Origin of the sequence: Cupriavidus sp. Agwp_2 (assembly GCF_040784895.1) — a bacterium.
In the GTDB taxonomy this organism is placed as follows: domain Bacteria; phylum Pseudomonadota; class Gammaproteobacteria; order Burkholderiales; family Burkholderiaceae; genus Cupriavidus.
Window position 1 is genome coordinate 903,630 of sequence record NZ_CP088083.1, and the last position, 112,150, is coordinate 1,015,779.

Below are 112,150 nucleotides of genomic sequence, written 5' to 3' on the forward strand. Positions count from 1 at the left end.
CGCGTCGCATCAGCACCGCCGCGCGCTGCACCGCGCGCACGATTTCCACGTGCGTGCCGCAGCGGCACAGGTTAAAGCGCAGCGCCTCGCGGATCTGCGCTTCATCGGGATCGGGATTCTGCGCGAGCAGCGCCTTGGCGGTCATGATCATGCCGTTCAGGCAATAGCCGCATTGCGCGGCCTGCTCGTCGATAAACGCTTGTTGCACGGGATCGGGATGCTCCGCCGTGCCCAGGCCTTCCAGCGTGGTGACTGCGTGGCCCACCGCGGCCCTGACCGGCAGCACGCACGAGCGCGCGGGCCGGCCGTCGACCAGCACCGTGCACGCGCCGCACTGGCCCAGCCCGCAACCGTACTTGGGGCCATTGCAGGCCAGGTCGTTGCGCAGGATATAGAGCAGCGGCGTGTCGGGCGCCACGCTGAGCGTGTGCTCGGCGTGGTTGACTTGTAGCGTCAGGGGGCGAGGCGTGTTCATCGGGGGCGGCAAGTTGCAGATCACGCGGCCGGCACGCCGCGCCCCTTCGTGCGAGGGGCTGCGGCGTGCAGGTTCAGGTCAGGCCTAAGGTCGCCGTTACGCGGCAGCGGACAGCGGCGCAGGCCCGGCCGATACCAGCGGCACGTTGAACACATCGTAGCCGAAACACCAGTCCGGGTTCTCGTTGCTGCGCAGCCACGTGTTGTTGTGCGAAACCAGCTGGACCTTGCCGGCGCGCTCGGCGCGGTTGGCTTCGTACAGCGCAAACGCGGCGGCGTAGTCTTCCAGGCCGGTCTCGGTGAAGCAGCGCGTCAGCATGGCAGCGTCCTCGATCGCCATTGCGGCGCCCTGCGCCATGTGCGGCTTCATCGGGTGGCAGGCATCGCCCAGCAGTACCAGGCGGCCGCGGCTCCACACCGGCAGCGGGTCGCGCTCCAGCAGCGGCCATTTGGTCACTTCGACCGTGCCTTCGATCAGCGACTGCACACCTTCGTGCCAGCCGTCGAACGCGGCGCGCATCTCTTCGATGCTGCTCGGCACCCAGCTCTTGCTCATGTCCCACTCAGGCTCGGGCACGCCGGTGACGTAGTAGATCTCGTCCAGCTTGCTGGTGTCGAAGTAAACCATCATGTGGCGGTCGTCGGTCCACCACTTGGTGCAGCGCTCATGCGTGAAGCCCTTGACGCGCGAGATCGGGAATACCGCGCGGTGCGCCACGTAGCCGGTGTACTTGGGCGGCTCGGCACCCAGCAGGGTTTCGCGGATGCGCGAGTTGACGCCGTCGGCGCCGATCACGATGTCCGCTTCGTCCACCGTGCCGTCGGTGAAGCGCAGCTCGACCACGTCGCCCTGGTCGGTGACGCTTTCCAGCTTCTTGTTGAAAAACAGCGTGTCCGGCGCCACGGCGTCGGTCAGCAGCTTGTGGAAATCGCCGCGGTGCACGGTCAGGTAGCTGGCGCCATAGTGCCGCTCCGCGTAGTCGCCCAGCGGGATCTGCGCGATCACTTCGCCGGTCAGGCCGTCGCGGCTGTACCAGAAGTCAGGGTGGCAGCCCATGTCGTTGAGCGCGTCCTCGATGCCGATGCGCCGCATGATTTTCATCACGTTGGGCCCCACGTGGATGCCCGCTCCCAGACGCGAGAACGCCGGTGCCTGTTCATACAGCCTGACTTGGAAGCCGGCTCGCTGCAGCAGGGCGGCCGCGGCCGTTCCTCCGAGTCCGGCGCCGACAACTGCGATTCGCGGTTTGCCTTGCACGTTATTTCTCCTGGGGCAATGACACATGGGTCGATGGGGGCTTGGGCGACCGATCCGGCCGACCGTTGAAAACGAGTGTACACACTCAAAATATCAACGGCAAGGAAGAAAATGACGATCCTATGGAAAACCCTTATGACATCATGAATCGCTATGCACAATGCTTGAATACGGTGAATTTGTGCGCTAAAACAGGGATTGATTAATTAAGTAGGCACTGAACGAGTGAATCGCGCACGGCGCAGATTCTATTTGCCTAGATAAAGTGTGTACACTACAATCGATCGCAGCATGCAAGGCCATCCGGGCAGGGCAGGCGGGTAGACAGACAAACAGATGACGGAGTCGACAGTGCAGAAAGTTTTCCGAATCGGCCAGATCGTGCCGAGCTCCAACACCACGATGGAAACCGAGATCCCGGCGATGCTGGCCGCGCGCCAGCTGGTGCGTCCGGAGCGCTTTACCTTCCACTCAAGCCGCATGCGGATGAAGAAGGTGGTCAAGGAGGAACTGGCGGCGATGGATGCCGAGTCCGACCGCTGCGCGGTGGAGCTGAGCGACGCCCGCGTTGACGTGCTCGGTTACGCCTGCCTGGTGGCGATCATGGCGATGGGCCACGGCTACCACCGCGTGTCGGAGCAGCGCCTGCAGGCGCACACCGCCGAGAACGGCGGCGACGCCCCTGTGATCACCAGCGCCGGCGCGCTGGTCGATGCGCTCAAGGTGATGGGCGCCAAGCGCATCGCCGTGGTGGCGCCGTACATGAAGCCGCTGACCGAGCTGGTGGTCGACTACATCCGCAACGAAGGCTATGAAGTCGTGGACTACCGCGCGCTGGAGATCCCCGACAACCTCGACGTCGGCCGCCACGACCCGTCGCGCCTGCCGGAGATCGTTGCGCAGATGAATTTCGCCGATGCCGACGTCATCGTGCTGTCTGCCTGCGTGCAGATGCCGTCGCTGCCGGCGGTGGCCAAGGTCGAGGCGATGACCGGCAAGCCGGTGGTCACGGCCGCCATCGCCACCACCTATGCGCTGCTCAAGCGCCTGGGCCTGGAGCCGGTGGTGCCGGGCGCGGGCGCGCTGCTGTCCGGCGCCTACTGAAGGAGCCGGCCATGACGACCAGCACCTTCCTCTACGGCGGCAACGTCCATGCCAACGGCATTCGCCAGCACTACCTGCGCTATGGCGGCCAGGATGGCGCACGCGCGCAGCGCGACACCGTGATCATCGTGCCCGGCATCACCAGCCCGGCGGTGACGTGGGGCTTCGTCGGCGAGCAGTTCGGGCGGCAGTTCGATACCTATGTGCTCGACGTGCGCGGCCGCGGCTTGTCGCAGGCCGGCGCGGAACTGGACTACAGCCTCGATGCGCAGGCTGCCGACGTGATCGCGTTTGCCCAAGCGCTCGGGCTGCAGCGCTATGCCATCGTCGGCCATTCGATGGGCGCGCGCATCGGCATCCGCGCCGCACGCAGCAAGCCCGCTGGACTGACGCGGCTGGTGCTGGTCGATCCGCCCGTCTCGGGCCCGGGCCGCCGTGCGTATCCCGCGCAACTGCCGTGGTACATCGATTCGATCCGGCTGGCACAGCAGGGCATCGACGCGGAAGGCATGCGCCGCTTCTGCCCCACGTGGACCGAGGATCAGCTGCGCCTGCGCGCGCAATGGCTGCATACCTGCGACGAGCGCGCAATCCTGGCCAGCTTCAACGGCTTCCATGAAGACGATATCCACGCCGACCTGCCGCAGGTCGATGTGCCGGCGCTGCTGATGACCGCGGGCCGCGGCGACGTGATCCGCGAGGAAGACGTGCAGGAGATGCGCAAGCTGCTGCCCGCGCTGCTGGTCGCGCATGTCGCCAATGCCGGCCACATGATCCCGTGGGACGACGAATCCGGTTTCTATCGCGCCTTCGACGACTTCCTCGGCGCGGCGCTGAACTGACCGCTGAACTGATAATGGAGCGAACATGCCCGTAAGCGATTACGACCTGACGTCCGCGTGGAAGCAGGTGCTGACGCTGTCGAAGCTGCAGCCGGGGCAGACCGTCACCGTGCTGACCGGCGCGGCCACGCATCCGCAGACGCTGCGCACGGCGCTGGTGGCGGCGCAGGCTATGGGCGCCATCGTCAACCGGCTCGACCTGCCGCCGGTCAATGGCGAGAAGGCGCTCAGCCGCGATGCGCTGGCCTATCTCGGCACCACGCCGCTGACCGGCAACCCGGCAGCGATTGCCGCGTTGAAAGCAAGCGACCTGGTGCTGGACCTGATGACGCTGCTGTTCTCGCCCGAGCAGCACGAGATCCTGTCCGGCGGCACAAAAATCCTGCTGGCGGTGGAGCCGCCCGAAGTGCTGGCGCGGCTGGTGCCGACCGAGGCCGACCGCGCCCGCGTCAAGGCTGCCACCGAGCGGCTGGGCAAGGCGCGCGAGATGCATATCGTGTCCGACGCCGGCATGGACCTGCGCTGCCGCCTGGGCGAGTTCCCCGCGATCAGCGAGTACGGCTTTGTCGACGAGCCCGGCCGCTGGGACCACTGGCCGAGCGGCTTCGTGCTGACCTGGCCGGACGAGGGCGGCACCAATGGCACCATTGTCCTGGACCGCGGCGACATCCTGCTGCCGATGAAGTCCTATCTGCAGGCGCCGATCCGCATCACGGTGGAAGCTGGCTACGTTCGCCGCATCGAAGGGGGTGTCGATGCCGAACTGCTGGCCGACTATATGGCCTCGTTCAACGACCCCGAAGCGTATGCGATGTCGCATATCGGCTGGGGCCTGCAGCCGCGCGCCAGCTGGTCGGCGCTGGCGATGTACGACCGCGAGGCTACCATCGGCATGGACGCGCGCGCCTACGAAGGCAATTTCCTGTGCTCGTTCGGCCCCAACAACGAAGCAGGCGGCAGCCGCACCACCGCCTGCCATATCGATATCCCGGTGCGCCACTGCACGGTCAGCCTCGACGGCGAGCCGGTGGTGGTGCGCGGCAAGGTGATGGACGGGCACCATGCTCCCGCCGCATCGCTCTACAAGGCAGACAAGGACTCGCGCCATGGATGACGCAGTGCAGACCTACCAGCGCCAGGGCTTCGGCGCGTCGATGGAATTGAAAGCGCCGTACGGCCTGCTGATCATCGACTTCGTCAACGGCTTTGCCGACCCGGCGGTATTCGGCGGCGGCAATATCCCCGAAGCCATCCGCAACACCCAGCCGCTGTTGCGCGCCGCGCGCGAGCAGGGCTGGCCGGTGGCGCACAGCCGCATCGTGTTCGCCGACGACGACAGCGACCACAATATCTTCACGCTGAAGGTGCCCGGCATGCTGACGCTGAAGGAAGACGGCCACAACAGCCAGATCGTGCCCGAGCTGGCGCCCGCGCCGGGCGAACTGGTGGTGCGCAAGACGGTGCCGTCGGCGTTCTTCGGCACCTCGCTGGCGGCTTGGCTGACGCAGCGCGGCGTGCAGACGCTGCTGGTGGCGGGTTGCGTTACCAGCGGCTGCGTGCGCGCCAGCGTGGTCGATGCGATGTCGCTGGGCTTCCGCCCGCTGGTGGTTTCCGATTGCGTGGGCGACCGCGCCATCGGCCCGCACGATGCCAACCTGTTCGACATGGCGCAGAAGTACGCGACCGTGCTCACGCGCGACGAAGCGCTGGCGCAAGTGGCGGGCGAGGGTGAGGGTGAAGGCGCCCGCGCCGCCGCCTGAGCGGCGACGGTGCGCCGGCGCGGCGTTTCAGCCTGCAGCCGCCCGCCTGGTGCGTGCGGTCTTGCGCGCCGGCGTAGCCGGCGGCACGCGGGCTTCCGGCACGGCGCCGGGCACCGACACCGTGCGCAGCACTGTCTGCTGGATCACATCGCGCCAGTGCGCCAGCGCGGGCGGGCTCATCATGGCCTCGCCCAGGAAGGCGCCGAGCGTATGATGGTTGGAGTTGTAGAAGTAACCGAGCGAAGCGATCACCAGGTAGACATCGCGCGCGCCGATCTCTGGACGGAACAACTCCGCGGACTTGCCGCGCGTGAGGATCCCGTCGAGCACCGACAGTGCGTAGCTGGAGATTTCCTTGAGCCGGACCGACTTCTTCGCGTGCTTGCCCTGGCTCATGTTCTCGCTGGACAGGATCGCAACGAACTCGGGGTGGTCGAGGTAGTACTGCCAGATGAAGTCGACCAGTTGCGACAGCGCGCGCACGGGATCGGCGGCGTCGAGTTCTTGCTCGAGCTGCTGCTCGGCTTCGTTGAGCTGCAGGTAGATGGTCTCCAGCACTTCGACAAACAGCTTTTCCTTGCTGCCGAAGTAGTAGTAGATCATCCGGTCGTAGGTCTTGGCCAGCGACGAAATACGCTCGATGCGGCCACCGTCGTAGCCGCGCTGGGCGAAGACCTTGATGGCCGCTTTCAGGATGCGGTCGCGGCTGTCCTGCGCTTGCCTGGCCCGGGTGCCGGGGGCCGCCCGCTTGGCGGCTGGCTTCGACGCGGTGTTGATCGTCATGATGGTTGGGTGGCTCTGACTCTGTTGGCTGGCAGTATAACGGCGCCCCCGTTGAAGGAGATTGGAAGACGATGACGGCAACGACCCTGCAACCCGTGGCACAGGCCGATCCCGCCACGCCCCGCGCGCTGCGGCTGGCACTGCTGCAGGCAACCGGTGTGCTGCTGGTCACGCGCGCGCCGCAGGCGGCGGCGCGTCCCGCGCCCGGCCAGCCCGGCGCGGCGTCGGATTACGTGCCGGCGCTGCCCGATATCTTTATCGCCGTCCGCGACACCGGCGAGGTGCTGGCCTTCAACGGCCATGTCGACCTTGGCACCGGCATCCGCACGGCGCTGGCGCAGATCGTGGCGGAAGAACTCGACGTGCCGCTGTCGCAGGTGCGCATGGTGCTCGGCCATACCGAGGCCACGCCCAACCAGGGCCCTACCATCGCCAGCGCATCGATCCAGATTTCCGCCATCCCGCTGCGCCGTGCCGCGGCGCAGGCCCGCGCGTGGCTGCTGGCGCGCGCCGCACAACAGCTTGGCGTGGCGCCCGACCAGCTCGAAGCGCAGGATGGCGAGTTCCGCGTGCGCGGGTCCGACGCCGCCATCGGCTATGGCACGCTGGTGCAAGGCGAGCATGTGGCGCTGCCGCTGGCCGACGACGTGCCGACCAAGCCGGTGGAGTCCTACCGCATCGTCGGCCGCTCGGCTGGCCGCGTCGATATCCCCGCCAAGGCGCGTGGCGTGCTGACCTTCGTCCACGACGTGCGCGTGGCCGGCATGCTGCATGGGCGCGTGGTGCGGCCGCCGTATGCTGGCCGCGACAGCGGCGACTTCGTCGGCAACAGCCTGCTCGCGGTCGACCGCGAATCGGTGCGCGATGTGCCGGGCCTGGTCGATGTGGTGGTGCAGGGCGACTTCGTCGGCGTGGTGGCCGAGCGCGAAGAGTATGCGGTGCTGGCCGCGCGCAAGCTGCGGGTGCAGTGGAAGGCGGTACCGCCAATGCCGTCGCTTGCTGACCCTGAACCCGCGCTACGCGCCAACCCGGCGACGCGGCGCGAACTGTTGAACGACGGCGAGATGCCTCCGGCCGGGGCCGGCAAGACGCTGGATCGGCACTACGTCTGGCCATACCAGATGCATGGCTCGATTGGTCCGTCGTGCGCGGTCGCCGACTGGCATGAGGATGGCCTGACGGTATGGTCGGGCACGCAGAACCCGCATGTGCTGCGCATCGACCTGGCACGCCTGTGCGGGCTGGGCGAGGACAGCATCGAGATCGTGCGCATGGAAGCCGCCGGCTGCTATGGCCGCAATTGCGCGGACGATGTCTGCGCCGATGCCGCGCTGTTGTCGCGCGCTGTGGGGCGGCCCGTGCGCGTGCAGCTGTCGCGCGAGCAGGAGCACTTGTGGGAGCCCAAGGGCGCGGCACAGCTGATGGATGTCAGCGCAACGCTCGGCGCCGACGGTGAACTGCTCGGCTATGACTTCACCAGCCGCTATCCGTCCAACGATGCGCCGACGCTGGCGCTGGTGCTTGCCGGCATCGTGCCCAACGCGCCGCGCACGCTGGAGATGGGCGACCGCACCGCGGTGCCGCCGTATTCCTACCGCGCGCGCCGCATCGGCTGTGATGACACGCCCGCCATCGTGCGTGCGTCATGGTTGCGTGGCGTGTCGGCGCTGCCGAATTCCTTCGCGCATGAATGCGTGATCGATGAACTCGCCGCCGAAGCCGGTATGGATCCGATTGATTTCCGGCTGCGCCATTTGCCGGACCCGCGCGCCGCCGAACTGCTGCACGCGGTGGCCGACGCGGCGGACTGGCAGCGGGGCGCGCACGGTTCGCGTGGCAGCGCCGGCGCCGACAGTATGCTGCGCGGGCGCGGCGTTGCCTACGCGCGCTATATCCACAGCCGCTTCCCGGGCTTCGGCGCGGCGTGGGCGGCATGGGTGGTCGACGTGGCGGTGGAAGCGGCAACGGGCCGCATCACCGTGGAAAAGCTGGTGGTCGGCCAGGACACGGGCATGATGGTGAATCCGGACGGCGTGCGCCACCAGATCCACGGGAACGTGGTGCAGACCTTGAGCCGGGTGTTGAAGGAGCAGGTGCGCTTCGACGCCGATGGTGTCGCCAGCCGCGAGTGGGGCAGCTATCCGTTGCTCACTTTCCCTGAGATTCCACCGATCGAGGTGGTGCTGATGCCGCGGCAGGAGGAGCCGCCGATGGGGGCAGGGGAGTCGGCATCGCTGCCGGGCGCGCCGGCAATTGCCAATGCGCTGTTCGATGCGATCGGGGTGCGGCTGCGGCGGCCGCCGTTCGTGCCGGAGACGGTGTTGGCGGCGTTGCGGAGCTGAAGGCCTGAGCATACCGGTGGCATGCCGGTGGTCTAGCTCACACGCCGCCATTCCCCTCGTCAATCTCGCTCATCTTCCGCAGTAGATAAGTCACCGCCACCCGCTCTGCCGGGTTCAAACCGCCAAACGTCTGCTCCGAAATCTGCCTGGCAAACGGCACCGTCTCATCGATCAACGCCAGCCCCCCGGGCGTCACCGTCACCACCACCTTGCGCCGGTCGTTCGGGTCATGCGACACCGCCACCAGCTTGCGCGCCTTCAGCCGCTCGATGATGCCGCGCACCGTCGCCTGGTCGATCGCCGTGGCGCGTACCACTTCATTGAGCGAACACGGCTGCCGGTCCCTGACCGCGCACAGCACCACGAACTGCGCCGCAGTGAGCTGCGAATCCGGGATGGTCTGCTGGAAGATCGCCACGTGGCGCTGGTAGGCGCGCCGCAGCAGGTGGCCGACCTGCTCGGTGAAATCGTAGTCGGGGGCGGTCTCGTCTGATGACGATGCGGAGGATGCGGAGGGGTTGGGCACGTCGATCGTGATGCGTTGGATGAGCGTGCCCCGAGTATATCCGCTGCTTGCGCCTCCGATGCCTACTCGACGGTGATCCCCGCCGTCTTCGCCACCTTGCCGAAGCGCTCATATTCCGACTGCGTCAGCGCCTGCAGTTCAGCTGCGCTCGATCCCTTGGGATTGAAGCCCGCCTGCACCAGCTTCTCGCGCACATCGGGACGCGCCAGCGCCTCGACGAAGGCGCTGTTGAGCGCCTGCACCACCGGCGCCGGCAGGTTGGCCGGGCCATAGACGCCGAACCACGGCTCGACCGCATAGCCTTGCAGGCCGGCTTCGGCCAGCGTCGGTACGTCAGGCAGCGACGGTGCGCGCTGCTTGCCGGCCACCGCCAGCGCGCGCAGCTTGCCCGCCTGGATATGCGGCAGCGATGCCGGCAGGTTGTCGAACATCACCGTGATATGCCCGCCGAGCATGTCGTTGATCGCCGGGCTGCTGCCCTTGTACGGCGCGTGCGTCAGGCTGGTCTGCGTCATCTGCGCGAACATTGCGCCGGCCAGGTGCATCGAGGTGCCGGTGCCGGCGGTCGCATAGGTGAGCCCGGGATTGGCCTTGGCGTACGCCACCAGATCCTTGACGGTCTTCACCGGCAGTGAGGGGCTGACTTCCAGCACGATGGTCGAGGTGCCCAGCAGGCTGATGGCGGTGAAGTCCTTGCGCGGGTCGAACGGCACCTGCTTGTAGATATGCGGATTGAGCGCATTGGTGGAGATCGCGCCGAAGCCGATGGTGTAGCCGTCCGGCGCCGCCTTGGCCACCGCGTCCATGCCGACATTGCCGCCCGCGCCGGGGCGGTTCTCGATCACCACCGGCTGGCCCAGTTTTTCGCCCACGCGCTGGCCGACGGTGCGCGCCACCAGGTCGGTGGTGCCGCCGGCAGCGTAGGGCACGACAAAGCGGATCGGCCGGGACGGATAGCCGTCGCCGGGCGCGGCGGTGGCACTGAGACTGGCGGCGAGCGCGGTGGCGCCGGCCAGGGCAGCGAGCAGCAACGGCCGGCGGCCGGCCTGTGCGGGGTGGGTCGGCATGTCGAGAAGTCTCCTTTGGCTTGTTATTGTGACGCCGCCCGTGATGCAGGCTGCGCGCGGCCATTGTAGGGGATCGGCAGGGCGGGCGGCGGGCCTGTGCCGCCGCCGATGCGGTTGCGTCTTTTCGAATACAATCGTCGGGTCGTTTCGCGGGGCCGGTGTGCCGGCCCGCCGGCCCGCTTTCCACGTATTCCCGTGCCCGCCTCCCAGAAGTCCCTCGCCGCGCCTGCCGCGCTGCCCTCGCCGCAGCGCGCGGGGCTTGCCATCGCCGCCGTCGGCGCGGTGCTGTTCTCCGCCAAGGCGATCGTCGCCAAGCTGATGTACCGCTACAACGTCGATGCCGTGATGGTGCTGACGCTGCGCATGCTGTTCGCGGTGCCGCTGTTCATGGCGATCGGCTGGTGGCAGTCGCGCCGCCTGGCGCCGCTGTCGTGGGCGGACCGCGGGCGCGTGGTGTTCCTCGGCTTTATCGGCTATTACCTGTCGAGCTTCCTCGATTTCATCGGCCTGCAATACATCACCGCCGGGCTGGAGCGGCTGATCCTGTTCCTGACGCCGTCGTTCGTGCTGCTGGCCACCGCGCTGGTATTCCGCCGGCCGATCAGTTCGCGCCAGTGGCTTTCGCTGCTGCTGGCGTACGCCGGCATCGTGCTGGTCTTCGCCCATGACCTCGACGTCAGCGGCAGCCAGGTGTGGCTGGGCGGCGCGCTGGTCCTGGGCAGTGCCATGACGTACGCTGTCTACCTGATCCTGAGCGGCGAGCTGGTGAAACGCATCGGCTCGCTGCGGCTGGTGGAGTGCGTGTCCACCGCCTGCTGCGTGATCCAGTATGTGGCGCTGGGGCGGCCCGTGGCCGGGCTGGCGCAGCCGGCGCCGGTGATGTGGCTGTCACTCATCAATGCAGTGTTCTGCACGGTACTGCCAGTTTCGATGACCATGGTGGCGGTGGCGCGCATCGGTGCGCCGCTGGCCTCGCAGGCCGGCATGATCGGCCCGGTATCGACGCTGCTCCTTGGCTTCTGGCTGCTGGGCGAGCCGGTGAGCAGCGTGCAGCTGGCAGGCAGCGCCCTGGTCATGGGCGGCATGTACCTGCTTTCGGCAAAGAAAACCTGATGCATCGGCCGGATGCCCGGCCGGGACAATACAACCGACTAAGGAGAAACACATGGACCTGGGATTGCGCGGCAAGCATGCGCTGGTGTGCGGCGCCAGCAAGGGCCTTGGACTTGCCTGCGCCGACGCGCTCGCGGCGGAAGGCGTTGACGTGGTGATCGTGGCGCGCGGCGCCGAGGCGCTGGAGAAGGCCGCCGCCGACCTGCGCGCCCGCCATGGCCGCCGCGTGATCGCGGTGGCGACCGACATCACCACGCCCGCAGGCCGCAAGGCGGCGCTGGATGCGGTGGCCAAGCTGGGCGACCTCGACATCCTGGTCAACAACGCCGGCGGCCCGCCGCCGGGCAACTTCCGCGACTGGGAGCGCAGCGACTGGCTGGCCGCGCTCGACGCCAACATGCTGACCCCGATCGAGCTGATCAAGGCCACCGTCGACGGCATGATCGCACGCAAGTGGGGCCGCATCATCAATATCACCAGCGGCGCGGTCAAGGCACCGATCGACGTGCTGGGCTTGTCCAACGGCGCGCGCTCGGGCCTGACCGGCTTTGTCGCGGGCGTGGCGCGCGAAGTGGCGCAGCATGGCGTGACCATCAACAACCTGCTGCCCGGTCCGTTCAATACCGACCGCCTGCGCAAGACCATGGAAGGCGGTGCCCAGAAGGCCGGCCTGAGCGTCGAGGAAGTGGCGCAGCGCCGTGCCGCGCAGAACCCGACGCGCCGCTTCGGCGAGCCGGCCGAGTTCGGCGCCGCCTGCGCCTTCCTGTGCAGCCGCAACGCCGCCTATATCACCGGGCAGAACCTGCTGATCGACGGCGGCGCGTACCCTGGCACGTTCTGATCTCCACCAGCCTGCTGCAGTCCGACCACCCCAACCAGGAATTTCTGATGACACGCCCTCGCATCGCGCTGATCGCCCACGACCACAAGAAGGACGACATCGTCGCCTTCGCCACGCGCCATCGTGCGTTCCTCTCGCAGTGCGAGCTGCTGGCCACCGGCACCACCGGCGGCCGCCTGATCGACGAGGTGGGACTGGAAGTGACGCGCATGCTGTCGGGGCCGTGGGGCGGCGACCTGCAGATCGGCGCGCAGCTGGCCGAAGGGCGCGTGCGCGCCGTGGTGTTCCTGCGCGACCCGATGACGCCGCAGCCGCATGAACCCGATATCAACGCGCTGGTGCGCGCGTGCGACGTGCACAACGTGCCGTGCGCCACCAATGTGGCCACCGCCGAGCTGCTGATCGCCGGCCTGGCCGACTCGGCTGACGGCGCGCAGGCCAGCTGAATTCCCCCGATCGATGCAACACCACAAGAAGGAGCGACGCAGATGAGCAAAGCCATCCGGATCGAACAGACCGGCGGTCCTGAAGTCATGCAGTGGGTCGATGTGGAAGTGGGCGAGCCCGGCCCCGGCGAGGTGCGCGTGCGCCACGAGGCGGTGGGCCTGAACTACATCGACGTCTATTTCCGCACCGGCCTGTACAAGCAGCCGCTGCCTGGCGGCCTGGGCATGGAAGGCGCGGGCGTGGTCGAGGCGGTGGGCGAGGGCGTCAGCCACGTCAGCGTGGGCGACCGCGTGGCCTACGCCGGCCGTCCGACCGGCGCCTATGCGCAGATTCGCGTGATGCCGGCCGATATCGTGGTGCGGCTGCCGGACGCGATCGCGTTCGATACCGCCGCGGCCATGATGCTGCAGGGCCTGACCGCGCAGTACCTGATCCGCGACAGCTACAAGGTGCAGCCGGGCGACACGGTGCTGCTGCACGCGGCCGCCGGCGGCGTGGGTTTGATCGTCAGCCAGTGGCTCAAGGCGCTTGGCGTAACGGTGATCGGCACCGTCGGCACGGATGAGAAGGCCGAGCTGGCGCGCGCCAATGGCTGCGCCCATACCATCGTCTACACGCGCGAATCGTTCGTCGACCGCGTCAGGGAAATCACCAACGGCAAGGGCGTGCCGGCGGTCTATGACTCGATCGGTGCCGATACCTTCAAGGGCTCGCTCGACTGCCTGGCGCCGCGTGGCACCATGGTGAGCTTCGGCAATGCCTCGGGCCCGGTGCCGCCGTTCGATCTTTCCGTGCTGGGCAACAAGGGTTCGCTGCGGCTGACGCGCCCGACGCTGATGACCTACGTGGTGCATCGCGAACTGCTCGAGCCGATGGTGGCCGACCTGTTCGATGCGGTCACGACCGGCAAGGTCAAGGTCGATATCCGCCAGCGCTATGCGCTGTCGGAAGTGGCGCAGGCGCACCGCGACCTGGAATCGCGCAAGACCACCGGCTCGACCATCCTGCTGCCGCACTGAATCCGGTTCTGCGCAGGCATAAAAAATCCCCGGGGCAATCGCTGCCCCGGGGATTTTTCTTTGGCGGCTTCAGTGCGGCCGGACCGTGGTGGCGGTCGCGCGCGCCTGCGCCTGGCGCAGGATATGCGGCGGCAGGCGCTTCAGGATCAGGTGGACGGCCAGCGGGATCAGCACCACGTCATCGATGATGCCGAGCCCCGCGACCACGTCAGGCACGAGGTCGATCGGGGAGATCGCGTACAGCAACAGCCCGATCGCCGCGGGTTTCAGCCATGCCGGGGCATCCGGGTGGCGCAGCGCATACCAGAACAGCCGCCCGTCGCGGCGTACCAGCGTCCACAGGGCCGAAAATCGCTTCAACATGAGAGGCCTCCTTCACATGGCGCGCGCCTGACACTGGCGCATACGCAGATAGCTTGGGCCGTTATTGGTGGCTTCAAGTTCCGCGGCTCAATGTGATGGGAGAGGCTGGCGCACCAAAGCCGTCCGAGTCGGGCCTTGGCAAGGTGTTCTCCCTCCCAGCGCGCGGGAGAGGTAGAACACCGCGTCACCACTGAAATCAGCCCGGAATCTTCCCTTCCACACCCTCGACGTAGAACTTCACGCCGTGGAGGAACTTGTCGTCCGCGACCTGATCCTTCGCCAACTGCTCCTTGCCGGTGTTGTCCTTGATCGGACCCTTCCAGATCGGCGCGCTGCCATCGGCAATGGCCTTCTTGCGCTCCTCGACCAGTTTCTTCACGTCCTCGGGCACAACCGCGTTGAACGACTTCAGGTCGATCATGCCTTCCTTCAGGCCCCACCACGTGGTGCTGTTCTTCCACTGGTTGTTCAGCACGTCTTCCACCACCTTGTTGTAGTAGACGCCCCACGAGATCACCGACGCGGCCAGGTGGGCCTTGTCACCGAACTTGGTCATGTCGCTGTCCCAGCCAAAAGCATGTACGCCTTTCTCCTGCGCGGTCTGCACCACGGCGGCGGAGTCGGTGTTCTGCATCAGCATGTCGACGCCCTGGCCAATCAGCGTGGTGGCGGCTTCGCGTTCCTTGCCCGGGTCGAACCACTTGTTGACCCACACCACCTTGACCGTGGCGCCCGGGTTGACGCTGCGCGCGCCCAGCGTGAACGAGTCGATATTGCGGATCACTTCGGGGATGGGCACCGAAGCCACCACGCCCATCTTGCCGGTCTTGCTCATCTTGCCGGCGACCACGCCCGCCAGGTACGCGCCTTCATAGGTGCGCACGTCGTACTGGGCCAGGTTGTCGGCGGTCTTGAAGCCGGTGGCGTGCTCGAACTTTACGTCCGGGAATTCCTTGGCGACCTTGAGCATCGACTCCATGTAGCCGAAGGTGGTGCCGAAGATCAGCTTGTTGCCCTGGCTGGCCAGGTCGCGGAACACGCGTTCGGCGTCGGCGGCGGATTCGGGCACGTTCTCGACAAAGGTAGTCTTGACCTTGCTGCCGAACTTTTCTTCCACCGCCTTGCGGCCATTGTCATGCGCATAGGTCCAGCCGGCATCGCCGACCGGGCCGATATAGACGAAGGCGACCTTGAGCGGCTCGGCCGCCTGCCCGGCAGCGGGCGCGGAAGCGGCGCCGGCCGTTTCGGCAGGCTTGTCGGCTTCCTTCTTGCCGCAGCCGGCGAGAGCCAGCACTGCGGTGGCGGCAAGGGCCGCCAGGGTCTTCCTGCGCGTGACGATCATGATTTCTCCTTGTGTGAATTGTTGGTAGCTCAGGGATTTCCGTCAAAAACGATCAGGCATTGCCCGGGCGGAACGGCTTGCCCAGCGATGCCGGCATGTTCAGGCGTATCCACGCCGGGTTGCGCGAGATCAGCGCCAGCACCACGATGGTGGCCGCATAAGGCAGCATCGACAGGAACTGCGACGGCACCGATACGCCGATGCCCTGCAGGTAGAACTGCAGGATCGTGACGCCGCCGAACAGCCACGCGCCCACCAGCACGCGGCCGGGCCGCCAGGTGGCGAAGGTCGTCAGCGCCAGCGCGATCCAGCCGCGGCCGGCGACCAGGTTCTCGACCCACATGGGGGTATAGACCAGCGACAGGTAGGCGCCTGCCAGCCCGCAGCAGGCGCCGCCGAACAGCAGCGCGCCGAAGCGGATGGTGCGCACCGGGTAGCCGAGCGCGTGCGCGGATTCCGGCGATTCGCCGATCGCGCGCAGCGTCAGGCCCGCGCGCGTGCGGAACAGGAACCACATGATGGCAAGGCACAGCAGCAGGCTGAAATACACCATCCAGTGATGCTGGAAGAACGCCGGGCCAACAAAGGGCAGGTGGGCCAGCCCGGGTACGGCCTTGGCCTGCGCCGGCATGGCGAAGCCGACGAAGCGCTGGCCCATGAAGGCCGACAGCCCCGTGCCGAAGATCGACAGCGCCAGGCCCGTGGCGACCTGGTTGGTGGCCAGCACCAGCGCCAGCCACGAGAACAGCGTGGCCATCAGCATGCCGGCCAGCGCGCCGGCGGCAAAGCCGAGCATCGGCGACTGGGTCTGGTAGCCGACCATGAAGCCGGCCACCGCCGCGACCAGCATCATGCCTTCGGCGCCCAGGTTGAGCACGCCCGAGCGTTCGTTGATCAGCAGGCCCAGCGCGGCAAGCAGCAGCGGCGTGCCGGCGTTGATGGCGGTGGCGATGAGGGGAGCGAGTTGTTCCATGTTCTTTGTTTGCTCCGCTCAGGCCGTGGTGGCGCGCCAGCGCAGGCGGTTTTCGATCAGCGTGTCGCATGCCAGCAGGAAGAACAGCAGCATGCCCTGGAACACCCAGCCTATGGCTGATGGCAGGCCCAGGCGCGACTGCGCCATCTCGCCGCCGATATAGAACAGCGACATCATGATGCCGCCGAAGACGGTGCCGACCGGATGCAGCCGGCCGATAAACGCGACGATGATCGCGGTGAAGCCATAGCCCGGCGAGATCGATGGCAACAGCTGGCCGATCGGGCCGACCACTTCAAACGCGCCTGCCAGTCCCGCGGTCGCGCCCGAGATCAACAGGGCGCTCCACAACGCGCTGCGCGCGGAAAAGCCCGCGTAGCGCGCCGCCGACGGCGCCGTGCCGCCCACCTGCAGGCGATAGCCGGCGAAGCTGCGGAACACGAACACCGTCATCACCACCACCAGCACCAGCATCACCGCAAAGCCGGCATGCAGGCGCGAGCCCGACATCAGGTTGGGCAGCAGTAACTCGGACGAGAACACCTTCGATTGCGGGAAGTTCATGCCATTGGGATCCTTCAGCGGCCCGTTGACCACCCACAGCAGCAACTGCTGCGCGATGTAGGTGAGCATCAGCGAAACCAGGATCTCGTTGGCGTTGAACCTGTCCTTCAGCAGCGCGGTGAGCGAAGCCCAGGCCATGCCGCCGACGATGCCTGCAAGCGAGGCCAGTACCAGCACCACGGTGCCGTTCATGGTCTGCCCCGGCACGTCGAAATACAGCACCGTGGCACCGGCGCAGATGCCGCCGGCGATCAACTGGCCGTCGGCGCCGATGTTCCATACATTGGCCCGGTAGCACACCGACAGGCCGAGCGCGCACAGCACCAGCGGCACGGTCTTGAGCAGCACTTCGCCGATGGCGCGCTTGTCACGCAGCGGATCGGCCAGGAAGACCTTGAGCGCGGCCACCGGGTCCTTGCCGAGCACCAGGAACAGCAGCGCACCGAACAGCAGCGTCAGCGCCAGCGCAACCACCGGCGAGGCATAGGCCATGGTGCGCGACGGCAGCCCGCGCGGTGCCAGCGTAAGCGGGGAAAGGGGGAGAAGACGTCGCACATCAGCCATGGCTTGCCACCTCCGCAGGGCGTGCCTGGGCGGGACCGCCTTCCCACAATCCGCTCATCCACAGGCCGACCTGCTCGCGCGTGGCGGTCTCGGTTGGCACCGACGGCGACAGGTGGCCCTTGGCGACCACGTGCAGCCGATCGCAGATCGCAAACAGCTCGTCGAGTTCTTCCGACACCACCAGGATGGCGCAGCCGGTGGCTTTCAGCGCCAGGATTTCGTTATGGATCTGCGCCGCGGCGCCCACGTCCACGCCCCAGGTCGGTTGCGCCACGATCAATACCTTCGGGCCGCTTTCGATCTCGCGGCCGACAATGAATTTCTGCAGGTTGCCGCCGGACAGGCTGCGCGCCAGCGCATCCGGTCCGCTGGCCTTGACGCGGAAGCGGTCGATCACCGCCGCCGCCAGGCCGGTCGCCGCGCGCGGCGAGATCATGCCTTGGCGCACATAGGGCGGGGTCTGGTGCGACAGCAGGATATTGGCGGCCAGGCTCATGCCCGGCACCGCGCCACGCCCCAGGCGCTCTTCTGGCACAAAGGCCAGCCCCGCGCGGCGGCGCCGACGCGCGTCGAGCTTGCCGACCGGCTTGCCGCCAAGCTGCACCGAGACGTTCGGCGCGCGCGTGTCTTCACCTGACAGCGCGGCGAGCAATTCCTGCTGGCCGTTGCCAGAGACGCCGGCGATGCCGACGATCTCGCCCGCATGCACGTCGAGCGAAACGCGGTTCAGTTCCGTGGCAAACGCGTGCGATCGCGGCAGCGACAGTTCCTGCACGCTCAGCCGCACCGGCCCGCGTTCGGCCGCAATGCGCGCTTCACGCGGCGGCTCGCCGCCGATCATCAGCCGTGACAGCGACGCCGCGGTTTCCTGGCGCGGCTCGCACACGCCGGTGACCTTGCCCATGCGCATCACGGTGGCGTGATGGCACAGCGCGCGGATCTCGTCGAGCTTGTGGCTGATGTAGAGGATGCTGGTGCCCTCGTCGGCCAGTTGGCGCAGCGTGACGAATAGCGTCTCGACTGCCTGCGGTGTCAGCACCGAAGTGGGCTCGTCCAGGATCAGCAACTGGGGGTTGGCCAGCAGCGCGCGCACGATCTCCACGCGCTGGCGCTCGCCGACCGACAGCGTGTGCACGTGGCGGTTGGGTTCGAGCGGCAGGCCGTACCGTTCCGCGGTGGCGCGGATGCGCTCGGCCAGCTGCTTCATGTTGCCTTGCTGGCTGGCCGGCAGGCCGAGCGCGATGTTCTCGGTCACCGTCAGCGTGTCGAACAGCGAGAAATGCTGGAACACCATGGCGATGCCCAGGTTGCGGGCATCGTGCGGGCTGTTGATCGTGACCGGCGCCCCGTTGAAGTGCACCTCGCCGGCATCGGGCCGGACGGCACCGAAGATGATCTTCATCAGGGTGGACTTGCCGGCGCCGTTCTCGCCCAGTACGGCGTGGATCTCGCCGGGGGCCACGGTAAGGCTGACGTCGTCGTTGGCAACGACGCCCGGATAGCGCTTGCTGATATGGGCAAGCGCCAGCCTGGGAGGGGTTTGTGATGTCACTGAGGCGGCTCGGGTTGTTGTGAGGGCAGCAACGTCGGGATGAGTCAAAGCGCGGCAGTGCGTGGCGCAGGATCGCCGCGACGCATTGCAGCATTCATCATGATCTGGTGATGCTCGATATAGGTGTCGAATTATATAAGTGAGCGGGAGCCGGAAGGCCTGAAACGGACGAGTGTCCAGTGCCTGCAACGGTTGCAGGCAGGTTGCAAGTCGCATGCCGGCTACGGCACGAAAAAAAGCCGCCGCCTCCTGGCGGAGGCGGCGGCTTGCAGTGCAGGGGGAAGCCCCGAAGGGCCCGGCGTCAGGCCCCGCTGGCAGCCGCGATCGTCGCGAACCGCCCATCCCGGAAATCCGCCAGCGTCTGGTAGATCTGCTCCTGCGTGTTCATCACGAACGGGCCGTACTGCGCAATCGGCTCGTTCAGCGGCTTGCCGGCGATCAGCAGGAAACGCGCGTCCGCGTCCGCCCGCACGACGACGCCATCGGCCACGCCGGCATTGTCCAGCACGCCCATGCGCTGGGGCTCGACCACCGCGCGGTCATCGCCATCGCCGATCGACACTTCGCCCTGGTAGACGTACACAAAGGCGTTGTGCCCGCCCGGCAGTGCCTGCCTGAACGTCTGTCCGGGCGGAAGGTGCACGTCGAGGTAGAGCGGTTCGGTCACCGGGCGCTTGATCGCACCGGCCACGCCGTGGCTGGCGCCCGCCAGCACACGCACTGTGCCACCGTTGTCCAGAGCCACCGTCGGAATCTCGGCCGAGGGCATGTCGCGGTACCACGGCGCGGTCATCTTGTCCGCGGCCGGCAGGTTCAGCCAGAGCTGGAAGCCTTCCATGCGGCCGTCCTCCTGCTCGGGCATCTCCGAGTGCACCACGCCGGCGCCGGCCACCATCCACTGGGCGCCGCCGTTCTGCAGCAGGCCTTCGTTGCCCGCGCTGTCGCGATGGCGCATGCGGCCGGCCAGCATGTACGTGATGGTCTCGAAGCCGCGGTGCGGGTGATCGGGGAAGCCGCCGATGTAGTCATCCTTGCTGTCGGTGCCGAAGGCATCGAGCATCAGGAACGGGTCCAGCCGGCGCTGCAGGTTCTGCGTCAGCACGCGGGTCAGCTTGACGCCGGCGCCGTCGGAGGTGGCGATGCCCCGCACGACGCGGTCCACGGTGCGCGAGCGTTGCACGCTTTCCGCGGCGGTGGCGGCAACGGTGGTGAAGGGGGTACGGGTGTCCATGTCTTTCTCCGGTGGGCGGGAGGCGCTGCGATCGTGCCGCGCGGTCCCGTCGTTTCAGCTACCCCGTCAATTTAGTGGTTTGGCAGGGAAAGAGTAGAGGGCGGGAAGGCAACAGATTGTTCCATCCATAGGTCGATGCCTCCGGCCTCAGCAATCGAATTTGGAACACTGCAACAGCCGAAACCGGCCCCGGCGACCGGTGTCGGGAACGCCTCACGAAAGCATAAAATTGCCGCCAAATGGCCGCCGGAAAGCGGGAAGATGACAAGATCGATGAAGATCGCTATAATAGCGCTCTCTTTGTCATCCGTTGATGTGAATTGCAAGGTGGCCGAATCCGCGCCAGCCCTTGCCAGTCAACGGCCAATGGATCGGCGGCGCGTCGAAAAACCTCAATACCTGCGCTGCCACTGGCCAACTGGTCGCCACGCTTAAGCGTCGCCGGCTGCGCCGCTTCAGGGAATGTCCGGCCGCATGCCGGCATCCCGTCAATCGGGCTCCACCGCCGACGGCGGAAGGGCCCACAGACCGTCCGCCGGCACTCCTGCCGGTCATGGCGGCAAGGCAATCTGAACCGGGCCGGTGGCGCCTCTATCTCCGAAACCACCAGCCCTATTGTTTTCCGTTGTCGAAAAGTGGCGTCTTGCTCTCTTTTCTGGCCCGGAAGAGGGGAGAGTATGTCAAAGCAATCGGCCCGGTCTTTCGCCTGGGCAGGACTGACGCTTGCCGCGATCGCCGCATTGGTCGCGTGGATTGGCGTCGATGTGATTCAGAAATATCAGGAACGCCTGCTGTACGACGTGGCTGACCATCTGCGCCTGGTGGCGATGTCGATGTCGCTGGCGCTGGCCACCGGCATCCCGGCGGGGATCGCGCTGAGCCGGCCGTGCATGCGCCGTTGGGCCGACCGGCTGATGCAGGTCTTCAACGTCGGCAACACGGTGCCCTCGCTGGCGGTGCTGGCGCTGGCACTGGCGGTGCTCGGCATCGGCGAGCGTCCGGCGATCCTGGCGCTGTGGCTGGCCTCGCTGCTGCCGATCGTGCGCAATACCTACGAAGGGCTGCGCAATGTCTCGCCCACGCTGCTGGAAGCGGCACGCGGTATCGGCATGACGCCGGTGCAGCGGCTGGTGCGCGTGGAATTGCCGAATGCGCTGCCGGTGATGCTGGCCGGCATCCGCATCGCGCTGGTGATCAACGTCGGCACCGTGCCGCTGTCGTTCCTGATCGGCGCCAACAGCCTGGGCGAACTGATTTTCCCGGGCATTTACCTGAACAACCAGTCGCTGCTGCTGCTGGGCGCGGCCGCCACCGCGCTGCTGGCGCTGGCGCTGGACGCGCTGTTCGCCGCTGCCGGCCAGATGTACCTGCGCCGCCGCGGCCTGGCGCGCTGATCCGCTGACCAAGGGGGCCGACATGAAAGACCCAATGCAATTCATCCGCCGCCGTGCGCGGCGCGCCGCGATGCTGGTGGCAGCCGTCACCGCGTTCGCGGCAGGCCTGGCGCTGGCCACGGCGCCCGAGGTGCACGCGGCCGATGCCGGCGCAGCGCCGATCCGCGTGGGCGGCAAGAACTTCACCGAGCAGTTGCTGCTGTCGTCGATGACGTCGAAGTACCTGCGCGCCAAGGGCTTCACCACCGAGCTGACCGCTGGCCTGGGCAGTACGCTGATGCGCCAGGCCATGGAAAGCAACCAGCTCGACGTGGTCTGGGACTACACCGGGACCGCGCTGATCGTGTTCAACAAGGTCCAGGAAAAGCTGGGCGCGAAAGAAAGCTATGAGCGCGTCAAGCAGATGGACGGCGCGCGCGGGCTGGTGTGGCTGGATGCCTCCAACATCAACAACACCTATGCACTGGCGATGCCGAAGGAACGCGCTGGCAAAGGCGTGGCCACGCTGTCGGCGTTTGCCGAGCAGATGCGCAAGGCCGGCCCCGATGCCAGCCACCCGTTCGCTGTCGACATGGAATTCGCCGCGCGCCCGGATGGCCTGGAGCCGCTCAAGGAGTTGTACAAGCTGCCGTTCTCGCGCCGCGACGTGATCCAGCTCGACCCGGGCCTGGTCTACACCGCGCTGAAGAACAACCAGGTGGAACTGGGGCTGGTCTACGCCACCGATGGCCGCGTCAAGGGCTTTGACTTGGTGCTGCTGGAAGACGACCTGCATTTCTTCCCGCCTTACAACGCGGTGCCGGTGGTGCGCAAGCCGTTGCTCGACAAGCATCCGGAACTGGCGGGCCTGCTCAACGCGCTGGCGGTCAAGCTCGACAACGAGAGCATGACCGACATGAACTACAAGGTGGACATCGGCCAGCAGCCGGTGGACAAGGTCGCGGAGGACTTCCTGCGCAGCCACGGACTGATCTGAGGAGGGCCGCATGGACTTGTTCACTTACCTGCAGCACAGCTGGCCCACGCTGCTGAAGATGACCGGCGAGCATCTCGCGCTGGTCGGCTCGGCGGTGGGGCTGGCAATCCTGATCGGGGTGCCGCTCGGCGTCGTGATCACGCGCTTCCGCGCACTGGCCACGCCGCTGCTGGCACTGGCGACGATCGTGCTGACGCTGCCGTCGATCGCGCTGTTCGGGCTGATGATCCCGATCTTTGCGCGCTTCGGCCATGCGCTGGGGTATGTGCCGGCGGTGACGGCGGTATTCCTGTACTCGCTGCTGCCGATCATGCGCAACACCTACACCGCGCTGGCCAATGTCGACCCCGGCATCCAGGAAGCGGGCCGCGGCATCGGCATGACCACCTGGCAACGGATGCGGCTGGTCGACCTGCCGCTGGCCGTGCCGGTGATCCTCGGCGGCGTGCGTACCGCCGTCGTGATGAATATCGGGGTTGCCACCATTGCCGCCATCATCGGCGCGGGTGGCCTCGGGGTGCTGATCCTGCAAGCGATCAGCCAGAGCAACATGAGCAAGCTGGCCGTGGGCGCGGTCCTGGTCAGCCTGCTCGCCATCGTGGCGGACGCTTTCCTGCAGTGGTTGCAGCGGGCGCTGACGCCGAAGGGGATCCGTCTATGATCGAACTCGACCAACTCACCAAGTCCTTCCCGCAAAAGAACGGCGCTGAAGTGCGCGCGGTGGATGCCGTGTCGCTCAAGGTGCCAAGCGGCGAGATCTGCGTCTTCCTCGGCCCGTCAGGCTGCGGCAAGACCACCACGCTAAAGATGATCAACCGGCTGATCGAGCCGACTTCGGGCACGGTGCGCATCGAGGGCGAGGACACGCGCGGCATCGACGGCGTGACCCTGCGCCGCAAGATTGGCTACGTGATCCAGCAGATCGGCCTGTTCCCCAACATGACCATCGAAGAGAACATCATGGTGGTGCCGCGACTGCTCGGCTGGGACAAGAAGCAATGCCGCGAGCGCGCGCGCGAACTGATGGCGATGGTGCAGCTCGATCCCAACCTGATGCTCGGCCGCTATCCGCGCGAGCTGTCGGGCGGGCAGCAGCAGCGCATTGGCGTGATCCGCGCGCTGGCGGCCGATGCGCCGGTATTGCTGATGGACGAACCGTTCGGCGCGGTCGACCCGATCAACCGGGAAAGCATCCAGAACGAGTTCCTGCAGATGCAGCGCCAGCTCGGCAAGACCGTGATCATGGTTTCGCACGATATCGATGAAGCGATCAAGCTGGCCGACAAGGTCGCGGTGTTCCGCCGTGGCAAGCTGGTGCAGTTCGACCACCCCGATGCGCTGCTGGCGCATCCGGCCGATGAGTTCGTGCAGGCCTTCGTCGGCCACGACAACACGCTCAAGCGCCTGCTGCTGGTGCGCGCCGGCGACGCCGCCACCATGCCGCCGAGCTGCCGCCCTGACATGCCGCTGGCCGAAGCGCTGGGCGTGATGGACGATGCCGACGTGCGCCACCTGCCGGTGGTGGACGACGCGCAGCGCGCGTTGGGGTACGTCACGCGTCGCGACGCGCGCTCGGGCAAGGGCGTGTGCAGCGAGGTGATGCGTCCGTTCGCGGTGACCGCGGCGTTCGACGAGCACCTGCGCATCGTGCTGTCGCGCATGTACCAGCACAACACCAGCTGGCTGCCGGTGATGGGTGCGGATGGCGACTACCTGGGTGAAGTGACGCAGGAATCGATCGCCGGCTACCTCAGCTCCGGCCGTTCGCGCGGCCAGTCGGCGCTGGCAATGCCGGCGGTCGCCGCGCCGGCGCCGCTGCGCGCCGCGGCCTGAGGGCAGGGCAAGGCAGGGCGCGAGCATCCGGGCTATGCTTGACGCATGCTCCGCTACTGCCGCTCTCCGCTCTGCCTGGTCGTCGAAACCCGCTGGCTGATCCCGCGCGGCTTTGACGGCTTTACGCCTGGCCCACTGATCCTGCTGCGGCCCGGCGCCAGCGATGCGCTGATCGAACACGAAAAGGTCCACGTGCGCCAGTTCTGGCGCAGCTGGGGGCTGATGGGCGTGCTGTATCTCGCCAGCCGGCGCTGGCGGCTGCGCTATGAGGTGGAGGCGTACCGGGAGCAACTGCGGTACTGCCACCCGGACTCGGCACACGCATTTGCGCGCGTGCTGGCGCAGAAGTACCGGCTGAAAATTTCAGAGGCCGAAGCCTACCGGTTGCTGACGCAGTGTCCGGAATCGACTTCCAAATAAGAACGGCCCGCACCGGTTGCCTGGTGCGGGCCGTCTTGCTGTCTGGCGGAAGCGGTGAGATTCGAACTCACGGATGGGTCACCCCATCGGCAGTTTTCAAGACTGCTGCCTTAAACCACTCGGCCACGCTTCCGGAAAGTGCGGGCATTGTAGCGCGAAAGGGCGGATCCTTCGGCGCCTTGTTGCCATCGACCTGACGGTCAGGCCGCGCATTATACAAGGCCTGCGTGGCAGCGGGTGGCCTGCGCTGCAATGAACCTGCGTGCGTAAGCTTCCTGCCACACCGCGGGCCGGTGGCTGTCGGCGTCTGTCTGACATCGCGGAACCTTCACATGTGGTCGTCGCTCATATTGGTGTGCCCGGGGGCGCGGTGTGTGCCGCATTCCCGGCTTCGCCTGGCAACAGAGGAGAACTCAATATGCGAATGCAAAGCAAGAAATGGCTGGTTCTGCCAGCCGCCGCCGCGGTGGCGGTTCTGGCTGGTTGTGCTGCGCCGTACGGCGGCGGCTACAGCAATACCGGATACAACACGGCGCCGCCTCCGGGCTACCAGACGCCCAATAGCACGCAGGCGCCTGCCGGTTCGGTGTACTACGGCCGCGTGGAATCGATCGAGCCGATCACCTCCACGCAAGGCAGTTCGGGCCTGCTCGGCACGGTCATCGGCGGTGCCGCCGGCGGCCTGCTGGGACACCAGGTCGGCGGCGGGCGCGGGCAGACCGCGGCCACCATCGGTGGTGCCGTGGTCGGCGCGGTGGCGGGCAACCAGATCGAGAAGCGTGCGGGCAGCAATACGCAGAACGCGTATCGCGTCAACGTGCGCCTGGACGATGGCCGCGTCGCGACCGTGACGCAGTCGAGCCTGGGCAACCTGCAAGTGGGCATGCGTGCGCGCGTGGCCAACGACATGGCGACGGCGTATTGACGCTGGTTTCCGTGCGGAAAGAGAAAGGCCACGTGTTTGCGTGGCCTTTTTTCTTGATGATACCGCTCCGTCCGCAACTCAGTCCTTCAGGAACATCTCCTGCAGGTCATTGAGAAAGCGCCGCCCAAGCTCCGTCGGACGGATAGTGGTCAGGTCCGCTTCCAGCAATCCCTTCTTCTCCGCTTCGGCCAGTTGCTTGCTGATGGTATGCAGCGGCAGCCCGGTATGGTCCTGGAAGCTCGATGCCGGCACGCCATCGGTGAGCCGCAGCGCATTGAGCATGAACTCGAACGGCAACTCGTCCGCGCTCACGTCGCGCGCTTCCTGCAAGGCATTGCCGGCAAGTGCCTGCGCCATGTACGTAGCCGGGTGCTTGTGCCGCATCTGGCGCAGGATGCGGTGCGGGAACGACAGCTTGCCGTGCGCGCCCGCGCCGACGCCAAGGTAGTCCCCAAACCGCCAGTAGTTGAGGTTGTGGCGCGCCTCGCGATGCGCCTTGGCATAGGCCGACGTCTCGTAATGGCGATAGCCCGCCTCGGCCGTGCGTGCCTCGATCAGGTCCTGCATCTCGTACGCGCTGTCGTCGTCCGGCAGCGCTGGCGGGTACTTGGCGAACAGCGTGTTTGGCTCCAGCGTCAGGTGGTATAGCGACAGGTGCGTCGTGCCGTACGACAGCGCGGTCTCCAGGTCCTGGCGGCACTCGTCCATCGTCTGGCCCGGCAGGGCGTACATCACGTCGAGGTTGATGTTGTCGAAACTCGCCTGCGCGATATCGATCGCCTTGCGCGCTTCGGCGCTGCCGTGGATGCGGCCGAGCGCCTGCAGGTGCCGGTCGTTGAAGCTCTGGATGCCGATCGACAGCCGGTTGATGCCGCTGGCGCGGTAGCTGGCGAACTTGTCGGCCTCGAAGGTGCCGGGGTTGGCCTCCATCGTGATCTCGGCATCCGCATCGAGCGGCAGCAAGGCGCGGATATCGGACAGCAGGCGGTCCATGCCGGCTGCCGACAGCAAGCTGGGCGTGCCGCCGCCGATAAAGACGGTATGCACAGGGCGGCCCCACACCAGCGGCAGCGATTGCTCCAGGTCCGCGCGCAGCGCGTCCAGGTAGATCTCTTCCGGGATCTCGTGGTTGTCGGCGCCCGGCGCGGCGTGCGAATTGAAATCGCAATACGGGCACTTGCGCACGCACCACGGGATATGCACGTACAGCGACAGCGGCGGCGAGCCGGGCAGGCTGATCTGCCCGGGCTTGAGCCACAATTGCTTGCTGTCGACAGGAGAAACAGCGGCCGGTGCCGCACTGCCGGCCGGTACGATCGGGATCATCGGCCGTAGCGCTGCGCGGCGTCGGCCTGCAGCCGGACCACCAGTGCGCGCAGAGCCTGCGCGCGGTGGCTGACCGCGTTCTTCTCTTCTGCCGACAGTTCGGCGGCAGTCTTGCCCAGCCCCGGCAGCAGGAAATGCGGATCGTAGCCAAAGCCGCCAGCGCCGCGAGGCGCGTCGACGACCTCGCCATGCCACACGCCCTCGGCGATCAGCGGACAGGGATCCTCGGCATGGCGCACGAACACCAGCACGCAATAGTAGTGCGCGTGGCGGTCCAGCTTGCCGGCCAGTTGCGACACCAGGTGCGCGTTGTTGGCCGCGTCCGACTTGGGCTTGCCGGCCATCTGCGCGTAGCGCGCCGAATAGACGCCTGGGGCGCCGCCGAGCGCGCGCGCGCTGATGCCGGAATCATCGGCCAGCGCGGGCAGGCCGGACAGCCGGCTGGCGTGGCGCGCCTTGGTCAGCGCGTTCTCGACAAAGGTGACGAAGGGCTCTTCGGCCTCGGGAATGCCCAGGTCGCCCTGCGGCACCACATCGAAACCGAGCGGGGCCAGCAGCGTGCCGAACTCGCGCAGCTTGCCGGCGTTGTTGGAGGCGAGTACCAGTCGTTGCATCGTCGGATCCTGCTTCAGGCCAATCCAAGTGCGTCGCGCTGGTGCTGCACCAGGCGGGCGATGCCGGCTTCGGCAAGGCGCGTCATGGCGTCCAGGTCGGCGCGGCTGAAGGGCACGCCTTCGGCGGTGCCCTGCACCTCGACAAAGCCGCCGCTGCCGGTCATGACCACGTTCATGTCGGTGTCGCAGTTGCTGTCCTCGGCGTAGTCCAGGTCCAGCACCGGCACGCCGTCGACCATGCCGACCGAGACCGCGGCCACGTGGTCGCGGATCGGGCTGGCCGAGATCAGGCCAGCGCGCAGCATGGTGGCAACCGCATCGTGCGCGGCGACAAAGGCGCCGGTGATGGCCGCGGTGCGGGTGCCGCCGTCGGCCTGCAGCACGTCGCAGTCGAGGTGGATAGTGTGCTCGCCCAGCGCCGCCAGGTCGAACACCGAGCGCATGGCGCGGCCGATCAGGCGCTGGATTTCCTGCGTGCGCCCGGTCTGCTTGCCGCGCGCGGCCTCGCGGTCCGAGCGGGTGTGGGTGGCGCGGGGCAGCATGCCGTATTCGGCCGTGACCCAGCCTTCGCCGCTGCCTTTCTTGTGCGGCGGCACCTTGGCCAGCACGCTGGCGGTGCAGAGCACCTTGGTGTCGCCAAAGGCACACAGAACGGAGCCTTCGGCATGGCGGGTGTAGTGGCGGGTAAGGCTGATGGAACGCAGCGCATCGGCTGCGCGGCCGCTGGGTCGCATGGGATAAATGGGTTGGAATCGGGGGAGAGAACGCGATTCTAACGCCGCCGGGCCGTGCGCGCTGCATGCCGGGGCTATCGTTGGGACGCGGTGACGGATAGCCTCGGGCGAACCAGCCTCGGCGAACCAGGTCAGCGCATCAGGTTGCTGGTCTTGTCGATCGCCGCGCGGATCTCGGCGATCGAGCGCTCGATTTCTTCCTCCGACAGCAGGTCGCTATCGGTGCCGGTGCGGTCCAGGATCGAGGTGGTAAACGCATTCAGCGGCAGCGTATCGGTCATCACCGAATCGGGCCCGGTAGTGTTGTTGTCGAGCTCCCACATCATGGCGATGCCGGTGGTGTTGTCGGCACCTTCGCCAGCGTTCTGCAGCGCCAGCTCGATCAGCGCCGGCACCGCCTGCACCACCGACAGCCGCGACAGCTTGTCGACCAGCGCCTGCTCGTCCAGCGGCCCCCACAGGCCGTCGGAGCAGAGCAGGGCGATGTCGCCCGGCTCCAGCCGCACCGGGCCGCCCAGGTCGATCAGCGGCAGGTTGGGCGAGCCCAGGCAGTTGTAGAGCTTGTTGCGCTCGGGGTGGTTGGCCACGTGCATCGGCAGCACGCGTTCCTGCTGCAGCAGGTTTTCGATCTTGGAATGGTCGCGCGTGCGCGTCAGCAGGCGGCCCTTGCGCAACAGGTAGTAGCGCGAATCGCCGGCATGCGCCCAGTAGACCTGGCCGTGCTGTACCAGGCAGCAGACCACCGTGGTACGCGGCACGTCGGCCATGCGGTTGGCTTCCGCATAGCGGTGGATCTCGCGGTGCGCCAGCATGATGGTGTCCTGCAGGAACTCCGCGGGATTGCGCACCACCGGGCGCGCCTGCGCCTGGAACTGGCGCGCCAGCGTCTGCAGCGCCTGCTGGGCGGCCACCTCGCCGTGCGCATGGCCGCCCAGTCCGTCGGCCAGCACCATCAGCAGCGCGTCACGCGTGAAGCAATAGCCCATGCGGTCCTGGTTGACACGGCGGCCGCCTTTCCTGCTTTCCTGGTAGACAGAGAATCGCATGTTGGCTTTGGAAATTCAGTAAGGTCATCGCGCCACGGCGGGCGCGATTTGTGATTTATTCTACGCTCGCGCCCGGGGCCGGCTCGTCGCGGCGGCGCAGCAGCGTGAGGAAGCGTGAAGCCGGGGCAGGGCGCTCGGTTGCAGGAGCCGGCGGCGCTGCCGCCAGCATTGCCTGCTCGCTCAGCGCGTTGGTCTGCTCGCGCAACTCCTTTTGCAGCCGGAACACGCTTTGCGGCCGCTCCGACGGCGCCAGCCGCAGGCACCATTCGACCAGGTCGACCAGGCCGTTGGTATAGCTGCTGCGCAGCCGCACCAGCGCCTCGGCCATGCGGTCGTCCTTCTCGCGCTGGTTGGCTTCCTGTGGCGGCATGCCGGCCATGCAGGCATAAAGCGTGGCCCCCAGGCTGTAGATATCGGTCCAGGGACCCAGGTCGGAATGCTTGCCGTACAGCTCGGGCGCGGCGAAGCCGGGGGTGTACATCGGCTGGAAGCGCGCCGCTTCCATGGTCAGCGTCTGCCGCGCGGCGCCGAAATCCAGCAGGATCGGCGACTCGTCCTCGCGCAGGTAGATGTTGCCGGGCTTGATGTCCAGGTGCAGCAGCTTGTGGATATGCACCTCGCGCAGGCCGCTCATCAGGTCGTGGAAGACCTTGCGCATGAAATGCTCGCGCAGCACCTTGGCGCGGCCCTGCTGCCGGGCGGCCAGCACGTGCTCCTGCAGCGTCTTGCCCAGCTCGTAGTTCATCACCATGTAGACCGTGGCGTTCTCGCGGAAGAAATTCACCACGCGCACCACGCTGGGATGGGAAATGCGGGCCAGCGAGCGGCCCTCTTCAAAGAAATACTTCAGTCCGAGCCGGAATGCCGCGGCGTTTTCCTCGGGCACCACGGGGATCAGTTCGCCCGGATTGCGCCGCGCCAGCGACGATGGCAGGTACTCCTTGATCGCGACCGGCGCGCCGGTTTCATCGGTGGCGAGGTAGACGAAACTGAACCCCCCGCTGGCCAACTTCTTTACAATACGATAGTTGGACAACAGCGTGCCGACGGGCAGCGGTGCACTCTTCAGTTGTGTCGTGCCCTTGGACTCTGTCATGGGAATAGGGGCCGGATTTGCCTCAGCGGATGACTCCGCAGATTTGCCAACGGATTGTCCGGGCTAATCGGTCACTTGTAAAGAACACAAATACGGGCATTGTTGCCCTCCTTTCAACGTTTTGAGAGCGCTCCGGCATCCGGTTGCGGGAGGCTCGAGGAGGGCGCCTGCGGGCCGCCAGCGCCCCAGGGCCGCCTCCACTCACGAGAACATCCAATGATCCACAGCATGACAGGCTATGGCCTGGCGACGCGCCAGGCGCCACTGACCAACGCACAGGGCGAGCCGAGCGGGCGCACCGCCTCCGTTTCGGTGGAATTCCGCACTGTCAATTCGCGTTTCCTCGACCTGTTGTTCCGGGCCCCGGAAGAGTGCCGCGCCTTTGAGCCGGCGCTGCGCGAGATGCTGATGGCCGAACTGTCGCGCGGCAAGCTGGAATGCCGCATCAACCTGCAGCGCACCGATTCGGGCGGCGCCACGCTGGCGCTCAACGACGGCCTGCTGGGGCAGATCCGCGCGCTCGAAACCACCGTGGCCGGCACCTTCCCCAGCGCGGGCACGCTGCGCATGGGCGAGATCCTGCGCTGGCCGGGCGTGCTGGTCGAGCCCGAGCTGTCGCAGGAAGCCCTGCGCGAAGCAGTGACCGGCGCCGCGCGAGAGGCGCTGGACCAGCTGCTCGAAGCGCGCCGCCGCGAGGGCGAGGCGCTCAAGGCGACGCTGATGGAGCGCGTCGATGCCATGCTGGCGATCGTCGAGCGCCTGACGCCGGCGATCCCGCAACTGATCGCGCACCACCAGCAGAAGCTGACCGAGCGCCTGCAGGAAGCGTTCAACCTGGCCGCGCCCACCGGCATGCCGTCGATGAGCCGCGACGAGATCGCGGAGCGCATCCGTCAGGAAGCCACCGTCTACGGCATCCGCATCGACATCGCCGAAGAGCTGTCGCGGCTGCAGGCACACCTGAACGAGACCCGCCATATCCTGAAGAAGGGCGGGCAGGTCGGCAAGCGCCTCGATTTCATGATGCAGGAGCTGAACCGCGAGGCCAACACGCTCGGTTCCAAGGCCGCGGCCAAGGAACTGGCCGATGCCTCGATGGAGCTCAAGCTGCTGATCGAGCAGATGCGCGAGCAGGTCCAGAACCTCGAATAACGCAGCAAAGCATCAGAATCACCCCGAGAATTACCCCGAAGTTACCGAATCATCATCATGAGCCAAACGTCCCAAACCGCGCCGCATCCTCCCATCGACACCGTCTACCCGGGCAACCTGTTCATGGTGGTGGCGCCGTCGGGAGCCGGCAAGTCGACGCTGGTCAACGCGCTGCTGGCGCAGGACCCGGCCATCCGCCTGTCGATCTCGCATACCACGCGCGCGCCGCGCCCGGGCGAGCAGAATGGCCGCGAATACCACTTCGTCAACGTCGATGCCTTCCGCGCGGCGCGTGACCGCGGCGAGTTCCTGGAGTGGGCCGAGGTCCACGGCAACTACTACGCGACCTCGCGCGTGTGGATCGAGCAGCAGATGGCGCAAGGCAACGACGTGCTGCTCGAGATCGACTGGCAGGGCGCGCAGCAGGTGCACCAGCGCTTCTCCAACGCGGTCGAGATCTTTATCCTGCCGCCGTCGCTGACCGCGCTGGAAGAGCGCCTGAAGAAGCGCGGCCAGGACGAGCCCAACGTGATCGTGCGCCGCCTGCTGGCCGCGGGCAGTGAGATGTCCCATGCGTCGGAGTCGGACTACGTCATCATCAACGAGGTCTTCGACAATGCGCTGGAAGAGCTGCGCAACGTGGTTCGGGCCACCCGTTTGCGCTTTTCGTCGCAGAAGGCACGGCACGCGGAGCTGTTTATCGAGCTCGGTATCCACTGAGCCGAGGCACGTGCGCGGAGGCGCCGCCGGCGTTTTCCGCCGCGTGCTGTAAAATGGCATCCCAACACAAGGTTTTGTCCCAAGGTGGATTTGATATGGCGCGTATTACCGTCGAAGATTGTCTGAAACACATCCCGAATCGTTTCGAGCTCGCCCTGGCGGCCACGTACCGTGCGCGCCAGCTGGTGCAGGGCCACACGCCCAAGGTCGAGGCCAAGGACAAGCCGACCGTGGTGGCACTGCGCGAGATCGCGTCGGGCCAGGTCGGCATCGAGATGCTGAAGAAAGTCCCGACCTGATCGACCCGATCGAGCGGCCGGCCCATGGTTCATCCTCGCAACGTGCCAGCATATTTCCAGGCTCTCCAGCCGGATTCCAGGGGCCGCCGCCATGCCTTCGCCGCATCTGCCCTCCCAGCCTTCCTCTCCGCCGACGCCCGCGGCAGGCGCGCTCGGCGATGCGGCGCCGCCCACGGCGCGTAAGCGCACCATCCCGGGCCAGTCTTCCGTGAACGCGCGCACCGGCGCTCCCAATCTTCCCGATCCGCTCGGCGACGACGTCGTCGGGGAGCGTGCCGTCGCGCCGGCGCTGGCGCCGGGCAAGGCGAGGGCGCCCGCGCTGCAGGACGAACTGGCGGCAGTGCAGGAAGCGGCGCCTCCGGTGGCGGACAGTCTGTTTATCGATGCAGTGCTGGCGCAGTCATACCGGCACTTCTTCGGCCCGACCTCGCAGCCGGCGGTGCCGCCGCGCCAGCAGGTCATTTCCATCACCCGGCTGATGGAAAAGCTCGCGTACCTGAAGGCGCCCGACCTGGCGCGCGTACGCGAGGCCTTCCAGTTTTCCGACGAGGCCCACCTGGGCCAGTACCGCCAGAGCGGCGAGCCCTACATCACCCATCCGGTGGCGGTGGCGGAGCTGTGCGCGGACTGGAAGCTGGACGTGCAGTCCATCATGGCGGCGCTGCTGCACGACGTGATGGAAGACCAGGGCATCACCAAGAGCGAACTGGCCGAGAAATTCGGGCCCAAGGTTTCCGAACTGGTCGACGGGCTGACCAAGCTGGACAAGCTTGAGTTCCAGAGCCGCGAGCAGGCGCAGGCGGAGAGCTTCCGCAAGATGCTGCTGGCGATGGCGCGCGACGTGCGCGTGATCCTGGTGAAACTGGCCGACCGTACGCACAACATGCGCACGCTCGACTTCGTGCCGCCGGAGAAGCGCCGCCGCATCGCGCTGGAGACCATGGAGATCTATGCGCCGATCGCGCACCGTCTCGGTCTCAACACGATCTACCGCGAGCTGCAGGAACTGTCGTTCAAGGTCGGCTCGCCGTTCCGCTACGCCACGCTGGAAAAGGCCGTCAAGGCCGCTCGCGGCAACCGGCGCGAAGTGGTCAAGCGGATCCTGGAAGCCGCGCAGAAGTCGCTGGCCGATGCCGGCATCGTTGCCGAACTCTCCGGCCGCGAAAAAACGCTTTACAGCATCTATCGCAAGATGCACGACAAGCAGCTGTCGTTCTCGCAGGTGCTGGACGTGTACGGTTTCCGCGTGGTGGTGGAAACGCAGATGCATTGCTATATGGCGATGGGCGCGCTGCATGGCCTGTACAAGCCGATGCCCGGCAAGTTCAAGGACTACATCGCGATCCCCAAGATCAACGGCTACCAGTCGCTGCACACCACGCTGGTCGGCCCGTTCGGCACGCCGGTGGAGTTCCAGATCCGCACGCGCGACATGCACCAGATCGCCGAGGCCGGCGTGGCCGCGCACTGGATGTACAAGCACCAGGCCGACCACGCCAACGATATCCAGCAGCAGGCGCACCAGTGGCTGCAGTCGCTGCTCGACATCCAGAGCCAGACCGGCGATTCGCAGGAATTCCTCGAGCACGTCAAGATCGACCTGTTTCCGGATGCGGTCTACGTGTTTACGCCCAAGGGGCATATCCGCGCGCTGCCGCGCGGCGCCACCGCGCTGGACTTTGCCTACGCGGTGCACAGCGACCTGGGCAACCAGTGCGTCGCGGTCAAGATCAACAACGAGCTGCTGCCGCTGCGCACCGAGCTCAAGAGCGGCGATATCGTCGAGGTGGTGACGGCGCCGTACTCCAAGCCGAATCCGGCGTGGCTGTCGTTCGTGCGCACCGGCAAGGCGCGCGCGGCGATCCGCCATTACCTGAAGACCACCAAGCTGGACGAGGCGATCCAGCTCGGCGAGCGGCTGCTCGAACAATCCGCGCGCCAGCTCGGCATCGAGCTGAAGGCCGTGCCGCAGTCGGTGTGGGACCGCATGATCCAGTGGACCGGCAACAAGCAGCGCGAAGACATCTTCGCCGACCTGGCGCTGGGCCGGCGCGTGCCGGCGGTAGTGGCCAAGCGCATGGAGATCCTGCTGCAGGAGCTGTCCGGCGACGTCGACAGCGCGCTGCTGGCGGCGGTGCAGACCTTTGCCGGCGAAGAAGCGCCTGCGGTGCCGATCACCGGCGACGAAGGCATGTCGATGATCTTCTCGGCATGCTGCCGCCCGATCCCCGGCGATTCGATCGTCGGTTACCTGGGCAAGGGCGAAGGGCTGCAGATCCACGTGCAGGACTGCAAGATCGCCAAGCGCCTGCACAGCAAGGATCCGGAGCACTGGATCGACGTGATGTGGGCCAAGAAGACCACGCGGGCCTTCGACGTGTCGATCAAGGTGATGGTGCGCAACGTCAAGGGTATCGTCGCGCGCGTCGCCGCGGACCTGACCGCGGCCGATGCCAACGTCGCGCACGTGGCGATGGAGCAGCAGGACGGCAGCCACCAGGAAGCCACCTACATGCAGTTCATCATCCAGGTGCAGAACCGCCTGCACCTGGCCAACGTGATGCGCGGGCTGCGCCGCAACCCCGACGTCATCCGCATCTTCCGCGACCGCAACGACGGCTAGGCGGGCGTTTTTAGGACGGCCCTGGCGTCGTTGTGCGGCCTTGCCGTACTACTTGGACTGTCTGCGGCCGCGCGCTCCTGGCCAGGGCCGCCCTGACACGCCCGCCCACTGGTTCACTTATTGTTTCTCTGACGGGTAGCTGACTTCCAGGATATCGATCTGCTCGACCCCGGCCGGCGTGCGCAGCGGCACGGTGTCGCCCTCGCGCGCCTTGATCAGCGCCTTGGCGATCGGCGAGATCCAGCTGACGCGGTTGCTGTCCAGGTCGACTTCGTCCATACCCACGATGGTGATGGTGGTTTCTTCGCCGGCGCGGTTGGCGTAAGTGACGGTGGCGCCGAAAAAGATCTGGTCGTTGTCGCCCTGCAATGAGGGATCGACCACCTCGGCCTTGTCCAGGCGCCGCGTCAGGAAGCGGATGCGCCGGTCGATCTCGCGCAGCCGCTTCTTGCCGTAGAGGTAATCGCCATTTTCCGAGCGGTCGCCGTTGGATGCGGCCCACGAGACGATCTGCACCACATCGGGCCGGTCGACGTCGATCAACTGCATCAGCTCATTGCGCAGGCGGTTGTAGCCATCGGCTGTGATGTAGTTCTTGGTGCCGGGAGGCAGCGGCGTTGCGCCTTCGGGAAGGTCGTCGTCCTCGTCGCCAGAGGACTCTTTGACAAATGCCTTGTTCATGGTCCGGATCACATCTTCGGGTTCTCATTATAGAAAAACACTGCCGACAGGCCGCACTTCGCGAAAAGAAGAGAAAAAAGTGTCGAAGGGGGTTCACAAATCTGAAATCTCAGATATAATCTCTTTTCTCGAGTGCGGCTGTAGCTCAGTTGGATAGAGTACTTGGCTACGAACCAAGGGGTCGTGGGTTCGAATCCTGCCAGCCGCGCCACCTATGTAGTAAGAAAAGGGCTTCCGGAAACGGAAGCCCTTTTTGTTTTTCTGCTTTCCTTCCCCCAGCCGATCGCGTCGCGTGGGCCGTCAGGCCGATGCCTGCTTCGCTTCCCCCCTTTGTCGCCCTTACGCCGACAGCGCTTTTGCTGCGCCACGGCTTGCGCGCGCACGTGCCGCCTCCTAGGCTCGAAGCAGCAGGCGAAGCACGCCGACCCTCCGGAGCAATGGGTATGGAAAACGACTGGCGCGTCGAGCAGTACCGCGACATGGATGTCTACGTGCTGGTGTCGCCGCAGGGCGAGAGCACTATCGGCCGATGGGGCTATGAAGTCCGCGTGGCGCAGGAGGGGGCAGATCCTGCCGACGCGGGCGACATCGAAGCGCTGGCGAGTGGCGCGCAGCAGTTCGCCACGCGTCACGCTGCGGAAGTGGCTGCTTTCGGTGCCGGTTATGCGCTGGTGGACCGGATGCTCGGGCCGCCGCCGGAGTGATGCCCGGGCGGGCCACATGCGCGGCTATTGCCAACGGCGCAATGGCATATATCACACGATGATCAATCGACCTTGACCGGGATCATTTTTGATCCGGACCGGTATTCCTACGCTGGATTTGGAAGCGAGCGACGTCTTGCTCGCCGTTGCAGCAGAAGGAGTGCCCCGCCATGCCTGAATTCGAAGGCTACAAGGTCGTCTATGAAGTGATTGCGCTGCCCAAGCGCAAATGGGCTATCTTTATCGAAGTCATTCGCCGCAGAGATGGCATTGTCGTCGCCGGGCGGCATAACCCGTTCCCCAACCACGCGTTCGACACCAAGCTCGAGGCGCTTGAGCAGGTGAATCGCTCCATCGGGGTACTGTTTGCCGCGCACGAGGCCGATGGCAACACCACGCCTCGCGCATGAGCGCGCCAGCGATTCCACGATGAGCAGAGAAAAGACTTGCCAGATGCGCACAAGTGCTGCATAATCTTTTTCTTCGGACGCGGGGTGGAGCAGTTGGCAGCTCGTCGGGCTCATAACCCGAAGGTCGCAGGTTCAAGTCCTGCCCCCGCAACCAACGCCTTTCGCGGCATTCGCCGCAATCCTTCAAGGTGTTGTTCTCAAGGCCGTCCGGCCTGATTTATTCCCTGCTACGAACTGAACCTGAACCGCGAACTTCCGCGATGATCGCGCGCGTGGTGCTTGCTCGCCGTCAGGCCGGCAATCGTTGCGCTGCCTGCAGGAAGGTATTGCGCACCAGTGCCTGGTCTTCGCGCTCGGCCGCTTCCGCTCGCTCGCGCAACCGCTTGGCCAGCACCGCCAGCGTGCCTTGTGCCTGCGGACCACCGGCGGCCTGGCATTTGGCGACCGCTTCGCGCATCACGGCATCGAGCTCGGCACCGACATCGGCACCGTCGAAGGCGCTCACCGACAGGGCTGAAATTCGTTCCAGGTAGAGATTGACCAGCGCTTCGTCGTGTAGCGGTTCGGACATGGCTTCTCCTAGGCGATAACGGAAACACAAAAACCATTGTAGTGGAGGCGGCGCCTGCACAAGATCAAACAGTAATGATTCTTGTTCGAGTCATGCCAGGGTTCACCTACAATACGCGTTCGCGACGCGTTCGTCCGGCGTGCGCGCTTTCCCCATTCTTGCCCAAAGGTTGTCGCCACCATGTTGCTGCAGATTCCCGACGTACTCTCCAAGGACCAGGTGGCGCAGGTGCGGCAGGTCATCGATGCCGCACCGTGGACTGACGGCAATGAAACTTCGGGCTACCAGTCGGCGCTGGCCAAGCGCAACCTGCAGCTGCCCGAGGGCTCGCCCGCGGCGCGGCAGGTTGGCGACCTGATCCAGGATGCGCTGGGAAACAACGCGTTGTTCTTCTCGGCGGCATTGCCGCTGAAGGTTTATCCGCCGCTGTTCAACCGCTACGAGGGCGGCCACACCTTTGCCAACCATGTCGACAATGCGATCCGCTACCTGCGCGGCACCAGCTTCCGCATCCGCAGCGACCTGTCGGCAACGCTGTTCCTGACCGAGCCGGACCAGTACGACGGCGGCGAGCTGGTGATCGAGGACACTTACGGCCAGCAACGCGTGAAGCTGCCGGCCGGGCATATGGTGCTGTACCCGGCCACCAGCATCCACCACGTGACGCCGGTCACGCGCGGCGCGCGGGTGTCGTCGTTCTTCTGGATACAGAGCATGGTGCGCGACGACGGCAAGCGTTCGCTGCTGTTCGAGATGGACGGGCGCATTCGCCAGACGGCGCAGGAACTCGGCCAGTCGCATGAAGCCGTGATCGGCCTGACCGGCGTCTATCACAACCTGCTGCGCCGCTGGGCGGACGCCTGAACGCCGCCAGCGCCCGCCACCGGGCCACCGGCGGGGCGCTGCGTGACAGCGAGCGGCGCGCTATTCGTCGCGCCGTCGTCGCATCTGCAACTGCTCGATCGGAGAGGGCTGGATGCGGCGCCGTGCCGGCCGCAGGGCGCGGTTCGGCCACAGCACGTAGTTGGTGTGGGGGTCCAGCGGCTTGCCGAGATACGAGACCCAGACCTGCACGCCGTGCTCGGTTTCGGCGATCACTGCCGCAACGGCGCGTGCCGCGGCGGAAGGGGACTTGAGCAGTTCCGCCAGGGCTTCGACGCCCTGCACGACATGGTGCTTTACCCCTGAAAACCATGCGTACTGACGCATGGCGGACAACAAACGCTTGGTCATGAACGCGACTCTGGTGTGTGTGGAAGTGCGAATGAGACTGCTTCCCGTCCGATTTGTTCAACGGAAGCTTGCGGACGCCAGTATGACTGTGCGTGCGCTCCCACGCATTTGGTGCGTACCCTGAGACCGGACTTTTGCCGGGATGACGGCAGCGTCACACGAGGCGCGCCGGGTCGGGGGCCAACGCAGAGAGTACCATCGCCAGCCGGTCGAGCGCGGGATCGATGTCGAGCAGGTCGATGGCGCCGAAGCCCAGCAGCAAGCCTGAGCAGTTCGGCGGCGGCGTGGCGTGGAAGGGGTCCAGCGTGGCCAGTTCCAGGTCCGCGAGCCGGGCCATTGCCACCAGCGCGTCGGCAGCCACCGGCACACGCAGCCGCGCCGCCAGGTGGAAGCCCGCCATCGCCGGCAACGCTTCGAGCCACGGTGACAGGTCGCCGTGCAGCCGCGCCAGCAGGCGCGCGCGCCGCTGCACATGGCGCGCGTGCGAGCGGCGGATATGGCGCAACAGGTGCCCCTCCGACAGGAAGCGCGCCAGCGCCTGCTGGGTCAGCGTCGGGGTGTACCAGTCCATCAGGTGCTTGACCTTGCGCGCCGCCGGCATCAGCCATGGCGGCACCACCAGGTAGCCGCCCCGCAGGTTGGCCAACAGCGTCTTGGAAAACGTTCCCAGGTACACCACGCGCCCGTGGCGGTCCAGCGTCTGCAGCGCGTCCAGCGCCTGCCCGCCATAGCGGAACTCGCTGTCGTAGTCGTCTTCCAGGATCACCGCGTGGCGGCGCGCGGCCCAGTCGAGCAGCGCCTGCCGGCGTGCCAGGCTCATCGGCACGCCCAGCGGCGACTGGTGCGACGGCGTGACGAAGACCAGCGTTGCCTCGCCGGGCAGCGCCTCCACCACCAGCCCTTCGCCGTCGACCGGCACCGGCACCACGCGCGCGCCCAGCCCCTGGAACAGCGCGCGCGCCATCGGGTAGCCGGGATTTTCCATGGCTACCACGGCACCCGGCCCCAGCAGCAGTCGGGCGACCAGGTCGATGCCCTGCTGTGCGCCGGCGGTGACCAGGATATCCGTGGCAGCGCTCTGCACGCCGCGGGTGAAGGCGATATGGGTGGCAATGGCCTGCCGCAGCGGCATCTCGCCACACGGGTCCGCGGGCCCGGGCGGACGCTGCCGCTCCGCCGCCAGGGCCGCACGCACGCAGCGCGACCAGGCTTCGTGCGGAAAGCGCGTGGTGTCGGCCTGGCCCGGCTGGAAGGCGTAGCGCGCACCGCCCATCGGCCCGAGGAAGGGCGTCTCCACCGCCATCCAGCGCAGCACCGCCGGCGGCAGTACCGGCGCGGCGGCGATGCGCACCGGCTTGCGCGCCAGCCCCTCGGCGACATAAGTGCCGTCCCCGACGCGCGCATGCAGCCAGCCTTCGGCCAACAACCGTTCATAGGCCGTGGTTACGGTCTTGCGTGCGACGCCCAACTGGGTGCCGAGCAGCCGCGTGGGCGGCATGCGCGCACCAGCTTCCAGGCGTCCGGCCTGGATGGCGTCGCGGATCTGGTGGACGATCTGCGCCGTGAGGTCGCTGGCGTGGTCCAGCGCGAGATGGAGTTCCATGATGCTGCCCCAAAATTGGTCTACTGATTTTGCCGTAAATTGGCAGTGTACGGAGCCAATCGCGGGGGCTATCTTTGAGTCCAACGGGCCAGCGCCCGCCAACTCACTCAACCGGATCCCTGGAGAATCGACATGGAAGAACGCATGAACTGGCAAGACGTGGCCCCGGACGCCTACAAGGCAATGGTCGGCGTGGAGATCTACCTGGCCCGCTGCGGCCTGGAAAACAGCCTGAAGGAACTGGTGAAGATCCGCGCCTCGCAGATCAACGGCTGCGCCTTCTGCCTCGACATGCATGTGACCGATGCGCGCAAGCATGGCGAAAGCGATCGCCGCCTGAGCCTGCTGCCGGCATGGCGCGAAGTGAGCTGGTTCACCGCGCGCGAGCGTGCCGCGCTGGGCTGGACCGAGGCGCTGACGCTGCTGCCGCAAAGCCAGGCGCCCGACGCCGACTACAACGCGGTGCGCGAGCAGTTTTCTGAAAAGGAAATCGCCGACCTGACCCTGCTGATCTCGATGATCAATGCGTGGAACCGCTTCGGCGCCGGCTTCCGCCGCCAGCCGCCGGCGCTCTGATCGCAGCGCTACGCTTGCCACCCCTGCCGCCGCGGCTCGTCGATTGACAAGCCGCGGCGCGCTGTGCGGCTGGGTGCTGGCGCGGGCGCATGCCAGGGGCAGCGGGCTGGCCGCCGAGGTCAGCGGCCACCTGGAACGGAGCGACCGGATGGCCGATGCAATGGTAGGCTATGCCAATGGCTATGCCGACCAGGTCGGGCGCGACTATGAGCAGTTCGTTGCCGCGTGCCGGTCGGGCCGCCTGGAGGCGCGCACCGACGCCGGCATGGCGGGAGATTTTCGCGCGTAGCCGCGCTGGCGGTGCCCTTTGCGTTTGCGTTCATGTTTTGCCAGGAGTCTGCCCATGACAGAAGACACCCTGCTGCAACTGATGGCCGAGGTCGAGAAGGAAGACCCGATCGACTACGCCGACCTGCCGTTCGACGACCGCGCGCTGCGCCAGCTGGCGTGCCGGCTGATCGCCGAGCGCTCCGAGCAGATGGAAGCGTCCGGCTTGTCGACGGAGGCGCTGCTGGCCACGATGTGGGCCTCGACCGCCAAGCTGGTGCTGGAAAACCTGGTGCTCAACGCGCGCCTGCTGACGCTGCAGGGCATGCCCGACGACGCCCAGGCGCTGATCGACCGCATTGCGCGGCAGTCGCGCGGCGGCCCGGATCGAGAGTCCTGACTGGCCAACTTCTTATGTGACGCGTTCGCTACTAACTGCGGTGCTGCGTCTGTTTCGCTAAAATACTGGTTTTCGCCCAGCCGGCCCGCGGCGTGCTTTGCCACGTGCGTAACAGGGGCGGCCAACCAGGAGGATTTCGGGTGATCAAGTGGATATTCGTCGCGGGCTATCTCGGTGCCATCCTGTATGTGCACTTCCGCGGCAAGGTAAGACTGAAGATCTGGCGCCAGCTGCTGGACCATTCGGCGCTGGTGGCGCCGATCAACTGCTTCATGTATGCGTTCTCGGGCGTGCCGCGCACGCCGTATATTCCGGTCGATAATTTCCCCGACCTGGAAAAGCTGCGCGCCGCGTGGCCGGAGATCCGCGACGAAGGGCTGGCGCTGGGAGCGATGCGCAAGATCAAGGCCGCGGACAAGAACGACGACGCCGGCTTCAATTCGTTCTTCAAATACGGCTGGAAGCGTTTCTACCTGAAGTGGTACGAGGCCCAGCACCCGTCTGCGGAGACGCTGTGCCCCAAGACCGTGGCGCTGCTGCGCGAACTGCCGACCGTGAAGGCGGCGATGTTCGCCGAGCTGCCGCCTGGCGGCAAGCTCAATCCGCACCGCGACCCGTTCGCGGGCTCGCTGCGCTACCACCTGGGCTTGTCCACGCCCAACGATGACCGCTGCTTTATCGAGGTCGACGGCGAGCGCCACAGCTGGCGCGACGGCGAGGGCGTGGTCTTCGACGAAACCTACCTGCACTGGGCCGAAAACCGCAGCGAGACCAATCGCCTGATCCTGTTCTGCGATATCGAACGCCCGATGCGCTATGGCTGGGCCATGAAGTTCAACCACTGGATGGGCCGCAAGGTCATGACCGCGGCCAGCTCGCCCAACGACGAGCACGACCAGACCGGCATGATCAACAAGCTGTTCCGCTTCGTCTGGCTGGGCGGGCAATACCGCCGCCGCTTCAAGGCATGGAACCGCCAGCTGTATTACGTGGCCAAGTTCGGGCTGATCGTGGGGGGCGTGGCCCTGATCGTGTACCTGTAACCGCAAGAGAGCCGGCGCAAGCCGGCTCTTTGCTTTTTGGGGGGCTGCCCCGTCATGGAGATCCCGATGCGTGTGCGATCCGCCCTGTGGCTGGCGGCCGCCAGCCTTGGCGCCGCCGCCTGCACTACCACACCGGGAGGCCAGTCCGCAGCGCAGCCGGCCAGCGCGGCGCCCACGGTCGGCATGCCCAATCCGGCTTCGGTCAACTGCACCCGGCGCGGCGGCAAGCTGTCGATCGTACCGACGCCCGCCGGCCAGACCGGCATCTGCACCTTCCCCTCAGGCAAGCAGTGCGAGGAATGGGCGCTGATGCGCGGAGAGTGCGCGCCGGGCTGAGGCGTGCCGCCGGCCCTTTAGTTGCCCCTGCTGCGGCGCTCGTTGCCCAGCGCTTCGTAATGCGCGCGCTTGGCTTCGTACATGCGGCTGTCAGCCACCTTGACCGTGTCACTGAGCCGCTCGCCCTGCACGCAGGTGGCGTGGCCGATGGAAAAGCTCAGGCGCACGCCGGGATAGAAGGTGTTGTTCAGCTCGACTACCTTCTCGACCTGCTCGACCACCGTGGCGGCGCCGCGCTCGTCGCGGCCGGGCAGCAGGATCATGAATTCATCGCCGCCGATGCGGGCCACGCAGGCCTGCTCGCCCACGGCTTTCTTCAGCACCTCGCCGGTGCGGCGCAGCAGGCCATCGCCGTCGCCGTGGCCGAACTGGTCGTTGACCACCTTGAGCCCGTTCAGGTCCACCGCCACCACGCTGACCGGCCATGGTCCCTTGCGGCCCAGCCGCGCCAGTTCGTCCTCGTAATAAGCGCGGTTGTAGAGCTTGGTCAGCACGTCGTGCTTGCCCAGGAACTCGACATAGGCCTCGGCCTTCTTGCGCGCGGTGATATCGGTGAGCGACACCAGCACCTGGTCCCAGTCGGCCTCGCAGCCGGGGAACACCGACCACTGCATGTAGACATCGACCTGCCGGCCGTCGAGCGCGTAGTTGATGACCTCGCGCTGCTGCCACAGTTTCTCGTGCCAGAGGTCGATCAACTGCTCGGCGAAATGGATGCGCATGTCGTCGCGGAACACGTCGCCGAGGCGCGACAGCAGGATTTCCTTGGACTCGGCGCCGAACATCAGCAGTGTCTGCCGGTTGACGTCGAGCACGCGGATCTCCTGCATGCAGCGCGAGACAAAGTCTGGATGCACGTTGAGGAAGGTGCGGAAGTCGGTGATGCCGGCCGCGCGCACTTCGTCGAGCAGCACCTTGACCGCGCTGAAGTCTTCCACCCACAGTGACACCGGCGAGTGTTCGAACAGGCCCAGCGCGTATTGCTCGCTGCGGCGCAGCTCGCGTTCGCTACGCACGCGCGCGCTGATGTCCTCGATCGACAGCAGCACGCGCTCCCACGTGCCTTCATGGCCGGGCATGACCGTCGCTTCGAGCCGGATGTCGAGGCGTTCGCCGTCCAGCGTGTAGTTGACGGTCTGGCTGGCAAAGCGGGTGCCGCCGTCCCAGAGCTGGCCGAGTTCTTCCACGTGCTGGTCGAACATGTCGTCGCGGAAGACGGTGTCGAGGTTGGCGACCAGGTCGTCGAGGTCGGCCGCGCGGAACAGGTCGAGCGTGCGCTGGTTGACGTCGATCACGCGGATCAGCGACGAGCATTGCGCCACCTGGTGCGGATTGGCGCGCAGGTAGGCGCGCAGGTCGGTGACCCCGTCGCGGCGCAGCTGGTCGAAATGGGCGCGCACGTCGCTGAAGTCTTCCAGCCACAGCGACACGGGCGCGAGCTGGAACAGCGTCTGGTAATCGTCGAGGGTGTTGCCGGGCGGGGTGCCGGCGGGGCGGTTGCTGCTGTGAGCGCGTGATGCCGCGGAAGGACTGCTCAAGGCCACTCTCCTTTGTTCTTGTTCCCGTCTCGTGGCGGGGCTGGCAGCGTTCGAGGGAACCAGCAGAGCCTCGGCCGCCGCGCCAGCGCACTAGGATAGGTGAGGCGGCGGAAAATGGGGATAAACCGGGCGCAAAAAGCAGGTCAATCAGGCAGGGGCGCCACCGGTGTTGCGAAAATGCGCGAGGCTCGGCGCGCGGCTAGCTCGCCAGGCTTTGCACCACGCCCGCCAGCGTGGCCAGCGCGCGCTCGATCTGCGTTGAGCGCGGCGTGCCGCAGTTGATGCGCAGGCAATGGTCGAAACGCCCGGCGTTGGAGAACATCACCCCCGGCATGACGCGGATGCCGGCCTGCAGCGCCTGGTCGAAAACCGCCTCGGACGATACCTGCGCAGGCATCTCCACCCACAGGTGCATGCCGCCGCGCGGGGCACCCAGCCGCGTGCCCGCCGGGAAGCTGGCCGCCACCGCCTGCGCGAACCATTCGCGCTGAAGCTGCAGCCGCGTGCGCAACCGGCGCAGGTGCCGTTCATGCGCGCCGCTGGCGAGGAAGTCCGCCGCGGCCATCTGCGACAGCATCTCGTTGGGGCGCGACAGCCCGAACTTGAGCATTTCCACGCGCGGCTGCCATTTACCGGCAGCGATCCAGCCGAGCCGCATGCCGGGCGCCAGCACCTTGTGCAGCGAGGCGCAGTGGATCACGTTGCCGCTGCCGTCCCAGGCCTTGGCCGCAGCCGGCTGGGTATCGCCGTCAGCGGTGGCGGAGAAGCAGTCGTCCTCGATCAGCGCGATGCCGCGTGACTCGCACCACTGCACCAGCCGCGCCTTGTGCGCGTCCGGCATGATGCAGCCGAGCGGGTTCTGCAGGTTGGGCACCACCGCCACCGCGCGGATATTGTCGTAGTGCTGCGCCGCCAGCTCCAGCGCCTCCAGCGAGAGCCCGGTCTGCGGGCTGCACGGGATTTCCAGCGCGCGCATGCCGAGGCTTTCGAGGATCTGCAGCAGGCCGTAATAGGTGGGCGATTCCACCGCGATCACGTCGCCCGGGCCGGCCACCGCGCGCAGCGCAAGGTTGAGGGCCTCGGTGCAGCCGTGCGTGATGACGATCTCCTCCGGCGCCAGCTGCATCCGCGCATGCAGCGCCTGGCGCGCGATGGCGCTGCGCAGCGGCGCGTAGCCCTCCGGCTCGACGGCCTCGCCGAACAGCATCGGATGCCGGCGCAATGCGCGCGCCGCGGCGCTGCGCAATGCATCGGCGGGATAGAGCGAGGGCGCACAGTAGGCGCCGCCAAGATTGGTATGGACGTGCTGGTGCTGGCTGCGCGCCAGCAGCGCCGAAATGCGCTGGTGGATGCCGACGTACTGCGCGGGATCGGGCAGCGCGGCGTCGGGTTCGGTCAGCGGTGCCAGCGGCGCGCGCACGGGTGCCGCGACGAAATAGCCGGCGCGCGGGCGGGCTTCGAGCAGGCCATCGCTCTCCAGCTGGCGGCAGGCCTGCAGCGCCGTGGACAGGCTGACGCCATGCAGTCCCATCAGCGCGCGCACGGATGGCATGCGGTCGCCGGCGGTCAGCGTGCCGGATTCGATGGCGCGGCGGTAATGGCCGGCAACCTGGCGGTAAAGCGGGGTGGATTCCATGGCGGCATGGTGGCGCGGTTGGCCATCAGGGTACAGATACAGATGCGGGGCGCCTGTATCGTAACAGCCCCGGTTTTTCCTTGCTGTTCTGGTAGAGGTCGTGCGGGGGTGTGCCTGCCGCGCGCGCGAGCCGGCCGATAGGCTGGAGTCCTGAGCTTTTATCGGAGCCAAGCCATGCCAAGCGTATCGATCGACCCTCCAGAAGCCATCTTGCAGGCGTCCGCCACGCGCCTGTCTGCCGGGCAATGCCTGCACCTGCGCGTGCCGGCGGGCACGGTGCTGCATGCCGGCGCCGGCCAGATCGAGGTCAGCGGGCCGCCGCAATGGCTGGCCGAAACCTGCCACATACCGCGCTGGCGCCTGCGCGCGGGCGAGTCGCTGGCCATACCGGCACGCGGCTGGCTACAGGTGGCGGCGCGCGGCGACGCCGCCGTCACCATCGCCGTGCCACCCGGCTTGATCGCTCGCGTGGCGGCGTTGCTGACGTGGCGCAAGCGCCGCGTGCCGTGGCCATGGCGGCACCAGCCGCAATCGATTGCCGACCCGGCACCCGAAAGACTATAAAATTGCGCTCCGGCCGGACCTGGCACATTGGTGTGCCCAACCCCCCGGCCGCAGTTCTCGGGTTCCCCATGCTACGTCTAAGTGAAGTCAAACTCCCGCTCGACCATACCGAAAGCGACCTGGACGCCGCCGTGCGTGCCGGCGCCGCGCAGATCGGTGTCAAGGGAGACGGCCTGATCGGCTATACCGTGTTCCGCCGCGCCCACGATGCGCGCAAGCGCTCCGATATCAAGCTGACCTACATCATCGATATCGAAGTCAGTGACGAAGCCGCGGCGCTCAAGCGCATGGCCGGCAAGCCGAACTGGAGCGTGACGCCCGATATGGAGTACCGCTTCGTCGCGCGTGCGCCGCAGGGCGGCCCCGCGCTGCGTCCGGTGGTGATCGGCATGGGCCCGTGCGGCCTGCTGGCCGGCCTGATCCTGGCGCAGTCGGGCTTCCGCCCGATCATCCTGGAGCGCGGCAAGGAAGTGCGCGAGCGCACCAAGGACACCTTCGGCCTGTGGCGCAAGAGCGTGCTCAACCCTGAGTCCAACGTGCAGTTCGGCGAAGGCGGCGCGGGCACGTTCTCGGACGGCAAGCTGTACAGCCAGATCAAGGACCCGAAGCACTATGGCCGCAAGGTGCTCAACGAGTTCGTGCGCGCCGGTGCGCCGGAAGACATCCTGTACAAGGCGCGCCCGCATATCGGCACCTTCCGCCTGGTGAGCATGGTCGAGAAGATGCGCGCCGAGATCATCGAACTGGGCGGCGAAATCCGCTTCGGGACACGCGTCGACGATGTCGACATCGACGGCGGCCGCGTGCGCGGCCTGAAGCTGTCCGGCGGCGAATACCTGGAAGCCAGCCACGTCATCCTGGCGGTCGGCCACAGCGCGCGCGATACCTTCGAGATGCTGCACGGCCGCGGCGTGTTCATGGAGGCCAAGCCGTTCTCGCTGGGCTTCCGCATCGAGCATCCGCAGGGCCTGATCAACCGCAGCCGCTTCGGCAAGTTCGCCGGCAACAAGCTGCTGGGCGCGGCCGACTACAAGGTGGTGCACCACTGCAGCAACGGGCGTTCGGTGTACAGCTTCTGCATGTGCCCGGGCGGCACGGTGGTGGCGGCGGCGTCGGAGCCGGGGCGCGTGGTGACCAATGGCATGAGCCAGTACAAGCGTGCCGAGCGCAACGCCAACGCCGGCATCGTTGTCGGCATCACGCCGGATGACTATCCGGGTGGCCCGCTGGCCGGCATCGAGTTCCAGCGCAAGTGGGAAGAGCGCGCGTTCGAGCTGGGCGGCAGCAACTACAATGCGCCGGGCCAGCTGGTGGGCGACTTTGTCGCTGGCCGGCCGTCGACCTCGCTGGGCTCGGTCGAGCCTTCGTACAAGCCGGGCGTGACGCCGACCGACCTGAGCACGGCGCTGCCCGACTACGTGATCGAGGCGATCCGCGAAGGCATTCCCGAGATCGACAAGAAGCTGCCCGGATTCGCGCTGCATGACGCGGTGCTGACCGGCGTGGAAACACGTACCTCGTCGCCGCTGCGCATCCGCCGCAACAACGACGACTACCAGAGCATCAACGTCCAGGGCCTGTACCCGGCGGGCGAGGGCGCGGGCTATGCCGGCGGCATCTACTCGGCCGCGATCGACGGCATCGAGGTGGCCGAAGCGGTGGCGCTCAGCATCGCCGGCGGCAAGCAGGCCTGAGCCTGCCCCTGAGCCTGCCCTTAAGCCTGCCCTTAAGCCTGCTGCAGATACGCCGCGGCGCCCTGCGCCGCGGTGCGCCCGCTGGCGAAGCATGCTGTCAGCAGGTAACCCCCGGTGGGCGCCTCCCAGTCCAGCATTTCGCCCGCGCAGAACACGCCGGGCAGCGCGCGCAGCATCAGCCGTTCATCCATCGCTTCGAAACGCACGCCGCCTGCGCTGCTGATGACCTCGTCGATCGGGCGCGGGCGCAGCAGGCGCAGCGGCAATGCCTTGAGCGAAATCGCCAGCGTGCCTGGATCCTGCATCGCATCCTTCGCCAGGCATTCGCGCAGCAGCCCGGCCTTGACGCCGGTGATGCCGAGCCGGCTCTGCAGGTGACTCGACAGTGAACGCGAGCCGCGCGGATGGTTCACTGCGTTGCCGACCTGTTCCGCGGTGTGCGAGGGCAACAGGTCGAGGTGGATCACTGCGCTGCCGTCGGCTTCGATCCGGTCGCGAATCGGCGCCGACAACGCATAGACCAGGCTGCCTTCGATGCCGGTGGCGCTGATGACGAACTCGCCCTGGCGGTAGTGCGCGTTGCCGTCGCGGTCGGTCAGTGCGATTGCCACCGGCTTGACCGGCGTGCCGGCGAAGCGGTCGGCAAATGATGCGCTCCATGCCACATCGAAGCCGCAATTGGCGGGGCGCAGCGGCGCGACATCGACGCCACGCTCAGCCAGCCGCGGCACCCACGCACCATCCGATCCCAGTCGCGCCCAACTCGCGCCGCCCAGCGCCAGCACCACGGCACGCGCGGGCACGGATGTCTCGCCGTGCGGCGTGGCAAAACGCAGCGTATGCGCAACGCCTTCATCCCAGCCCAGCCAGCGATGGCGCATATGGAACTGCACGCCGGCTTCGCGCAGCCGGTGCAGCCATGCGCGCAGCATTGGCGCGGCCTTCATGTCGGCCGGGAAAACGCGGCCCGAACTGCCAATGAAGGTGTCGATGCCAAGCCCGTGGACCCACTCGCGTAGCATCTGCGGCCCGAAGTCCGCGAGCATCGGCGCGATTTGCGCCGCACGCGCGCCATAGCGGCCGAGGAAGGCCGGTTCCGGCTCCGCATGCGTCAGGTTCATGCCGCCCTTGCCGGCCATCAGGAACTTGCGCCCGACCGAGGGCATCGCGTCATATACCGCCACGCTGGCCCCTTGCGCCACCAGCACTTCGGCCGCCATCAGGCCGGCAGGACCGCCGCCGATGATGGCGACGTCAGGTCGGTTGGCGGTGGCTGCGGTAGGGGTGGCAAGGGACATGGGGGTTCGGCAAGGGCAAGTGTGTTTCCGCCGCGGATTATAGAGCCTGCGGCAGCGCTAGAATGACGCTTTCCCCGGTATTCCCCAGCTATTGCCAGCATGTCTTCCGCCGCCACATCCGCAGACGCCGTCATCGCCGCCACCCGCCACTGGCTTGAACGCGCGGTGATCGGGCTCAACCTGTGCCCCTTTGCCAAGAGCGTCTATGTGAAGGAGCAGGTGCGCTACGTGGTCAGCACGGCAACCGAAGCGCCGGATGTGCTGGATGAACTGGAACGCGAGCTCCGGCTGCTTGATGAGACAGATCCGGCGGGGATCGACACCACGCTGCTGATCCTGCCCGATGCCGTGGCCGATTTCCTCGACTACAACGACCTGCTGTACTTTGCCGGGCGCCTGCTTGGAAGCCTGGGCCTGGAAGGCACGCTGCAGATCGCCAGCTTCCATCCTCAGTACCAGTTCGCCGATACCGAGCCGGACGATATCGAGAACTACACCAACCGCGCGCCGTATCCGATCCTGCACTTGCTGCGCGAGGACAGCATTGCGCGTGCGGCGGCGGCATTCCCGGACGCGGCGGATATCTATGAGCGCAACCAGGCGACCATGCGCAGCCTTGGGCATGAGGGCTGGCGGCGCTGGATGGCGGGCGAGGACGAACCTGAAGACAACGCCGCCGGCAAGAACCCGGCCGCGCAGGACTGACTGACTGACCGACTTACGCCCGCTCGGCCCGCTCGACCGGTTCGGCCGGCGCGGTAGATTCCGGGGTGGTGAAGAAACGCTCGTTCATCTCTTCCAGCCCCAGCGTTTCCAGCACGTTCTGCAGCCGCTCCGCCGGGCGCCGGCGCGGCAGGTCCTTGTACTGGGCGATGATCAGCTCGTTCTTCATCGAATGTTCCCAGCCCACCAGCTCGGTCACGCTGACCTGGTAGCCATGGGCTTCCAGCTGCAGGCAGCGCAGCACATTGGTCACCTGGCTGCCGAACTCGCGCGTATGCAGCGGGTGGCGCCAGATCTCGGTCAGCGGATTGCCCGCCAGCAGCTTGCCCTTGTGCTTGCGCAGCACGCTGGCCACTTCGGCCTGGCAGCAGGGCACCAGCACGATATGCTGCGCACGCTTGGCCAGCGCGAAGTGGATGGCATCGTCGGTGGCGGTATTGCACGCATGCAGCGCGGTGACCACGTCGACGGTCGGCGGCAGCTGCGGCGAGGTGATCGAATCCGCCACCGACAGGTTCAGGAACGACATACCGGGAAAGCCCAGCCGCGCCGCCAGCGCCTGCGAGGTCTTCACCAGTTCCTCGCGCGTTTCGATGCCGTAGATGTGGGAATCGTCCTTCAATGCCTTGAAGAACAGGTCGTACAGGATGAAACCGAGGTACGACTTGCCGGCACCATGGTCGACCAGGGTGACGCGGCCGCGCTCGTCCTTGACCTGCTGAAGCAGCGGTTCGATGAACTGGAACAGGTGGTAGACCTGCTTGAGCTTGCGCCGGCTGTCCTGGTTCATCTTGCCGTCGCGCGTCAGGATATGGAGTTCCTTGAGCAACTCGGTGGACTGGCCGGGGCGGATTTCGTGGGTATTTGACATGGGGACTGCGCAGGCTGCGGGGCGCGGCGCGCCCCGGAAATGCCGACAGTTTACCGAAAAGTCCGGCGATGCCCCGTCAGTCGTGGTCGGCATCACCCCACCCCGGCGGGGATCGTTGTTCGCTCAAGTTTCTGGCCCCAGCTGCCGATGGTCAAGGATCGATAACAAGTGGAGCGCTAGCCATCCGGGCACGCCCTGTCCGCCAGCGCGGACAGGCAGCGGTGACGGGCCGGCCTGCAGCTCCGCAGAAAAATCAGGGGACTCATGATGCACGAGTCGGGTTTGCGCCTGGAGCTGACCGAGCCAGGCGAGCAGGTGCATGCACGCTACACGCCGGAGCCAGGCAGGCTGGCGCCGGATCACGCCAGCCTGAAACAGTGCCTGGACAGCCACGGCTGGGCCGGCGCCAGGCTGGATGCGCGCGCCGTTGCGCAGTTCTTGCAGCAGTGCCAGCGCGCCGAGCACGAGATCGACGCTGCCATTGGCGCACTGGTTGACGGCGCTTTCGAGCTGGATGTCACGGGCGACTGCCTGGCTGTGCGGCTCACGTTGATGCCTGCCGAAGGTGGCCGCCCGGCCACGGAGGACGATATCCGCCGTGCTGTCGCAGAGCGCGGCGTGGTGGCGCCGATCCAGGCGCTTGCACTTGACGCCGCGCTGGCGGAAGGCCGCTGCGAATTGCACACCATCGCCGCCGGCGTGGCGCCGCGCCAGGGCGAGCCGGCGCGTTTCCTCAACCTGCTGCAGCCGCGCAAGCCGGCGCAGGCCGAAGACGAAGATTCGCGCGTCGACCTGCGCGACCTTGGCAACCTGCTGCTGGTCAGTCCCGGCACGCCGCTGATGCGCCGGATCCCGGCCGTGGCCGGCAACGATGGCATGGACGTGTTCGGCAAACCGGTGCCCGCCGATCCTGTCGATGATGCGCCCTTTGCCGAGGGCCTGACCGGCGCCGCCGCCGATCCCGACGACCCCGACCTGCTGGTCGCCGTGATCGCCGGCTCGCCGGTGGTCGGCGTGCATGGCATTGCCGTGAGCCCGGTGGTGCAGGTGGAGGCAGTCGACCTGCATTCGGGCAACGTCGCGTTTGACGGCACGCTGCGCGTAGCGGGCGATATCCGTACCGGCATGTCGGTGCGCGTCAGCGGCGACGTGCTGGTCGAAGGCACCATCGAAGCCGCCGACATCGACGCCGGCGGCAATGTCGTGGTCAAGGGCGGCATCATCGGCAAGGCCGAGACAGGCCATGCCGACGGCGGCATCAGCCGCGCCAGCGTGCGCTGCAAGGGCGCGGTCAAGGCGCGCTTCATCGAGAATGCCGTGGTCGAGGCCGGCACCGAGGTGAACGTCGACAGCGGCATCCGCCAGAGCGACGTTGCCGCGGGCGAGCGCATCGTGGTCGGCGGACCCGGCGTGCAGGGGAGCATCAGCGGCGGGCGCACGCGCGCCATGCTGGCGGTGCGCGTCGCGGTGCTCGGCAGCCCTGCCGGTAGCGCCACCAGTGTGCAGGTGGGCTTGAACCCTTACGCGGACGCTCAACGTGCCGCGCTGGAGGCCGACCGCCGCAAGCTGCTGGAAGAGCAGAACAAGGTCAGGCAACTGGTGACGTTTTTTGCCAAGCATCCGGAGAAGGCCGTCGGCGACTTGCGCGAGAAGGCGCGCGCCACGCTGTTCAAGCTTTCGCGCGACATGTTCGAGCTGGAAGGTCGCCTGACGGAACTGGGCCAGCAAATGCAGCCATCGGCCGATGCCGTGATCGACGCCGCGCGCCGCATCCATGGCGGCGTCACGCTGCAGGTGGGCAGCCGCGTGCTCAAGGTGATGGAAGACAAGCCTGGCGGCCAGATCCGCCTGGCTGACGACCGCATTGTGGTGAACTGACCACGGACCGGGCGCGCCCCGGGCACGCACCTTCGCCACGCGCGAATTTGTACTATCCTGCAGGTATGTCCTGGGGTGCCGCAGGATGGGCGAGAGAGCTAGACTCGGGCAGTGAATGCAGAAGCGGACCAGCAAACTGTGGAAGCGTTACACGGAACCGAATCACGTGGCACTTGAGATACCGGAAGGCCAGCCAATGCGGCTGGCCTTCCTGCTTTTGCAGGCACCGACATCGCGCGCGATCCGACCTACACTGAAGGTGCAACCAGTCTCTCACAGGAGGTTGCTATGACTGCCGCAATGATCACGGCACTGGCGCTGATCGCCCTGGTCGCTTGTGCCGCACTTGTCATCTGGGTCATGCGCGAGAAAGATCCGACGCTGCTGCAGCAGCAGGAGCAGTCGGTGCGCACATGGTTCGACCATATGATCCATCGCCACTAGTCCATCGCGTCATTGAATTGGCACCGGGCGAATTCGCCGCGATGGATCGTCGTACTTCCACTTGATTGGCTTGGGATTCTTGTTGTGTTGACGGATATAACGCATCAGCTTGCGATCCAGGTCCTTCACCGAAGTGAAGACGCCTCGTGCGATCACATCGCGCTGAATGCGCGCAAACCAGTTTTCGACCTGATTGAGCCAGGACGTGTAGGTCGGCGTGTGGTGCATGTGGACGTTGGGGTGTTCGCTGAGGAAGTCGCGCACGCGCTCGGTCTTGTGACTGCTCACGTTATCGCAGATGACGTGGATTTCTTGCTCCGGTCGCTGACTGGCTACAACGTCAGTGAGGAAGGCCACGAACTGCTCACTGGTATGACGTGGCGCAGTCTTGCCGATCACCTCCCCGGTTGCCGTGTTGAGTGCGGCAAACAGGCTGAGCGTGCCGTTACGCTTGTATTCGAAGCCGTGGCTCTCGGCACGTCCTGGCGACAGTGGCAGCATCCGATCCTTGCGATCCAGGGCTTGGATCGCGGTCTTCTCATCCACGCAGAACACCGCCGCATGCGCGGGCGGGTTCAGATACAGCCCGATCACGTCTGCAGCCTTCGTTTCGAAGTTGGGATCGTTGGAAATCATGTGCCGCTCCAACCTGTGCGGGCGCACGCCATGTTTGCGCCAGATGCGCTGCACGGCCGAGATGGACACGTCACCCAGCTCCGCGGCAAGTTTGTAGCTGCTCCAGTGCGTCGATCCGTCCAAGGGCTTGCGCTTGAGCGTGTAGCTCAGAACACGCGCCTCGAGTTTCTCAGGCGGCTGCATGGGCGCTCGTCCAGGATGGCGCGCATACAAGCCCGCCAGTCGCTCCGCCAGAAACCGACTCGACCAACGCGAGATGAAACGCGAATCGCACCCCAGCCGCTCAATGATCGCGTCGCGCGACTCACCGTCGTCAAGCATCAGGATCAGCTTGGCCCGGCGCGCGTCGGCTGCCCGAATGGTTCGGCTGCGAGTCGCCGACAGCAATTGTTCACGCTCGAGCTCGCTCAGATTCATTTTTCCCATGCACCTGATCTAACCATGAATGGGGTGCTTTTTCAATGACGCATTGGACTAGCGCCGCACCGTAGCCTGGCGGTACGTGCCGCAAGAGCCCGCCATGCCGGCGGGCTTTTTCATGCGTGCCGTCTCACCCCGTCGATATGCGCAGTTCGTGCAGCGCGCTGCGCTCGACGCGGGTGCCGAGCGCGCGACCTTCGTAGGCGAACATCGCCAGCAGCCATGCGATGTCGACTTCGCCCGCATATTTGAGCCGGAAATGGCTGCGCCGCAGCGGCACCAGCCGCAAGTCCGCGTTGCCTGCCGCATCGAAGCTGACGAACACCATCAGCGCCAGGTCCGGCCGGTAGTCGTCGTAGCCGCCGATGCCCTCGTAGTCGTTGATAAAGTCACCGCAGCCATAGAGGATGGGTTTGCCCGCATGCAGCTCGATGCCCAGCGGATGGTGCGAGGAATGTCCATGCACGATATCCACGCCGGCCCTTTCCACCAGCCCGTGCGCGAAGGCGCGTTGCGCGGGATCGATGTGGTAGCCCCAGTTGCCACCCCAGTGGATCGATGCCACCACGAGGTCGCGGGCGCGCCTGTCCTTGCTGATCCGCGCCGCGATGCGGTCGCACGAGGCGGCGGACCAGTCATCCAGCAGGGTCACGCCGGAGTGGCCGGCGGTGGCGCGCCATGCCGCGGGCGTGCCGCTGTTCTGCATGGCGAAGGCATAGACCGCGACACGGCCGCCGCCCGGCCGCGGCAGCCACGCCGGCTGCATCGCGCTGTCCTCATCGGGGCCGGCGCCGGCATGCGCGATATGCGCAGCATCGAGCGCAGCCAGCGTGTCTGCCAGGCCCGCGCGTCCCCAGTCGAGCACGTGGTTGTTGGCCAGCGCCACGCAGTCGAGGGCCGCGGCCTGCAGGCAGTCGACATTGCCCGGATGCATGCGGTAATGCACGGCCTTGCCGGGCCATGCGTCGTCGCTGGTGGTGATCGCTGTTTCCAGGTTGGCAATGCGCGGCCGTGCGCCGCGGCGATCCAGTTCCGCGAGCGCGTCGCCCCACGGATACGCCGGCGCCACCGGCCGCGCTATTGGCCCCGCCTTGCGCTCGGCCAGGTGCACGTAGTCGAGCGCCGAGTGCACATACGACTCGTGCAGCAGCGGCTGGCTGGGATGCGCCAGGATCTGGTCGATGCCGCGCCCGGTCATCACATCGCCGCACAGGAACAGGGGAGGGTGGCTGGTTGTGTCCATTGCGCAGCCGGTCGGCGCCGTTGCACCGTGCCGGCGTGCTTCCATGATAGGCCGCCACGGCGGCATGATCGCGTTGCGGCACTTGAGCCGGACGCGTTGCATGCCGCGTTTACATTCAGCGGGGGCCTGCCTTAAATGGTGAAGTCATCGGTTCTCGTGGCCATCATTCTTCACCCCGGCTGCCGCGCGTCGTCCGATGGTTCTAACTCGCATCGGGAGACAGATCATGGGCCAGTTATCGCAAGAACATGTTGAGTCACTAAAGGGGCAACTGCGCGGCCGGCTGCTGCAGCCCGCCGACGCCGCCTACGACGAAGCCCGCCGCATCTGGAACGCGATGATTGACCGCCGGCCGCAGTTGATCGTGCAGGCCGCAGGCGTCGCTGACGTGATGGCCGCGGTCAACTTCGCACGCGAGCACGGCGTGCTGCTGTCGATACGCGGCGGCGGCCACAATATCGGCGGGCTCGCGATCTGCGACGACGGCATGGTGCTCGACCTGTCATCGATGCGCTCGGTGCGCATCGATCCGCAGGCGCAGCGCGCCTGGGTCGAACCCGGCGCCACGCTGCGCGACTTCGACCATGAAGCGCAGGCCTTCGGGCTGGCCACGCCGCTGGGCATCAACTCGACCACGGGGGTCGCGGGGCTGACGCTGGGCGGCGGCTTCGGCTGGATCAGCCGCAAGTTTGGCACCACCGTCGACAACCTGGTCTCTGCGCACGTGGTCACCGCCGAAGGCAAGCTGGTGCGCGCCAGTGCCGACGAGCATCCCGACCTGTTCTGGGCGCTGCGCGGCGGCGGCGGCAACTTCGGCGTAGTCACGATGTTCGAGTTCCGGTTGCACCCGGTGGGGCCCGAGGTCTATGGTGGCCTGATCGTCTACCCGCTCGAACAGGCCCTCACCGTGCTGCCAGCCTTCCGCGATCTCTTCCAGTCCATGCCGGACGAGCTGACGGTCTGGGCGGTGCTGCGCCAGGCCCCGCCGCTGCCGTTCCTGCCGCCGGAGGCACACGGCAAGCCGATCGTGGCGCTGGCGATCTGCTATATCGGCCCGCCGGGACAGGGCCCCGCACTGGTCGAGCCGCTACGCAAGCTCGGCACGCCGTATGGCGAGCATGTCGGACCGATGCCGTTCGCCACATGGCAACAGGCCTTCGATCCCTTGCTCACGCCGGGCGCACGCAATTACTGGAAATCGCACAACTTCGACGGGCTCGACGACGGCCTGATCGCGATGCTGGTCGAGCAGATCGGCAAGCTGCCATCGTCGCAATGCGAGGTATTTGTCGGCGCGATGGGCGGCCAGACCAACCGCGTGGCGCCGGACGCCACCGCCTACGCCAACCGCGATGCGCAGTTCATCATGAACCTGCACGGGCGCTGGGACACTGCGGCGGAGGACGACGCGTGCATTGGCTGGGCGCGCGATGTGTTCCGCGCCGCGGCGCCGTTCGCGCTGGGCAGCGTCTACGTCAACTTCCTGACCCAGGAAGAAACCGACCGGGTCGGCGCCGCCTATGGCCCCAACTTCGCGCGGCTGGTCGAGGTCAAGCGCCGCTACGATCCGGACAACCTGTTCCGCCACAACCACAACATCAATCCGGCGGCATAGCGCGCGGAGGCGTTCACGCGGCTGCAACACTGGCGTGCCAGCATCGGCGCGACCGCGATGTATCCGACAGGAGGAGCAGATGAGACCGGGCGAGGCACAGCTGGTACGGCGCATCCACAACGAAGTTGCCGACTACTACGACGAAGAGATCGAACTGGAGCTGGACGACCGCGAAGCCAGCGAAGCCTTCGGCGACCCGGTACACCTGCCTGACGGGGCCGAGCAGGACAGCCGCCGCCACTATTTCCGCGAACTGTTCCGCCTGCAGGGCGAGCTGGTGCGGCTGCAGAGCTGGGTCGCGGCCACCGGCCACAAGCTGGTGATCCTCTTCGAAGGGCGCGACGCCGCCGGCAAGGGCGGCGTGATCAAGCGCATCACGCAGCGGCTGAACCCGCGCGTATGCCGCGTGGCCGCGCTGCCCGCGCCCAACGACCGCGAGCGCACGCAGTGGTACTTCCAGCGCTACGCGGCGCACCTGCCCGCGGCAGGCGAGATCGTGCTGTTCGACCGGAGCTGGTACAACCGCGCCGGCGTCGAGCGCGTGATGGGCTTCTGCAACGACGACCAGTACGAAGAATTCTTCCGCTCAGTGCCCGAGTTCGAGAAGATGCTGGTCCGCTCCGGCATCCAGGTCGTCAAGTACTGGTTCTCGATCACGCACGACGAACAGCGCCTGCGCTTCCTCAGCCGCATCCACGATCCGCTCAAGCAATGGAAGCTCAGCCCGATGGACCTGGAGTCACAGCGGCGCTGGGAGGACTACACCAAGGCCAAGGAGATCATGCTCGAGCGCACCCACATCGCCGAGGCGCCATGGTGGGTGGTGCAGGCCGACGACAAGAAGCGCGCGCGGCTGAACTGCATCCACCACCTGCTCAGCCTGGTGCCTTACCAGGACGTGGACGCACCCACGATCGTGCTGCCGGCGCGCGAGCGGCATGAGGACTACGTGCGGCATCCCGTACCGCAAGAAATGTTTGTGCCGGGAGTGTACTGACGCACCCTGCGTTAGGGTAAGTGCGGGGTGCGGTATCGGCCCCGCAGCGGCAGCGCTCCCTATAATGAAAACGGCCACCTGGCAAACAAGGGTGGCCGTGCATCGTGGAACTGCTTGTTTTTTGGGCGACCCTGCTTGTCGCCTTCCTCCTCATGAAGCACGCTGGCTGCTTCAGCCAGCCTGTGCTCTATCCCGACTTCGACCATCCGTTCCGGTATTGGTGGGCACGGCGGTTGGGGCGGTAGCCTGCCTCACCCCGTTCGCTGGAACGCCATGGCCGACGCGTCGGCGGCGGCGTCATGCGCGCCGCATCCCCGCTGACGCACGAGACGCCGCGAGGGTGGGAGCCTATCGAGACGCTAGAGGATCCACTTGCGCTGGCCTGAGCCGAGTTTCAGAAAGCAGGCAACAAAAAACCCGGAGAGCGTGACGCTGTCCGGGTTTGCGTGGGCGATGCCCTGAATTCTTTTGGTGCCGAAGAGAGGAATCGAACCCCCGACCTTCTCATTACGAATGAGCTGCTCTACCGACTGAGCTACTTCGGCAACAAGTTCCGGTGAACTGGAACAGCCCGCAATAGTAGCAGTGTTTTCTGGCCTTGTGAAGCCCTTTTGTGTCGCCCATGCCATCCGGCCGGGCCCAAAGAAAACAGGGCGCCCACCGGGCGCCCTGTCTCAATGCCGTGTGCCGGACTCAGGCCTTGCCTTCGGCTTCGAGGTGGTAGCGCGTGACGCGCTCCACTTCGTTCTTGGAGCCCAGGATCACGGAGACGCGCTGGTGCAGCTTTTCGGGCTGCACGTCCATGATGCGGTGGTGGCCGTTGGTGGCGGCACCGCCGGCCTGTTCGACCAGCATGGCCATCGGGTTGGCTTCGTACATCAGGCGCAGCTTGCCGGGTTTTTCCGGCTCGCGCTTGTCCCACGGGTACATGAAGACGCCGCCGCGGGTCAGGATGCGGTGCACGTCGGCGACCATCGAGGCGACCCAGCGCATGTTGAAGTTCTTGCCGCGCGGGCCTTCTTCGCCGGCCAGGCATTCGTCGATATAGCGGCGCACGGGCGGGGCCCAGTGGCGCATGTTCGACATGTTGATGGCGAATTCCTTGGTGTCGTCCGGGATCGTCACGTTGGAGTGCGTCAGCACGAAGCTGCCGGCCTCGCGGTCCAGCGTGAACATGTGCACGCCGTTGCCGACGGTCAGCACCAGGGTGGTCTGCGGGCCGTAGACGGCGTAGCCGGCGGCGACCTGGTGGGTGCCGGGCTGCATGAAGTCGGCCTCGGTCACGGTCTGGCCCGGCTTGGGCATGTGCAGCACCGAGAAGATGGTGCCGATCGAGACGTTGACGTCAATGTTCGACGAGCCGTCCAGCGGGTCGAACATCAGCAGGTATTCGCCCTTCGGGTAGCGGTTGGGAATCTCGTAGAACGATTCCATTTCTTCCGACGCCATGGCGGCGAGGTGGCCGCCCCATTCGTTGGCGTCGAGCAGCACTTCATTGGCGATCACGTCCAGCTTCTGCTGGGTTTCGCCCTGGACGTTGCCGGTGCCTGCCGAGCCCAGCACGCCGGCGAGGGCGCCCTTGCTGACGGCGTTGGAAATGGCCTTGCAGGCGCGCGCGACCACTTCGATCAGCAGCCGCAGTTCGGGCTGGATCGTGTTGTGCTTGCGCTGCTCCTCGACCAGGTAGCGGGTGAGGCTGATGCGAGTCATGGTTGGTTCTCCTTGGATGGCCGCAATTCTACATGCCCGGCCGGCCCTGGCCGGGCAAAGGGGGCGTTGCGGGGCCTCCCTGACGTACTCATTGTTCAGGCGGCCAGCGCCTTGCCGACGATCTCCCTGACGTCGCGCGACAGCGAGGTGCTGGCGGCCACGCGTTCCAGTTCGGCGCGCATGCGGTCGCGCAGCGTCAGCTCATATTTTTGCCAGCGGTCCATCACCCGCGCCAGGCGCGCGGCCACCTGCGGGTTGATGGCGTCGAGCGCCAGCACCTGGTCGGCCCAGAAGCGGTAGCCCGAGCCGTCTTCGGCATGGAACTGCGCCGGGTTGCCGGAGCAGAAGCTGAAGATCAGCGAGCGCGCGCGGTTGGGGTTGCGCAGGTTGAAGGCCGGGTGCTCCATCAGCCTGAGCACGGTGTCGATGGTGCGCTTGCCGGCGTGCGGACCACCCGGTTGTGTCCCCACGCTGCCGCGTTGCATGCCTTGCAGCGAGAACCACTTGTCGATCACCAGCGGGTCGTCCTCGAAGCGCTCATAGAAATCAGCGAGTGCATGCTCGCGCCCGGGCGCGAAGCTGTTCACCAGCGCCGACAGCGCGGCGAAGCGGTCGGTCATGTTGTCGGCGGCATGGTACTGCTTGTCGGCCAGCGCGTGCATGTCGGCTTCGCCGCTGTCGGCCAGGTAGCCGAGCGCCAGGTTGCGCAGTGCGCGCCTGGCGGAGGAAGTGGCATCCGGCGAGTAAAGGCCGGGCGTGGCGTTGGCCTTGTAGGCGGCCAGCCAGTCAGCCTTGAGCGCGCGGGCCAGGCCTTCGCGCATGAACTGGCGGGCGCGGTGGATGGCGGCGGGATCGGCCACGCCCATGCGCTCGGCCAGGTAGGCTTCGGCGGGCAGCACCAGCGCCTGCTCGCGGAAGGCGGGGTTGAGCGTGTCGTCGGTCAGCACTGCGCGCATGGCCTGCACCAGCGCCGGGTCGAGCTTGAGTTCGCGGCCGGCCTGCACGTCGGCGACCAGCTGCAGCAGCGCGCGCGTGGCCAGGCGCTGGCCGGCTTCCCAGCGGTTGAAGGCGTCGCTGTCGTGCGCCAGCAGGAAGGTCAGCTGCGCGTCGGTGTACTCGGCATCGACGATCACCGGCGCGGAGAAATTGCGCAGCAGCGACGGCAGCGGCGCCTCGGTGCCGCGCGGCAGGTTGATGAAGCGGAAGGTCTGCTCGGCCTGCGTGAGGTCGAGCACGCGCGTGGTCGCGCCGGGCGCGCCGGGCGCGCTCTCGCCTTCGAGTTGCAGCGGCAGGTCCTTGCCGTCGGCGCCGAGCAGGCCGAGCGCGAACGGGATGTGGAAGGGCTGCTTCTCGGGCGTGCCGGCGCGGGTCTCGATGCCGACCTTGGGGCAGCGCTGCGTCAGCGTCAGCGTCAGGCTGCCGTCGTCGCCGTTCCAGGCGGTGCGCGCGGTTACCACCGGCGTGCCGGCCTGGCTGTACCACAGGCCGAACTGTGTCAGGTCGCGGCCGTTGGCGTCGGCCATCGCCGCGCGGAAATCGTCGCAGGTGACAGCGTGGCCGTCATGGCGCTGGAAGTACAGGTCCATGCCCTTGCGGAAGCCGTCGCGGCCCAGCAGGGTCTGGTACATGCGCACGACCTCGGCGCCTTTCTCGTACACCGTGACGGTGTAGAAATTGTTGATCTCTTCGTAGCTGTCCGGGCGCACCGGGTGCGCCATCGGGCCGGCGTCCTCGGGGAACTGCACCTGGCGCAGCACGCGCACGTCTTCGATGCGCTTGACCGCGCGGCCGGATTCCGAGCCCATCATGTCGGCGGAGAATTCCTGGTCGCGGAATACCGTCAGGCCTTCCTTGAGCGACAGCTGGAACCAGTCGCGGCAGGTCACGCGGTTGCCGGTCCAGTTGTGGAAGTACTCGTGGCCGACCACTGCCTCGATATTGGCGAAGTCCGTGTCGGTGGCGGTCTCCGCATTGGCCAGCACATACTTGGTGTTGAAGATGTTCAGGCCCTTGTTCTCCATCGCGCCCATGTTGAAGTCGCCGACGGCGACGATCATGAAGCGGTCGAGATCCAGCTCCAGCCCGAAGCGCTTTTCATCCCAGCGGATCGAGTGGACCAGCGAATCCATCGCGTGGCGGGTCTTGTCCAGGTCGCGCGCCTCGACCCAGACCTGCAGCAGCTTGTCCTTGCCGGAGGCGGACTGGATCCGTTCCTCGATGCATTCCAGCTTGCCGGCCACCAGCGCGAACAGGTACGACGGCTTGCGGAACGGGTCTTCCCATACGGCCTCATGGCGGCCGTCGGGCAGGTCCTGCTCGCTCACCAGGTTGCCGTTGGACAGCAGCACCGGATAGGCGTCGCGATTGGCGCGCAGCGTGACGCGGAACGTCGCCATCACGTCCGGGCGGTCGAGGAAGTAGGTAATGCGGCGGAAGCCTTCGGCCTCGCACTGCGTGAAAAAGTTGCCGTTGGACACGTACAGGCCCGACAGCGTTGTATTGGCCGCGGGCTGGCACGCGGTGGTGATCTCCAGCGTGCCCTGCGCGGGCAGCCCGGGAACGGTCAGCGTGCCGGCGTCCTGGGTGGCGCTGGCCACCGGCTTGCCATCCAGGCTGACGCCGACCAGTTCGAGTTCGTCGCCGCACAGCACCAGCGGCGCTTCGGCGGCGGCGCCGGGCTGGCGTGCGAAGCGCAGCGTGCTGGTAACGACGGTGCGCTGGGGATCGAGGTCGAGCACCAGGTCGGCATGGTCGATGGCGAACGGGGGCGCGGTATAGTCCTTGCGATAGACGGTAACGGGCGTGTCGGTGCGCAGCATGGAGAGATCCTGTCTTCGGAAGACCGTTGGGGAGGGTGCCATGCGCGCGCGGGCGAAGCATGGCGCCGAAGTCCTCATTGTAGCCAAGGGGGTGGCGGGGCATAGTCAGCCGGAACACCCGGGGCGGTGGGAATTCCGCCGGTGCCGCGTGGTCTCAGCGACACGCAGGACGATTTCGAGAGTGTGGAAAGCGAGGTAGCACTATGTGGCAGCGCGCAGGCGGTGTCGGCAATGAAATAAAAAGAAGCGCTGGGGTCATGGGGTTCTCAGGGCTCTGGGGCACGATGGCGCTGCTGGCGGCGCTGCTGCTGTCTGGCTGCGCCAGCACCGTGGTGACCGATGTCACCGCGTTCCGGCAGCCCGGCTGGCAGAACGAGGCGCCGCGCACCTACAGCTTCGAGCGTACCCCGGAGCAGGCGGGGCAGCTGGACCGCCAGACCTACGAGCAATGGCTGGCCGAGGCGCTGTACGACGTCGGCTACGAGCAGGTGCCGGAGAAGCAGGCGCGCTACCGCATCAGCATGGACTACGACGCCGCGCCCGGCATCGTGCGCGTGGCCGAGACGGTCTATCCCGACCCCTGGTACGGCCCGTGGGGGCCCTATTGGGGGCCGTACTGGGGTCCCGGATATTACCGGCCTTGGGGTCCGTGGGGTCCGTGGGGACCGGGCTACTGGCCGCCGCAGACGGTGGTGCGCGACGTACCGGTGCTGTTCTCGAACCTGCGGGTCTATTTCAAGGACGCTGCCAGTGGCAAGCGGGTCTACCAGGTCACGGCGCAGAACCAGACCGAGAACGGCAGCCTGCCCGCGACGATGCCGTACCTGATCCGCAGCGCCCTAACGGACTTCCCGGGGGACAGCGGACGGCCGCGGCGGGTCAAGCTGGAAGTCGAAAAGCCGCAGAAATAGAACTGCGTGCAAATGCGTGCAGAGGCATGCTTCTGCACGTTCATTGCATACCCATTGGTAAAAGCTGTTTTACTGGAACATTCCGAGCAAAAAACGGCTTCCCGACTGGCTTTGGTGGCACTTTGCACGAAGCCGTGGGCTAGAATAACTGCTCGATTTTTCCGGCCTTGTGGTCGGGATCGTCAGTTTCACTGCCAGATGTTTTTCTTCGCTTCCGGTCCCTCTCCCGATTGCGGCCGACGCGAACCCTGGCGGGAGAGGGGCGCTTCCGGCACCGGGCCATTATCCGGACGAGCCAATGAGCAGCCAGAACAGCGGTGATGCACCGCAACATGCCCCGAACAGTCCTGAAGCGCAATTGCGCCTCGCTGCACTGGAATACCACCGCAGTCCCACCAAGGGAAAAATCCAGGTAACCGCGACCAAGGCGCTGTCCAACCAGCGCGACCTGTCGCTGGCCTACTCGCCGGGCGTCGCGTACGCCTGCGAGGAAATCGCCAAGGATCCCGCCACCGCCGCTGAATACACCTCGCGTGCCAACCTGGTGGCCGTGGTGACCAACGGCACCGCCGTGCTGGGCCTGGGCGACATCGGTCCGCTGGCCGGCAAGCCGGTGATGGAGGGCAAGGGCTGCCTGTTCAAGAAGTTCGCCGGCATCGACGTGTTCGACATCGAGCTCGACGCGCGCGACCCGGACAAGATCGTCGAGATCGTTGCTGCGCTGGAGCCCACGCTGGGCGGCGTGAACCTGGAAGACATCAAGGCGCCGGAATGCTTCTACATCGAGCAGAAGCTGCGCGAGCGCATGAACATCCCCGTCTTCCACGACGACCAGCACGGCACCGCCATTATCTCGGCGGCGGCGCTGCTGAACGGCCTGAAGGTGGTCGGCAAGGATATCGCCAAGGTCAAGATGGCGGTGTCGGGCGCCGGTGCCGCGGCGATTGCCTGCCTGGACACCATGGTGAGCCTGGGCGTGAAGCGCGAGAACGTCTCGGTGGTGGACTCCAAGGGCGTGATCTACGTTGGCCGCGATGCCAACATGGAAGCCAACAAGGCCCGCTACGCGCAGGACACGTCGGCGCGCACGCTGGCTGACATCGTCAAGGGCGCGGACGTGTTCCTGGGCTGCTCGACCGCCGGCGTGCTGACCGGCGACATGGTCAAGACCATGGCCGACAAGCCCATCATCCTGGCGCTGGCCAACCCCGAGCCGGAAATCCGCCCGGAAGTGGCCAAGGCCGCGCGCCCGGACTGCATCATCGCGACCGGCCGTTCGGACTACCCGAACCAGGTCAACAACGTGCTGTGCTTCCCGTACATCTTCCGCGGCGCACTCGATTGCGGCGCGACCAAGATCACGGAAGCGATGAAGCTGGCCTGCGTGAAGGCGATCGCCGAGCTGGCCGAAGCCGAGCTGAACGATGCCGTTGCTGCTGCCTACGGTGGCCGCGAACTGAAGTTCGGCCCCGACTACATCATCCCGACGCCGTTCGACCAGCGCCTGATCGAGAAGATCGCGCCGGCGGTGGCCAAGGCCGCTGAAGAATCCGGCGTGGCGACGCGCCCGATCCAGGACCTGGAAGCGTATCGCCAGCAGCTGACGACCTACGTCTACCACACCGGCCTGATCATGAAGCCGGTGTTCTCGGCCGCCAAGGCCGCGCCCAAGCGCGTGGCCTATGCCGAGGGCGAGGAAGAGCGCGTGCTGCGCGCGGTGCAGGGCGTGGTCGACGAAGGCCTGGCCCGCCCGATCCTGATCGGCCGCCCGCACGTGATCCAGATGCGCATCGAGAAGGCCGGCCTGCGCCTGAAACCTAGCGTGGACTTCGAGCTGATCAACCCCGAGGACGATCCGCGCTACCGCGCCTACCACGAGGCATACCACAACCTGCGCGGCCGCGACGGCGTCACGCCGGACATGGCCAAGGTGGCGCTGCGCCGCTCGAACACGCTGATCGGCACCATGCTGATGCACATGGGCGACGCCGACGCGCTGCTGTGCGGCACCGTGGGCCGCTTCGAGGCGCACCTGGAGCATGTGCGCGACGTGATCGGCCTGGCGCCGGGTGCCAAGGTGTTCGCCGCGATGAACGCGCTGATGCTGGAAAAGCACACGCTGTTCATCACCGACACCTTCGTCAATGACGATCCCACCGCGGAAGAACTGGCCGCGATCGCGCAGCTGGCCGCCGAGGAGATCGCGCGCTTCGGCCTGCATCCCAAGGCCGCGCTGATGTCGCACTCGATGTTCGGTTCTTCGACCCGTCCGTCGGCGCGCAAGATGCGCGAGGCTGCCGCGATCCTGGCCAAGGCGGCACCGCACCTGGAAGTGGAGGGCGAAATGCAGGGCGATGCCGCCCTGGACGAAGACGTGCGCCGCCACTTCCTGCCGTCGACCAAGCTGGCCGGCAGTGCCAACCTGCTGGTGATGCCGACGCTGGACGCCGCCAACATTGCCTTCAACCTGCTCAAGATCACGGGCGGACAAGGCGTGACCGTGGGCCCGATCCTGCTGGGCGCGGCCAAGCCGGTGCATATCCTGAACCCGCAGGCGACCACGCGCCGCATCGTCAACATGACGGCGGTGGCGGTAGCGGAGTGCAATGCCATCCGCTGAGCGGTGAGAGGGGTGTTATCTGGCCTTGCGCCAGGATGCAAAAAGCCGGGTCGCTGACCCGGCTTTTTGCTTGATGCTGCCTTGCCGCACAACACGTGCGGCAGGCATTCGGTGCGGTGGCTATTGCAGCACGTTGTACTGCTCACGCATGACCACGATAATTGATTTAGCCGCAGCCAGCTGGGTGTCGAGGTTTTCCACGTATTCCTGTCGAAAATCGACCTCGGCGCTCCAGTTGCATCCGGTGTGGTCAGGCTGGTGCGTTCGCACCGCGTGCAGCTCGCATTCGCCGCACTCGGGGTTGTTGTCGAGGCACTGGTTCAGGATGGCCATCAGTTCGGATCGCGTCTTCGCATATCGCCGCATGAGTCACCTCTCTAGGATCGAGTTTTGAGGCCTGGAACACCAATCTAGGTAGCGCAAGGAGGGGCTTCCAATTGAATCCCGCTATGGAGCGAAGGTTTCCGATCCGGCGATGGGCCTGGCATCTAATGGCGCAGCGCAGCATTCCTTGATGTTTTTTTGCTGCAAGTGATGGATGCAGGTGCAATAAAAAGCCCGCCGAAAAGGCGGGCATCAGGACTGCCGGGTGTGGCGGTTAAGCCATCAGAACTTGTGGCGCACACCTACGCCGAAGGTATCGCCGTGCTCGATGCCGGTGATCTTGTCGTAGTAGTAGGCGGCGTAGACATCGGTACGCTTGGACAGGTTGTAGTCGTAGGCGACGGCGAAGGTGTTGCGCTTGAAGTCGCCCAGCGAGTTGTCGACCTTGCCGTAGGCGTACGAAGCCAGCAGGCTGCCGGCGCCGATGGGCACCGAGGCACCGAACTGGCCGTCGATGTGCTTGGTGTCGCCCGACGGTGCGGTGGTGGCGCGGGTCTTGATGTACTGGCCCTGCGCGAACAGCTTGACCACCTTGAAGTCATAGGACAGGCCGACCTGGGCGGCGTCCTGGCGCGACAGGCCGGCGTCGGTCATGTCGGTCGGCACGTTGTTGAAGCGCACCTGCTGGTAGGCAACGGTGGCCGCGAACGGGCCGCTGAAGTACATCAGGTTGCCGCCCCACTTGTTCTTGCCGGCGGCGCCGGCCTGTTCGCCGAACGAGTAGATGAAGTTGGCGGTCAGGCCGCCGAAGTTCGGCGTGGAGTACAGCACCGAGTTGTTCCAGCCCGAATCGCCGATGATGCCCGGATCCACCACCGCGCCGCTGGTCGCGCCGAAGTAGGTGTGGAAGATCGTCGGCGAGAACACGTACGAGTCGATCAGCGGGTTGAACAGGATGGTCGAGACGAAGTACGGCGTGGTGTTGCGGCCCAGCTTGATCGTGCCAGCCTTGTCGTTCTGCAGGCCGACGTAGGCATTGCGGCTGAACATCGAGTCGCCGGTGAAGCGGCCGCTGTTGCCGCTGTCGGTACGGAAGAAGCCGTTCAGGTCGAAGATGGCCTTGGTGCCGCTGCCCAGGTCTTCAGTGCCCTTGATACCCCAGTACGACGTCTGCATCCCGCCCGAATTGGCGACCCATGCGCGCTCGCCCACACCCGGGCTCTTGACCGCACCGACGAACATGTCGGCCTGGCCGTACAGCGTCACGCTGGACTGGGCCATGGCCGTGCCGGAAAGAAGGGTAGCCGCTACCGCCGCCAGCTTCATTGCCGGCTTGTACTGCTTCTGCATGTTTAGACCTCCGTGGTTTTGAATCCTGCTTGGAACGTTGTGTACTGGGTCCCTGTCGGGTTCTTTTAATGTCTTTGTGCTTTTATTCGTGCCGCCTGGCGTTGGCTCGGTGTGGTGTGGTGTTGCTTGGGTGCCGGCGGCATCGGGTACAGCGTTTTTTGTTATACAGGTGACGCTTTTTTTCTCAGGCGGATACTAAGTCGTCAAGACGGAACTGCGCAATGCGATGGATCTGCCCGATGCAGGTTTGCAACTCTTCCTTCGGCGAGTTTTCTACGCGGCGCGCGAACTCCGCGATGATCCCGTGGCGGTCGTAGCCTCGCACGGCGAGGATGAACGGGAAGCCGAACTTCTGGTTGTACGCGGCGTTGAGCGCCTGCAGGCGATCGAATTCCTCCGGCGTGCACAGGTTCAGGCCGGCGCCGCTTTGCTCGCGCGTGGACTCGGCGGTCAGCTCGCCGCGCACCGCGGCCTTGCCGGCCAGCTCCGGGTGGGCGCGCACCAGCTTCAGCTGCGCGGCTTCGCCCGCTTCATCGACGGCCTTGCGCAGTGCTTGCGTCAGTGCGGCGACGTCGGCGAAGGGGCGTTGCGTGGCAGCGGCTTCGGCAAACCACGGTGAATGTTCATAGATGCCGCCCAGCACCTGCACGAATTCCGCGACAGGCATGGTGTTGAGTTGGGCGAGGGTGTAGGTCTGGCTCATGCTGAATCCGGGTTACCTGGCGGGCGTGTAGGGATGGGTCTCGGCCCAGTGGCGGGCGATGTCGACACGGCGGCAGATCCACACCTTGTCATGGCCCTGCACGTAGTCGAGAAAGCGCTGCAGCGCGCGGAAGCGGCCGGGACGGCCGAGCAGCCGGCAGTGCATGCCGATCGACAGCATCTTGGGGCTGTCCTGTCCGCCGGGGTCGCCTTCTTCATACAGCACGTCGAACGCATCCTTCAAATACTGGAAGAATTGCTCGCCGGTGTTGAAGCCTTGCGGCGTGGCAAAGCGCATGTCGTTCGAGTCCAGCGTGTACGGCACCACCAGGTGCGGCTTCTTTTCGCCGCCGGTGACTTCGACTTCAGTCCAGAAGGGCAGGTCGTCGCCGTAGTAGTCCGAGTCGTACAGCAAGCCGCCGTGCTCGACGACGAGGCGGCGCGTGTTGGGGCTGTCGCGGCCGGTGTACCAGCCCAGCGGCAGCTCGCCGGTCAGCTCCTTGATGATCTGCATGCCGATGCGCATGTGCTCGCGCTCGGTGGCTTCGTCCATGTTCTGGTAGTGGATCCAGCGCCAGCCGTGGCAGGCGATCTCGTGGCCCAGTTCGACGAAGGCGCGCGTCAGATCCGGATGGCGCTGCAGCGCCATCGACACGCCGAAGATGGTCAGCGGCAGGCCGCGCTTTTCGAACTCGCGCAGGATGCGCCAGGCACCCGCGCGCGAGCCGTATTCATAGATGCCCTCCATGCTCATGTGGCGGTCGGGGTAGGCCGCCGCGCCGACGATCTCGGAGAGGAACTGCTCGGAGGCGGCGTCGCCGTGCAGCACGCAGTTCTCCCCGCCTTCTTCATAGTTGAGGACGAACTGCACGGCGATGCGCGCGCCGCCCGGCCAGCGGGCGTGCGGCGGCTTGGCGCCGTAACCGATGAGATCGCGTGGATAGTTCTCTGTTGTCATGGTCGTTGCTTGCTTCAGGGGGAACCGTCCGGGCCGCGGCGCCCGCAAGCGCCGTTGACTGTGCAATGAGCGTGCCAGTCGCTGGCCCGGCGGCGTACTTCGGGATAACCGTTACTCGGTGCCGTGCGAGTTGGCGGCAGCGTTGCGCATTGCTTCCTCGCGCGACTGGATGCCGTTGTAGAACAGGTTCAGCGCCACGGCCACGATCGTGCCGAGCACGATGCCGCTATGGGTGAAGGGGTCGGTCCACTTGGGCAGGTACTGGAAGAACGTCGGTGCCAGCGTCGGGATCATGCCGAAGCCGATCGAGATGGCGACGATGAACAGGTTGTGGCGGTTGCGGTTGAAATCGCACGAGCCCAGGATGCGGATGCCGGTGGCGGCCACCATGCCGAACATCACGATGCCGGCGCCGCCCAGCACGAACTGCGGCACCGAGGCGACCACGTGGGCCATCTTGGGGAACAAGCCGAACGCGATCAGGATCAGGCCACCCGCTGCAGCCACGTAGCGCGAGCGCACGCCGGTCACGGTGACCAGGCCCACGTTCTGCGAGAAAGAGGTGTACGGGAAGGTGTTGAAGATGCCGCCGATCACGGTGCCCAGGCCATCGGCGCGCAGGCCGCGGGTCAGGTCGTCGTTGCTCAGCTTCTTGCCGGTGATGTCCGACAGCGCCAGGAACATGCCGGTCGATTCCACCAGCGTGATCAGCATGACGATGCACATCGACAGGATCGCGGTCACCTCGAAAGTCGGCATGCCGAAGTGCAGCGGCGTGATGACGGCGACGAAGCTGGCTTCGTCCAGGCCTTCGAACGAGACCTTGCCCATGGCCATCGCCGCCAGCGTGCCGATGATGATGCCCAGCAGCACCGCGCAATTGGCCACCAGGCCGCGACCGTATTTGGTCAGCAGCAGGATGGTCAGCAGCGTCAGCCCCGCAATGCCGAGGTTGGTCAGGTCACCGTAGGCGAGATTGGGCACTTCCTTGGCCACGCCGTCGATCACCGCGCGCGTGGTGGGCTGGCCGCCGGCCGCCCAGTTGATGCCCACGCGCATCAGCGACACGCCGATCAGCGTGATCACCGTGCCGGTCACCACCGGCGGGAACAATCCAAGCATGCGCCCCATCATCGGCGAAATCAGGATGCCGAAGATCCCTGACGCGATCACCGCGCCGTAGATGCCGAGCAGGCCGACGTTGGGATCGGTGCCGATGGCGATCATCGGCGCCACCGAGGCAAAGGTTACGCCCATCATCACCGGCAGGCGGATGCCGAACTTCCAGAACCCGATCGCCTGGATCAGCGTGGCCAGGCCCGCGGCGAAGAGATCGGCGTTGATGAGGAAAGCCAGCTGGTCCTTGGGCAGCTTCAGCGCACCGCCAACGATCAGGGGAACGGCTACCGTGCCGGCATACATCACCAGAACGTGCTGCAAACCAAGCGCGAGCAGGCGCCCTGAAGGCAAACGCTCGTTGGTGAGGTCCGTGGGGACCGTGGTGCTTGCGGAATTCATTGGTGCGTCTCCTCTCCTTTGGTTTGATGGGAACGCCACGCCCGTGCCTGTTGTGTTGCCGGCAATGCGTGTTGCCGGCGTTGTTATTGTTGTTTTCGGCCTGCCGTCGCTGCGCTCTCGTTTGCGCTGCCTGGGCGCGGTGCGGTCGGCGGGCGTTCGGCCTTCTTCTTGCGGGGGCGTGGCGGGAACACCGTACTAGGTGGAGCGGCCTAGTACGCTGCGAAGATCGAAGTTGCCCGGCTCGTCCGGCTGCACGCGGTCGGCGCAGGCGCCGAGGTGGTGCGCCATGCGCGACTGGGCCAGCGCGGCATCGCCCTGTTCCAGGGCGTCGAGGATTTCCTCGTGTTCGTCGAACGAGCAGGCGTTGTTGCCCGGGGCTTCCACGCTGGCGATCATCAGCGTGGTGCGCGACACCAGCCGGCGCATCATGTTGACCAGCAGGGCGTTGCCCGACAGCTCCGCCAGTGCCGTGTGGAATTCGGCGGACAGGCGGATCCATTTGGGGCGGTCGTGCGTCAGGAAGGCCTGGCGCTCGCTGGTGACCATCTTGCGCAGCGGCGCGATCACGGTCTTCACGTCCGGCATGCCGGCGAGCTTTTCCAGCACCGCGCGCTCCAGCATCTGGCGCAGCTCGAACATGTCGTGCGCTTCGTCGGTGGAGGGGCTGGCGATAAAGGCACCGCGGTTGGGTTCGAGGTCGACCATGCCGTCGGCGGCCAGGTGCGACAGCACCTTGCGCACCGTGTGACGCGCGGTGGCATAGATCTCGCAAAGCGAATGCTCGGTGAGCTTGGTGCGCGGCGGCAGCCGGTGCTCCATGATCGCGTCGTAGATCTCGTGGTACATGCGCTCTTCGACCGAGCCCTTGCGTGCGGGCTTTTCCGGCCTGGCGGGCAGGGACCCGGTCGGCTCGGCATCGGAAACGCCGGTGACACCGGCAATCAGCTTCAGGCTCTTGGACATCTTGGCACCAGCAGTCATGCAATCAGGTCGGTCCGGACCGCCGTAATCCCCTGTATCAGGGTCCGGTGATCCGAAAATTGTTGACAATTATTTGGCTGTGGCTTCAATATTGTCAACAAAACCAACTCAGGTTTTCGACAACTCAGGGAAATCCCTGAATTGCCAACCGGGTCGGGCAGGCGCATTGTCGCCACGCACCAACCCAGCGCCGGGATGCGTTACCAGACGTACCGAGCGGGCACCATTCCCACAAATGGTGCTAGTGAAGGCAGCGGCGCCCCTCACAACCCAATCGCAAAAGGACAAATACGATGGGACGCTTGACCACCCATGTTCTTGACACCGCTGCCGGCACGCCCGGACAAGGGATGTCGATTACTCTCCATAAAATTGTCGACAATCGCCGCGAAACCCTGAAGACCGTGGTCACCAACCACGACGGCCGCTGCGACCAGCCGCTGCTGGAAGGCGCCGACCTGGTCGCCGGCGTGTACGAGCTGGAATTTGCCGCGGGAGACTATTTCCGCGCACAGGGCACGAAGCTGCCCGAGCCGGCTTTCCTGGACGTGGTGCCGCTGCGCTTCGGCATTGCCGACGTCAACGCGCACTACCACGTGCCGCTCCTGGTTTCGCCCTGGTCGTACTCGACCTACCGTGGCAGCTGACGCGGTGGCATAGGGAAACAGGAGACAAGACATGGAAGGCTATATCCTCGACTGGGCCAATATGCTGCTGCGGTGGGTGCACGTCATCACCGCCATCGCATGGATCGGCTCTTCGTTCTATTTCGTGTGGCTGGACAACAGCCTGACCAAGCCCACCGCACCTGACCTGAAGGAGAAGGGCGTCGACGGCGAGTTGTGGGCCGTGCACGGCGGTGGCTTCTACAACCCGCAGAAGTACCTGACCGCACCCAAGTCGTTGCCGGAGAACCTGCACTGGTTCTACTGGGAGTCGTATTCGACCTGGATGAGCGGTTTCGCGCTGCTGGTGGTGCTGTACCTGTTCAACGCAAGCACGTTCCTGATCGACAAGAATGTGTTCGATATGTCGCCTGGCGCGGCGGTCGGCTTTGCGGTGTCGTACCTGCTGATCGGCTGGATCGTCTATGACAGCATCTGCCGCCTGTTCAACAAGAATGACCGCCTGGTCGGCATCCTGGTGGCGCTCTATATCGCCGCCGCAGCCTTCGTGGCGTGCCATGTCTTCTCCGGCCGCGCGGCGTTCCTGCTGACCGGCGCGATGGTGGCCACGATCATGAGCGCCAACGTGCTGGCGTGGATCATCCCGGGCCAGCGCAAGGTGGTGGCGGCACTGAAGGCCGGCCAGCCGGTGGACCCGATCCACGGCAAGCGCGGCAAGCAGCGTAGCGTGCACAACACCTACTTCACGCTGCCGGTGCTGTTCGCGATGCTGTCGAACCACTACAGCATGACGTACGCGTCCAAGTACAACTGGGTGGTGCTGATCCTGATCATGCTGTCGGGCGTGCTGATCCGCCAGTTCTTCATCCTGAAGCACAAGGGCAAGATCAACGTGCTGTGGCCCGCCGCCGGTGTTGCAGCGCTGGGCGTGGTGGCAGTGATGATCGCGCCGCAGCCGCGCCCGGCCGTGGCCAAGGGTGGCGAGGCAGCCGCTGCGACCGTCAGCTTTGCCAAGGTCCAGGAAGTGATGAACGCACGCTGCGTGCAGTGCCACGCCGAGCAGCCGAAGATGATGCCGACCGCGGCCAAGGGGATCAAGCTGGAGACGCCGGAAGACATCAAGGCCCACGCCCAGCTGATCTACCAGCAGGCCGTGCAGCAGAAGGCGATGCCGCTGGGCAACGTGACGCAGATTACCGACGACGAACGCGCGCTGCTGGGGCAGTGGTTCGAAGGCGGTGCCAAGACCACCAACTGATGGTGGCCTGAGCTGAAAGAGTTGGGGCCGGCTTCTGACGAGCCGGCCCGCGAAATCCGAGCATCGGTGATCGACGGTCCGGAGGGCTGAGCAGCTGGCAGCCATCAGTACCGGACCGGCGAGGGTTTGAACGGGGCCTTGTGCCCCGTTTTTTTTATGGCGTGCGCGCCGCCCTTATGCCGCCCTTATGCCACCCTCACGCCGCCCTCACGCCACCCTCACGCCACCGCCTTGCCGTGCCGCGCGCCGTCGCCCACGTACTGCGCGATGTCGACGGCATCGATCTGGTCAGGCCGCATGAAGCGCTCGGCGTAGCGCAGGTAGACGCCCGAGGTCAGGAACAACTCGAACAGCTGTGGGTCGATATGTTGCTGCGCCGCCGCCGTGGCCATGATGCGCACCGATTCCGACAGGCTCTTGGCCTTCTTGTACGGGCGATCGGCGGCGGTCAGCGCCTCGAAGATATCGGCAATTGCCATCATCCGGGCCAATGGGCTCATCGCGCTGCCATGCAGCTTGCGCGGGTAGCCCGTGCCGTCCATCTTCTCGTGATGGCTGCCGGCGATTTCCGGTACCTGGCGCAGGTGGCGGGGGAATGGCAGGCGCGACAGCATGACCTGCGTCTGCACGATATGCTCCTCGATCTTGAAGCGCTCCTCCTCCGACAGCGTGCCGCGGCTGACCAGCAGGTTGTGCAGTTCGCCGCGGTCGTAGAGGTGCGTGGGCGTATTCAGCCGGAAGCCCCATGGATTGTCGGCCGGGAAGATGTCGCGCGTGCCGCGCGCGATCGCATGTTCGGGCTTGTCGGCCAGCAGCGGTTCCACGGCCGGTAGCGGTGCCGCGGGGCGGTGTGCCTTGCGCGCCAGTTCCTCCTGCGAGATGCCGAGGCGGTCATCCAGCGTGCGCAACCAGGTGCGCTCCGCAATGCGCATCAGCCGTTCCTGCTGCGGTGCATCCATGAACTCGCCGCCCTGGTTGCAGGCGGCGACAAAGGCAAAGTCGTCGTCCAGCGCCATGAGTTCGGCATCGCATCGCTGCCGCGCCGCGCTTGCATCCTCGCCGGCGGCGATGGCGCGCAGGCAGGCGATCTCGGCATCGCGCTTGAGCACCTCGAAGCGCATCCGTACCTCATGGATGCGGTCGCACAGCGTTTCCAGCTTGGTGGCCTTGTCGATGATGTATTCGGGGGTCGTGACCTTGCCGCAGTCGTGCAGCCACGCGGCAACGTGCAGGGCTTCCCACTGCGCGTCGGTCATCTGGAACGTGCGGTAGGGGCCGTCGGTGGCATCGCAGGCGGCGCGGGCCAGCAGCCTGGCGAGTTCCGGCACGCGTTCGCAGTGGCCGCCGGTGTGCGGGCTCTTGGCATCGATGGCGCCCGCCATCATCCGGATAAAGGCATCGAAGAGATTGCGCTGGGCTTGCGTCAGCGCGCGCACTTCCAGCGCGCCGGCGCACAGGCTGGCCAGGGTGCCGACGAAGGCGAGCCGGGCCGGATCGATCGGCGTGTCGCGCAAGACCAGGAGCAGGCCCTGCAATTCCTGCTGCCGCGTCGCGAGCGGAATCGCGGCGGCGTAGCATGGTGCGTCCGATGCCAGCAGTTCCAGCTTCGCCGCGCGAATGTCGTCGGGCGTCAGCGGGCCCGTCTGCGGCGCGAGCACGGCGGCAGCCGCACGCACCAGCGGCAGCGATTGCCGGATCGGGCTTGGTGGCATCGCCTGCGATACGCTGGCGCCGTCGCGATCGAATGCCGCGGCCACGCTCAGCGCCTCGCCGTCCGCCAGGTACAACGCACCCGCGCTGCCCCCCGCGGCGTCGAGCATTTTCCTCAGCAGCACCGGCAGCAGTTGCTCCAGGCGGCTTTCGGCGGAGACGGCCTGGACAATGACCACAAAGCGCTGGACGGTCTGCCGCATGTCTTCCGTGGCGCCGGCAAGGGCATTCACCTCGCTGATGCGCGACCGCACCGCGATCGGCTGGCGGAAGTCGAACCGGCGCAGGGCTTCGACGCTGCCGGCCAGGTCATGCAGCGGCCGGGAAAGATAGCGGGCCACCAGCCAGATCAGCGGCAGCGACAGCAGCACGACCGCGACCGTGGCGCCCATGCCCAGCCAGGCGCGCTGCCTTGCTGTCTTGAGCAGTTCCTCCTGCGGAATGGCCGCGAGCAGGTACAGCGGCTTGCCGCCCGTGGGCGTCAACAGGTCGATGGTGGTGTACCAGGCCTCGTCGCCGGCGTGCATCAGTTCCTGCCGGCCGGAAGGGGCGCCGCGCGCGCCGATGCGTGCCGCGAGCCGGGTCAGGATGGGAATGCCGAAATCGCCTGGCATGACGAGCAATTCCGTGCGGATGGTGTCGGGGGCGGAGGCGGAATCCGGAAATTTGCGATCGATCGCGACGATGCGTCCGCTGCTATCGAGCAAGGCCAGCAACGAGCGCGGCATGGTCGTCTTGCGCGCCAGCATGCTGCCCAGCGAGTCCAGGCGGAAGTCGCCGCCCACCACGGCATCGCGGCGGGGGGTGGGAATGGCCACCGTGGCCCCGGAATCGTTGTCGGAAAAGAACAGGTAGGGTTCGGTCCTGACCAGGCCGCCGCTGGACATGGCGTCCTGGTACCAGGGCCGCCGGCGCGGGTCGAATTTGCTGGCGAAATCGTGATCGTCGACGCTGCGCAGGATGCCGAGACCAGCATCGAGGAAGTCGAGCCGGCCACGGCTTTGTGCGTTGCCGCCCCGCTCGACACTGCGCAAGACATAGGCGGCCTGCCCGGGTGCCTTGAACAGCGCCCGGTCGGCGTCGCCGCGCAGTGCCCGGATATAGAAAAAGCTGCCGTCGGCATAGCCGAGAAAAAGCGACTGCAGCACCGGCGAGGTGTCCAGCGCGTCACGCAGCAAGGCCAGCCGCGCCAGCCGCGCGTCGACCGTGGAGGCCTCGGCCAGCGAACTGTGGCTGACCAGCTTGATGGCCATCTGCGCCGGCACGATCAGCTCGTTCACTTCGTCGAGCGTTTCCCGGCTGATGCGGTGGATGGCGTCGGAGGCAGCGGACTCCAGTGCCGTCTTGGTCATGAAGAAGTTGATGCCGCAAGTCAGCGCACCAACTGCCAGGACCAGCGACCCGAACAGCAGCCACAGGTGGACGTGAAGCGGGAAACTCTTGCGCGCTTGCATAGGCACCTCCCTCGGCAGGGTGTTGCACGGCGCGTAGCGGCGGCCGCCGCGTTACCTTGGCGGCCGTCCTGCGTGTAGCCCAACGTCCAGTTTCGAATGCGCGAGGGTGATCGTCAAGGCGCGCCTGGGGCGGCGCGGCGGCGCGGGGGATCAGCCGCCGATATTCAGCAGTGCCAGCACGCCAAGCACCACGAAGATCGCCGCGGCGATCTTGTGCACCAGCGCGATCGGCATCTTGTTGGCAAACTTGTCGCCCAGCAGCACGGCCGGCGCATTGGCGATCATCATGCCGAAGGTCGTGCCGGCCACCACCGCGACCACCGCATCGCTGAAGCGCGCTGCCAGCGCCACCGTGGCGATCTGCGTCTTGTCGCCCATCTCGGCGAAGAAGAAGGCAACGATGGTGGTGGCCAGGATGCCTAGCGCTCCCTTGACCGGCTTGGCCTGTTCGGCCTCGTCGAGCTTGTCGGGAATCAGCATCCATGCACCCATTGCGATAAAGCCCAGGCCCAGGATCCAGCGCAGCAGGCTTTCGCCGACCACATGCGTGATCCAGCCGCCGAGCGCGCCGGCAAAGCCGTGGTTGACGAGCGTGGCGATCAGGATGCCAAGGATGATGGGAAGGGGCTTGCGATAGCGCGCGGCCAGCACCAGCGACAGCAGTTGCGTCTTGTCGCCCATTTCAGCGAGCGCGACGATGCCTGTGGAGACGAGGAAGGCTTCCATGTTTTTTTGTGGGATAACCGGGCCGCAATGCATCGCGAGATGCCAATGACGCACACCTTTCCCGGCCCGGCCAGAAAGGTATGGTCATCGGTCTCGCCAGGCATGGACGCTGCCTGGGCCAGTCTGGCCAGGCGGGTCCGGAGCTGCGCACGCCATAACCGCAAGCGGTCAAGTCTGTTGACGTACGCCCCTGTCCCCCGGAGTCCGCATTGCGCGGCGCGGTGAGAGCAGGGCGGCTACTCCCCAATGGAAGCGCTAATTATAACCGTGGCGGCGGTGGGTCGTCCACCGCCGCCACGCGGGTGTGGCGCTCAGGCCGGTACCGGCGCGTTGTCGCTGGTCTGGCGGCCGCGGAAGTCGGTCCAGCACAGTGCCTTGAAGTCGTACAGCTTGCAGCGGCGCACGGTGTCGAAATACCAGCGCCAGGAGAAGTTCTCGACGATGATGCGGCCCGGCAGTGCATGCTCCAGCAGCGCCTGGGCGCGCTTGAGGCGGTACAGCGGCACGCTCATGTCAACGTGGTGCGCGGTGTGCTCCATGATGTGGTGCAGCGCGGAGCCAATGCCATGGCGGAAGCGCAGGTGCACGGTGGTCGAGACGAACGGCTGCGCCTTGGCCCACATGGTCTTGGTGTCGTACCACGCCACGCTGGCATGGGTATGGTGCACGTACAGCACAAAGCCCACGGTCACATTCCACACCAGGAAGGGCAGCACGAAGCCGGCGCCGACCAGCATCCAGGCCGACTGGCCCGTAGCAAGGGCCACTGCCACCAGCCCGCCGATCCAGGCCACGCCGAAGGCCGCCACCAGCAGGCAATCGCGAACGAAGACCGGGCGGCGCGTTGCCATTTGCCGCTTGCTGGGGAAAAACAGCTTGCTCCACCAGATCTCGACCAGGTAGTACAGGCCCGGGCCGAAGCCAGTGCGGTAGATGCGCTCCATCGCACGGCGCCAGCGCGGCAGCGCGTTGAATTCTTCCAGCGAATAGGGCGCCCAGACGAAGTCGAAGCCCTTCAGGTTGGTGTAGCCGTGGTGGACCACGTTATGGCCGACTTCCCACAGGCTGTAGGGCGTCAGTGACGGCAGGAAGGTCAGCCGGCCCAGCCATTTGTTCAGGCCGCGGCGCGGCGTCAGGCTCTGGTGGCAGGCATCGTGGCCGATGATGAACAGGCGCGCGATCACCAGCCCGGCCAGCACGCCCAACGCCAGCTTGGCGGCCCAGTGCGGGGCCAGCACCACGCCGGCCAGCACGGCGGCGAACAGCAGGTAGTCGAAGGCGAACAGCGCCAGCGCGCGCGGCGTGCTGCGCGCGCCCAACGGGATCAGCCAGCCGCGGATGATCTTGCGCGACGGAAAATGCGCATCCGGGGCGATCGGCTCTGGCAACGGCAGCCGGCCCGGCTTGGCGGACTGCCGGGCATGCGGGGCATGCTCGGGATGCGCTGCGGGCGCTGAGGGCGCTGATGGGATTGCGGTCATGCGGAACCTTCTGGTTTTGCGGTCGGATGGTGTCAGCCGTGCGGCGACGCATGCCGGCCATGGCGAAACCGTAAGGTTAGAAGGCTTTGCCGGTGGGGTTCTTGACGGGCGTCAATCCGGAGGGATGCGCTAAGCGGTAGAAGCGCGCCCGCCGCGCAGGGGCGGGCGCCATGATGTGGGATGTAATGGCAATATGTGACGGATCAGGCAGCGGCGCGCGCCGGCTCACCCATGATGTAGACGCTGTCGATCACGCGGTCGTCGCCCAGCATGGCAAAGGCGAACAGCTCTTCTTCCAGCGTCTCGGAGCGGTTGCTGCGGCGGGCGATCAGCGGCGTGGCCTTGGGATCGAGCACGACGAAGTCAGCCTCGCAGCCTTCGCTGAAGCTGCCGACGCGGGCGGTCCAGCCCAGCGCCTCGGCGGCGGCGCGCGTGGCCAGGTAGAACATGCGCAGCGCGGTCAGGTAGTAGCCGCCCATGCGTGCGACCTTGTGCGCGGCGTTCATGGTGCGGAACATCGAGAACGAGGTGCCGCCGCCGACGTCGGTCGCCAGCGTCACGTTCAGGCGGTTGGCGTCGGACTGGTGGAAGTCATAGAAGCCGCTGCCCAGGAACAGGTTGGAGGTGGGGCAGTGCGCCACCGCGGCGCCGCTGTCGGCCAGCCGGCGGCGGTCGTCCTGGTCCAGGTAGATGGCGTGGCCGTACATCGCGCCGGGGCGCAGCAGGCCGTAGCGGTCGTAGACGTCCAGGTAGCTGCGGGAATCCGGGAACAGCTCGGCGACCCATTTCACTTCGTCGCGGTTCTCGGCCACGTGGGTCTGGATAAAGGCGTCGGGATAGGCGCGCGCCAGTTCGCCGCAGGCGGCCAGCTGCGCTTCAGTCGAGGTCGGCGCGAAACGCGGCGTGATGGCGTACGACAGGCGGCCCTTGTTATGCCAGCGCGACAGCAGGTCGGCCGAGTCCTTCGCGCCGGTTTCGGCGGTATCGCGCAGGAATTCGGGGCAGTTGCGGTCCATCATCACCTTGCCGGTGACCATGCGCAGGTTGCGCGCCTCGCTTTCGGCAAAGAGCGCGTCGGCCGAAGCCTTGTGCACCGTGCTCCAGACCACCGCGCTTGTGGTGCCGTTGCGCAGCAGTTCTTCGGTAAAGAAGCCGGCCACGCCGCGCGCGTATTCGGGATCGGCGAAGCGGCGCTCTTCCGGGAAGGTGTAGGTGTCGAGCCAGTGCAGCAGGCCCGGCGACGGCGACGCGATCATGTCGGTCTGCGGGTAGTGCACGTGGGTGTCGATAAAGCCAGGCACGATCAGCTTGCCGCGGTGGTCGACGATCTCGGCGCCGGCCGGGATGCGTTCAACGAGCTTCGCATACTCGCCGGCCGCGGCGATGCGGCCGTCGGTGACGATCAGCACCCCATCGTCCCAATACTGGTACGCATCCTCATGGAACTGCGGGTCGCGCAGGAAATGCAGCACGCGGCCGCGGATGGCACGGGTGGTGGATTCAGTCGTGGGGGTGGTCGTCATCGTTTGTCTCTTGTCGCCGGCCCGCGCGTGAATACGCGGCGGGTCGGGCTATTGCATGCGCCGTTCAGGCCGTGGGGGCCGTCGCGGGCGGGGATTTGGGCCTGGCCGACCAGAAGTGGTCGACTTCGGCCAGGAACTCGGCCTTCTGCTGGTCGGACAGGAAGGCCGCTTCAAAGCTGTTGCGCGCCAGCTTGTGTGCGTCGGACTCGTCCAGCGGCAGCGCGTCGAAGGTGGCTTCCCAGTTGGCGTTCATGTAGCCGCCAAAGTAGGCCGGATCGTCCGAATGCAGCGTGATCGCCACGCCCGCATCCAGCATGCGCTTGAGCGGGTGGTCGCGCAGGTCGGGGTAGACCTTGAGCTTGACGTTGGACAGCGGGCATACCGTCAGCGCCACGCGCTCGCGCGCCAGGCGCTGGATCAGCGCGGCATCGTCGATGGCACGCACGCCGTGGTCGATGCGCTCGACGTTGAGGATGTCGAGTGCGTCGGTGACATATTGCGCCGGACCTTCCTCGCCAGCGTGTGCGACCAGGTGCAGGCCCAGCTCCTTCGCCCGCGCGAACACGCGTGCGAACTTCTCCGGGGGGTTGCCTTTCTCGGAGGAATCCAGCCCCACGCCGACGAAGCGATCGCGGTAGGACAGCGCGGCTTCCAGCGTGGCAAAGGCGTCTTCTTCCGACAGGTGGCGCAGGAAGCACAGGATCAGGCTGCTGGAGAAGTCATACTCCGTGCGTGCCTGGGCCAGCGCGTCGGCAATGCCGTCGATCACCACGCCGATCGGCACGCCGCGCGCGGTATGGGTCTGCGGATCGAAGAAGATCTCGGCGTGGCGGACATTGTCGGCGACGGCGCGCTTGACGTAGTCCATGGTCATGTCGAAGAAATCTTCCTCGGTCAGCAGCACGCTGGCGCCGGCGTAGTAGATGTCCAGGAACGACTGCAGGTCGGTAAAGGCATAGGCGGCGCGCAGCGCCTCCACGCTGGGGTAGGGCAGCGCCACCTGGTTGCGCTGGGCGAGCCGGAAGATCAGTTCCGGCTCAAGCGTGCCTTCGATATGCACATGCAGTTCGGCCTTTGGGGTACGGCGGATTTTGTCCGCCAGTGCGGCATCGATGGTCATGGGGGCCTCGTGTTCTCTATGCCCGCCGGCCAGGGCCGGCGGCACGGGTTCTCAGGGATGCACCGCCTCCGCCAGGCCCGCACGCAGCGCGGCTAAGCGCTGCTCGCGAACCTGGAGCAGCTGGGCGACGATGGCTACCGCAATCATAGCCGGAGCCTTGTCGGTAATCCCGGGAACCCCCATGGGGCATGTCATTTCCGCAAACCTGGCCGGGTCGATGCCGTGCTCGGCCATGCGGTGTTCAAAGCGTGCGCGCTTGGTCTTGGAGCCGATCAGGCCGAAGTAGGCAAAATCGGTGCGCTTCAGGATTTCTTCGCACAGGGTCTGGTCAAGCGCATGGCTGTGCGTCATCACCAGGAAATAGCTGCCCGCCGGGGCCTGCGCGACCACGGCCTCGGGCGTGTCGCTGGCCTCGGCCTCGACGTTGTCGGGCAGGCCGCCGGGGAACAGCGTGTCGCGCTCGTCGACCCAGTGGACGCGGCACGGCAGCGTCGCCAGGACCTTGACCAGCGCATGGCCGACGTGGCCGGCGCCGAACAGCACCACGTGCATGGCATCGGGCACCAGCGTGTCGGTCCAGCTGCCATCCTGCTGCAGGTCGACGGTGGGCAGGACGGCGCGGCTGTCGGCAAAGGTCACTGCGCCAGTGGCGGGCACGTGCCGCTGCAGCGAGCGCTGCGCGGCGAAGTTGCGTTCGACCGCGTCGAGCCACGCCAGGTCGGCTTCGCCGAGCACCTCGAATGCCAGCTGCACCACGCCGCCGCAGCACTGGCCCAGCGCCGGGCCCAGCGGGATGCGCTCGATGCGGCGCTGCTCATGCCGCACCAGCATCTCCCGCGCGATATCCATGCCGCGCCACTCCAGGTGGCCGCCGCCAATGGTGCCGACCAGATCGTTGGGGCTGACCAGCATGCGGATGCCGGGCTCGCGCGGGGCCGAGCCCTTGACCTCGACGATGGTCACCATCGCCACCGGCACGCCAGTGCGCACCATGCGGGCGGCGTCGGCGAAGCGGAAGGGTTTGAGCGGTGCGTCCTGCATGTCGGGGGCCTTGTTCGAATACTGGGTCTTGCTTGGGGGCAGGGTTGGCGCGCGCCTGCTTCTTCCGCCGGCCCCGTGCCTGTCAAGGCAGGCACGGGGGGAAAGTCCGGGGCGCCCGCGGGCGCGCGCTTCCTTGCGATCGCTTCGTTGCTGCGCTCAGGCAGCCTGGGCTGCCGCGTCGCGCACCGCTTCCACGGCGTCGAGGATCGCCTCGCTGGTGGCGGGCGCCTTCAGCGGCGGGTTGATGCGGTAGTCGCCCACCGCCGCGATCGCGTCGCGGATCGCGAAGAACACCGAGAACGGCAGCAGCAGCGGCGGCTCGCCCACAGCCTTGGAGCGGTGGATGCTGTCCTCGACGTTCTGGTTCTGGAACAGGCGTACGTTGAATTCCTCCGGGCAGTCATTGACGGTCGGGATCTTGTACGTGGACGGGGCGTGCGTCATCAGCTTGCCGTCCTTGTTCCACCACAGTTCCTCGGTGGTCAGCCAGCCCATGCCCTGGATGAACGCGCCCTCGACCTGGCCGATATCCAGCGCCGGGTTCAGCGAGCGGCCGGCGTCGTGCAGCGCATCGGCGCGCAGCAGCTTCCATTCGCCGGTGAGCGTGTCGACCAGCACCTCGGAGCAGGCGGCGCCGTAGGCGTAGTAGTAGAACGGGCGGCCATGCAGCTTGCTCTGGTCCCAGTGCAGCTTGGGCGTGGTGTAGAAGCCGTCGGACCACAGCTGCACGCGCGCCACGTAGGCCTCGCGCGCCAGGTCGCCGAAGGACACGCGCAGTTCACCGGCGCTGACGAGGTCATCGTTGAAGCGCACTTCGGAAGGCTCGACGCCTGCCTTGCGCGCGGCAAACGCGGCCAGGCGCTCGCGGATCTGGCGGGCGGCATCCTGCGCGGCCTTGCCGTTCAGGTCGGCACCGGTCGATGCTGCGGTCGCCGAAGTGTTGGCCACCTTGCTGGTATCGGTCGCGGTCACGCGCACGCGTTCCATGCGGATGCCCAGCTCATGCGCCACCACCATCGCCACCTTGGTGTTGAGGCCCTGGCCCATCTCGGTGCCGCCGTGGTTCACCAGCACCGAACCGTCGTTGTAGACGTGCACCAGCGCGCCGGCCTGGTTGAAGTGGGCCACGTTGAACGAGATGCCGAACTTCACCGGAGTGATGGCGATACCCTTCTTCAGGATCGGGCTCTGCGCGTTGAACGCGCGGGTGGCCTCGCGGCGGGCGCGGTATGCGCTGGTCGCGACCAGTTCGTCGATCAGCTCATGGATGACGTTGTCTTCCACGGTCTGGCCGTAGGGCGTGACGTTGTTCTCGGTCTTGCCGTAGAAGTTGGCGCGGCGCACGTCCAGCGAATCCTTGCCGACGTTGCGGGCCACGTTGTCCAGGATGTACTCGATCGCGAACGCGCCCTGCGGGCCGCCGAAGCCGCGGAAGGCGGTGTTGCTCTGCGTATTGGTCTTGCCGCAGTAGCCGTCGATCTGCACGTTCGGCAGCCAGTAGGCGTTGTCGAAGTGGCAGATGGCGCGGGTCATCACCGGGCCCGACAGGTCGGCGGAAAAGCCGGCGCGCGACACCATTTCGACCTTGACGCCCTCGATGCGGCCGTCGTCATCGTGGCCGACCTCGAAGTCGAACACGAAATCATGGCGCTTGCCGGTGATCATCATGTCGTCGTCGCGGTCCGGACGCAGCTTGACCGGGCACATCAGCTTCCACGCGGCGAGCGCTGCGCAGCAGGCGAACAGCGCCGACTGCGACTCCTTGCCGCCGAAGCCGCCGCCCATGCGGCGACACTCGACCAGCACCTGGTGCGCCTGCCAGCCCAGCATATGGCAAACGGCGTGCTGCATCTCGGTCGGGTGCTGGGTTGAGCACCACACGTGCATGCCATCGTTTTCACGCGGGGCGGCGTAGGAGATCTGGCCTTCGAGGTAGAACTGTTCCTGTCCGCCCAGGCGGATATTGCCGCCGTCCTTGTGGGCAGCGCCGGCGATATGGCTGGCGGCCTCGCCGCGCTTCAGGTGCATCGGCGGCAGCACGTAGCTGCCGGCTTCGTGCGCGGCCTCCGGCGACAGCACCGGCGGCAGGTCTTCATACTCGATCACGCCCAGGCGTGCGGCGCGGCGGGCGGCGTCGTGCGAGGTCGCCACCACGATAAAGACCGGCTGGCCGATGAACTGCACCACGTCGCGCGCCAGGATCGGGTCGTCGTGGATGATCGGGCCGCAGTCGTTGGTGCCGGGGATGTCGTCAACCGTCAGCACCGACACCACGCCGGGCGCGGCGCGGACCTTGTCGAGCGAGATCGACTTGATGCGTGCGTGGGCGCGGCTGCTCATGCCAAGCGCGGCGTGCAGCGTGCCGGCCAGCTCGGGGATGTCGTCCGTGTAGGTGGCGGTACCGGCCACGTGCAGGTGGGCGGATTCATGCGGACGCGAGATGCCGACCTGCGGCACTGCCTCGGCGGCAATGGTGGCGTCGAGCAGGAAGGGTTCGGTTTGCTTGTTCATGCCGATTTTCCTTTTTCTCTCAGGCCGTGACGATTGCGATGGTGCCGGCGCCGGGCGCACGGACGTTGACGGCTGCCGCGGGCAGCGCTTCGCTGGTGGTTTCCAGCCAGAAGCGGTACAGCAGGTTGGCGGCGCCACGGCTGCGATACGACGCGGTCGCGCGCATATCGCTCAGCGGGGTGTAGTCCTGCGCCAGCGCGGCCATGCCGGCGCGGGCGGTGGCTTCGTTCCACGGCTGGCCGATCAGTGCCGCTTCCGTGGCAGCCGCGCGCTTGGGCGTGGCGGCCATGCCGCCGAAGGCGATGCGCGCCTCGCTGACGATGCCGTCCTGCACGGTAATGCCGAATGCGGCACACACGGCGGAGATATCCTCGTCAAAACGTTTGGACAGCTTGTAGGTGCGGAAGTGCTGCAGCCCCGCCACCGGCACGCGCAGCGCGGCGACGAATTCGCCCTGCTGCATCGCGGTCTTCTGGTAGGCCAGGTACAGGTCTTCCAGCGGCAGCGTGCGGCGGGTTTCGCCAAGCTGCAGCACCACTTCCGTGCCGAGCGCGATCAGCGCCGGCATCGAGTCGCCGATCGGCGAGCCGTTGGCGATATTGCCGCCCAGCGTGCCGGCATTGCGGATCGGCAGCGAAGCGAAGCGCTTCCACAGCTCTTCCAGTTCCGGGTGCGCCGCGTTCAGCGCGGCATAGGCTTTTTCCAGCGTCACGGCAGCGCCGATTTCGACCATGCCGTCGCGTTCCTCGATCCGGTTCAGGTCTTCCACCTGGCCCACATAGAGCAGGTTACCCAGCTCGCGGAACTGCTTGGTCACCCACAGGCCGACATCGGTGCTGCCGGCCAGGATGCGGATATCGGGCTGCGCCGCCTTGATCGCGCCGAACTCGGCCGCAGTGCGCGGGGCAAAGAAGTCCTGGCCCTGCGCGCGGTAGCGGAAGGTCTCGCCGCGCTTGAGGTTGCGCAGCGTTTCGGCGATCTGCTTCGGGTCCAGCCTGTTGTCGGTGGGGGCGGGCAGGGCCATCATGCGCTCGCCGGCGTCGATGATCGGGCGGTAGCCGGTGCAGCGGCACAGGTTGCCGGTCAGCACGTCGCAGATGGTCTGGCGCGAAGGGGCCTCGCCACCCGGGGTGTGCTGCTGGTACAGCGCCCACAGCGACATCACGAACCCGGGAGTGCAGAATCCGCACTGCGAGCCGTGGCACTCGACCATGGCCTCCTGCACCGGATGCAGGGTGCCGTCGGCCTGGCGCAGGTCCTCGACCGTGATCAGGGCCTTGCCGTCCAGCGTGGGCAGGAACTGGATGCAGGCGTTGACCGCCTTGAATTCGACGTCGCCGCCGCCCTGCAGCTCGCCGATGACGACGGTACAGGCGCCGCAGTCGCCTTCGGCACAGCCTTCCTTGGTGCCGGTGCAGCGGGCGTCTTCACGCAGGTACTGCAGCACGGTGCGGGTAATGGGGGCGTCGGATACTTCCTTGACCTGGCCGCGGTGGAAAAAGCGGATGGTTTGCGTCTCCATGGTCTTCTCTCTCTTGGGGATGGCGGAAACATAGCATCGCTACGTTTCATGCAATATTCGACCCAGGTGATATGCGCCATCAGCGGGCACGCCCGTCGGTGCCCGGCCGCACTGAGCGGTATGCCGATTTGACCGATTGTGGGGTGCGTGTCATACACTATGCGCCGTTCCCATCCCCCACGCCACCCATCTGGCCCCCGCCGGAGGGCTGCCCATCGCCATGCACGGACGCGACCATCTCGATACTTATTTGCTGCGGGTGCTGCACACCCTGCTGACCGAGCAGAGCGTGACCCGTACCGCCGTGCGCCTTGGCCAGTCGCAGCCCGCCATCAGCAACACGCTGAAGCGCCTGCGCGAGATCACCGGCGACGCCATTTTGGTGCGGGGCAAAAACGGCATGGTGCCGACCGAGCGCGGCCGCGAACTGCTCGCGCTGGCCGAGCAAAGCCTGGCGGCGATGGACCGCATCGCCCGCCCGCCGCAGCAGTTCGACCCGGCCACCACCACGCGTACCTTCCACCTGGGCGCGCCGGACTACCTGGACGCGTTCTTCCTGCCCAATATCGTCGAGCGCGTGCGCCGGCTGGCGCCGGGCGCCAAGCTGTTCGTGCATCCGATGACGTCGTCGTCGGACTTCCTTGACGACCTGGAGCAGGGGCAGCTGGATATCGTGGTCGGCAACTGGCTGTCGCCGCCGGAGCACCTGCATATTTCGCCGCTGTTCGACGATGAAGTGGTCTGCATGCTGGGCGCCCAGCATCCGCTGGCACGCAAGGGGCTGACGCTGAAGCACTATCTGGAAATGCCGCACCTGGCGCCTGCGCCATATGCATCGATGCAGCGCAGCATGATCGACCAGGCGCTGGCCGAGCAGGGCTACAAGCGCAATATCCAGGTGACGCTGCCGTATTTCGGGCTGGTGCCGTATGTGCTGATGAAGACCGACATGGTCTTCACCACCGGCCGCCAGTTCGCGGCGCACTATGCGCAATACCTGCCGATCCGGATGGTGCCGTCGCCGGTGTCGTTCCCGCGCATGCGCTTCTACCAGCTGTGGCACGAGCGCTGCCATGCGGCGCCGGACATCATGTGGATCCGGCGGATGATCGCAGAGGTGGCAGCGGACCTGCCGCAATTGCCGCGGCTGGAGGCGGAGGCGGGGTGAGGCGGGGTGTGGTCCCCCCCGGCGCCTTATTTCTGCGCGGTCTGCGCCTTGTAGCTCGGGAAGAACAGCTGTTCCCCCTCCACCTTGTACCCGGCGATCGCCTCCTGCCCTTCCTTCGACGTGATCCACTCCACCAGCTTCATCGCATCCGCATAGTTGGTGCCCGAGTGCCTGGCCGGATTGACCGCGATGATCCCGTACGGATTGAACATCTTCGGGTCGCCCTCGATGGCAATGGCCAGCCCCGTCTTGGCGCGGTAGGCGCCGTAGGTGGCGCGGTCTGACAGCGTGTAGCCCGGCATCTGCGCGGCCATGGTCAAGACCTCGCCCATGCCCAGCCCCGCGCTGACGTACCACGGCTTGCCCTTGGGCTCGATGCCGATCTCTTTCCAGTAATCCTTTTCCATCACGTCGGTGCCGGAGTTGTCGCCGCGCGAGATGAATTTGCTGCCGCTGCCGGAGAGCTTGCGGAAGCCTGCCAGCACGTCCTTGCCGCCCTTGACGCCGGCAGGGTCGCTGGCCGGGCCGACCACGATGAAGTCGTTGTACATCACGTCGCGCCGGTTGACGCCGTAGCCGGCGGCGACGAATTCGTCTTCCATCTTGCGGGCGTGGACCAGCAGCACGTCGACATCGCCCATCTCGCCCATTTTCATCGCCTTGCCGGAGCCGACGGCGATCACCTTGACGCTGACGCCGGACTTCTGCTCGAAGCGGGGCAGCAGGTATTTCAACAGGCCGGAGTTCTCGGTGCTGGTGGTGGTGGCGAGTTTCAGTTGCCCGGCATGCGCGGCCGACATCATGACCAGGCAGGCGACGGCGGTGGCACGGCGCAGATGGCGGAGCGGGCTGGAGGTGTAGCGCGGCTGCATGCTGGGATCCCTTTAGTTATGTTCTAACGGACATAATTGCCTTTCGCTATAGCTCTCAGGGAGAATGCAACGAAAGACAAAGAAACATGGGGGTGTTCATTGTGGTCCAGCAAGATTTCCCAAGTAAATATGAGACGGAGAACATATGAGCTTTCGCTTTGACTTGTTCCCCGTCATCGCGCCCGACGACAATCCGCGCGCCAACGACAAGGTGTTCCAGCTGCTCAAGGCGGTGCGCGAGACTGGCTCGCTGCACCGCGCCGCGCGCGAGATCGGCTTGTCGTACCGCCATGCCTGGGGCGTGATGCGAACGTGGGAAGAGATGCTGGGGCGCACCATGCTCGACATGGAGCGCGGCCGCGGCGCCTCGCTGACGCGCTTTGGAGAGCGGCTGCTGCGTGCCGAGCTGCGCTTGCGCGAGTCGGTCGAGCCGGTGGTGCAGAAGGCCATGGCGGAGTTCATCGCCGAGCTGGACGATGCGCAGCAGCCACAATCCAGCGTGCATTTCACCGGCAGCCATGATCCGGCGGTGGAACTGCTGGCCGCAGCGCTGGGGGAGGCGACTACACCGTTGAAGCTCGATACCGTGTTCTGCGGCAGCGTGGAAGGGCTGGTCTGCCTGCAGGAGCGGCAGTCGGAGCTGGCGGGCTTCTACGTCTCGCCGGTACAGACGGCGGGGTCGGTGGCGCATGTGACCTTGCGCAAATGGCTGCGGCCGGCGTCGGTACGGCTGCTGCGGCTGGCGTGGCGCGAGCAGGGGCTGATTGTGGCGCCGGAAGTGGCGCGCGAGATCCGCGACCTGCGCGACCTGGTGCGCACCCAGGCGCGCTTCATCAACCGCCAGCGCAGCTCGGGCACGCGCATGCTGTTCGACCAGCTGCTGGCGGCGCAGGGCCTGTATCCGGACCAGATCGCCGGCTACGAGGATACCGAGTTCAGCAACGAGAAAGTGGGCGAGGCGGTGCATGGCGGCCGTGCCCAGGTCGGCTTCGGGCTGCGCATGAACGCGGAAAGCCTCGGCCTGGCCTTCGTGCCGCTGACGCGCGAGGCCTATTACCTGGCGTTGCGCAAGAACGACCAGACCGCCGGCTGGCTGGCGGCGCTGATGGCCCTGCTGGCCGATCCGGCGTTTGCCAGACGCATTGAAGCGCTGCCGGGATACGCCATGGCGGAGCCGGCCGGGGTGCTGACGCCGCAGGAGGCGCTGCCCTGGTTCGGGCCGGACGGCAAGGAAGGCAACTGAGCGGCGGGCCGGGCGGCCTGCCGTTGGCATGACGGGCCGCGCTGCCCGTCCGCCCCGGTCGTATTACACTCCTTGCCAGGGCGTGCCCCGCGCGCGCCCGGCCTTGCAAGGAGCACCATGCTGGAAACCGCCGCGCTGGCCGCGGGCATGTCCTGGGCCAGCGGTTTTCGCCTTTACCTCGCCGTGCTCGCCGCCGGCGTGATGGCACGCCTGGGCTGGCTGGAGCTGCCGCCCGGGCTGCAGCCGCTGGAATCGTGGTGGGTGATCGGCATCGCCGCGGTGCTGGCCGTGGCCGAGTTCGTTGCCGACAAGGTGCCGGGCTTCGATACGGTCTGGGACGGCATCCATACCTTCGTGCGCATCCCCGCCGGTGCGATCCTGGCGGCTGCCGCATTTGGCCAGCTCGACCCGCAGTGGGTGGTGGCGGCCGGCCTGATTGGCGGCACGCTGGCCGGCACCGCGCATGCGGCCAAGGCTGGCACGCGGGCGCTGATCAACGTTTCGCCGGAACCGTTTTCCAACTGGGCAGCCTCATTCACCGAGGACCTGACCGCAACCGGCAGCCTGATGCTGGCGTTTTTCCTGCCGGTGGTGTTCCTGGTGGTGCTGGTACTGTTCCTGGTGGCCGCCATCTGGCTGCTGCCCAAGCTGTGGCGCGGCGTGCGCCGGCTGCATGCCGGCCTGCGCGGCGGCAGCGCGCGGTCGGGGCGGCCGGGACCGCCCTAGCTTTTGCCGTCCACGCCGGATCCGTATTCCTTGTTTCCGGCTTTCCGACTGACCCGAGGCGCACCGGCGCCACGCAAGAACCGAACCACCGATGCCCCCCGAGTCCGCCATCGACGCCCCGACCACCAACGCCAGTCCCGCTGCCGGCGCGCTCAATGCGCAAGCTGGCAGGTTTTCCGCGTGGCGCCAGGCGCTGCGCATGGCGCGCCGCGACTGGCTCGCCGGCGAGCTTTACCTGCTGCTGTTCGCGCTGGTGCTGGCGGTGGCGGCGCTGTCCAGCGTCGGCTTCATGGCTGACCGCATGCGGCTGGGGCTGGAGCGCGATGCGCGGCAGATGATCGCCGCGGACGTGCTGCTGGTCTCGGACCATCCCTTCGACGCCGCCTTCGCGCAGCGCGCCAGGGAACAGGGGCTGGCGGTCGCGCAGACGGTAACCTTCCCGAGCATGGCCACGGCCAGCGGCAAGCCGCGCGCCGCCGGCGCCGAGGCGCCCAGCCAGCTGGCCGCGCTCAAGGCCGTGACCGACGGCTATCCGCTGCGCGGCAGGCTCAGGGTGACCAACACGCCGGGCACGCCGGATGCGCCCGCCGAAGGCATCCCCGCGCCGGGCACGGTATGGGTCGACGAAGCGCTGATGGGCGCGCTCGGCGTCGGCGTGGGCGATGCGCTGCAGCTCGGCAGCCGCACCTTCCGCATCGACCGCATCATCACGCAGGAGATGGACCGCGGCACGGGCTTCATGAACTTCGCGCCGCGCGTGCTGATGCCGCTGTCGGACCTGGAAGCCACCGGCCTGATCGGCTGGGGCAGCCGCGTGACCTACCGGCTGCTGGTGGCCGGTACGGATGCGGCCGGCGCCGCGTACCAGAAGTGGGCCCGGGATGAGATTGGCCGCCGCAAGCTGCGCAACACCCGGATCGAGTCGCTCGAATCCGGCCAGCCGCAGATGCGTGCCACGCTCGACCGGGCCGAGCGCTTTTTGTCGCTGGTGGCGGTGCTGTCATCGATGATCGCGGCGGTGGCGATCGCGATGTCGGCGCGCCGCTACATGCAGCGCCATACCGACGCCTGCGCGGTCTACAAATGCCTGGGGCTGTCGCGCGGACAGATCCTGCGCGCGTTCGGGCTGGAATTCCTGCTGATCGGCGCGGGCGGTGCGCTGGCCGGCGTGCTGATCGGCTACGTGGCGCACTACGGGCTGCTGCTGTCGCTGGGCGGGCTGCTCAAGGTGTCGCTGCCGCAGCCTTCGGCGTTGCCGGCGCTGGTGGGCGTGCTGGCCGGGCTGGTGCTGCTGGCCGGGTTTGCGCTGCCGCCGCTGCTGGCGCTGACGCGCGTGGCGCCGCTGCGGGTGCTGCGGCGTGATATCGGGCCGCCGCCGGTGTCGGCGTGGGTCGCGTATGCGCTGGGCCTGGGCGCCTTTGTCGCGCTGCTGCTGGTGGCGGCGCGCGACCTGCGGCTCGGGTTGACCACGGCCGGCGGCTTTGTCGCCGCCGGCGTGGTGTTCGGCGTGCTGGCGCTGGGCCTGCTGACGCTGCTGTCGCGCGTGCTGCGCGGCCGCCTGCGCGGCGCCGCGTCGATGGGCTGGCGCTTTGCCCTGGCGGTGCTGGAGCGCCGCCGCGGCGTCACCGTGCTGCAGACCGTGGCGCTGGCGGTGGGGCTGATGGCACTGCTGCTGCTCGGCATGACCCGCAACGACCTGGTCGATTCGTGGCGCAGCGCCACGCCGGCCGATGCGCCCAACCGCTTCATCATCAATATCCAGCCCGACCAGCGCGAGCCGCTGCGCATGATGCTAGCCGGCGCGGGCATCAAAGACCTGCTTTATCCGATGGTGCGCGGGCGCCTGACCCATATCGGCGAGCGTGCGATCCAGGCCGGCAGCTTCGAGGAAGGTCGCGCGCGCAACCTGGTCGAGCGCGAATTCAACCTGTCCTATACCGATGTGCTGCCGGAGGGCAACCGCGTGATCGCCGGGCGGTGGTCCGACGGCAGCGCCGGCACCGACGCGGGCGCCTCGGTGGAGGAGGGCATTGCCAAGACGCTGGGAATCCACCTCGGCGACACGCTGCGCTTCGACGTGGCCGGCCAGGCGGTGCAGGCACGCGTGACCTCGCTGCGCAAGCTCGACTGGGGCTCGATGCGGGTCAACTTCTTCGTGATCCTGCCGCCGTCGGCGATGCAGGGCATGCCCGAGACCTACATCACCTCGTTCCACCTGCCGGCTGCCAGCACGGCGCTGGGCAACCGGCTGATCGCGGCCTTCCCCAACATCACGGTGGTCAACACCGACATGATCCTGCGCCAGATCCAGGACATCCTGGACCAGGTGATCGCGGCGGTGGAGTTCCTGTTTGTCTTCACGCTCGCCGCCGGGGTCACGGTGCTGTACGCGGCGCTGTCCGGGGCGCGCGACGAGCGCATGCGCGACGCCGGCCTGCTCAAGGCGCTGGGGGCGTCGGCGGCACTGGTGCGGCAGACCCAATACGCTGAATTTTTGGTCGTGGGCGGCCTGGCTGGCTTCCTGGCGAGCCTGGGCGCGATCGCGGTAGGGTGGGGGCTGTCGCAGTTCGTGTTCGACTTCCCGTACCGCTTCAATGTGTGGATCGTGCCGGTCGGCGTGGTTTCTGGCATGCTGTGCGCTTTTGCCGGCGGCTGGCTGGGCCTGCGCGAAGTGCTGCGCCAGCCGGCGCTGGCGACCTTGCGTGACGCCTGAGCGGCACCGCGCCCCGAGTGTGTGATGAGTACTGAATCCAATCAAAAATCCGACAGCGCCGGCAGCGCCGGCAGCACCCCTGAAGGGCAGACCGAAGTGACGGCGTTCGACCTGGTCGGCGGCGAGGCGCGCGTGCGCGAGCTGGTCGACCGCTTCTACGACCTGATGGACCTGGAAACCCAGTTTGCCGGGCTGCGCGCGATCCATCCGCCTTCGCTGGAAGGCTCGCGCGACAAGCTGTTCTGGTTCCTGTGCGGCTGGCTGGGCGGCCCCAACCACTTTATCGAGCGTTTCGGCCATCCGCGCCTGCGCGCGCGCCACATGCCGTTCGAGATCGGCGTCAGCGAGCGCGACCAGTGGATGCGCTGCATGGCATTGGCGATGCAGGACGTCGGCCTGCCCGAGGACCTGCAGCTGCGCCTGATGCAGGCGTTCTTCCAGACCGCCGACTGGATGCGCAACGTCGCGCGCTGAAGCCACGCTGAAGCGCCTACCTTCCCCTTTTCATCGCGAAAGAATCTCCGCTTATGTCCGTGCAACTGCCTGAAGGTGCCTGCCGCGTGCTCGATTTCTGGTTCGACCAGCCTGGTTCAGCGGCCTGGAATACCTCGCGCCCCGCATGGTTCATCAAGTCGGATGACTTCGATGCCCAGATCCGCACGCACTTCCTGTCTGACTGGCAGGTTGCCAGCGAGGGCGCGGCGGACGACTGGTCGGTCACGCCCGCAGGCGCCTGCGCGCGCGTGGTGCTGCTGGACCAGTTCCCGCGCAACATCTTCCGCAACGACCCGCGCAGCTTCGGCACCGATGCGCAGGCGCTGGCGCTGGCCAGGCGCATCGTCGCCACCGGCATGGACCGGGCGCTGCCGACGGACTACCACCGCATGTTCTGCTACATGCCATTCGAGCATTCGGAAGCGCTGGAGGACCAGGACGAGGCGGTGCGGCTGATGACGCAGCTGCGCGAGTCCAGTGGCGGCAAGGTGGATGTGGTGGAGTGGGCCGACAAGCACCGCGAGATCATCGTGCGCTTTGGCCGCTTCCCGCACCGCAATGCGGTGCTGGGCAGGCCGAGCACGGCCGGGGAACAGGCGTTCCTGCAGCAGCCGGGCTCGTCGTTCTAGGCGCGGCAGGCGCCGCGCCGGGCATCAGGTCTTGTCGCGGGCCTGCTGCCACTTGTCCACGCGCACGCGCGGCGCGGCGGCCAGCTGGTCGAGCAGCGTGCCAGGCAGGTCGGCCACATGCAGCAGGTCGGCATGCACCTGCTTCAGGAAACCTTCCTGCACGGCATGGTTGAGGAAACCCAGCATGCCGTCATAGAAGCCGCTGACGTTGAGCAGGCCCACCGGCTTGTCGTGGTAGCCCAGCTGCAGCCAGGTGAAGGTCTCGAACAGCTCTTCGAAGGTGCCTACGCCGCCGGGCATGGCGATGAAGGCATCGGAGCGGTCGGCCATCATCTGCTTGCGCTCGTGCATGTTGCGCACCACGTGCAGCTCGGTCAGGCCGCGGTGGCCAACTTCCTTCTGCATCAGCGCGTCCGGGATGATGCCGATGACGGTGCCGCCGTGTTCCAGCACCGCGTCGGCCACGGTGCCCATCAGGCCGACCTTGCCGCCGCCATAGACCAGCGCCAGGCCGCGCTCGGCCAGCGTGCGGCCGAGCAGGCGCGCGCCCTCGGCATATTCGGGGCGGTTGCCGGGGCTGGAGCCGCAATAGACACAGACAGATTTCACTTCTTTTCCTTTGCCGCCTCGGTGGCTGCCCTGGATGCCGCGTAATCGCGGGCCAGCTGGTCGAAGGCCTCGCGCGCGCGGCCGCGCAGGTAGGGCGCGAGGATCGAGAAGATGTGGTAGCTGGAGCCGTGCAGGTAGCCGCGGATCTGCTCGGGATCGTTGTACTGGCGCGGATGCTGCACGAACTGGAACGACAGCCAGTAGGTGGCGATGACCACCATGTTGGTGCAGATCGCCTCGACCTGCTCGGGCGTGGCTTCCATCTCGCCGTCTTCCAGGAACTGCCGGCAGATCTCGTGCGCGAAGCGCTGCTTCTGCTCGACGATGCGCTTGAAGTTGGTCTCCAGCATCCGGTTGCGCGCCAGCAGGTCGTTGATGTCGCGATACAGGAAGCGGTAGTTCCACAGGAACTCGGACATGTACTGCAGGTAGCCCCAGCTCTCGTCCAGGGTCGCCTTGTGGTCGTCCGGCATCTTCAGCCGGCGCTCCATCTCCTGCTCGAAGCGCACGAAGATGGAGTTGATGATGTCGTCCTTGTTGCGGAAGTGGTAGTAGAGATTGCCGGGGCTGATCTCCATCGCTTCCGCGATCGTCGTGGTGGTGACGTTCGGTTCGCCGACTTCGTTGAACAGGCGCAGCGAGACGTCGAGGATGCGGTCCCTGGTACGGCGGGGGCCGGTTTGCGGTTTCGGTTCCATGGGCGTCCGGGCGATGGGTCGATCGGTGAATCGTGGCAGGGTAGCGATTATAAGCAATCGGCCCGGCCCAAGGCCCGGCGGGCCCTGGCTGGTTCCCCGCCCCGGAGGTCAGCCGGCCAGTGCCCGTGCCCAGTGCACCACGTGGGGCCCGGCAATGGCAAGCCAGGTGCCCCCGCACAGCACCAGCGCCAGCAACACCGCTGCGCTGCCGAAATCCTTGGCGCGCTTGGACAGGCTGTGGCGTTCCAGCGAGATCCGGTCGATTGCCGCCTCGACGCTGGAGTTGAGCAGTTCCACGATCAGCACGACCAGGAGCGTGCCGAGCAGCAGGATGCGTTCGACCACCCCCACCGGCAGCAGGAAGGCGCATGGCGCCAGGATCGCCACCAGCGTCAGTTCCTGGCGGAACGCGCTTTCCTCCAGCACCGCGTAGCGCAGGCCGGACAGCGAGTTGATCGCGGCACGCCAGGCGCGTGCCAGGCCGCGGTTGCCTTTGTGGGGGTTCTGCTCGATCGTGTAGTCAGCGCTCTGGGCTGCCGGCGGCCTCTGCAGGGGCGGGTCGGACGGCAGTTCCGGATGGGGTTTCGGCATGGGTTTGCGATGCGGGTTGGGCCGCTGCGCCGACCGGCTTGCCGGCGGCGAACGGCCGCAAGTGGGCCAGGAACTGCTCGGAGGCGGCGCGCCATGAAAACCTCTCGGCATGGCCTCGGGCCGTGGCGCGGTCGATGCGCAGCGCTTCCAGGCAGGCTTCGCGCAGGTCTTCGTGCATCACGCCCGCGGGGCTGTCGCCCAGCACGTCGATCGGGCCGGTGACCGGGTACGCCGCCACCGGCAGGCCGCTGGCCAGCGCTTCCAGCAGCACCAGCCCGAAGGTGTCGGTGCGGCTCGGGAACACGAAGACATCAGCCGAAGCATACACCCGGGCCAGTTCCGGCTGGCTCAGCACGCCCAGGTAGTTGGCGCCGGGATAGCGCGTACGCAGCGAGGGCAGTGCGGGGCCGTCGCCGACCACCCACTTGGAGCCGGGCAGGTCCAGCGCCAGGAAGGCCTCGACGTTCTTCTCCACCGCCACGCGGCCCACGTACAGGAAGATCGGGTGCGCCGTGTTGAGCACGTTGGCGCGCTGTGGCGTGAACACGTCCAGGTCGACGCCGCGCGTCCACAGCACGCCATGGTCGATGCCGTGCTGGTGCAGGTCGTCTAGCACCACCGGCGTCGGCGCCATCACCGACTGCGCCGGGCCGTGGAACCAGCGCAGGAAGCGGTAGGTCCAGGCCAGCGGGATCCCGAAGCGCGCCTGCACGTACTCCGGAAATCGCGTGTGGTAGGCCGTGGTGAAGGGCAGTCGCCGGCGCAGCGCATGGCGCCGCGCGGCCAGGCCCAGCGGGCCTTCGGTGGCGATATGCAGGGCATCGGGGCCGAACGCTTCGATGCGCCGCCGCACCCGCGCCGACGGCAGCAGCGACAGCCGGATCTCGGGGTAGGTCGGGCACGGCACCGTGCGGAATTCCAGCGGCGTGATCATGTCGACCGTGTGGCCCAGTGCCTCCAGCTCGCGGCGCGTGGATTTGAGCGTGCGCACCACGCCGTTGACTTGCGGTTCCCAGGCATCGGTGACGATCAGGATCTTCATGCAGCCTCCTCGGGGGCGTTGGCAGGGCAAGGCGGAATCAGGGTTGCCGGGGCAGGATCAGCCCGCCACCGCGGCACGGCGCCGGCGGCGCGTGGCCGGTTCGGGCGGATCCAGCAGTGTGGTCCAGTAGACGATCTTCAGTTCGCCTTCCATGGTCTCGACCAGCGCCGACAGGCTCTCGACCCAGTCGCCGTCATTGCAGTAGAGCTGGCCGTTGACCTCGCGGATCTCGGCCTTGTGGATGTGGCCGCAGACCACGCCGTCGCAGCCGCGCCGGCGCGCTTCGTCGACCATCGCGGTCTCGAAGGCGCTGATGTAGTTGACCGCGTTCTTGACCTGGTGCTTCAGGAACTGCGACAGCGACCAGTACGGGAAGCCCAGTCGCGCACGTAGCCGGTTGAAGTGCCGGTTCAGCGCCAGGATCATCGTGTACAGCGAATCGCCCAGGTAGGCGAGCCAGCGCGCGTGCTGCACCACGCCGTCGAACAGGTCGCCGTGCACCACCCACAGCCGGCGTCCGGTGGCGGTGACATGCACCGCCTCTTCGCGCACGGTGATGTCGCCGAACGCCATGCCGTCGAACTGGCGCGCGGCTTCGTCGTGGTTGCCGGGCACGTAGATCACCTCGGTGCCCTTGCGCGCCTTGCGCAGCAGCTTCTGCACCACATCGTTGTGGCTTTGCGGCCAGTACCAGCCGCGGCGCAGCTGCCAGCCGTCGATGATGTCGCCGACCAGGTAGAGCTGGTCGGATTCGTTGTGCTTGAGGAAGTCGAGCAGGTAGGTGGCCTGGCAGCCAGGCGTGCCCAGGTGGATGTCGGACAGCCAGATGGCGCGGTAACGGTGGACCGGGTGCGGCTCCGGCGGATAGGTGTCCGGCTGCTCGCGCAGCGGCGCGAGTGCGGCGCCGTCAAGGCCTGGCGGCAGGAAGGCGGTGAGCGGCGCGGCTTCCCAGCCGGTGTCGGCACCGCGGCGCAGCCGTTGCTTCAGTTGCGCGGCCTTCGACAGGTATCCGCGGGCGGATCGGAGTGCTTGCACCATGGCAGTCCCGGTAGCGGCGATGGCTGCATTCAGCCAGCGCGCGATGACGGCGCCGTGACGGAAACATGACTGACTTGTGAAGCGTGGGAAACCGTGGCGTAGGCGGGACAGCAGCGATGCCGTCGGTGTCGGCTAGCGTCCGCGTGCCGACAGCTCCTGCAGTGCATCCAGCACCGCCTGGATCGCCGCCGGATGCCGCAGCAGCGAGACATGGCCGATGCCTGACAGCGCGATATGTCCCGCGCCGTCGAGCCAGCCGGTGCAGGGCGGCCCGGCGATCGAGTCGTGCCAGCTGAACACCGAGACCATGCGCGCGCGCAGGCGCGGGCTTTCCGCGCCGGCAAGCGCGCGCAGCCAGGGGCTGCCGCAGCGCATCTGCCTGGCGTTATGCCCGCCGCCGAAGCGCGCCAGCGCGCTGCCATGGTGCGGAGTGCCGAGGGTCACGATGCCGGCGCAGGCGTCCTCGTCGCCAGCCAGCTGCAGCGCCGCGCGCGCCACCAGTCCGCCCATGCTGTGGCACACCAGCAGCGGCGCCCGGCCGTATGCCGCGGCCATGCGCCGCATCGCGGCGAGCAGCGCGTGGGAGTAGTCGTCGATATCGCCGAAGACCGGCAGCAGGTCGATGCCTTCGCAGCGGTAGCCTGCCGCCGCCAGCGCCGGCTGCAGGTCGAGCCAGATCGCCTGCCCGCAGGCGTACCCGTGGACCAGCAGCACCGGCGGTGCGTCGCGGCCGGGCAGGGCGTCAGCGGGCGGGGCAAAGGGGGCGCGGGCGCGGAACGGCTGCAGCCAGTCGAACATGCGCAGCACGGCGCGGATCTCGTTCAGGTAGCACCGCAACGCTTCAGGCACGCGCAAGGGACGGCGCGTCGCGACCAGTTCCTGTGGCGGTGCGGGCGGGCGCTGGCCCGCCGCCACCCATAGTCCGCGCTCGGTAAAGGCAAAGGCGATGGCGATGCTGGCTGCGAAGGCGCCGAGGATCACCGCCACGCCGGCGGCGATCGCGCCCGGCCACGGCCATCCCGCCAGCCGTACCAGCGCGGCGCCGGTGCCCAGCGCCGCGGCCGCCTGCGCGGTCACCGCCAGGCGGCGGATGCCGGCGGCGTTGAGCGTCATGCCTTGGGCGTGCGCAAATCCGCGAGCCGTGTACCGGCGAGGCGGTCGTGCAGGAACTGGCGGCGCGGGTCGAGCCAGGCCAGCAGGATCCAGATCAGCAGGCCGGCGCACAGCACGCCGACGAACGGGCCCTTGACCAGTCCCAGCAGATGCCCGACCGCCGCCGACGGCGGCAGCCACAGCCACGCCAGCACGTAGCGCAGCGCTGCCTGCGGCCAGCGCGGTGGCACGCCGGCGGCGTTCTCGACACGGATGCGCCAGGTCTGCATGGCCAGGGTCTGGCCGTTGCGCTGCCAGAACCAGGTGAAATACAGGCCCATCACCACGAAGCTCCATAGCTGGATCGTCAGCGGACCGTCCAGGCCGAGACGCTGCAGCAGCGGCCGCAGCAGCAGGAAGAGGGCAGTAGAAGCGCTCAGCACGCCGAACAGCAGGACGCCTTCGTACAGCATGCAGGCAAAGCGGCGGCGCAGAGGCGGGGCCACCGGTGCGGGAGCTGCGGCGGGCTTTGGGTCGAGGGTGGTGGCAGCGGGCATGTCAGGCGAAAGAGGGCGGCGCAAGCAAGCGAAACGCAACGCGAGCAAGACAGCCATTATGCCAAAGGGCATGGCGGCCACCCGTCCAACAGGCGACTACTGGCGCGCCGTGCCTTCGGAGGCCGCCGCGGCCTCGGTGGCAGGTTCCGGAGCGGCCGGGGCAGTGCTGGTGGCCGCCGGTGGCGTGGCTGCGGGTGTCGTCGCGGGTGTGGGCACGGTGGCGGACACTGCGGCCGGCGCGGATGACGCTGCCGCCGTGGCCGGCGCTACTGCTGCCGACGCGGCCTGGACTTCGCTGGCCGGCTTGCCGGCGGCGCCACCGGCGCCACCGGCTTTGGGCTCGTGCCGGACCGCGTGGCTGGTGCTGCCCGGCAGGCGCTTGGTGCTCGGCAGCGCGCTGACGGCACCGGGCCGGCTGGGCACGCGCTCGGCGGCGGCCAGCTTCTTCTTCTGCTCTTCCGGGAGGGCCTGGTACTTGTCCCACGCCTCGGCCTTTTTCTCGGCCGGCAGCGCGCGGGTGATCTGGTAGTTCTCGCGCGCCAGCCGCCGCTGCTGCGGCGTCATCTTGACCCATTCGTCCATGCGCGTCTGCAGCCGGGCCTGTTCCGCCGGCGAGAACTTCGGGTAGCGCTCGGCAATGCGCAGCCACTTGCGGCGATTCAGTTCGGGCAGGGTGTCCCAGAGTGGCTGCAGCGGCGCCAGGATGCGCTGGTTGACCGGGCTCAGCTCGGACCACGCAGGGCGTGCGCTTGCTGCCGCGCTGGCGCCGGAGGCGGCTTGCGCGTGCGCGGCGGCCGGCAGCAGGCACCAGCCAGTGGCGGCGCCGGACATGGCCAGCAGCAGCGCGGCCAGCCGGCGGCGCAGGGCGTCGGGGCGGGACAGTGCAGGCGCCATGCTATTGCCCGCGTTTCAGGAAGACGTGGAAGCCCTCGTCGGCGTAGGCCGTGGGCGGCAGGTCGTCGAGCAGCATGGCCGCATCGACATCGGCCAGTTCTTCCACGCGCTTCTGTTGCTGCCAGTGGTAGATACCCATCAGGCCGGCGGCCAGCGCCACCAGCGTCCAGATCAGGCCCAGGCGGCGCAGCCAGGCACCAGCGCGGTGCAGCGGCGAGGTCTCGTCATCGAATATCGGGACATGCGGTCCCGGCATGGCGAATTGCGGCACCGGCACGGTTGCTTCAGCCTTCTTGCGCGCGAGCGCAATCCGGCGCGCGGCGGCGAGCCGTTCGGTGATGTCGGCCGGCAATGCCTCCGCACTGGCATCCAGTGCCGTGCGGATCTCATGGGTGAACCGGCGTTCGCGGATATCTCTCTCGTTTATGCTCATAGTCGAACCCCCCGTGCGCGCAGGGCTTGCGCCAGAGTATGCGTGGCACGGGAACAGTGCGTCTTGACGCTGCCCTCGGAGCAACCCATCACGGCTGCGGTTTCGGCAACGTCCATATCTTCCCAGTAACGCATCAGGAATGCCTCGCGTTGACGCGCCGGCAGGCGCTGGATCTCCTGCTCGATGATGTGCATCACCTGAGCGCGTTCGACCTGGTCGGCACTGCTTTCCGCCGATGCCGAGCCGGCCTGCGCCTCCAGCGTTTCCAGCAAGTCGTTGTCGTCGCCCCCGTCGCGGTCGTCGCGCAGGCTGGAAAACAGCGTCACCCACGTGTTGCGCACCTTCTGGCGGCGGAACCAGTCGTGGATGGTGTTCTGCAGGATGCGCTGGAACAGCGGCGGGAGTTCGCCGGCACCTTTGTCGCCATATTTCTCGGCCAGCTTGATCATGGCGTCCTGCACGATATCCAGCGCCGCCTCGTCGTCGCGGACCGCGAACACGGCCTGCTTGAAGGCGCGGCGTTCGACGCTGGCAAGAAAATCGGTCAGTTCCTGGTCGGTGGCCATTCAGGCGGAGTGCGGCTTGGTGTGCGGCTTGCTGTGGAGCCTGTTGCGTCGATCGATTGCCCGGTCCTTGCGAATGTGCTGCGTACGACCCGTGGCACACGCAAGGTGCTGCGATGCTAGCAAAAAAACCCGCGGATGTACCATTTTGTATTGAGGGAAATACATTGGCTGACTGCTAAAGCGCCTGCTAAAGCAGCCAGCGGCCCGGTAAAACCCTGAGCGGCGCGGGGTGAAACAACCATAGACCGCGCTGGTGCATTGCAGTATCATCGAAGGTTCACACGACATCAGTGGTTGTCTCATCCGGCCGCTTATGAGGCGGTCTTCCATGCAGACGCGCACCGCTTGAACCCGAGCCACAAGTTCGGCAGAGAGCATCCAAACAATTTTTTGCCGAAAATTGCAAAGGACTGAAATGAACATGCCCAGCGCGGAATTCTCCCACGCAGACAGCAATTCATCTGCCGCACCCGAAATGATCGGGGCGGAAATTCTCGTTCACGCACTTGCCGAAGAAGGCGTCGAGTACGTCTGGGGCTATCCCGGCGGCGCAGTGCTGTATATCTACGACGAGCTCCACAAGCAAACCAAGTTCGAGCACATCCTGGTGCGCCACGAGCAGGCCGCGGTTCATGCCGCAGACGGCTACGCACGCGCAACGGGCAAGGTGGGTGTCGCCCTGGTGACCTCTGGTCCCGGCGTGACCAATGCTGTCACCGGCATTGCCACCGCGTACCTCGACTCGATCCCGATGGTAGTGATCACCGGCAACGTGCCGACCCACGCCATTGGCCAGGACGCCTTCCAGGAGTGCGACACCGTCGGCATCACCCGCCCGATCGTCAAGCACAACTTCCTGGTGAAGGACGTGCGCGACCTCGCCGCGACCATCAAGAAGGCGTTCTTCATCGCCTCGACCGGCCGTCCGGGCCCGGTGGTGGTGGACATTCCCAAGGATGTTTCCCGCAATTCCTGCAAGTACGAGTACCCCAAGTCGATCGACATGCGCTCGTACAACCCGGTGAACAAGGGACACTCGGGCCAGATCCGCAAGGCGGTGGCGCTGCTGCAGGGCGCCGAGCGCCCGTACATCTACTCCGGCGGCGGCGTGGTGCTGGCCAATGCCAGCGACGAGTTGCGCCAGCTGGCCGCGATGACCGGCCACCCGGTGACCAACACGCTGATGGGCCTGGGCGCGTTCCCCGGCACCAGCAAGCAGTTCGTCGGCATGCTCGGCATGCACGGCACGTATGAAGCCAACATGGCCATGCAGAACTGCGACGTGCTGATCGCCATCGGCGCCCGCTTCGACGACCGCGTGATCGGCAACCCGTCGCACTTCACCTCGCAGGCGCGCAAGATTATCCATATCGATATCGACCCGTCGTCGATCTCGAAGCGCGTCAAGGTGGACATCCCCATCGTCGGCAACGTCAAGGACGTGCTGCAGGAACTGATCGCCCAGCTCAAGGCCAGCGACGTCAAGCCCAAGCGCGAGGCCCTGGCCAAGTGGTGGGAGCAGATCGAGCAATGGCGCTCGGTCGACTGCCTGAAGTACGACCGCAGCTCCGAGATCATCAAGCCGCAGTACGTGGTGGAAAAGATCTGGGAACTGACCCACGGCGATGCCTTCATCTGCTCCGATGTCGGCCAGCACCAGATGTGGGCCGCGCAGTTCTACAAGTTCAACGAGCCGCGCCGCTGGATCAACTCGGGTGGCCTGGGCACGATGGGCGTGGGGCTGCCGTACGCGATGGGCATCAAGAAGGCATTCCCGGAGAAGGAAGTCGTCACCATCACCGGTGAAGGCTCGATCCAGATGTGCATCCAGGAACTGTCGACCTGCCTGCAGTACGACACCCCGGTGAAGATCTGCTCGCTCAACAACGGCTACCTCGGCATGGTGCGCCAGTGGCAGGAGATCGAGTACGACAACCGCTACTCGCACTCCTACATGGACGCGCTGCCCGACTTCGTCAAGCTGGCCGAGGCCTACGGGCATATCGGCATGCGCGTCGAGAAGACGTCCGACGTCGAGCCGGCGCTGCGCGAGGCGTTCCGCCTGAAGGACCGTACCGTGTTCCTGGACTTCCAGACCGATCCCACCGAAAACGTCTGGCCGATGGTCCAGGCGGGCAAGGGCATTTCCGAAATGCTGCTCGGCGCGGAGGACCTGTAATGCGACACATCATTTCGGTCCTGCTGGAAAACGAAGCCGGTGCGCTGTCGCGCGTGGTGGGCCTGTTCTCGGCCCGCGGCTACAACATCGAGACGCTGACTGTGGCGCCGACGGAGGATTCCTCGCTGTCGCGCATGACCATCGTCACCACCGGCTCGGATGACGTGATCGAGCAGATCACCAAGCACCTGAACCGCCTGGTCGAAGTGGTCAAGGTGGTCGACCTGACCGAAGGCGCGCACATCGAGCGCGAGCTCATGCTCGTCAAGGTGCGCGCGGTCGGCAAGGAGCGCGAAGAAATGAAGCGCACCGCCGACATCTTCCGCGGCCGCATCATCGATGTCACCGAGAAGACCTACACCATCGAGCTGACCGGCAACGGCGTCAAGCTCGATGCGTTCCTGGACGCGATCGACCGCACCGCCATCCTGGAGACCGTCCGTACCGGCGGCTCGGGCATTGGCCGCGGCGAGCGCATCCTGAAGGTCTGATCCAACGCCGCTCGCACAGCCAGTCGCACAGGTTCAAGCAGTATCCCCGGGCGGCGCGATCCGTGCGCACACAATGCACACGAGGATGCCGCCCCCCTCATATAAAAGACAGAGATTGAAGGATTTATCATGAAAGTGTTTTACGACAAGGACGCCGACCTCTCGCTGATCAAGGGCAAGAACGTCACCATCATCGGTTATGGCTCGCAGGGCCACGCCCACGCGCTGAACCTGAAGGATTCGGGCGTCAACGTGACGGTCGGCCTGCGCAAGAGCGGCGCGTCGTGGAACAAGGCCGCCAACGCCGGCCTGCAAGTCAAGGAAGTGGCCGAGGCCGTCAAGGGTGCCGACGTGGTCATGATCCTGCTGCCGGACGAGCAGATCGCCGACGTGTACAAGAACGAAGTGCACGACAACATCAAGGAAGGCGCCGCGCTGGCCTTCGCCCACGGCTTCAACGTGCACTACGGTGCCGTGATCCCGCGTGCCGACCTGGACGTGATCATGATCGCGCCGAAGGCCCCGGGCCACACCGTGCGCGCCACGTACACGCAAGGTGGCGGCGTGCCGCACCTGATCGCCGTGCACCAGAACAAGTCCGGCGCCGCCCGTGACATCGCCCTGTCGTACGCCACCGCCAACGGCGGCGGCCGTGCCGGCATCATCGAGACCAACTTCCGCGAAGAGACCGAAACCGACCTGTTCGGCGAGCAGGCCGTGCTGTGCGGCGGTACCGTCGAGCTGATCAAGGCTGGCTTCGAGACCCTGGTGGAAGCCGGCTACGCGCCGGAAATGGCCTACTTCGAGTGCCTGCACGAACTGAAGCTGATTGTCGACCTGATCTACGAAGGCGGCATCGCCAACATGAACTACTCGATCTCCAACAACGCGGAATATGGTGAATACGTCACTGGTCCGCGCGTGGTGACCGAAGAGACCAAGAAGGCGATGAAGCAGTGCCTGACCGACATCCAGACCGGCGAGTACGCCAAGAGCTTCCTGCTGGAGAACAAGGCCGGCGCCCCGACCCTGATCTCGCGCCGCCGCCTGAACGCCGAGCACGAGATCGAAGTGGTGGGTGAGAAGCTGCGCGCGATGATGCCGTGGATCGCCAAGAACAAGATGGTCGACCAGTCGAAGAACTGATCTGTAGCGCTGCCTGATGGCCCGCGCCGCACGGCGGCGGGCCGAAGCCGTTCAGCGTTCCGTGCCATGCCCTTCTATCATCGGAAGGGGATTGCCGGGACCTGAACGGCTTTTTGTTATCCTTGTCGAACTTTTTCGGGCAAGGCGTGCGCCTGATGCTGCTCCGCAACATGGGCCGGCAAGCGCCGCTGCAGCGGATATCGCCGCCGCCGCACCGCCTCCGCCCTGGTTTTGACTCCACCGAAACTCGTACTGCATGAACTATCCTCATCCGCTGATCGCCCGTGAAGGCTGGCCGTTCCTGGCCGGCGCCTTTGTCATTTCACTGCTGGTGCACGCCAGCGCGGGCTTCTGGTGGGCGCTGCCGCTGTGGATCATCACGGTGTTCGTGCTGCAGTTCTTCCGCGATCCGCCGCGCCCGATCCCGTCGGCGCCCAACGCGGTGCTGGCACCGGCCGACGGCCGCATCGTCGTGGTCGAAAAGGCCATGGATCCGTACGCTAACCGCGAGGCGCTGAAGATCAGCGTCTTCATGAACGTCTTCAACGTGCACTCGAACCGCGTGTCGGTCGATGGCGCGGTTGAAAAGGTCGAATATTTCCCGGGCAAGTTCGTCAACGCCGACCTGGACAAGGCCTCGACCGAGAACGAGCGCAATGCCGTGATCATCCGCCGTGCAACCGACGGCCAGGTGGTCACGCTGGTGCAGGTGGCCGGCCTGGTGGCGCGACGTATCCTGTGCTACACCAAGGTGGGCGACAAGCTCTCGCGAGGCCAGCGCTACGGCTTTATCCGCTTTGGCTCCCGCGTCGATGTCTACCTGCCGCTCGACGCGCGTCCGCGCGTGACCATTGGCGAGAAGGTGTCGGCGTCGTCGACCATCCTCGCCGAACTCGACGTGAAGTGAGCGAAGGCCTGACCAGGACCACAGGACGACAGGAGGACTGCGATGGTTGCCTTCAATCGACGTAACAAGCGGGTCAGCAGCGGCAACGTGACGCATCTGCGCCCGTTCCGCCATAACCAGTTGCGCGGTGCCGAGGACTATGACGACGATGCCGCGGACGACCACGACATCGCCTACGAGCGCCAGCGGCCGCGCCGCCGCGGCATCTACCTGCTGCCCAACGCGTTCACCACCGCGGCGCTGTTCGCCGGCTTCTTCGCCATCGTGCAGGCGATGAACATGCGCTTCGACGTGGCCGCCATCGCGATCTTCGCGGCCATGGTGCTCGATGGCATGGACGGCCGCGTGGCGCGCATCACCAATACGCAGAGCGCGTTCGGCGAGCAGTATGACTCGCTGTCGGACATGACCTCGTTCGGCGTCGCGCCGGCGCTGGTGATGTACGAATGGATCCTGCATGACCTCGGCAAGTGGGGCTGGATCGCGGCCTTTGTCTACTGCACCTGCGCGGCGCTGCGGCTGGCACGCTTCAACGCCAATATCGGCGTGGTCGACAAGCGTTTCTTCCAGGGCCTGCCCAGCCCGGCCGCCGCAGCGCTGGTGGCGGGCTTTGTCTGGCTGGTGATCGACAACAAGCTGCCGGTCAAGGAGCTGTGGATGCCGTGGGTGGCGTTCGGCATCACGCTGTACGCGGGGCTGTCGATGGTGTCCAACGCGCCGTTCTACAGCGGCAAGGCGCTGGACGTGCGTTACCGCGTGCCGTTCGGCATGATGGTGCTGGTCCTGGTGCTGTTCGTGGTGGTGTCGACCGATCCGCCGGTGGCGCTGTTCGGGCTGTTCGTTGCCTACGCGATCTCGGGTTACGTGCTGTGGGGCTGGCGTGCCATCCATGGGCAGCCCGGCGGAATCCGCAAGGTGCGCGAAAGCGGCAATGGCGGAAACGGCGGCAACGATTGAGTGTTGCGGGCAGGGAAGGGCGCTACGGCGCCCTTCGTGCTTTCCCGGTTTCACAATTGTTTTTACGCCGCGGCCACTGGCCGTGGCACTCTGCAGTGTTTTCCACTTACCGTCAGGAGGATGTCATGGGCATGTTCGACTTCATCAAGGAAGCGGGGGAAAAGCTGTTCGGCACCGGCGAGGCCAAGGCGGCGCAGCAGGCCGCGGCGGCAGATGCATCGGCCGAAAAGGTAGATGCCGCCAACCGTGCCGCGGGCGATGCGATCGAGGCATACATCAAGAAGATGGGACTGGATGCCACCGGGCTGATGGTGCAGGTGGATGGCTCGCAGGGGCTGGTGACGGTGTTCGGCGTGGCGCCCGACCAGGCCACGCGCGAGAAGATCATCCTGTGCGCAGGCAACGTCGAAGGGGTGGACAAGGTTGAGGACAAGATGTCGGTCAACGTCGAGTCGTCCGAATCGCAGTGGCATACCGTGGTGAAGGGCGACACGCTGTGGGCAATCGCTCAGGCCGCCTACGGCAACGGCGCCGAGTACAACAAGATCTTCGAGGCCAACAAGCCGATGCTGTCGCATCCCGACAAGATCTACCCGGGCCAGAAGCTGCGCATCCCGCCCAAGGGCTGATGCCCGCGGCAACGCGAAGGCGCGTTCGGCAAAAACCCTGTATTGCACGGGCGCGCCAAACCGGCTATAGTCGGTCCCATGATTTCGCGCCAAGTCCTAATCGCCCGCACCACCCTAGGTGGCCTACTAGGCCATCAGGTCGGGACGCGCGCGCGCTGAGGACAACGCAACCCTTAGCACGGAATCCGTAAGGAACACCAACGCCCCGGCCTGCTTGTGCACGCCGGGGCGTTTTGCATTCCACAGCCGTGGAGCGCGGAACAGGCGGTAAGCCCCGGACACAGCATGCCGGGGACAGCACACCAGAAAGCTACACAGGAGCTCCACAAAATGTCTGACAAACTCATCATTTTCGACACCACCTTGCGTGACGGCGAGCAGTCGCCCGGCGCTTCCATGACCCGCGAGGAAAAGATCCGCATCGCGCGCCAGCTGGAACGCCTGAGGGTCGATGTGATCGAGGCCGGCTTTGCGGCCAGCTCCAACGGTGACTTCGAAGCGATCCGCTCGATCGCCCAGGTGGTCAAGGACTCGACCATCTGCTCGCTGGCCCGCGCCAACGACAAGGACATCGCCCGCGCTGCCGAGGCGCTCAAGCCTGCGAATTCGTTCCGCATCCACACCTTTATCGCGACGTCCGCGCTGCACATGGAGAAGAAGCTGCGCATGACGCCTGACCAGGTGTACGAGCAGGCGCGCCTGGCGGTGCGCTTTGCGCGCCAGTTCACCGACGATATCGAGTTCTCGCCCGAAGACGGCAGCCGCTCGGACATGGACTTCCTGTGCCGCGTGCTCGAAGGCGTGATCGCCGAGGGCGCGACCACCATCAACCTGCCGGACACCGTGGGCTATGCCGTGCCCGAGGGCTACGCTGAGCTGATCCGCTCGGTGCGCGAGCGCATCCCCAACTCGGACAAGGCGATCTGGTCGGTGCACTGCCATAACGACCTCGGCATGGCCGTGGCCAACTCGCTGGCAGCGGTCAAGCTGGGCGGTGCGCGCCAGGTCGAGTGCACCATCAACGGCCTTGGCGAACGCGCCGGCAATACCAGCCTGGAAGAGGTAGTGATGGCGGTGAAGACCCGTCGCGACTACTTCGACATGGACGTCGGCGTGGATACCACGCAGATCGTGCCGGCCTCCAAGCTGGTGTCGCAGATCACCGGTTTCGTGGTGCAGCCGAACAAGGCCGTGGTCGGCGCCAATGCCTTCGCGCATGCGTCGGGCATCCACCAGGATGGCGTGCTCAAGGCGCGCGACACCTACGAGATCATGCGAGCGGAGGACGTGGGCTGGTCCGCCAACAAGATCGTGCTGGGCAAGCTGTCGGGCCGCAACGCCTTCAAGCAGCGCCTGCAGGAACTCGGCATCGAGCTGGACAGCGAGAGCGAAGTCAACGCCGCCTTCACGCGCTTCAAGGAGCTGGCCGACCAGAAGGCCGAGATCTTTGATGAAGACATCATGGCGATCGTCTCGAACGAGGCCCAGCACGACGCCAACGAGCACTTCCGCTTCATCTCGCTGTCGCAGCGCTCCGAGACGGGCGAGCGCCCGCATGCGCGCGTGGTGTTCAGCATGGATGGCAAGGAGCAGAGTGGCGAAGGCGAGGGCAACGGCCCGGTGGATGCCACGCTGCATGCGATCGAGTCGCGCGTGTCCAGCGGCGCCGAGATGGTGCTGTATTCGGTGAACGCGATCACCGGCGGTACCGAGGCCCAGGGCGAAGTGACCGTGCGCCTGTCCAAGGCCGGCCGCATCGTCAACGGCGTGGGTACCGACCCGGATATCGTCGCCGCTTCGGCCAAGGCCTACCTGGCCGCGCTGAACAAGCTGCACGACAAGGCCGTGCAAAAGATCAATCCGCAGATCTGACCAAGGCTTCTGCGTTAGACGGCGGACGGCTTACCCGGCCTGAGCGTACGGACCAAGCCCGCCATTCCCGACCCGGGGATGGCGGGCTTTTTCCTGAGCGTCTACCATCGGCGGAATCTTTCATCGGGGTCGTAGAGCGGGTCGGGCGTGATCTGCGTGCGGCGCAGCACGCCGGCATCGTCGAAATAGAAGTGGAACAGCGACGGCCATACGTCTTCATGGCGGAAGCGGTAGGACCAGACCTCATTGCGCATCCGCGGAAAATACTCGACCGGCAGGCGGGTCACGCCGAAATGCTCGGCGACGTCCTCGCGGGTCCAGGTGCCGACCTGCGCCTTGTACAGCTCCAGCGTCGACAGCATGTTGCGGAAGCTGGTCAGGTTGCCGTTGCGGTCGAACTCGGCGCCATAGGCGTACTGGCCCATTGGCTGCTGGGAATAGATCCAGCGCGAAGTGCCGTCGGGCAGGTTGTAGATATCGGTGGGCGGCCCGAACATCGCCTGGACCGCCGCCTTGGGCTGGCCGACCAGCTTGGTGCCTTCCTGGACCGGCATCAGTGTGCTGCACGCGCAGAGCAGGGCGGCAGCAAGCGCCAGGGAGAGCCGGCGGGCGCTGCCGGCGATTGCAGGGTTCATGACGGCCTCGGTCAATGCTTTGTTGATATCGAAAGTGTAGTCCCGCGCCTGCCCTTGGGTGCCCTTGGCGCTGCTTTCTGCCGCTACTTCGCCCAATGTGACGGGATCCGCGCCAAATCCCGGCGAATGCTGCGCAGGCGGCCGTCATTTGCGCCCGACCGGCGTGCTGCCGTACCATCCACCGCTTTCCGGGAGAGACTATGCAGGGTATGGCGCGGTGGCGGAGTTGGCTGGGCGGCGTGTTGCTGGTGGTGGCGGCGGGTGCGTCGGCAGGTGCGTCCGCTCAGGAGCCGATCCGGCTGGGGATGATCGACGGCCTTTCCGGCCCGTTTGCCAACGCGGGCGAGGCAGTGGCGCGCAACCTGCGCCTGGCGATCGAGCGCGTCAATGCCCGCGGCG

106 protein-coding genes, 4 tRNA genes, 1 pseudogene and 1 riboswitch (2 of these 112 only partly in view) are annotated in these 112,150 nt (G+C 66.5%); of the genes and pseudogenes, 54 read left to right on the top strand and 57 right to left on the bottom strand.

Features of this window, described 5'->3' with window-relative positions:
• Window positions 1-475, bottom strand: the 5' portion of a protein-coding gene (locus LPA45_RS04180) for a (2Fe-2S)-binding protein (RefSeq protein WP_116317433.1). It extends 23 nt beyond the left edge of the window; only the first 475 of its 498 coding nucleotides appear in the window; the start codon lies at window positions 473-475; its stop codon lies off the left edge, out of view.
• 96 nt (window positions 476-571) lie between these two features.
• On the bottom strand, window positions 572-1,732 hold the full coding sequence (locus tag LPA45_RS04185; RefSeq protein ID WP_116317434.1) for an FAD-dependent monooxygenase: 1,161 nt from the start codon (window positions 1,730-1,732) through the stop codon (window positions 572-574).
• A gap of 351 nt (window positions 1,733-2,083) precedes the next feature.
• Here LPA45_RS04185 and LPA45_RS04190 point away from each other — a divergent pair, with 351 nt between their 5' ends.
• From LPA45_RS04190 to LPA45_RS04205, 4 genes are read left to right on the top strand one after another with little or no spacing between them, the layout of a single operon-like run.
• On the top strand, window positions 2,084-2,836 hold the full coding sequence (locus tag LPA45_RS04190; protein WP_116317435.1) for an Asp/Glu racemase: 753 nt from the start codon (window positions 2,084-2,086) through the stop codon (window positions 2,834-2,836).
• A gap of 11 nt (window positions 2,837-2,847) precedes the next feature.
• Window positions 2,848-3,678 carry an alpha/beta fold hydrolase gene (locus LPA45_RS04195; protein ID WP_367394950.1) on the top strand — a complete coding sequence of 277 codons (831 nt, stop codon included), beginning with the start codon at window positions 2,848-2,850 and terminating at the stop codon, window positions 3,676-3,678.
• Between the two features lie 25 nt (window positions 3,679-3,703).
• Complete coding sequence (locus LPA45_RS04200) at window positions 3,704-4,792, top strand: 2,5-dihydroxypyridine 5,6-dioxygenase (protein WP_367394951.1); 1,089 nt, start codon at window positions 3,704-3,706, stop codon at window positions 4,790-4,792.
• The gene (locus tag LPA45_RS04205; RefSeq protein WP_116317438.1) at window positions 4,785-5,438 is read left to right on the top strand and encodes an N-carbamoylsarcosine amidohydrolase; all 654 of its coding nucleotides are present in this window, start codon (window positions 4,785-4,787) and stop codon (window positions 5,436-5,438) included. The genes LPA45_RS04200 and LPA45_RS04205 overlap by 8 nt, the downstream gene beginning before the upstream one ends.
• Before the next feature lie 27 nt (window positions 5,439-5,465).
• Here the strand turns inward: LPA45_RS04205 and LPA45_RS04210 are convergent, their stop codons facing one another.
• Window positions 5,466-6,221, bottom strand: coding sequence for a TetR/AcrR family transcriptional regulator (locus LPA45_RS04210; RefSeq protein WP_116317439.1), 756 nt, complete (start codon window positions 6,219-6,221; stop codon window positions 5,466-5,468).
• 71 nt (window positions 6,222-6,292) lie between these two features.
• On the opposite strand from LPA45_RS04210, the gene LPA45_RS04215 reads away from it, so the two are divergent.
• Complete coding sequence (locus tag LPA45_RS04215) at window positions 6,293-8,563, top strand: molybdopterin cofactor-binding domain-containing protein (RefSeq protein WP_367394952.1); 2,271 nt, start codon at window positions 6,293-6,295, stop codon at window positions 8,561-8,563.
• 37 nt (window positions 8,564-8,600) lie between these two features.
• Here the strand turns inward: LPA45_RS04215 and LPA45_RS04220 are convergent, their stop codons facing one another.
• Together LPA45_RS04220 and LPA45_RS04225 are read right to left on the bottom strand one after the other, a co-directional pair.
• On the bottom strand, window positions 8,601-9,089 hold the full coding sequence (locus LPA45_RS04220) for a MarR family winged helix-turn-helix transcriptional regulator (protein ID WP_116317441.1): 489 nt from the start codon (window positions 9,087-9,089) through the stop codon (window positions 8,601-8,603).
• A gap of 62 nt (window positions 9,090-9,151) precedes the next feature.
• Window positions 9,152-10,156 (bottom strand): tripartite tricarboxylate transporter substrate binding protein, encoded by a 1,005-nt coding sequence (locus LPA45_RS04225; protein WP_116317442.1) that lies wholly within the window; start codon window positions 10,154-10,156, stop codon window positions 9,152-9,154.
• Window positions 10,157-10,390: 234 nt separating this feature from the next.
• Here LPA45_RS04225 and LPA45_RS04230 point away from each other — a divergent pair, with 234 nt between their 5' ends.
• From LPA45_RS04230 to LPA45_RS04245, 4 genes are read left to right on the top strand one after another with little or no spacing between them, the layout of a single operon-like run.
• Window positions 10,391-11,269: a DMT family transporter gene (locus tag LPA45_RS04230; protein WP_367395010.1), complete on the top strand. Its 879-nt coding sequence runs from the start codon at window positions 10,391-10,393 to the stop codon at window positions 11,267-11,269.
• Window positions 11,270-11,321: 52 nt separating this feature from the next.
• Complete coding sequence (locus LPA45_RS04235; protein WP_116317443.1) at window positions 11,322-12,110, top strand: SDR family oxidoreductase; 789 nt, start codon at window positions 11,322-11,324, stop codon at window positions 12,108-12,110.
• A 44-nt stretch (window positions 12,111-12,154) separates the two neighbouring features.
• Complete coding sequence (locus LPA45_RS04240; RefSeq protein WP_199414517.1) at window positions 12,155-12,556, top strand: methylglyoxal synthase; 402 nt, start codon at window positions 12,155-12,157, stop codon at window positions 12,554-12,556.
• Window positions 12,557-12,598: 42 nt separating this feature from the next.
• Window positions 12,599-13,576: a quinone oxidoreductase gene (locus LPA45_RS04245; RefSeq protein WP_317923788.1), complete on the top strand. Its 978-nt coding sequence runs from the start codon at window positions 12,599-12,601 to the stop codon at window positions 13,574-13,576.
• Between the two features lie 69 nt (window positions 13,577-13,645).
• Here LPA45_RS04245 and LPA45_RS04250 read toward each other — a convergent pair whose 3' ends face one another.
• The 7 genes from LPA45_RS04250 to LPA45_RS04280 all read right to left on the bottom strand — a co-directional run bounded on the left by LPA45_RS04250 (window position 13,646) and on the right by LPA45_RS04280 (window position 20,491).
• Entirely contained in the window at window positions 13,646-13,939 is a 294-nt protein-coding gene (locus tag LPA45_RS04250; protein ID WP_062797448.1) for a YkvA family protein, read from the bottom strand.
• A 196-nt stretch (window positions 13,940-14,135) separates the two neighbouring features.
• Window positions 14,136-15,281: a BMP family ABC transporter substrate-binding protein gene (locus LPA45_RS04255; RefSeq protein WP_116317446.1), complete on the bottom strand. Its 1,146-nt coding sequence runs from the start codon at window positions 15,279-15,281 to the stop codon at window positions 14,136-14,138.
• A gap of 52 nt (window positions 15,282-15,333) precedes the next feature.
• Window positions 15,334-16,254 (bottom strand): ABC transporter permease, encoded by a 921-nt coding sequence (locus tag LPA45_RS04260; RefSeq protein WP_116317447.1) that lies wholly within the window; start codon window positions 16,252-16,254, stop codon window positions 15,334-15,336.
• Window positions 16,255-16,272: 18 nt separating this feature from the next.
• Complete coding sequence (locus tag LPA45_RS04265) at window positions 16,273-17,382, bottom strand: ABC transporter permease (protein ID WP_317923792.1); 1,110 nt, start codon at window positions 17,380-17,382, stop codon at window positions 16,273-16,275.
• Complete coding sequence (locus tag LPA45_RS04270; protein ID WP_116317449.1) at window positions 17,375-18,934, bottom strand: ABC transporter ATP-binding protein; 1,560 nt, start codon at window positions 18,932-18,934, stop codon at window positions 17,375-17,377. Before LPA45_RS04270 ends, LPA45_RS04265 begins: the two co-directional genes overlap by 8 nt.
• A gap of 301 nt (window positions 18,935-19,235) precedes the next feature.
• Window positions 19,236-20,165: a pirin family protein gene (locus LPA45_RS04275; RefSeq protein ID WP_116317450.1), complete on the bottom strand. Its 930-nt coding sequence runs from the start codon at window positions 20,163-20,165 to the stop codon at window positions 19,236-19,238.
• Window positions 20,166-20,236: 71 nt separating this feature from the next.
• Complete coding sequence (locus LPA45_RS04280; RefSeq protein WP_147316181.1) at window positions 20,237-20,491, bottom strand: hypothetical protein; 255 nt, start codon at window positions 20,489-20,491, stop codon at window positions 20,237-20,239.
• 351 nt (window positions 20,492-20,842) lie between these two features.
• Here LPA45_RS04280 and LPA45_RS04285 point away from each other — a divergent pair, with 351 nt between their 5' ends.
• From LPA45_RS04285 to LPA45_RS04305, 5 genes are read left to right on the top strand one after another with little or no spacing between them, the layout of a single operon-like run.
• Window positions 20,843-21,559, top strand: coding sequence for an ABC transporter permease (locus LPA45_RS04285; protein ID WP_116317451.1), 717 nt, complete (start codon window positions 20,843-20,845; stop codon window positions 21,557-21,559).
• A 34-nt stretch (window positions 21,560-21,593) separates the two neighbouring features.
• Entirely contained in the window at window positions 21,594-22,535 is a 942-nt protein-coding gene (locus tag LPA45_RS04290; RefSeq protein ID WP_116317452.1) for a glycine betaine ABC transporter substrate-binding protein, read from the top strand.
• A gap of 10 nt (window positions 22,536-22,545) precedes the next feature.
• Window positions 22,546-23,196, top strand: coding sequence for an ABC transporter permease (locus tag LPA45_RS04295; RefSeq protein WP_116317453.1), 651 nt, complete (start codon window positions 22,546-22,548; stop codon window positions 23,194-23,196).
• Window positions 23,193-24,368, top strand: a complete 1,176-nt coding sequence (locus LPA45_RS04300) for a betaine/proline/choline family ABC transporter ATP-binding protein (RefSeq protein WP_116317454.1) — start codon at window positions 23,193-23,195, stop codon at window positions 24,366-24,368. Before LPA45_RS04295 ends, LPA45_RS04300 begins: the two co-directional genes overlap by 4 nt.
• A gap of 45 nt (window positions 24,369-24,413) precedes the next feature.
• Window positions 24,414-24,788 (top strand): hypothetical protein, encoded by a 375-nt coding sequence (locus LPA45_RS04305; RefSeq protein WP_116317455.1) that lies wholly within the window; start codon window positions 24,414-24,416, stop codon window positions 24,786-24,788.
• Window positions 24,789-24,831: 43 nt separating this feature from the next.
• Here the strand turns inward: LPA45_RS04305 and LPA45_RS04310 are convergent.
• Window positions 24,832-24,921: transfer RNA gene (locus LPA45_RS04310), tRNA-Ser, on the bottom strand.
• A 285-nt stretch (window positions 24,922-25,206) separates the two neighbouring features.
• On the opposite strand from LPA45_RS04310, the gene LPA45_RS04315 reads away from it, so the two are divergent.
• Window positions 25,207-25,713, top strand: coding sequence for a glycine zipper 2TM domain-containing protein (locus tag LPA45_RS04315; protein WP_116317456.1), 507 nt, complete (start codon window positions 25,207-25,209; stop codon window positions 25,711-25,713).
• Between the two features lie 78 nt (window positions 25,714-25,791).
• Here the strand turns inward: LPA45_RS04315 and hemW are convergent, their stop codons facing one another.
• From hemW to LPA45_RS04340, 5 genes are all read right to left on the bottom strand, one after another.
• On the bottom strand, window positions 25,792-27,039 hold the full coding sequence (gene hemW / locus LPA45_RS04320; protein WP_116317457.1) for a radical SAM family heme chaperone HemW: 1,248 nt from the start codon (window positions 27,037-27,039) through the stop codon (window positions 25,792-25,794).
• Window positions 27,036-27,653, bottom strand: a complete 618-nt coding sequence (gene rdgB / locus LPA45_RS04325) for an RdgB/HAM1 family non-canonical purine NTP pyrophosphatase (protein WP_116317458.1) — start codon at window positions 27,651-27,653, stop codon at window positions 27,036-27,038. The genes hemW and rdgB overlap by 4 nt, the downstream gene beginning before the upstream one ends.
• Window positions 27,654-27,667: 14 nt before the next feature.
• On the bottom strand, window positions 27,668-28,387 hold the full coding sequence (rph, locus tag LPA45_RS04330) for a ribonuclease PH (RefSeq protein WP_116317459.1): 720 nt from the start codon (window positions 28,385-28,387) through the stop codon (window positions 27,668-27,670).
• 131 nt (window positions 28,388-28,518) lie between these two features.
• A complete protein-coding gene (locus LPA45_RS04335; RefSeq protein ID WP_116317460.1) occupies window positions 28,519-29,433 on the bottom strand; it encodes a PP2C family serine/threonine-protein phosphatase in 915 nt (304 codons plus the stop codon).
• A gap of 55 nt (window positions 29,434-29,488) precedes the next feature.
• Entirely contained in the window at window positions 29,489-30,529 is a 1,041-nt protein-coding gene (locus LPA45_RS04340; RefSeq protein WP_116317461.1) for a serine/threonine-protein kinase, read from the bottom strand.
• A gap of 216 nt (window positions 30,530-30,745) precedes the next feature.
• On the opposite strand from LPA45_RS04340, the gene LPA45_RS04345 reads away from it, so the two are divergent.
• From LPA45_RS04345 to LPA45_RS04360, 4 genes are all read left to right on the top strand, one after another.
• The gene (locus LPA45_RS04345) at window positions 30,746-31,681 is read left to right on the top strand and encodes a YicC/YloC family endoribonuclease (protein WP_116317462.1); all 936 of its coding nucleotides are present in this window, start codon (window positions 30,746-30,748) and stop codon (window positions 31,679-31,681) included.
• A gap of 57 nt (window positions 31,682-31,738) precedes the next feature.
• The gene (gene gmk, locus LPA45_RS04350; RefSeq protein WP_116317463.1) at window positions 31,739-32,401 is read left to right on the top strand and encodes a guanylate kinase; all 663 of its coding nucleotides are present in this window, start codon (window positions 31,739-31,741) and stop codon (window positions 32,399-32,401) included.
• A gap of 95 nt (window positions 32,402-32,496) precedes the next feature.
• A complete protein-coding gene (gene rpoZ / locus LPA45_RS04355; protein WP_006578656.1) occupies window positions 32,497-32,700 on the top strand; it encodes a DNA-directed RNA polymerase subunit omega in 204 nt (67 codons plus the stop codon).
• Window positions 32,701-32,791: 91 nt separating this feature from the next.
• Complete coding sequence (locus tag LPA45_RS04360; RefSeq protein WP_233527954.1) at window positions 32,792-35,323, top strand: bifunctional (p)ppGpp synthetase/guanosine-3',5'-bis(diphosphate) 3'-pyrophosphohydrolase; 2,532 nt, start codon at window positions 32,792-32,794, stop codon at window positions 35,321-35,323.
• A gap of 117 nt (window positions 35,324-35,440) precedes the next feature.
• On the opposite strand, the gene greB is transcribed toward LPA45_RS04360, so the two are convergent.
• On the bottom strand, window positions 35,441-36,004 hold the full coding sequence (gene greB, locus LPA45_RS04365) for a transcription elongation factor GreB (protein WP_116317464.1): 564 nt from the start codon (window positions 36,002-36,004) through the stop codon (window positions 35,441-35,443).
• 134 nt (window positions 36,005-36,138) lie between these two features.
• Between greB and LPA45_RS04370 the strand changes: the two genes are divergently transcribed.
• The 4 genes from LPA45_RS04370 to LPA45_RS04385 all read left to right on the top strand — a co-directional run bounded on the left by LPA45_RS04370 (window position 36,139) and on the right by LPA45_RS04385 (window position 37,272).
• A tRNA-Arg gene (locus tag LPA45_RS04370) sits at window positions 36,139-36,215 on the top strand.
• A gap of 232 nt (window positions 36,216-36,447) precedes the next feature.
• A complete protein-coding gene (locus LPA45_RS04375; RefSeq protein WP_116317465.1) occupies window positions 36,448-36,708 on the top strand; it encodes a hypothetical protein in 261 nt (86 codons plus the stop codon).
• Between the two features lie 170 nt (window positions 36,709-36,878).
• Window positions 36,879-37,118 carry a hypothetical protein gene (locus LPA45_RS04380; RefSeq protein WP_367394953.1) on the top strand — a complete coding sequence of 80 codons (240 nt, stop codon included), beginning with the start codon at window positions 36,879-36,881 and terminating at the stop codon, window positions 37,116-37,118.
• Between the two features lie 78 nt (window positions 37,119-37,196).
• Window positions 37,197-37,272: transfer RNA gene (locus LPA45_RS04385), tRNA-Met, on the top strand.
• A gap of 135 nt (window positions 37,273-37,407) precedes the next feature.
• Here LPA45_RS04385 and LPA45_RS04390 read toward each other — a convergent pair.
• Window positions 37,408-37,689, bottom strand: coding sequence for a hypothetical protein (locus LPA45_RS04390; protein WP_116317467.1), 282 nt, complete (start codon window positions 37,687-37,689; stop codon window positions 37,408-37,410).
• A gap of 180 nt (window positions 37,690-37,869) precedes the next feature.
• Between LPA45_RS04390 and LPA45_RS04395 the strand changes: the two genes are divergently transcribed.
• Window positions 37,870-38,553: a Fe2+-dependent dioxygenase gene (locus tag LPA45_RS04395; protein ID WP_116317468.1), complete on the top strand. Its 684-nt coding sequence runs from the start codon at window positions 37,870-37,872 to the stop codon at window positions 38,551-38,553.
• Between the two features lie 60 nt (window positions 38,554-38,613).
• Here the strand turns inward: LPA45_RS04395 and LPA45_RS04400 are convergent, their stop codons facing one another.
• Together LPA45_RS04400 and LPA45_RS04405 are read right to left on the bottom strand one after the other, a co-directional pair.
• Entirely contained in the window at window positions 38,614-38,922 is a 309-nt protein-coding gene (locus tag LPA45_RS04400) for a hypothetical protein (RefSeq protein ID WP_116317469.1), read from the bottom strand.
• A gap of 154 nt (window positions 38,923-39,076) precedes the next feature.
• Complete coding sequence (locus LPA45_RS04405; RefSeq protein ID WP_116317470.1) at window positions 39,077-40,525, bottom strand: PLP-dependent aminotransferase family protein; 1,449 nt, start codon at window positions 40,523-40,525, stop codon at window positions 39,077-39,079.
• Between the two features lie 132 nt (window positions 40,526-40,657).
• On the opposite strand from LPA45_RS04405, the gene LPA45_RS04410 reads away from it, so the two are divergent.
• From LPA45_RS04410 to LPA45_RS04430, 5 genes and pseudogenes are all read left to right on the top strand, one after another.
• Window positions 40,658-41,101 carry a carboxymuconolactone decarboxylase family protein gene (locus LPA45_RS04410; protein WP_116317471.1) on the top strand — a complete coding sequence of 148 codons (444 nt, stop codon included), beginning with the start codon at window positions 40,658-40,660 and terminating at the stop codon, window positions 41,099-41,101.
• 43 nt (window positions 41,102-41,144) lie between these two features.
• Window positions 41,145-41,390 (top strand): annotated as a pseudogene (locus LPA45_RS04415) (DUF2252 family protein); the annotation flags it as partial.
• A gap of 54 nt (window positions 41,391-41,444) precedes the next feature.
• The gene (locus LPA45_RS04420; protein ID WP_116317472.1) at window positions 41,445-41,768 is read left to right on the top strand and encodes a hypothetical protein; all 324 of its coding nucleotides are present in this window, start codon (window positions 41,445-41,447) and stop codon (window positions 41,766-41,768) included.
• A gap of 140 nt (window positions 41,769-41,908) precedes the next feature.
• Window positions 41,909-42,811 carry a lipid A hydroxylase LpxO gene (lpxO, locus tag LPA45_RS04425; RefSeq protein ID WP_116317473.1) on the top strand — a complete coding sequence of 301 codons (903 nt, stop codon included), beginning with the start codon at window positions 41,909-41,911 and terminating at the stop codon, window positions 42,809-42,811.
• Window positions 42,812-42,877: 66 nt separating this feature from the next.
• Window positions 42,878-43,147, top strand: a complete 270-nt coding sequence (locus tag LPA45_RS04430; protein WP_116317474.1) for a DUF333 domain-containing protein — start codon at window positions 42,878-42,880, stop codon at window positions 43,145-43,147.
• Window positions 43,148-43,164: 17 nt separating this feature from the next.
• On the opposite strand, the gene LPA45_RS04435 is transcribed toward LPA45_RS04430, so the two are convergent.
• Window positions 43,165-44,691, bottom strand: a complete 1,527-nt coding sequence (locus tag LPA45_RS04435) for a diguanylate cyclase domain-containing protein (RefSeq protein ID WP_376790631.1) — start codon at window positions 44,689-44,691, stop codon at window positions 43,165-43,167.
• Between the two features lie 193 nt (window positions 44,692-44,884).
• The gene (locus LPA45_RS04440; protein WP_116317475.1) at window positions 44,885-46,321 is read right to left on the bottom strand and encodes a PLP-dependent aminotransferase family protein; all 1,437 of its coding nucleotides are present in this window, start codon (window positions 46,319-46,321) and stop codon (window positions 44,885-44,887) included.
• Window positions 46,322-46,495: 174 nt separating this feature from the next.
• Between LPA45_RS04440 and LPA45_RS04445 the strand changes: the two genes are divergently transcribed.
• A complete protein-coding gene (locus LPA45_RS04445; RefSeq protein WP_116317476.1) occupies window positions 46,496-46,885 on the top strand; it encodes a hypothetical protein in 390 nt (129 codons plus the stop codon).
• Between the two features lie 68 nt (window positions 46,886-46,953).
• Window positions 46,954-48,579 carry an NAD(P)/FAD-dependent oxidoreductase gene (locus LPA45_RS04450; RefSeq protein ID WP_116317477.1) on the top strand — a complete coding sequence of 542 codons (1,626 nt, stop codon included), beginning with the start codon at window positions 46,954-46,956 and terminating at the stop codon, window positions 48,577-48,579.
• 32 nt (window positions 48,580-48,611) lie between these two features.
• Here the strand turns inward: LPA45_RS04450 and LPA45_RS04455 are convergent, their stop codons facing one another.
• Window positions 48,612-49,877 carry a TIGR03862 family flavoprotein gene (locus LPA45_RS04455; RefSeq protein WP_116317478.1) on the bottom strand — a complete coding sequence of 422 codons (1,266 nt, stop codon included), beginning with the start codon at window positions 49,875-49,877 and terminating at the stop codon, window positions 48,612-48,614.
• A gap of 99 nt (window positions 49,878-49,976) precedes the next feature.
• Here LPA45_RS04455 and LPA45_RS04460 point away from each other — a divergent pair, with 99 nt between their 5' ends.
• Entirely contained in the window at window positions 49,977-50,582 is a 606-nt protein-coding gene (locus LPA45_RS04460; protein WP_116317479.1) for a DUF1415 domain-containing protein, read from the top strand.
• Window positions 50,583-50,595: 13 nt separating this feature from the next.
• Here LPA45_RS04460 and LPA45_RS04465 read toward each other — a convergent pair whose 3' ends face one another.
• The gene (locus tag LPA45_RS04465) at window positions 50,596-51,471 is read right to left on the bottom strand and encodes an SAM-dependent methyltransferase (protein ID WP_116317480.1); all 876 of its coding nucleotides are present in this window, start codon (window positions 51,469-51,471) and stop codon (window positions 50,596-50,598) included.
• A 264-nt stretch (window positions 51,472-51,735) separates the two neighbouring features.
• Between LPA45_RS04465 and LPA45_RS04470 the strand changes: the two genes are divergently transcribed.
• The gene (locus LPA45_RS04470; protein WP_116317481.1) at window positions 51,736-53,349 is read left to right on the top strand and encodes a DUF342 domain-containing protein; all 1,614 of its coding nucleotides are present in this window, start codon (window positions 51,736-51,738) and stop codon (window positions 53,347-53,349) included.
• Window positions 53,350-53,637: 288 nt separating this feature from the next.
• Window positions 53,638-53,793 carry a hypothetical protein gene (locus tag LPA45_RS04475; protein WP_199414499.1) on the top strand — a complete coding sequence of 52 codons (156 nt, stop codon included), beginning with the start codon at window positions 53,638-53,640 and terminating at the stop codon, window positions 53,791-53,793.
• A 9-nt stretch (window positions 53,794-53,802) separates the two neighbouring features.
• Here LPA45_RS04475 and LPA45_RS04480 read toward each other — a convergent pair whose 3' ends face one another.
• Window positions 53,803-54,855: an IS630 family transposase gene (locus tag LPA45_RS04480; RefSeq protein ID WP_224007918.1), complete on the bottom strand. Its 1,053-nt coding sequence runs from the start codon at window positions 54,853-54,855 to the stop codon at window positions 53,803-53,805.
• A gap of 124 nt (window positions 54,856-54,979) precedes the next feature.
• A complete protein-coding gene (locus tag LPA45_RS04485) occupies window positions 54,980-56,092 on the bottom strand; it encodes a CapA family protein (protein ID WP_233527955.1) in 1,113 nt (370 codons plus the stop codon).
• Between the two features lie 226 nt (window positions 56,093-56,318).
• Between LPA45_RS04485 and LPA45_RS04490 the strand changes: the two genes are divergently transcribed.
• Window positions 56,319-57,707: an FAD-binding oxidoreductase gene (locus LPA45_RS04490; protein ID WP_116317482.1), complete on the top strand. Its 1,389-nt coding sequence runs from the start codon at window positions 56,319-56,321 to the stop codon at window positions 57,705-57,707.
• A gap of 79 nt (window positions 57,708-57,786) precedes the next feature.
• The gene (gene ppk2, locus LPA45_RS04495; protein WP_116317483.1) at window positions 57,787-58,704 is read left to right on the top strand and encodes a polyphosphate kinase 2; all 918 of its coding nucleotides are present in this window, start codon (window positions 57,787-57,789) and stop codon (window positions 58,702-58,704) included.
• Window positions 58,705-59,173: 469 nt separating this feature from the next.
• Here the strand turns inward: ppk2 and LPA45_RS04500 are convergent.
• The 3 genes from LPA45_RS04500 to pepN form a co-directional block, all read right to left on the bottom strand.
• Window positions 59,174-59,249: transfer RNA gene (locus LPA45_RS04500), tRNA-Thr, on the bottom strand.
• A 148-nt stretch (window positions 59,250-59,397) separates the two neighbouring features.
• Entirely contained in the window at window positions 59,398-60,414 is a 1,017-nt protein-coding gene (locus LPA45_RS04505; protein ID WP_116317484.1) for a class 1 fructose-bisphosphatase, read from the bottom strand.
• 95 nt (window positions 60,415-60,509) lie between these two features.
• On the bottom strand, window positions 60,510-63,233 hold the full coding sequence (pepN, locus tag LPA45_RS04510; protein ID WP_116317485.1) for an aminopeptidase N: 2,724 nt from the start codon (window positions 63,231-63,233) through the stop codon (window positions 60,510-60,512).
• Between the two features lie 284 nt (window positions 63,234-63,517).
• Between pepN and LPA45_RS04515 the strand changes: the two genes are divergently transcribed.
• Window positions 63,518-64,144 (top strand): DUF4136 domain-containing protein, encoded by a 627-nt coding sequence (locus tag LPA45_RS04515; RefSeq protein WP_116317851.1) that lies wholly within the window; start codon window positions 63,518-63,520, stop codon window positions 64,142-64,144.
• 298 nt (window positions 64,145-64,442) lie between these two features.
• Entirely contained in the window at window positions 64,443-66,764 is a 2,322-nt protein-coding gene (locus tag LPA45_RS04520) for an NADP-dependent malic enzyme (protein ID WP_116317486.1), read from the top strand.
• 120 nt (window positions 66,765-66,884) lie between these two features.
• Here the strand turns inward: LPA45_RS04520 and LPA45_RS04525 are convergent, their stop codons facing one another.
• From LPA45_RS04525 to LPA45_RS04550, 6 genes are all read right to left on the bottom strand, one after another.
• On the bottom strand, window positions 66,885-67,130 hold the full coding sequence (locus LPA45_RS04525; RefSeq protein ID WP_116317487.1) for a hypothetical protein: 246 nt from the start codon (window positions 67,128-67,130) through the stop codon (window positions 66,885-66,887).
• Between the two features lie 240 nt (window positions 67,131-67,370).
• Window positions 67,371-68,438, bottom strand: coding sequence for a porin (locus LPA45_RS04530; protein WP_116317488.1), 1,068 nt, complete (start codon window positions 68,436-68,438; stop codon window positions 67,371-67,373).
• A 184-nt stretch (window positions 68,439-68,622) separates the two neighbouring features.
• On the bottom strand, window positions 68,623-69,141 hold the full coding sequence (gene uraD / locus LPA45_RS04535; protein ID WP_116317489.1) for a 2-oxo-4-hydroxy-4-carboxy-5-ureidoimidazoline decarboxylase: 519 nt from the start codon (window positions 69,139-69,141) through the stop codon (window positions 68,623-68,625).
• A 12-nt stretch (window positions 69,142-69,153) separates the two neighbouring features.
• Window positions 69,154-70,098: an allantoinase PuuE gene (puuE, locus tag LPA45_RS04540; RefSeq protein ID WP_116317490.1), complete on the bottom strand. Its 945-nt coding sequence runs from the start codon at window positions 70,096-70,098 to the stop codon at window positions 69,154-69,156.
• Window positions 70,099-70,209: 111 nt separating this feature from the next.
• On the bottom strand, window positions 70,210-71,616 hold the full coding sequence (locus tag LPA45_RS04545; protein ID WP_116317491.1) for a nucleobase:cation symporter-2 family protein: 1,407 nt from the start codon (window positions 71,614-71,616) through the stop codon (window positions 70,210-70,212).
• A 195-nt stretch (window positions 71,617-71,811) separates the two neighbouring features.
• Window positions 71,812-72,579 carry a GntR family transcriptional regulator gene (locus tag LPA45_RS04550; protein ID WP_116317852.1) on the bottom strand — a complete coding sequence of 256 codons (768 nt, stop codon included), beginning with the start codon at window positions 72,577-72,579 and terminating at the stop codon, window positions 71,812-71,814.
• Window positions 72,580-72,890: 311 nt separating this feature from the next.
• Between LPA45_RS04550 and uraH the strand changes: the two genes are divergently transcribed.
• Together uraH and LPA45_RS04560 are read left to right on the top strand one after the other, a co-directional pair.
• Complete coding sequence (gene uraH / locus LPA45_RS04555; protein WP_317923864.1) at window positions 72,891-73,244, top strand: hydroxyisourate hydrolase; 354 nt, start codon at window positions 72,891-72,893, stop codon at window positions 73,242-73,244.
• A gap of 31 nt (window positions 73,245-73,275) precedes the next feature.
• A complete protein-coding gene (locus LPA45_RS04560) occupies window positions 73,276-74,481 on the top strand; it encodes a urate hydroxylase PuuD (RefSeq protein WP_116317493.1) in 1,206 nt (401 codons plus the stop codon).
• Window positions 74,482-74,699: 218 nt separating this feature from the next.
• Here the strand turns inward: LPA45_RS04560 and LPA45_RS04565 are convergent, their stop codons facing one another.
• The 8 genes from LPA45_RS04565 to xdhA all read right to left on the bottom strand — a co-directional run bounded on the left by LPA45_RS04565 (window position 74,700) and on the right by xdhA (window position 87,569).
• Window positions 74,700-77,645, bottom strand: coding sequence for an HD domain-containing phosphohydrolase (locus LPA45_RS04565; RefSeq protein WP_233527957.1), 2,946 nt, complete (start codon window positions 77,643-77,645; stop codon window positions 74,700-74,702).
• A 150-nt stretch (window positions 77,646-77,795) separates the two neighbouring features.
• Window positions 77,796-78,371: a TMEM165/GDT1 family protein gene (locus LPA45_RS04570; RefSeq protein ID WP_116317495.1), complete on the bottom strand. Its 576-nt coding sequence runs from the start codon at window positions 78,369-78,371 to the stop codon at window positions 77,796-77,798.
• Between the two features lie 64 nt (window positions 78,372-78,435).
• Window positions 78,436-78,632, bottom strand: a riboswitch (yybP-ykoY riboswitch).
• A gap of 50 nt (window positions 78,633-78,682) precedes the next feature.
• Entirely contained in the window at window positions 78,683-79,852 is a 1,170-nt protein-coding gene (locus tag LPA45_RS04575) for a fatty acid desaturase (protein ID WP_367394954.1), read from the bottom strand.
• 203 nt (window positions 79,853-80,055) lie between these two features.
• Window positions 80,056-81,375: a guanine deaminase gene (gene guaD / locus LPA45_RS04580; RefSeq protein ID WP_116317497.1), complete on the bottom strand. Its 1,320-nt coding sequence runs from the start codon at window positions 81,373-81,375 to the stop codon at window positions 80,056-80,058.
• A 64-nt stretch (window positions 81,376-81,439) separates the two neighbouring features.
• The gene (locus LPA45_RS04585) at window positions 81,440-82,495 is read right to left on the bottom strand and encodes an adenosine deaminase (protein ID WP_116317498.1); all 1,056 of its coding nucleotides are present in this window, start codon (window positions 82,493-82,495) and stop codon (window positions 81,440-81,442) included.
• 51 nt (window positions 82,496-82,546) lie between these two features.
• Window positions 82,547-83,536 carry a xanthine dehydrogenase accessory protein XdhC gene (gene xdhC, locus LPA45_RS04590; protein ID WP_116317499.1) on the bottom strand — a complete coding sequence of 330 codons (990 nt, stop codon included), beginning with the start codon at window positions 83,534-83,536 and terminating at the stop codon, window positions 82,547-82,549.
• Between the two features lie 156 nt (window positions 83,537-83,692).
• The gene (gene xdhB, locus LPA45_RS04595) at window positions 83,693-86,047 is read right to left on the bottom strand and encodes a xanthine dehydrogenase molybdopterin binding subunit (protein WP_116317500.1); all 2,355 of its coding nucleotides are present in this window, start codon (window positions 86,045-86,047) and stop codon (window positions 83,693-83,695) included.
• Window positions 86,048-86,066: 19 nt separating this feature from the next.
• Entirely contained in the window at window positions 86,067-87,569 is a 1,503-nt protein-coding gene (gene xdhA / locus LPA45_RS04600; protein ID WP_116317501.1) for a xanthine dehydrogenase small subunit, read from the bottom strand.
• Between the two features lie 220 nt (window positions 87,570-87,789).
• On the opposite strand from xdhA, the gene LPA45_RS04605 reads away from it, so the two are divergent.
• Window positions 87,790-88,737, top strand: a complete 948-nt coding sequence (locus LPA45_RS04605; protein WP_063241445.1) for a LysR substrate-binding domain-containing protein — start codon at window positions 87,790-87,792, stop codon at window positions 88,735-88,737.
• A 26-nt stretch (window positions 88,738-88,763) separates the two neighbouring features.
• Here LPA45_RS04605 and LPA45_RS04610 read toward each other — a convergent pair whose 3' ends face one another.
• Window positions 88,764-89,609: a substrate-binding domain-containing protein gene (locus tag LPA45_RS04610; protein ID WP_116317502.1), complete on the bottom strand. Its 846-nt coding sequence runs from the start codon at window positions 89,607-89,609 to the stop codon at window positions 88,764-88,766.
• 145 nt (window positions 89,610-89,754) lie between these two features.
• On the opposite strand from LPA45_RS04610, the gene LPA45_RS04615 reads away from it, so the two are divergent.
• The 5 genes from LPA45_RS04615 to LPA45_RS04635 all read left to right on the top strand — a co-directional run bounded on the left by LPA45_RS04615 (window position 89,755) and on the right by LPA45_RS04635 (window position 95,415).
• Window positions 89,755-90,852, top strand: a complete 1,098-nt coding sequence (locus LPA45_RS04615) for a substrate-binding domain-containing protein (RefSeq protein ID WP_116317503.1) — start codon at window positions 89,755-89,757, stop codon at window positions 90,850-90,852.
• A gap of 117 nt (window positions 90,853-90,969) precedes the next feature.
• Complete coding sequence (locus LPA45_RS04620; protein WP_116317504.1) at window positions 90,970-91,578, top strand: DUF4126 domain-containing protein; 609 nt, start codon at window positions 90,970-90,972, stop codon at window positions 91,576-91,578.
• A 91-nt stretch (window positions 91,579-91,669) separates the two neighbouring features.
• Window positions 91,670-94,291, top strand: a complete 2,622-nt coding sequence (locus LPA45_RS04625; RefSeq protein WP_116317505.1) for an ABC transporter permease — start codon at window positions 91,670-91,672, stop codon at window positions 94,289-94,291.
• A gap of 24 nt (window positions 94,292-94,315) precedes the next feature.
• Window positions 94,316-94,765, top strand: a complete 450-nt coding sequence (locus LPA45_RS04630; protein WP_233527958.1) for a group II truncated hemoglobin — start codon at window positions 94,316-94,318, stop codon at window positions 94,763-94,765.
• A 53-nt stretch (window positions 94,766-94,818) separates the two neighbouring features.
• On the top strand, window positions 94,819-95,415 hold the full coding sequence (locus LPA45_RS04635; protein WP_116317506.1) for a DUF924 family protein: 597 nt from the start codon (window positions 94,819-94,821) through the stop codon (window positions 95,413-95,415).
• 24 nt (window positions 95,416-95,439) lie between these two features.
• Here the strand turns inward: LPA45_RS04635 and LPA45_RS04640 are convergent, their stop codons facing one another.
• The 10 genes from LPA45_RS04640 to LPA45_RS04685 form a co-directional block, all read right to left on the bottom strand.
• Window positions 95,440-96,024, bottom strand: a complete 585-nt coding sequence (locus tag LPA45_RS04640; protein ID WP_116317507.1) for a TIGR00730 family Rossman fold protein — start codon at window positions 96,022-96,024, stop codon at window positions 95,440-95,442.
• Window positions 96,021-96,722 (bottom strand): TetR/AcrR family transcriptional regulator, encoded by a 702-nt coding sequence (locus LPA45_RS04645; RefSeq protein ID WP_116317508.1) that lies wholly within the window; start codon window positions 96,720-96,722, stop codon window positions 96,021-96,023. Before LPA45_RS04645 ends, LPA45_RS04640 begins: the two co-directional genes overlap by 4 nt.
• A 108-nt stretch (window positions 96,723-96,830) precedes the next feature.
• Window positions 96,831-97,313, bottom strand: coding sequence for a diacylglycerol kinase (locus LPA45_RS04650; RefSeq protein WP_116317509.1), 483 nt, complete (start codon window positions 97,311-97,313; stop codon window positions 96,831-96,833).
• On the bottom strand, window positions 97,243-98,355 hold the full coding sequence (locus LPA45_RS04655; RefSeq protein ID WP_116317510.1) for a glycosyltransferase family 1 protein: 1,113 nt from the start codon (window positions 98,353-98,355) through the stop codon (window positions 97,243-97,245). The genes LPA45_RS04650 and LPA45_RS04655 overlap by 71 nt, the downstream gene beginning before the upstream one ends.
• A 57-nt stretch (window positions 98,356-98,412) precedes the next feature.
• Window positions 98,413-99,393: a UDP-2,3-diacylglucosamine diphosphatase gene (locus LPA45_RS04660; RefSeq protein WP_116317511.1), complete on the bottom strand. Its 981-nt coding sequence runs from the start codon at window positions 99,391-99,393 to the stop codon at window positions 98,413-98,415.
• Window positions 99,394-99,525: 132 nt separating this feature from the next.
• On the bottom strand, window positions 99,526-100,506 hold the full coding sequence (locus tag LPA45_RS04665) for an alpha/beta fold hydrolase (protein ID WP_116317512.1): 981 nt from the start codon (window positions 100,504-100,506) through the stop codon (window positions 99,526-99,528).
• The gene (locus tag LPA45_RS04670; protein ID WP_116317513.1) at window positions 100,503-101,042 is read right to left on the bottom strand and encodes an RDD family protein; all 540 of its coding nucleotides are present in this window, start codon (window positions 101,040-101,042) and stop codon (window positions 100,503-100,505) included. The genes LPA45_RS04665 and LPA45_RS04670 overlap by 4 nt, the downstream gene beginning before the upstream one ends.
• Window positions 101,043-101,138: 96 nt before the next feature.
• Window positions 101,139-101,936 carry a DUF3106 domain-containing protein gene (locus tag LPA45_RS04675; protein ID WP_116317514.1) on the bottom strand — a complete coding sequence of 266 codons (798 nt, stop codon included), beginning with the start codon at window positions 101,934-101,936 and terminating at the stop codon, window positions 101,139-101,141.
• 1 nt (window position 101,937) lies between these two features.
• The gene (locus LPA45_RS04680) at window positions 101,938-102,369 is read right to left on the bottom strand and encodes a DUF3619 family protein (protein ID WP_116317515.1); all 432 of its coding nucleotides are present in this window, start codon (window positions 102,367-102,369) and stop codon (window positions 101,938-101,940) included.
• Window positions 102,366-102,935 (bottom strand): RNA polymerase sigma factor, encoded by a 570-nt coding sequence (locus LPA45_RS04685; RefSeq protein WP_116317516.1) that lies wholly within the window; start codon window positions 102,933-102,935, stop codon window positions 102,366-102,368. Before LPA45_RS04685 ends, LPA45_RS04680 begins: the two co-directional genes overlap by 4 nt.
• Window positions 102,936-103,350: 415 nt before the next feature.
• Between LPA45_RS04685 and LPA45_RS04690 the strand changes: the two genes are divergently transcribed.
• The 7 genes from LPA45_RS04690 to LPA45_RS04720 all read left to right on the top strand — a co-directional run bounded on the left by LPA45_RS04690 (window position 103,351) and on the right by LPA45_RS04720 (window position 111,116).
• The gene (locus tag LPA45_RS04690) at window positions 103,351-105,114 is read left to right on the top strand and encodes an acetolactate synthase 3 catalytic subunit (protein ID WP_116317517.1); all 1,764 of its coding nucleotides are present in this window, start codon (window positions 103,351-103,353) and stop codon (window positions 105,112-105,114) included.
• Window positions 105,114-105,605 carry an acetolactate synthase small subunit gene (gene ilvN, locus LPA45_RS04695; RefSeq protein ID WP_012352317.1) on the top strand — a complete coding sequence of 164 codons (492 nt, stop codon included), beginning with the start codon at window positions 105,114-105,116 and terminating at the stop codon, window positions 105,603-105,605. The genes LPA45_RS04690 and ilvN overlap by 1 nt, the downstream gene beginning before the upstream one ends.
• Window positions 105,606-105,734: 129 nt before the next feature.
• Window positions 105,735-106,751, top strand: a complete 1,017-nt coding sequence (gene ilvC / locus LPA45_RS04700; RefSeq protein ID WP_116317518.1) for a ketol-acid reductoisomerase — start codon at window positions 105,735-105,737, stop codon at window positions 106,749-106,751.
• A gap of 256 nt (window positions 106,752-107,007) precedes the next feature.
• Window positions 107,008-107,658 carry a phosphatidylserine decarboxylase gene (locus LPA45_RS04705; protein ID WP_116317519.1) on the top strand — a complete coding sequence of 217 codons (651 nt, stop codon included), beginning with the start codon at window positions 107,008-107,010 and terminating at the stop codon, window positions 107,656-107,658.
• 42 nt (window positions 107,659-107,700) lie between these two features.
• Window positions 107,701-108,615 (top strand): CDP-diacylglycerol--serine O-phosphatidyltransferase, encoded by a 915-nt coding sequence (pssA, locus tag LPA45_RS04710; RefSeq protein WP_116317520.1) that lies wholly within the window; start codon window positions 107,701-107,703, stop codon window positions 108,613-108,615.
• 125 nt (window positions 108,616-108,740) lie between these two features.
• The gene (gene lysM / locus LPA45_RS04715) at window positions 108,741-109,244 is read left to right on the top strand and encodes a peptidoglycan-binding protein LysM (protein ID WP_116317521.1); all 504 of its coding nucleotides are present in this window, start codon (window positions 108,741-108,743) and stop codon (window positions 109,242-109,244) included.
• A gap of 330 nt (window positions 109,245-109,574) precedes the next feature.
• A complete protein-coding gene (locus LPA45_RS04720; protein ID WP_116317522.1) occupies window positions 109,575-111,116 on the top strand; it encodes a 2-isopropylmalate synthase in 1,542 nt (513 codons plus the stop codon).
• Window positions 111,117-111,217: 101 nt separating this feature from the next.
• Here LPA45_RS04720 and LPA45_RS04725 read toward each other — a convergent pair whose 3' ends face one another.
• Window positions 111,218-111,751: a hypothetical protein gene (locus tag LPA45_RS04725; protein WP_116317854.1), complete on the bottom strand. Its 534-nt coding sequence runs from the start codon at window positions 111,749-111,751 to the stop codon at window positions 111,218-111,220.
• A 200-nt stretch (window positions 111,752-111,951) separates the two neighbouring features.
• On the opposite strand from LPA45_RS04725, the gene LPA45_RS04730 reads away from it, so the two are divergent.
• A protein-coding gene (locus LPA45_RS04730) for a branched-chain amino acid ABC transporter substrate-binding protein (protein ID WP_116317523.1) crosses the window boundary here: on the top strand, window positions 111,952-112,150 show its 5' end (the start). The gene runs 1,070 nt beyond the window's last position; the window shows 199 of its 1,269 coding nt (coding positions 1-199); the start codon lies at window positions 111,952-111,954; its stop codon lies off the right edge, out of view.

Coding starts and splice junctions, on each gene's coding strand:
- LPA45_RS04610 (WP_116317502.1), bottom strand. CDS start 89,609: ATGCAGCCGCGCTACACCTCCAGCCCGCTCCGCCATCTGCGCCGTGCC.
- LPA45_RS04410 (WP_116317471.1), top strand. CDS start 40,658: ATGGAAGAACGCATGAACTGGCAAGACGTGGCCCCGGACGCCTACAAG.
- LPA45_RS04660 (WP_116317511.1), bottom strand. CDS start 99,393: ATGGTGCAAGCACTCCGATCCGCCCGCGGATACCTGTCGAAGGCCGCG.
- LPA45_RS04575 (WP_367394954.1), bottom strand. CDS start 79,852: ATGACCGCAATCCCATCAGCGCCCTCAGCGCCCGCAGCGCATCCCGAG.
- LPA45_RS04395 (WP_116317468.1), top strand. CDS start 37,870: ATGTTGCTGCAGATTCCCGACGTACTCTCCAAGGACCAGGTGGCGCAG.
- LPA45_RS04420 (WP_116317472.1), top strand. CDS start 41,445: ATGACAGAAGACACCCTGCTGCAACTGATGGCCGAGGTCGAGAAGGAA.
- LPA45_RS04680 (WP_116317515.1), bottom strand. CDS start 102,369: ATGAGCATAAACGAGAGAGATATCCGCGAACGCCGGTTCACCCATGAG.
- LPA45_RS04475 (WP_199414499.1), top strand. CDS start 53,638: ATGACTGCCGCAATGATCACGGCACTGGCGCTGATCGCCCTGGTCGCT.
- LPA45_RS04720 (WP_116317522.1), top strand. CDS start 109,575: ATGTCTGACAAACTCATCATTTTCGACACCACCTTGCGTGACGGCGAG.
- LPA45_RS04670 (WP_116317513.1), bottom strand. CDS start 101,042: ATGCCCGCTGCCACCACCCTCGACCCAAAGCCCGCCGCAGCTCCCGCA.
- LPA45_RS04480 (WP_224007918.1), bottom strand. CDS start 54,855: ATGGGAAAAATGAATCTGAGCGAGCTCGAGCGTGAACAATTGCTGTCG.
- lysM (WP_116317521.1), top strand. CDS start 108,741: ATGGGCATGTTCGACTTCATCAAGGAAGCGGGGGAAAAGCTGTTCGGC.
- LPA45_RS04225 (WP_116317442.1), bottom strand. CDS start 10,156: ATGCCGACCCACCCCGCACAGGCCGGCCGCCGGCCGTTGCTGCTCGCT.
- LPA45_RS04485 (WP_233527955.1), bottom strand. CDS start 56,092: ATGGACACAACCAGCCACCCTCCCCTGTTCCTGTGCGGCGATGTGATG.
- LPA45_RS04290 (WP_116317452.1), top strand. CDS start 21,594: ATGCAATTCATCCGCCGCCGTGCGCGGCGCGCCGCGATGCTGGTGGCA.
- LPA45_RS04455 (WP_116317478.1), bottom strand. CDS start 49,877: ATGTCCCTTGCCACCCCTACCGCAGCCACCGCCAACCGACCTGACGTC.
- LPA45_RS04490 (WP_116317482.1), top strand. CDS start 56,319: ATGGGCCAGTTATCGCAAGAACATGTTGAGTCACTAAAGGGGCAACTG.
- puuE (WP_116317490.1), bottom strand. CDS start 70,098: ATGACAACAGAGAACTATCCACGCGATCTCATCGGTTACGGCGCCAAG.
- LPA45_RS04630 (WP_233527958.1), top strand. CDS start 94,316: ATGAGTACTGAATCCAATCAAAAATCCGACAGCGCCGGCAGCGCCGGC.
- LPA45_RS04285 (WP_116317451.1), top strand. CDS start 20,843: ATGTCAAAGCAATCGGCCCGGTCTTTCGCCTGGGCAGGACTGACGCTT.
- LPA45_RS04305 (WP_116317455.1), top strand. CDS start 24,414: ATGCTCCGCTACTGCCGCTCTCCGCTCTGCCTGGTCGTCGAAACCCGC.
- pepN (WP_116317485.1), bottom strand. CDS start 63,233: ATGCTGCGCACCGACACGCCCGTTACCGTCTATCGCAAGGACTATACC.
- LPA45_RS04560 (WP_116317493.1), top strand. CDS start 73,276: ATGGAAGGCTATATCCTCGACTGGGCCAATATGCTGCTGCGGTGGGTG.
- LPA45_RS04340 (WP_116317461.1), bottom strand. CDS start 30,529: ATGACAGAGTCCAAGGGCACGACACAACTGAAGAGTGCACCGCTGCCC.
- LPA45_RS04585 (WP_116317498.1), bottom strand. CDS start 82,495: ATGACCATCGATGCCGCACTGGCGGACAAAATCCGCCGTACCCCAAAG.
- ilvC (WP_116317518.1), top strand. CDS start 105,735: ATGAAAGTGTTTTACGACAAGGACGCCGACCTCTCGCTGATCAAGGGC.
- greB (WP_116317464.1), bottom strand. CDS start 36,004: ATGAACAAGGCATTTGTCAAAGAGTCCTCTGGCGACGAGGACGACGAC.
- xdhB (WP_116317500.1), bottom strand. CDS start 86,047: ATGAACAAGCAAACCGAACCCTTCCTGCTCGACGCCACCATTGCCGCC.
- LPA45_RS04315 (WP_116317456.1), top strand. CDS start 25,207: ATGCGAATGCAAAGCAAGAAATGGCTGGTTCTGCCAGCCGCCGCCGCG.
- guaD (WP_116317497.1), bottom strand. CDS start 81,375: ATGACGACCACCCCCACGACTGAATCCACCACCCGTGCCATCCGCGGC.
- LPA45_RS04200 (WP_367394951.1), top strand. CDS start 3,704: ATGCCCGTAAGCGATTACGACCTGACGTCCGCGTGGAAGCAGGTGCTG.
- rpoZ (WP_006578656.1), top strand. CDS start 32,497: ATGGCGCGTATTACCGTCGAAGATTGTCTGAAACACATCCCGAATCGT.
- LPA45_RS04300 (WP_116317454.1), top strand. CDS start 23,193: ATGATCGAACTCGACCAACTCACCAAGTCCTTCCCGCAAAAGAACGGC.
- LPA45_RS04465 (WP_116317480.1), bottom strand. CDS start 51,471: ATGTCAAATACCCACGAAATCCGCCCCGGCCAGTCCACCGAGTTGCTC.
- LPA45_RS04460 (WP_116317479.1), top strand. CDS start 49,977: ATGTCTTCCGCCGCCACATCCGCAGACGCCGTCATCGCCGCCACCCGC.
- LPA45_RS04335 (WP_116317460.1), bottom strand. CDS start 29,433: ATGCGATTCTCTGTCTACCAGGAAAGCAGGAAAGGCGGCCGCCGTGTC.
- ppk2 (WP_116317483.1), top strand. CDS start 57,787: ATGAGACCGGGCGAGGCACAGCTGGTACGGCGCATCCACAACGAAGTT.
- LPA45_RS04275 (WP_116317450.1), bottom strand. CDS start 20,165: ATGGACACCCGTACCCCCTTCACCACCGTTGCCGCCACCGCCGCGGAA.
- LPA45_RS04205 (WP_116317438.1), top strand. CDS start 4,785: ATGGATGACGCAGTGCAGACCTACCAGCGCCAGGGCTTCGGCGCGTCG.
- LPA45_RS04450 (WP_116317477.1), top strand. CDS start 46,954: ATGCTACGTCTAAGTGAAGTCAAACTCCCGCTCGACCATACCGAAAGC.
- LPA45_RS04445 (WP_116317476.1), top strand. CDS start 46,496: ATGCCAAGCGTATCGATCGACCCTCCAGAAGCCATCTTGCAGGCGTCC.
- LPA45_RS04655 (WP_116317510.1), bottom strand. CDS start 98,355: ATGAAGATCCTGATCGTCACCGATGCCTGGGAACCGCAAGTCAACGGC.
- LPA45_RS04360 (WP_233527954.1), top strand. CDS start 32,792: ATGCCTTCGCCGCATCTGCCCTCCCAGCCTTCCTCTCCGCCGACGCCC.
- rdgB (WP_116317458.1), bottom strand. CDS start 27,653: ATGCAACGACTGGTACTCGCCTCCAACAACGCCGGCAAGCTGCGCGAG.
- rph (WP_116317459.1), bottom strand. CDS start 28,387: ATGCGACCCAGCGGCCGCGCAGCCGATGCGCTGCGTTCCATCAGCCTT.
- LPA45_RS04570 (WP_116317495.1), bottom strand. CDS start 78,371: ATGGAAGCCTTCCTCGTCTCCACAGGCATCGTCGCGCTCGCTGAAATG.
- LPA45_RS04380 (WP_367394953.1), top strand. CDS start 36,879: ATGCCTGAATTCGAAGGCTACAAGGTCGTCTATGAAGTGATTGCGCTG.
- LPA45_RS04690 (WP_116317517.1), top strand. CDS start 103,351: ATGAACATGCCCAGCGCGGAATTCTCCCACGCAGACAGCAATTCATCT.
- LPA45_RS04255 (WP_116317446.1), bottom strand. CDS start 15,281: ATGATCGTCACGCGCAGGAAGACCCTGGCGGCCCTTGCCGCCACCGCA.
- LPA45_RS04260 (WP_116317447.1), bottom strand. CDS start 16,254: ATGGAACAACTCGCTCCCCTCATCGCCACCGCCATCAACGCCGGCACG.
- xdhC (WP_116317499.1), bottom strand. CDS start 83,536: ATGCAGGACGCACCGCTCAAACCCTTCCGCTTCGCCGACGCCGCCCGC.
- LPA45_RS04625 (WP_116317505.1), top strand. CDS start 91,670: ATGCCCCCCGAGTCCGCCATCGACGCCCCGACCACCAACGCCAGTCCC.
- LPA45_RS04520 (WP_116317486.1), top strand. CDS start 64,443: ATGAGCAGCCAGAACAGCGGTGATGCACCGCAACATGCCCCGAACAGT.
- LPA45_RS04295 (WP_116317453.1), top strand. CDS start 22,546: ATGGACTTGTTCACTTACCTGCAGCACAGCTGGCCCACGCTGCTGAAG.
- LPA45_RS04405 (WP_116317470.1), bottom strand. CDS start 40,525: ATGGAACTCCATCTCGCGCTGGACCACGCCAGCGACCTCACGGCGCAG.
- LPA45_RS04470 (WP_116317481.1), top strand. CDS start 51,736: ATGATGCACGAGTCGGGTTTGCGCCTGGAGCTGACCGAGCCAGGCGAG.
- LPA45_RS04430 (WP_116317474.1), top strand. CDS start 42,878: ATGCGTGTGCGATCCGCCCTGTGGCTGGCGGCCGCCAGCCTTGGCGCC.
- LPA45_RS04250 (WP_062797448.1), bottom strand. CDS start 13,939: ATGTTGAAGCGATTTTCGGCCCTGTGGACGCTGGTACGCCGCGACGGG.
- LPA45_RS04650 (WP_116317509.1), bottom strand. CDS start 97,313: ATGCCGAAACCCCATCCGGAACTGCCGTCCGACCCGCCCCTGCAGAGG.
- LPA45_RS04685 (WP_116317516.1), bottom strand. CDS start 102,935: ATGGCCACCGACCAGGAACTGACCGATTTTCTTGCCAGCGTCGAACGC.
- uraD (WP_116317489.1), bottom strand. CDS start 69,141: ATGAGCCAGACCTACACCCTCGCCCAACTCAACACCATGCCTGTCGCG.
- LPA45_RS04725 (WP_116317854.1), bottom strand. CDS start 111,751: ATGAACCCTGCAATCGCCGGCAGCGCCCGCCGGCTCTCCCTGGCGCTT.
- LPA45_RS04565 (WP_233527957.1), bottom strand. CDS start 77,645: ATGCAAGCGCGCAAGAGTTTCCCGCTTCACGTCCACCTGTGGCTGCTG.
- LPA45_RS04665 (WP_116317512.1), bottom strand. CDS start 100,506: ATGACGCTCAACGCCGCCGGCATCCGCCGCCTGGCGGTGACCGCGCAG.
- LPA45_RS04245 (WP_317923788.1), top strand. CDS start 12,599: ATGAGCAAAGCCATCCGGATCGAACAGACCGGCGGTCCTGAAGTCATG.
- LPA45_RS04235 (WP_116317443.1), top strand. CDS start 11,322: ATGGACCTGGGATTGCGCGGCAAGCATGCGCTGGTGTGCGGCGCCAGC.
- xdhA (WP_116317501.1), bottom strand. CDS start 87,569: ATGGAGACGCAAACCATCCGCTTTTTCCACCGCGGCCAGGTCAAGGAA.
- ilvN (WP_012352317.1), top strand. CDS start 105,114: ATGCGACACATCATTTCGGTCCTGCTGGAAAACGAAGCCGGTGCGCTG.
- gmk (WP_116317463.1), top strand. CDS start 31,739: ATGAGCCAAACGTCCCAAACCGCGCCGCATCCTCCCATCGACACCGTC.
- LPA45_RS04375 (WP_116317465.1), top strand. CDS start 36,448: ATGGAAAACGACTGGCGCGTCGAGCAGTACCGCGACATGGATGTCTAC.
- LPA45_RS04615 (WP_116317503.1), top strand. CDS start 89,755: ATGAGCTTTCGCTTTGACTTGTTCCCCGTCATCGCGCCCGACGACAAT.
- LPA45_RS04675 (WP_116317514.1), bottom strand. CDS start 101,936: ATGGCGCCTGCACTGTCCCGCCCCGACGCCCTGCGCCGCCGGCTGGCC.
- LPA45_RS04530 (WP_116317488.1), bottom strand. CDS start 68,438: ATGCAGAAGCAGTACAAGCCGGCAATGAAGCTGGCGGCGGTAGCGGCT.
- LPA45_RS04620 (WP_116317504.1), top strand. CDS start 90,970: ATGCTGGAAACCGCCGCGCTGGCCGCGGGCATGTCCTGGGCCAGCGGT.
- pssA (WP_116317520.1), top strand. CDS start 107,701: ATGGTTGCCTTCAATCGACGTAACAAGCGGGTCAGCAGCGGCAACGTG.
- LPA45_RS04635 (WP_116317506.1), top strand. CDS start 94,819: ATGTCCGTGCAACTGCCTGAAGGTGCCTGCCGCGTGCTCGATTTCTGG.
- LPA45_RS04550 (WP_116317852.1), bottom strand. CDS start 72,579: ATGTCCAAGAGCCTGAAGCTGATTGCCGGTGTCACCGGCGTTTCCGAT.
- hemW (WP_116317457.1), bottom strand. CDS start 27,039: ATGATCCCGATCGTACCGGCCGGCAGTGCGGCACCGGCCGCTGTTTCT.
- LPA45_RS04515 (WP_116317851.1), top strand. CDS start 63,518: ATGGCGCTGCTGGCGGCGCTGCTGCTGTCTGGCTGCGCCAGCACCGTG.
- LPA45_RS04390 (WP_116317467.1), bottom strand. CDS start 37,689: ATGTCCGAACCGCTACACGACGAAGCGCTGGTCAATCTCTACCTGGAA.
- LPA45_RS04265 (WP_317923792.1), bottom strand. CDS start 17,382: ATGGCTGATGTGCGACGTCTTCTCCCCCTTTCCCCGCTTACGCTGGCA.
- LPA45_RS04525 (WP_116317487.1), bottom strand. CDS start 67,130: ATGCGGCGATATGCGAAGACGCGATCCGAACTGATGGCCATCCTGAAC.
- LPA45_RS04505 (WP_116317484.1), bottom strand. CDS start 60,414: ATGACTCGCATCAGCCTCACCCGCTACCTGGTCGAGGAGCAGCGCAAG.
- LPA45_RS04605 (WP_063241445.1), top strand. CDS start 87,790: ATGCACGGACGCGACCATCTCGATACTTATTTGCTGCGGGTGCTGCAC.
- LPA45_RS04400 (WP_116317469.1), bottom strand. CDS start 38,922: ATGACCAAGCGTTTGTTGTCCGCCATGCGTCAGTACGCATGGTTTTCA.
- LPA45_RS04345 (WP_116317462.1), top strand. CDS start 30,746: ATGATCCACAGCATGACAGGCTATGGCCTGGCGACGCGCCAGGCGCCA.
- uraH (WP_317923864.1), top strand. CDS start 72,891: ATGGGACGCTTGACCACCCATGTTCTTGACACCGCTGCCGGCACGCCC.
- LPA45_RS04215 (WP_367394952.1), top strand. CDS start 6,293: ATGACGGCAACGACCCTGCAACCCGTGGCACAGGCCGATCCCGCCACG.
- LPA45_RS04195 (WP_367394950.1), top strand. CDS start 2,848: ATGACGACCAGCACCTTCCTCTACGGCGGCAACGTCCATGCCAACGGC.
- LPA45_RS04705 (WP_116317519.1), top strand. CDS start 107,008: ATGAACTATCCTCATCCGCTGATCGCCCGTGAAGGCTGGCCGTTCCTG.
- LPA45_RS04210 (WP_116317439.1), bottom strand. CDS start 6,221: ATGACGATCAACACCGCGTCGAAGCCAGCCGCCAAGCGGGCGGCCCCC.
- LPA45_RS04545 (WP_116317491.1), bottom strand. CDS start 71,616: ATGAATTCCGCAAGCACCACGGTCCCCACGGACCTCACCAACGAGCGT.
- LPA45_RS04645 (WP_116317508.1), bottom strand. CDS start 96,722: ATGGAACCGAAACCGCAAACCGGCCCCCGCCGTACCAGGGACCGCATC.
- LPA45_RS04440 (WP_116317475.1), bottom strand. CDS start 46,321: ATGGAATCCACCCCGCTTTACCGCCAGGTTGCCGGCCATTACCGCCGC.